This is a genomic window from Lacinutrix jangbogonensis (assembly GCF_000797445.1).
Taxonomy (GTDB): domain Bacteria; phylum Bacteroidota; class Bacteroidia; order Flavobacteriales; family Flavobacteriaceae; genus Lacinutrix; species Lacinutrix jangbogonensis.
In genome coordinates, this window is the sequence record NZ_JSWF01000029.1 from 1 (window position 1) to 115,343 (window position 115,343).

General features: G+C 32.9%; 95 protein-coding genes (1 of these 95 running past the window's edge). 40 read left to right on the forward strand and 55 right to left on the reverse strand.

The genetic code is table 11. The features are described from left to right. Positions 1–201: hypothetical protein (locus RH82_RS18670; RefSeq protein ID WP_034060592.1), on the forward strand; the 201-nt coding region annotated here is incomplete at its 5' end. A 32-nt stretch (positions 202–233) separates the two neighbouring features. Here the strand turns inward: RH82_RS18670 and RH82_RS10505 are convergent. The 6 genes from RH82_RS10505 to panC all read right to left on the reverse strand — a co-directional run bounded on the left by RH82_RS10505 (position 234) and on the right by panC (position 8,613). Further along, a complete protein-coding gene (locus RH82_RS10505; RefSeq protein WP_034060594.1) occupies positions 234–3,602 on the reverse strand; it encodes a lectin-like domain-containing protein in 3,369 nt (1,122 codons plus the stop codon). A gap of 262 nt (positions 3,603–3,864) precedes the next feature. After that, complete coding sequence (gene radA, locus RH82_RS10510) at positions 3,865–5,223, reverse strand: DNA repair protein RadA (RefSeq protein WP_034060596.1); 1,359 nt, start codon at positions 5,221–5,223, stop codon at positions 3,865–3,867. A 37-nt stretch (positions 5,224–5,260) separates the two neighbouring features. Beyond that, positions 5,261–6,406, reverse strand: a complete 1,146-nt coding sequence (locus RH82_RS10515; protein WP_034060597.1) for an alpha/beta hydrolase — start codon at positions 6,404–6,406, stop codon at positions 5,261–5,263. A gap of 37 nt (positions 6,407–6,443) precedes the next feature. Beyond that, positions 6,444–7,397: a lysylphosphatidylglycerol synthase transmembrane domain-containing protein gene (locus tag RH82_RS10520; protein WP_034060600.1), complete on the reverse strand. Its 954-nt coding sequence runs from the start codon at positions 7,395–7,397 to the stop codon at positions 6,444–6,446. Between the two features lie 3 nt (positions 7,398–7,400). Then, a complete protein-coding gene (gene panD, locus RH82_RS10525) occupies positions 7,401–7,751 on the reverse strand; it encodes an aspartate 1-decarboxylase (RefSeq protein WP_034060602.1) in 351 nt (116 codons plus the stop codon). A 13-nt stretch (positions 7,752–7,764) separates the two neighbouring features. Beyond that, positions 7,765–8,613, reverse strand: a complete 849-nt coding sequence (panC, locus tag RH82_RS10530) for a pantoate--beta-alanine ligase (RefSeq protein WP_034060603.1) — start codon at positions 8,611–8,613, stop codon at positions 7,765–7,767. Between the two features lie 195 nt (positions 8,614–8,808). Between panC and RH82_RS10535 the strand changes: the two genes are divergently transcribed. From RH82_RS10535 to RH82_RS10565, 7 genes are all read left to right on the forward strand, one after another. Further along, a complete protein-coding gene (locus RH82_RS10535; RefSeq protein ID WP_034060605.1) occupies positions 8,809–9,615 on the forward strand; it encodes a glycogen/starch synthase in 807 nt (268 codons plus the stop codon). A gap of 20 nt (positions 9,616–9,635) precedes the next feature. Beyond that, positions 9,636–11,339, forward strand: a complete 1,704-nt coding sequence (locus RH82_RS10540) for a DUF4270 domain-containing protein (protein WP_034060607.1) — start codon at positions 9,636–9,638, stop codon at positions 11,337–11,339. A 6-nt stretch (positions 11,340–11,345) separates the two neighbouring features. Continuing rightward, entirely contained in the window at positions 11,346–13,196 is a 1,851-nt protein-coding gene (gene glmS / locus RH82_RS10545; protein WP_034060610.1) for a glutamine--fructose-6-phosphate transaminase (isomerizing), read from the forward strand. 195 nt (positions 13,197–13,391) lie between these two features. Then, positions 13,392–16,154 (forward strand): TonB-dependent receptor, encoded by a 2,763-nt coding sequence (locus tag RH82_RS10550; protein WP_034060612.1) that lies wholly within the window; start codon positions 13,392–13,394, stop codon positions 16,152–16,154. A 1-nt stretch (position 16,155) separates the two neighbouring features. Next, the gene (locus RH82_RS10555; protein ID WP_034060613.1) at positions 16,156–17,634 is read left to right on the forward strand and encodes an SGNH/GDSL hydrolase family protein; all 1,479 of its coding nucleotides are present in this window, start codon (positions 16,156–16,158) and stop codon (positions 17,632–17,634) included. Positions 17,635–17,805: 171 nt separating this feature from the next. Further along, positions 17,806–19,314, forward strand: coding sequence for a F0F1 ATP synthase subunit beta (gene atpD, locus RH82_RS10560; protein WP_034060615.1), 1,509 nt, complete (start codon positions 17,806–17,808; stop codon positions 19,312–19,314). 79 nt (positions 19,315–19,393) lie between these two features. Next, entirely contained in the window at positions 19,394–19,687 is a 294-nt protein-coding gene (locus RH82_RS10565) for a FoF1 ATP synthase subunit delta/epsilon (RefSeq protein ID WP_034060617.1), read from the forward strand. Between the two features lie 68 nt (positions 19,688–19,755). On the opposite strand, the gene RH82_RS10570 is transcribed toward RH82_RS10565, so the two are convergent. From RH82_RS10570 to RH82_RS10595, 6 genes are all read right to left on the reverse strand, one after another. Then, complete coding sequence (locus RH82_RS10570) at positions 19,756–21,933, reverse strand: DUF5916 domain-containing protein (protein ID WP_034060619.1); 2,178 nt, start codon at positions 21,931–21,933, stop codon at positions 19,756–19,758. Next, entirely contained in the window at positions 21,926–22,348 is a 423-nt protein-coding gene (locus RH82_RS10575) for a nuclear transport factor 2 family protein (protein WP_241148044.1), read from the reverse strand. Before RH82_RS10575 ends, RH82_RS10570 begins: the two co-directional genes overlap by 8 nt. Before the next feature lie 105 nt (positions 22,349–22,453). Then, positions 22,454–23,503, reverse strand: coding sequence for an AraC family transcriptional regulator (locus RH82_RS10580; RefSeq protein WP_034060621.1), 1,050 nt, complete (start codon positions 23,501–23,503; stop codon positions 22,454–22,456). Positions 23,504–23,509: 6 nt separating this feature from the next. Beyond that, a complete protein-coding gene (locus tag RH82_RS10585) occupies positions 23,510–23,950 on the reverse strand; it encodes a LexA family protein (protein ID WP_034060622.1) in 441 nt (146 codons plus the stop codon). A 76-nt stretch (positions 23,951–24,026) separates the two neighbouring features. Continuing rightward, positions 24,027–24,233 carry a helix-turn-helix domain-containing protein gene (locus RH82_RS10590; protein ID WP_034060623.1) on the reverse strand — a complete coding sequence of 69 codons (207 nt, stop codon included), beginning with the start codon at positions 24,231–24,233 and terminating at the stop codon, positions 24,027–24,029. Between the two features lie 3 nt (positions 24,234–24,236). Next, entirely contained in the window at positions 24,237–24,743 is a 507-nt protein-coding gene (locus tag RH82_RS10595) for a DUF2975 domain-containing protein (protein ID WP_052158301.1), read from the reverse strand. 152 nt (positions 24,744–24,895) lie between these two features. Here RH82_RS10595 and RH82_RS10600 point away from each other — a divergent pair, with 152 nt between their 5' ends. Beyond that, entirely contained in the window at positions 24,896–25,447 is a 552-nt protein-coding gene (locus RH82_RS10600) for a hypothetical protein (RefSeq protein WP_034060624.1), read from the forward strand. A 42-nt stretch (positions 25,448–25,489) separates the two neighbouring features. Next, positions 25,490–25,903: a putative signal transducing protein gene (locus tag RH82_RS10605; protein WP_034060625.1), complete on the forward strand. Its 414-nt coding sequence runs from the start codon at positions 25,490–25,492 to the stop codon at positions 25,901–25,903. A 20-nt stretch (positions 25,904–25,923) separates the two neighbouring features. Here the strand turns inward: RH82_RS10605 and RH82_RS10610 are convergent, their stop codons facing one another. Then, a complete protein-coding gene (locus RH82_RS10610; protein ID WP_034060627.1) occupies positions 25,924–26,346 on the reverse strand; it encodes a cytochrome c oxidase assembly factor Coa1 family protein in 423 nt (140 codons plus the stop codon). Positions 26,347–26,842: 496 nt separating this feature from the next. Here RH82_RS10610 and RH82_RS10615 point away from each other — a divergent pair, with 496 nt between their 5' ends. Beyond that, positions 26,843–27,454, forward strand: coding sequence for a hypothetical protein (locus RH82_RS10615; protein WP_034060629.1), 612 nt, complete (start codon positions 26,843–26,845; stop codon positions 27,452–27,454). Further along, positions 27,426–28,850, forward strand: coding sequence for a flotillin family protein (locus RH82_RS10620; RefSeq protein ID WP_081979235.1), 1,425 nt, complete (start codon positions 27,426–27,428; stop codon positions 28,848–28,850). The genes RH82_RS10615 and RH82_RS10620 overlap by 29 nt, the downstream gene beginning before the upstream one ends. A gap of 7 nt (positions 28,851–28,857) precedes the next feature. Here the strand turns inward: RH82_RS10620 and RH82_RS10625 are convergent, their stop codons facing one another. Next, complete coding sequence (locus RH82_RS10625; protein ID WP_052158303.1) at positions 28,858–30,387, reverse strand: aminotransferase-like domain-containing protein; 1,530 nt, start codon at positions 30,385–30,387, stop codon at positions 28,858–28,860. Between the two features lie 78 nt (positions 30,388–30,465). Here RH82_RS10625 and RH82_RS10630 point away from each other — a divergent pair, with 78 nt between their 5' ends. The 4 genes from RH82_RS10630 (at position 30,466) to RH82_RS10645 (ending at position 37,340) form a co-directional block, all read left to right on the forward strand. Continuing rightward, positions 30,466–32,280, forward strand: a complete 1,815-nt coding sequence (locus tag RH82_RS10630) for a TonB-dependent receptor (protein ID WP_156112455.1) — start codon at positions 30,466–30,468, stop codon at positions 32,278–32,280. A gap of 49 nt (positions 32,281–32,329) precedes the next feature. Further along, positions 32,330–33,187, forward strand: coding sequence for a cupin-like domain-containing protein (locus RH82_RS10635; protein ID WP_034060632.1), 858 nt, complete (start codon positions 32,330–32,332; stop codon positions 33,185–33,187). A 10-nt stretch (positions 33,188–33,197) separates the two neighbouring features. Further along, entirely contained in the window at positions 33,198–33,692 is a 495-nt protein-coding gene (locus RH82_RS10640; RefSeq protein WP_034060634.1) for a DUF6646 family protein, read from the forward strand. A 393-nt stretch (positions 33,693–34,085) separates the two neighbouring features. Continuing rightward, positions 34,086–37,340: a lamin tail domain-containing protein gene (locus tag RH82_RS10645; protein ID WP_081979236.1), complete on the forward strand. Its 3,255-nt coding sequence runs from the start codon at positions 34,086–34,088 to the stop codon at positions 37,338–37,340. Between the two features lie 73 nt (positions 37,341–37,413). Here RH82_RS10645 and RH82_RS10650 read toward each other — a convergent pair whose 3' ends face one another. Next, positions 37,414–37,881 (reverse strand): regulatory protein RecX, encoded by a 468-nt coding sequence (locus RH82_RS10650; RefSeq protein WP_034060637.1) that lies wholly within the window; start codon positions 37,879–37,881, stop codon positions 37,414–37,416. A gap of 256 nt (positions 37,882–38,137) precedes the next feature. Here RH82_RS10650 and RH82_RS10655 point away from each other — a divergent pair, with 256 nt between their 5' ends. Beyond that, entirely contained in the window at positions 38,138–43,354 is a 5,217-nt protein-coding gene (locus RH82_RS10655; RefSeq protein WP_081979237.1) for a choice-of-anchor D domain-containing protein, read from the forward strand. Between the two features lie 45 nt (positions 43,355–43,399). On the opposite strand, the gene RH82_RS10660 is transcribed toward RH82_RS10655, so the two are convergent. The 4 genes from RH82_RS10660 to gdhA all read right to left on the reverse strand — a co-directional run bounded on the left by RH82_RS10660 (position 43,400) and on the right by gdhA (position 50,314). Then, positions 43,400–45,772, reverse strand: a complete 2,373-nt coding sequence (locus RH82_RS10660) for a TonB-dependent receptor (RefSeq protein ID WP_241148045.1) — start codon at positions 45,770–45,772, stop codon at positions 43,400–43,402. A 40-nt stretch (positions 45,773–45,812) separates the two neighbouring features. Continuing rightward, on the reverse strand, positions 45,813–46,529 hold the full coding sequence (recO, locus tag RH82_RS10665; protein WP_034060639.1) for a DNA repair protein RecO: 717 nt from the start codon (positions 46,527–46,529) through the stop codon (positions 45,813–45,815). Then, complete coding sequence (porZ, locus tag RH82_RS10670) at positions 46,529–48,877, reverse strand: type IX secretion system anionic LPS delivery protein PorZ (protein ID WP_034060640.1); 2,349 nt, start codon at positions 48,875–48,877, stop codon at positions 46,529–46,531. Before porZ ends, recO begins: the two co-directional genes overlap by 1 nt. 93 nt (positions 48,878–48,970) lie before the next feature. Beyond that, positions 48,971–50,314 carry an NADP-specific glutamate dehydrogenase gene (gene gdhA, locus RH82_RS10675; protein WP_034060641.1) on the reverse strand — a complete coding sequence of 448 codons (1,344 nt, stop codon included), beginning with the start codon at positions 50,312–50,314 and terminating at the stop codon, positions 48,971–48,973. 221 nt (positions 50,315–50,535) lie between these two features. Between gdhA and RH82_RS10680 the strand changes: the two genes are divergently transcribed. Next, positions 50,536–51,333 carry a THC0290_0291 family protein gene (locus RH82_RS10680; protein ID WP_034060642.1) on the forward strand — a complete coding sequence of 266 codons (798 nt, stop codon included), beginning with the start codon at positions 50,536–50,538 and terminating at the stop codon, positions 51,331–51,333. Between the two features lie 110 nt (positions 51,334–51,443). Here RH82_RS10680 and RH82_RS10685 read toward each other — a convergent pair whose 3' ends face one another. Continuing rightward, positions 51,444–52,604 carry a cystathionine gamma-synthase gene (locus RH82_RS10685; RefSeq protein WP_316930931.1) on the reverse strand — a complete coding sequence of 387 codons (1,161 nt, stop codon included), beginning with the start codon at positions 52,602–52,604 and terminating at the stop codon, positions 51,444–51,446. Positions 52,605–52,777: 173 nt separating this feature from the next. Here RH82_RS10685 and RH82_RS10690 point away from each other — a divergent pair, with 173 nt between their 5' ends. Further along, on the forward strand, positions 52,778–53,524 hold the full coding sequence (locus tag RH82_RS10690) for a PdaC/SigV domain-containing protein (RefSeq protein WP_034060644.1): 747 nt from the start codon (positions 52,778–52,780) through the stop codon (positions 53,522–53,524). Here RH82_RS10690 and RH82_RS10695 read toward each other — a convergent pair. Continuing rightward, positions 53,513–53,977 carry a DinB family protein gene (locus RH82_RS10695; RefSeq protein WP_034060645.1) on the reverse strand — a complete coding sequence of 155 codons (465 nt, stop codon included), beginning with the start codon at positions 53,975–53,977 and terminating at the stop codon, positions 53,513–53,515. The two genes, RH82_RS10690 and RH82_RS10695, sit on opposite strands and share 12 nt — an antisense overlap. A gap of 76 nt (positions 53,978–54,053) precedes the next feature. On the opposite strand from RH82_RS10695, the gene RH82_RS10700 reads away from it, so the two are divergent. Together RH82_RS10700 and RH82_RS10705 are read left to right on the forward strand one after the other, a co-directional pair. Next, complete coding sequence (locus RH82_RS10700; RefSeq protein WP_034060792.1) at positions 54,054–54,410, forward strand: arsenate reductase family protein; 357 nt, start codon at positions 54,054–54,056, stop codon at positions 54,408–54,410. Next, on the forward strand, positions 54,400–55,293 hold the full coding sequence (locus RH82_RS10705; RefSeq protein WP_034060646.1) for a DMT family transporter: 894 nt from the start codon (positions 54,400–54,402) through the stop codon (positions 55,291–55,293). Before RH82_RS10700 ends, RH82_RS10705 begins: the two co-directional genes overlap by 11 nt. On the opposite strand, the gene RH82_RS10710 is transcribed toward RH82_RS10705, so the two are convergent. Continuing rightward, complete coding sequence (locus RH82_RS10710) at positions 55,288–55,767, reverse strand: acyl-CoA thioesterase (RefSeq protein WP_034060647.1); 480 nt, start codon at positions 55,765–55,767, stop codon at positions 55,288–55,290. The two genes, RH82_RS10705 and RH82_RS10710, sit on opposite strands and share 6 nt — an antisense overlap. Before the next feature lie 242 nt (positions 55,768–56,009). On the opposite strand from RH82_RS10710, the gene RH82_RS10715 reads away from it, so the two are divergent. From RH82_RS10715 to nadD, 3 genes are all read left to right on the forward strand, one after another. After that, complete coding sequence (locus tag RH82_RS10715) at positions 56,010–56,870, forward strand: YicC/YloC family endoribonuclease (protein ID WP_034060648.1); 861 nt, start codon at positions 56,010–56,012, stop codon at positions 56,868–56,870. A gap of 72 nt (positions 56,871–56,942) precedes the next feature. Further along, a complete protein-coding gene (gene gmk / locus RH82_RS10720; RefSeq protein ID WP_034060649.1) occupies positions 56,943–57,545 on the forward strand; it encodes a guanylate kinase in 603 nt (200 codons plus the stop codon). 12 nt (positions 57,546–57,557) lie between these two features. Continuing rightward, entirely contained in the window at positions 57,558–58,136 is a 579-nt protein-coding gene (nadD, locus tag RH82_RS10725) for a nicotinate (nicotinamide) nucleotide adenylyltransferase (RefSeq protein WP_034060650.1), read from the forward strand. Between the two features lie 213 nt (positions 58,137–58,349). On the opposite strand, the gene RH82_RS17855 is transcribed toward nadD, so the two are convergent. From RH82_RS17855 to RH82_RS10740, 3 genes are all read right to left on the reverse strand, one after another. Further along, positions 58,350–59,921, reverse strand: a complete 1,572-nt coding sequence (locus RH82_RS17855; protein ID WP_052158304.1) for a MopE-related protein — start codon at positions 59,919–59,921, stop codon at positions 58,350–58,352. 356 nt (positions 59,922–60,277) lie between these two features. Further along, positions 60,278–60,775: a peptidoglycan-binding protein LysM gene (lysM, locus tag RH82_RS10735; protein WP_034060653.1), complete on the reverse strand. Its 498-nt coding sequence runs from the start codon at positions 60,773–60,775 to the stop codon at positions 60,278–60,280. 165 nt (positions 60,776–60,940) lie between these two features. Then, a complete protein-coding gene (locus RH82_RS10740; protein WP_034060655.1) occupies positions 60,941–61,897 on the reverse strand; it encodes a hypothetical protein in 957 nt (318 codons plus the stop codon). A gap of 189 nt (positions 61,898–62,086) precedes the next feature. Between RH82_RS10740 and RH82_RS10745 the strand changes: the two genes are divergently transcribed. Then, positions 62,087–63,088, forward strand: coding sequence for an NAD(P)H-dependent glycerol-3-phosphate dehydrogenase (locus tag RH82_RS10745; protein ID WP_034060656.1), 1,002 nt, complete (start codon positions 62,087–62,089; stop codon positions 63,086–63,088). A gap of 379 nt (positions 63,089–63,467) precedes the next feature. On the opposite strand, the gene RH82_RS10750 is transcribed toward RH82_RS10745, so the two are convergent. Beyond that, the gene (locus tag RH82_RS10750; protein ID WP_052158305.1) at positions 63,468–64,208 is read right to left on the reverse strand and encodes a LytR/AlgR family response regulator transcription factor; all 741 of its coding nucleotides are present in this window, start codon (positions 64,206–64,208) and stop codon (positions 63,468–63,470) included. A gap of 5 nt (positions 64,209–64,213) precedes the next feature. Continuing rightward, positions 64,214–66,169, reverse strand: coding sequence for a tetratricopeptide repeat-containing sensor histidine kinase (locus RH82_RS10755; RefSeq protein ID WP_034060657.1), 1,956 nt, complete (start codon positions 66,167–66,169; stop codon positions 64,214–64,216). Between the two features lie 554 nt (positions 66,170–66,723). On the opposite strand from RH82_RS10755, the gene RH82_RS10760 reads away from it, so the two are divergent. Next, positions 66,724–73,212, forward strand: coding sequence for an HYR domain-containing protein (locus tag RH82_RS10760; RefSeq protein ID WP_034060658.1), 6,489 nt, complete (start codon positions 66,724–66,726; stop codon positions 73,210–73,212). 390 nt (positions 73,213–73,602) lie between these two features. Here RH82_RS10760 and RH82_RS10765 read toward each other — a convergent pair whose 3' ends face one another. The 4 genes from RH82_RS10765 to RH82_RS10780 form a co-directional block, all read right to left on the reverse strand. Next, a complete protein-coding gene (locus tag RH82_RS10765) occupies positions 73,603–73,998 on the reverse strand; it encodes a hypothetical protein (RefSeq protein WP_034060660.1) in 396 nt (131 codons plus the stop codon). A 39-nt stretch (positions 73,999–74,037) separates the two neighbouring features. Further along, entirely contained in the window at positions 74,038–75,057 is a 1,020-nt protein-coding gene (pheS, locus tag RH82_RS10770) for a phenylalanine--tRNA ligase subunit alpha (protein ID WP_034060661.1), read from the reverse strand. 93 nt (positions 75,058–75,150) lie between these two features. Continuing rightward, positions 75,151–75,564, reverse strand: a complete 414-nt coding sequence (locus tag RH82_RS10775; RefSeq protein ID WP_034060664.1) for a lipocalin-like domain-containing protein — start codon at positions 75,562–75,564, stop codon at positions 75,151–75,153. A gap of 21 nt (positions 75,565–75,585) precedes the next feature. Further along, entirely contained in the window at positions 75,586–75,939 is a 354-nt protein-coding gene (locus RH82_RS10780; protein ID WP_034060666.1) for a hypothetical protein, read from the reverse strand. A 122-nt stretch (positions 75,940–76,061) separates the two neighbouring features. Here RH82_RS10780 and RH82_RS10785 point away from each other — a divergent pair, with 122 nt between their 5' ends. Then, entirely contained in the window at positions 76,062–76,571 is a 510-nt protein-coding gene (locus RH82_RS10785; RefSeq protein WP_034060668.1) for a CvpA family protein, read from the forward strand. A gap of 22 nt (positions 76,572–76,593) precedes the next feature. Here RH82_RS10785 and RH82_RS10790 read toward each other — a convergent pair whose 3' ends face one another. Continuing rightward, on the reverse strand, positions 76,594–77,520 hold the full coding sequence (locus tag RH82_RS10790; RefSeq protein WP_034060671.1) for a LysR substrate-binding domain-containing protein: 927 nt from the start codon (positions 77,518–77,520) through the stop codon (positions 76,594–76,596). A 150-nt stretch (positions 77,521–77,670) separates the two neighbouring features. Here RH82_RS10790 and RH82_RS18190 point away from each other — a divergent pair, with 150 nt between their 5' ends. Further along, the gene (locus RH82_RS18190) at positions 77,671–77,928 is read left to right on the forward strand and encodes a sodium-dependent bicarbonate transport family permease (protein ID WP_241148050.1); all 258 of its coding nucleotides are present in this window, start codon (positions 77,671–77,673) and stop codon (positions 77,926–77,928) included. 46 nt (positions 77,929–77,974) lie between these two features. Here the strand turns inward: RH82_RS18190 and can are convergent, their stop codons facing one another. From can to RH82_RS10860, 14 genes are all read right to left on the reverse strand, one after another. Continuing rightward, a complete protein-coding gene (gene can, locus RH82_RS10795) occupies positions 77,975–78,628 on the reverse strand; it encodes a carbonate dehydratase (RefSeq protein ID WP_034060672.1) in 654 nt (217 codons plus the stop codon). A gap of 12 nt (positions 78,629–78,640) precedes the next feature. Then, positions 78,641–80,503 carry a SulP family inorganic anion transporter gene (locus RH82_RS10800; protein WP_034060674.1) on the reverse strand — a complete coding sequence of 621 codons (1,863 nt, stop codon included), beginning with the start codon at positions 80,501–80,503 and terminating at the stop codon, positions 78,641–78,643. A 190-nt stretch (positions 80,504–80,693) separates the two neighbouring features. Then, positions 80,694–81,233 carry a universal stress protein gene (locus tag RH82_RS10805; protein WP_034060677.1) on the reverse strand — a complete coding sequence of 180 codons (540 nt, stop codon included), beginning with the start codon at positions 81,231–81,233 and terminating at the stop codon, positions 80,694–80,696. A 26-nt stretch (positions 81,234–81,259) separates the two neighbouring features. Continuing rightward, positions 81,260–83,635, reverse strand: a complete 2,376-nt coding sequence (locus RH82_RS10810; protein WP_052158306.1) for a DUF2309 domain-containing protein — start codon at positions 83,633–83,635, stop codon at positions 81,260–81,262. Between the two features lie 2 nt (positions 83,636–83,637). Beyond that, a complete protein-coding gene (locus RH82_RS10815) occupies positions 83,638–85,086 on the reverse strand; it encodes a proton-conducting transporter transmembrane domain-containing protein (RefSeq protein ID WP_034060678.1) in 1,449 nt (482 codons plus the stop codon). Positions 85,087–85,321: 235 nt separating this feature from the next. After that, on the reverse strand, positions 85,322–86,077 hold the full coding sequence (locus tag RH82_RS10820) for a tetratricopeptide repeat protein (RefSeq protein ID WP_034060681.1): 756 nt from the start codon (positions 86,075–86,077) through the stop codon (positions 85,322–85,324). 39 nt (positions 86,078–86,116) lie between these two features. After that, the gene (locus RH82_RS10825) at positions 86,117–87,883 is read right to left on the reverse strand and encodes a BatD family protein (RefSeq protein ID WP_034060797.1); all 1,767 of its coding nucleotides are present in this window, start codon (positions 87,881–87,883) and stop codon (positions 86,117–86,119) included. 55 nt (positions 87,884–87,938) lie between these two features. After that, positions 87,939–88,784: an aerotolerance regulator BatC gene (locus tag RH82_RS10830; RefSeq protein ID WP_034060684.1), complete on the reverse strand. Its 846-nt coding sequence runs from the start codon at positions 88,782–88,784 to the stop codon at positions 87,939–87,941. Between the two features lie 57 nt (positions 88,785–88,841). After that, the gene (locus RH82_RS10835; protein WP_034060685.1) at positions 88,842–89,876 is read right to left on the reverse strand and encodes a VWA domain-containing protein; all 1,035 of its coding nucleotides are present in this window, start codon (positions 89,874–89,876) and stop codon (positions 88,842–88,844) included. Positions 89,877–89,911: 35 nt separating this feature from the next. Then, positions 89,912–90,412 (reverse strand): flavodoxin family protein, encoded by a 501-nt coding sequence (locus RH82_RS10840; protein WP_034060687.1) that lies wholly within the window; start codon positions 90,410–90,412, stop codon positions 89,912–89,914. 2 nt (positions 90,413–90,414) lie between these two features. After that, complete coding sequence (locus RH82_RS10845; RefSeq protein ID WP_034060689.1) at positions 90,415–91,419, reverse strand: vWA domain-containing protein; 1,005 nt, start codon at positions 91,417–91,419, stop codon at positions 90,415–90,417. Then, on the reverse strand, positions 91,419–93,101 hold the full coding sequence (locus tag RH82_RS10850) for a hypothetical protein (protein ID WP_052158307.1): 1,683 nt from the start codon (positions 93,099–93,101) through the stop codon (positions 91,419–91,421). Before RH82_RS10850 ends, RH82_RS10845 begins: the two co-directional genes overlap by 1 nt. Before the next feature lie 11 nt (positions 93,102–93,112). Further along, complete coding sequence (locus tag RH82_RS10855) at positions 93,113–93,976, reverse strand: DUF58 domain-containing protein (RefSeq protein ID WP_034060690.1); 864 nt, start codon at positions 93,974–93,976, stop codon at positions 93,113–93,115. Positions 93,977–94,107: 131 nt separating this feature from the next. Continuing rightward, positions 94,108–95,109, reverse strand: coding sequence for an AAA family ATPase (locus RH82_RS10860; protein WP_034060691.1), 1,002 nt, complete (start codon positions 95,107–95,109; stop codon positions 94,108–94,110). Positions 95,110–95,382: 273 nt separating this feature from the next. Here RH82_RS10860 and RH82_RS10865 point away from each other — a divergent pair, with 273 nt between their 5' ends. The 6 genes from RH82_RS10865 (at position 95,383) to RH82_RS10890 (ending at position 100,006) form a co-directional block, all read left to right on the forward strand. Continuing rightward, on the forward strand, positions 95,383–96,135 hold the full coding sequence (locus RH82_RS10865; protein ID WP_034060693.1) for an SDR family NAD(P)-dependent oxidoreductase: 753 nt from the start codon (positions 95,383–95,385) through the stop codon (positions 96,133–96,135). Then, a complete protein-coding gene (locus RH82_RS10870; protein ID WP_034060694.1) occupies positions 96,132–96,758 on the forward strand; it encodes an HD domain-containing protein in 627 nt (208 codons plus the stop codon). The genes RH82_RS10865 and RH82_RS10870 overlap by 4 nt, the downstream gene beginning before the upstream one ends. Next, complete coding sequence (locus tag RH82_RS10875) at positions 96,755–97,522, forward strand: phosphodiester glycosidase family protein (RefSeq protein ID WP_034060695.1); 768 nt, start codon at positions 96,755–96,757, stop codon at positions 97,520–97,522. The genes RH82_RS10870 and RH82_RS10875 overlap by 4 nt, the downstream gene beginning before the upstream one ends. Positions 97,523–97,555: 33 nt before the next feature. Then, positions 97,556–98,689, forward strand: coding sequence for an ATP-binding protein (locus RH82_RS10880; protein ID WP_034060696.1), 1,134 nt, complete (start codon positions 97,556–97,558; stop codon positions 98,687–98,689). A 94-nt stretch (positions 98,690–98,783) separates the two neighbouring features. Next, on the forward strand, positions 98,784–99,155 hold the full coding sequence (locus RH82_RS10885; protein WP_034060699.1) for a transposase: 372 nt from the start codon (positions 98,784–98,786) through the stop codon (positions 99,153–99,155). Then, the gene (locus RH82_RS10890) at positions 99,155–100,006 is read left to right on the forward strand and encodes an IS3 family transposase (RefSeq protein WP_034059239.1); all 852 of its coding nucleotides are present in this window, start codon (positions 99,155–99,157) and stop codon (positions 100,004–100,006) included. Before RH82_RS10885 ends, RH82_RS10890 begins: the two co-directional genes overlap by 1 nt. A 180-nt stretch (positions 100,007–100,186) precedes the next feature. Here RH82_RS10890 and RH82_RS10895 read toward each other — a convergent pair whose 3' ends face one another. From RH82_RS10895 to RH82_RS10915, 5 genes are all read right to left on the reverse strand, one after another. Then, positions 100,187–100,933 carry a succinate dehydrogenase/fumarate reductase iron-sulfur subunit gene (locus RH82_RS10895; protein ID WP_034060701.1) on the reverse strand — a complete coding sequence of 249 codons (747 nt, stop codon included), beginning with the start codon at positions 100,931–100,933 and terminating at the stop codon, positions 100,187–100,189. Between the two features lie 9 nt (positions 100,934–100,942). Next, positions 100,943–102,940, reverse strand: coding sequence for a fumarate reductase/succinate dehydrogenase flavoprotein subunit (locus RH82_RS10900; protein WP_034060702.1), 1,998 nt, complete (start codon positions 102,938–102,940; stop codon positions 100,943–100,945). A 15-nt stretch (positions 102,941–102,955) separates the two neighbouring features. Further along, positions 102,956–103,642 (reverse strand): succinate dehydrogenase cytochrome b subunit, encoded by a 687-nt coding sequence (locus RH82_RS10905; RefSeq protein ID WP_034060703.1) that lies wholly within the window; start codon positions 103,640–103,642, stop codon positions 102,956–102,958. Positions 103,643–103,741: 99 nt separating this feature from the next. Continuing rightward, the gene (locus RH82_RS10910) at positions 103,742–104,977 is read right to left on the reverse strand and encodes a TonB-dependent receptor (RefSeq protein ID WP_034060704.1); all 1,236 of its coding nucleotides are present in this window, start codon (positions 104,975–104,977) and stop codon (positions 103,742–103,744) included. 122 nt (positions 104,978–105,099) lie between these two features. Beyond that, entirely contained in the window at positions 105,100–107,937 is a 2,838-nt protein-coding gene (locus RH82_RS10915) for a WD40/YVTN/BNR-like repeat-containing protein (RefSeq protein WP_034060706.1), read from the reverse strand. A 131-nt stretch (positions 107,938–108,068) separates the two neighbouring features. Here RH82_RS10915 and RH82_RS18845 point away from each other — a divergent pair, with 131 nt between their 5' ends. From RH82_RS18845 to RH82_RS10935, 6 genes are all read left to right on the forward strand, one after another. Continuing rightward, positions 108,069–108,236, forward strand: a complete 168-nt coding sequence (locus RH82_RS18845) for a hypothetical protein (RefSeq protein WP_241148047.1) — start codon at positions 108,069–108,071, stop codon at positions 108,234–108,236. Next, positions 108,233–108,652: a Crp/Fnr family transcriptional regulator gene (locus tag RH82_RS18195; RefSeq protein ID WP_241148051.1), complete on the forward strand. Its 420-nt coding sequence runs from the start codon at positions 108,233–108,235 to the stop codon at positions 108,650–108,652. Before RH82_RS18845 ends, RH82_RS18195 begins: the two co-directional genes overlap by 4 nt. A gap of 119 nt (positions 108,653–108,771) precedes the next feature. Further along, a complete protein-coding gene (locus RH82_RS10920) occupies positions 108,772–110,064 on the forward strand; it encodes an aminopeptidase P family protein (protein ID WP_034060707.1) in 1,293 nt (430 codons plus the stop codon). 1 nt (position 110,065) lies between these two features. Continuing rightward, a complete protein-coding gene (locus tag RH82_RS10925; RefSeq protein WP_034060708.1) occupies positions 110,066–110,779 on the forward strand; it encodes a YqjF family protein in 714 nt (237 codons plus the stop codon). 35 nt (positions 110,780–110,814) lie between these two features. Continuing rightward, positions 110,815–111,465: a hypothetical protein gene (locus RH82_RS10930; RefSeq protein ID WP_034060710.1), complete on the forward strand. Its 651-nt coding sequence runs from the start codon at positions 110,815–110,817 to the stop codon at positions 111,463–111,465. A gap of 21 nt (positions 111,466–111,486) precedes the next feature. Next, a complete protein-coding gene (locus tag RH82_RS10935; RefSeq protein ID WP_262494871.1) occupies positions 111,487–112,212 on the forward strand; it encodes a tRNA-uridine aminocarboxypropyltransferase in 726 nt (241 codons plus the stop codon). A 362-nt stretch (positions 112,213–112,574) separates the two neighbouring features. Here RH82_RS10935 and RH82_RS10940 read toward each other — a convergent pair whose 3' ends face one another. The 4 genes from RH82_RS10940 to RH82_RS10955 all read right to left on the reverse strand — a co-directional run. Continuing rightward, entirely contained in the window at positions 112,575–112,955 is a 381-nt protein-coding gene (locus RH82_RS10940; protein WP_034060712.1) for a cupredoxin domain-containing protein, read from the reverse strand. Positions 112,956–113,007: 52 nt separating this feature from the next. Then, complete coding sequence (locus RH82_RS10945; RefSeq protein WP_034060716.1) at positions 113,008–113,364, reverse strand: hypothetical protein; 357 nt, start codon at positions 113,362–113,364, stop codon at positions 113,008–113,010. 108 nt (positions 113,365–113,472) lie between these two features. Next, the gene (locus tag RH82_RS10950) at positions 113,473–114,030 is read right to left on the reverse strand and encodes a carboxymuconolactone decarboxylase family protein (RefSeq protein ID WP_034060718.1); all 558 of its coding nucleotides are present in this window, start codon (positions 114,028–114,030) and stop codon (positions 113,473–113,475) included. A 538-nt stretch (positions 114,031–114,568) separates the two neighbouring features. After that, a protein-coding gene (locus RH82_RS10955) for a helix-turn-helix domain-containing protein (RefSeq protein ID WP_034060721.1) crosses the window boundary here: on the reverse strand, positions 114,569–115,343 show its 3' portion. Its footprint extends 65 nt past the window's final position; the window shows 775 of its 840 coding nt (coding positions 66–840); its start codon lies beyond the right edge, outside the window; it ends in the stop codon at positions 114,569–114,571.

A 115,343-nucleotide genomic window follows, 5' to 3' on the forward strand; every position in this document is an offset into this window, starting at 1 on the left:
TCATACGATAATATAATTTTTAAACTAGACCAAAGTATATTTGCTTCTGTATCTAAGTCTTCTATATCTTTTGGTATTACAGTACCACGCACATTACCTCCATTATTCCTATTTCTTGGTAAACTATTTGTTGGATCTGGCTCTCGGTTAATGCCACATCAAATAAGCGAACTTCTCAATCCAGCCATGAAAATAATTTGAAATGGCTCCCGGTTTTTATAAGCCCTCCAAGATTAAGCTTTCAGAACTAGATCTAATGTAGTACCTACAGAGCTTGTTTGTTCATATTGCTTAATGCCATTATAATATAACTGAATAAGCCCACTATTATAGACTAATGTGATATGTTGCCATGTATTAGAATTATCAAGCCATAATGCGTTTGAAAAAGTACCTTCACCGCCTTGGTTAAAAATATCGCATTCTAATTTACCATTCTGTGTGATTTCTATAATACCTTTCTGGCCAACAATTCCTGCATCTGCTTGCAAGGCACTATTCGCTTTTACCCAGAATTGTAACGTTAGCGCACTCCAATTACTTAAGTCAAGGTTTGAAGTCATTAAATGATCATTGACACCATCAAAATCTACTGTTATTGGACATCCATAAACTGTGTCATCTTTACTATCACCCATACCTTGAGGCGACCCAGAAATGGTTGGTACACCACCAGAGTTAATCCCTCCTGAAAGCATATCGCTTCCATCTAAATCAGTAAATTCAAAACTACCATCACCTTCTAAAGCATCTGGACAGCTATCATTGTCTGAGTCCAAATCTAAATAATCTGGTGTGCCATCATTATCTGTATCTAAGAATATAGGGAGTCCACAAAGATCGATTGCTCTTAATAAATGAGTATTTGTCGAACCTCCTGTTGAGGCTGAATAAGCCAATGTAGCGGTATTTATTCCTCCTAAATAATTAGTTACAATGTCGTTTGTAAAAGATCCTGCTACAGTACCGCCAATGGTATAGGATAAGGTTTGCGATACAGAATCCCACATAACCACAACATCATGATAAGCACCGTCTTCAATATCTCCTAATGAAATTGCCGTTGTTAGTATACCACCAGGCCCGAGTTGATTATCTGAATCCCAAATCATTCCATGATCATTAGCAATATCTCCGGTAGCAGCTAAATTACTACTATTATCAAACGTGTCTATTTCTAAGACAATACCGTCTACTATGCCCCTAGCTCCAATACCAGAACCTTCGGCACCTAATGTGTTTATACCAGCTGGATCGTTATGAAATACAATAGCTATTCCGTCTGCTCCTCCATTATTACTACCTAAATTCGCTTCAAACTCAAAAGTAAATGAAGAACTAAAGTTCACCTTTCCAAAAGAATTAATAATCCCACTCTCACTAAGCAAATCATCGGTTAATTGTATTACATCCTCACCCACTTGAATGGCATTGCCAGCAGGGTTAAAAAGACTAAAAAAAGTGGTATCTAATCCATTTTCTACACAATCCAATATACCATCATTATCATCGTCAAAATCGCAGGCATCATCTACTCCATCTCCATCTGTATCTATACCGGAAGCATGCGGGCAATCACAAGAAAAAATTGCAGCATTTTGGAAATCTCCTGTGGCGTTTGAAGCTATGGCTGTGTTTGGTATACCATCTATATCTACATCGTTTGATGGAAATTGATAGTTTGCCGTTTGATTTGTTGTTGTTCCGGCTTCTATTGCATCTGAACAACCATCATTATCACTATCTAAATCTAAATAATCTGGAGTACCATCACTATCTGTATCTGTTTCTACTACAATTGGTGCATTACAAGTATTTGCAGTGTATTGTATTTCTTGTATATAGGGTTCCCATCCCACCTGACCACCACTTATCCACCGCATGCGATAGGTTTGATACGCCGTTGTATTAGTTAAATTTATTAGCTCTCTATTAGACTCAGCTATACCATTTGAAGTTATAAGAGGTGTAAGATTATCGTAGCCTGTTCCATTAAAACCTTGAACTTGAAATTGAACACCATTTTCTAGAAAAGAAATTGTTCTATCTAAAATGATATCAATTTGTGTTAAAGTAACCGCTTCTGAAAAGTTGATTGTAAAAATATCCCTTTGAACAGTAAAATTTTGATTATTAGTAAAATAGAAAACATTAGCGAGATTTAAATCAAATAGGTCCGCTGCTGTGCCGTTATCTATTACTAAATCGGTTCCAATAGAAGATATTTGTTGCACTGGGCATACAACTGTTGTCCCTAATTCATCTGTATCTAAAACACCATCATTGTCATCGTCTAGATCGCAGACATCTGATACGCCATCGCCATCCGTATCCGTATTTCCTGAAGGTATCGCGTCACATGAGTCTATTACTGGACAAGCACCTATTCCGTCAATGACTTGAGCTAGTGTAGCTGTATAATCTGGAATTCCATCGTTAATTGTTCCGCCATTAGAACCGTCGTCTACTGCATCTACAAAACCATCACTATTAGCATCTACATCTGGGAATTGATAATTAAATCCTAGGTTTGTTACTGCTCCCGATTCAAAAGCATCACTACAACCGTCGCCATCACTGTCTAGATCTAAATGGTCTGGACTCCCATCTCCATCTGTATCCAAAGTAGATAAAAAGGTTAAAACTGGTATTGAACCGCCACCAATATTAGCAATAAGGTTTGCTTCCATCTCTATTACACGGATATCTAATCCTGTGCCATCTGTAATAGAAGCGACTACTATATGCGAAAAATTAGAAATATTAGTAGTTGCATCGTAAGTTATAACACCATCACTACCAGGAGCAGGAGAAGCATAACCGCTATCCGTACCATCATCTAGCAACTGTATAGGAGTAAAAAAAGTATCAACAACAACACCACTCGCACCTGGAATACCTTGATAAAATTGTAAGATAGCACCCATAGGGCTAAAATCTACTCCTTCGGTATCTATATCAGCATCTCCATCTCGACTAAAATCATCTCCAGTTAATCCATCGCCTGTTCTATCTAAAAACAAACTATTAAAACCATCGTAATTATCATGAATTCCATCCACAGGTGTAATGTCTACAAATGGAATATCGAATAGGTCATTAGGGTTGAGACCTAAATCAGCTGAACCTGAAACAATATCTGCAGCTATATCACCCGCATCTTCCCCAAGAGCATCATCGTTTTCCATATAAAGTCTAAACAAAGTACCTGCACTTACATTAACATTACTCGAACCATCTTTAGCTCCAATTACTAACGCATTATCTAATATGGATCCGTTTAAATCTCCAGGAGTAATAACAAAATCGTGAAAGCGCAAGTCTTGGTTGCCTGTATATATTGTTAATCCGTCAAAAATTAGGGCTACTGTTGGTTCATCCGAAACGTGATTAGGAAATTGCGAAAATTCTAAGGTATAACTATCAAATACCGAACCTTCGTTCGTATCTAAAACACCATCATTGTCATCGTCTAAATCTATAGAGTTTAAGAGTCCATCATTATCACAGTCATTTACCGGTCCAATACATTGGGCATAAATGCTATGAGATAATAAAAATGACAGCAAAAATAAAAATAATAAACTGCTATGTTTATTCATAATACGTGAAATTGAGGAATATAACTCGTTATTAATAAACAATCTAGGTTGAAAAGCACCATGGATCAGTTCAAATAAAACTAATTATATTTTAAAACACATAATTAATCGATTAAGTGTGTGATTTTACCGATTAAACCCAATTATCTTAATATATAATTTAAATAAACAGCACATTTTAAGTGCTTTACGTATTTTTTGAAATAAAAAAAATGAAGTAACTAACAAATAAGTTCAATAAAAGAAGCTGAAGAAACATATTTTAAACGATATAACTCACTAGATCCTCAATTTTAGAAATGAGCTGAACTTTAATTTCAGTGTTTTTAAGTGAAATCTTATTATATTTGGAAACGAAAATAGTTGAGAACCCAAGTTTTTCTGCTTCCAAAATACGCTGTTCTACACGTTGTACTGGTCTAATTTCTCCAGACAAACCAACTTCTGCAGCAAAGCAATAATTAGCAGGCAAAGCTTCGTCTTCGTTAGAGGACAAAATAGCAGCCACAACCGCCAAATCTATAGCTGGATCATCTACAGTAATACCTCCTGTAATATTTAAAAATACATCTTTTGCACCTAAACGAAATCCCGCTCGTTTTTCTAAAACAGCAAGAAGCATATTTAATCGTTTAGCGTTAAACCCTGTTGCACTGCGTTGAGGCGTTCCATAAACTGCAGTACTAACTAAAGCCTGAACTTCTATCATTAATGGACGCATGCCCTCCAAAGTTGCAGCTATAGCGTTTCCTGATAATTCTTCATCCTTTTTAGAGATTAAAATCTCGCTTGGGTTACTAACCTCTCTTAATCCTGAACCTTGCATCTCGTATATTCCCAACTCGTTTGTAGAACCAAAACGATTTTTTTGAGCGCGTAAAATTCTAAATACATGGTTTCTATCACCTTCAAATTGTAAAACAGTATCCACCATGTGTTCCAGTATTTTTGGACCGGCAATATTACCATCTTTGGTAATATGGCCAATTAAAACCACTGGTGTATTGGTTTCTTTAGCAAATTTAATAAGCTCAGAAGTACATTCTTTTACTTGGGAGATACTTCCACTAGACGATTCGATATAATCGCTATGTAAGGTTTGAATAGAATCTATAATAACGATGTCTGGCTCTAAAGCTTCAATTTGTTTAAAAATACTCTGCGTTTTGGTTTCGGTAAGAATATAACAACTGTCGTTATTTGGATTAATGCGTTCTGCGCGCATTTTTATCTGTTTCTGGCTTTCTTCTCCAGAGACATACAGCGTTTTATAAGGGAGTTTTAATGAAATCTGAAGTAATAATGTGCTTTTCCCTATTCCTGGTTCGCCACCTAAAAGCGTTAATGAACCTGGAACAATTCCACCTCCTAAAACACGATTAAACTCAGCGTCTAAGGTGTCTAGTCTTGCTTCTTTAGAGCCATCAATTTGCTTAATTGTTAAAGGTTTCGAAGTGCGTTTTTGTGTGTTTGTAGGTGTTTTCCAATCGCTTTTTTCTGGCTTCTGAATAACTTCTTCAACAATAGTATTCCACTCTTTACAAGCTGTACATTGCCCTTGCCATTTAGAGTATTGCGTGCCACAACTCTGACAAAAAAAAGTAGTTTTAACTTTAGCCATAATGCTCTTCTAAACTCTCCAAAAGAAGAGGAATTAATTAATATCCAAAATCGGCTTTGATTTGCTCCGACAACTCTAAAACGTGATCTTTTGTAATACCTCCAATTTCTTGTAAAATATAAGCCGATTGATAGGTTTTCATTGCTTTTTTAGAATCTCCTGTTTCTTCGTAAAAACGTCCTAAGTAATAATTTCCTAATAACGTATCTGGATATTGTTTTCTTGCTAATTTGCCTAAAGGCTCGAAATATTCAAACTTTTTAGATTTTTTTATTGCCGCAGCAATAGCTCTAAAATCGTTAATTAATATTGGTTTACTAATACCGAAAAGATCTTCGATCGCATCATATTTTTCTATTAAATAATCTACTGGTGACGTTTCTAATTTTAAAATGGTATCCTTATATTCTTTCTTAGATATAGGTTTAAAAATGAAGAAAATACTTTCTAAGGCTTTTGGGATTGCATGGGCTGGCAATGAATAATGTGTTGGACCTTCAAAATTATTAAAAGTAGTAAGCACACTTTTATTGTCTATACCCATTAGAGCAGTATTTAAAGCTTCGGCTTGCGTTTTTACACTTTTAATATCGTTAGAAGAAGTGGCTAAATAATAGAATGTTTTTGTAGTTATATTAGGAAGTCTTTCGGTTAAAAAAGCTTGCAAGTCAGGAGCCAATTCAGGACTTATACTAACATAAGCGTTAAATAATGGCTTTTCCTTAAGTAAATAATAATTAATAAAACTTGCTGTAATACCATGACCAACAACCACTTTAAACTTCTCTGTTCTGTATGTTTTTTCAATATAAGGAATAAGCTCGGTGCCAATAAAATCGAAAAAAGCTAAGCCTGATTCTATTGGTAGTGAATTTTGCTCAGAATACATGGTATCATTTTCACGATTATCGAATTGATTAATACCAACAACTATTGCTTCAGGAATATCTTCCCAATAAGCCGCATAATCAACATTACCTGCAACGATTTCGAACATATAATCGCCATCTAAAACTACAATTATTGGATAACTTTTATCACTAGAATCGTAACTTCTTGGCAATTGGATTTTAATTTCTCTCGCTTCTCCTAATTTTTCGGAATTAAAATTTTTATACGTGACTTGTGCAGTAATAAATTGTGCAGAAAAAAGTATAACAAAAAGGTATAAAAAGTGTTTCATAAGAAGGTGAATTTATTTTAAAAGAGCAAGGTACAAATTATTTTTTTCTATTATAAACAGGTAAATATAATAAGGATAGACCACCAAAAAAGATAACAAGCACTGTTTGAGACGCCCACATAATCCATCCAAAAGCATAACTTGGGTCCTTAGTAATACTAAAAATAGAAAAAGCCGTAAAAACAGCTATAGGATAGGAACCAATGCCTCCATTTGTTGCAGCGATACTAAAACTAGCTAAAATAAAACCAATTAAAATAGCTCCAAAAGGAATATTTTCTAAACCTTGAATTGCGAATGTTGTAACATAAAACATAAGCACATACATAGTCCATATAAAGAATGTATGAAATATAAACGCCCATTTTTTCTTCATTTTAAAAATACTTAAAGCACCTTCAATTAATCCGTTAACAAAAGTTTTAATTTTTAAGGCAATACTAGATGTGCTTCTTTTTATATAAAAAACAAAAAATAATGCTACCGCTGCCAAAATGGTAAATCCTAATATAATTTTGGTGGGATTAAATTTTTCAGCTAAAAAACTATAAATAAAATCGAACTCTAAAAATAAAGTAATGGTGATGATTAAGAACACAACCAAAACATCTGCAACACGTTCTGCAACTATAGTTCCAAAGGCTTTTTCGAAAGGAACGCCTTCGTAGTTTGTTAGGATGGTTGCTCGTGCTACTTCTCCCGCTCTTGGAATAGTATAATTAATTAAATAAGTTGCAAAAACAGCCATTATACTGTTTCCTAATCTTACTTTATAGCCTAATGGTTCTAATTGAAACAACCATCTATACGCTCTTGATAGGTGGCTTAAAAAGCCCAAAAAAACACCTAAAACAATCCAAGCTTTATCCGCACTTTTCCAATATTCCAAAACAACTTGTAATGGAACATCTTGCAAAGAGTACCAAATTAAAAAGAATCCCAATAGAATTGGGAGCGAAATTTTTAAAATTTTAAGTATTGATTTATTCACTAATTATTTTAATAAATTCGTAGCTTCATCCGGAAACACCAATGATGGCTTAAATATTTTAGCTGCTTCAATATCCATAAAGCCATAAGTAATTAATATTAGCACATCTCCAGGAGACACCAATCTTGCCGCGGCTCCATTTAATGTTATCTCTCCACTATTTCTCGGCCCAGGAATTGCGTAAGTTTCTAAACGCGCTCCATTATTATTATTTACAATTTGAACTTTCTCGCCCTGTATAATATTTGCTGCTTCCATCAAATCTTCATCGATAGTAATACTACCAATATAATTAAGGTCTGCACCTGTAACTTTAACTCTGTGGATTTTAGATTTTACTACTTGTATTTGCATGGTACAAAGGTAATTAATTTAGTGCTATATTATCTATTAATCTAATGTCATCTGCATAAGCAGCAACAAACGCGCGATATGTTTTGAATTTGGATTTTCTTTTTACAGTCTTCAAGGTTTCAATATCTGCAATTACAAAATACTCAAGTTCTAAAAACTTGTTTTTAGCAAATTGTGTTTCAACCCATTTTGTAACTTCTTTAGCGCTTTTTGTTCCAAATCTCACTTTGGCTGTCGTTAGCGTTTTAAAAATAAATGGAGCTGCATTTCTGTAATCTGGTTTTAGTCTTGAGTTTCTAGAACTATAAGCTAAACCAGTATCTTCTCTGAAAATTTCGCAACCTTTTACAATAACTGGCAGATTATATTTCTGCGCCAATTTTTTAATAATTGCTAATTGCTGATAATCTTTTTCTCCAAAATAAGCGATGTTTGGCATTACAATTTCAAAAAGTCTTTTAACAATTGTACCAACGCCATCAAAATGACCGTTTCGAAATTGACCTTCCATCTCGAATTCTAATCCATCGAAACTAAAATGTTCCGCTTTTGTATTACCTCCATATATATCTTCAACACTTGGTGCATAAACTAAAATAGAATTGGAAACAGTCTTTAAAAGTGCAACATCTTGTTCTAATGTTCTTGGGTACTTTTTTAAATCTTCGACATTATCAAACTGTGTTGGGTTTACAAAAACGCTAACGACACAAACATCGTTTTCTTGTAATGCGCTTTGCACTAGAGACAAATGCCCATTATGTAAAGCTCCCATTGTTGCTACAAAACCAAAAGTAGCTCCTTTTGATTTTGCCTTAGAAATATGGTCTTGAATTTCGGATTTATTGTTGAAAATAGTCATTTTTAATACAAAATTAACGCTTGCAAACTTAATATATTAGTAGCAATCTGCATAAATTTTTGTACTTTTGCGTGTTTTTTATTTTCATTTCTTAGTGTTTAAGTAGATTTAACCTGCTTTATAGACAGATTTTAGAAATAGAAAATAAAAGGTTAAACAAAATTAGCCAAAATTTAAACCGATTAAAACTAACTTATGAAAGATAAGAGAATATTATATGTGTCGTCTGAAGTAGTACCATATTTGCCAGAAACTGAGATTTCTTCAATGTCGTTTGAAACTCCAAGAATGGTAAATCAACAAGGTGGACAAATTAGAATATTCATGCCTAAGTACGGGAATATTAACGAAAGAAGACACCAATTACATGAAGTTATTAGACTTTCTGGAATTAATTTAGTGATTAATGATTTAGATATGCCGCTTATAATTAAAGTTGCATCTATACCAAAAGAGCGTATTCAGGTTTATTTTATAGATAATGATGAATATTTTAAAAGAAAAGCAACATTAACAGATGAGGACGGGAAATTATTCTCAGATAATGATGAGCGCGCTATTTTCTTTGCAAAAGGTGTTATAGAAACTGTTAAAAAACTAAACTGGTCACCAGATATTATTCATATTCATGGTTGGCTTGCTGCCCTACTACCACTATACCTAAAGCAGTTCTATAAAGATGAACCTTTGTTTAACGAAAGTAAAATTGTGACTTCGGTGTACAATCAAAGCTTTGAAAACACGTTAAATAAAGACCTAATTAATAAAGTAGCTTTCGATAATATCGATAAAGATGCTTTAAAAATACTAGAAGAGCCTACTTACAATAATTTAATGAAGGTTGCTATTGACAACTCAGACGCATTAATAATTGGTTCTGAGGAAATCCCTAAAGAACTAGAGGACTATTTAAAACAAGCTGATAAGCCTGTTTTAGATTATAAAGAAAAAGATGAGTTTGCCGAAGCGTATACAGCATTTTATAATGAAAGTGTTTTATAACAAACGAAGAAGAAAAATTTATGAAAAAAATAATTAATAGCCTAAAGTCTATTGTTGCTCTTGGCTTAATTTTAGTAATTTCAATATCTTGTGATAGCGATTTTACCAATATTGAAAGTGATATTCAAGGTATAAAAAACTTTGAAGCTACTAGTAAATTATTTCCATTTATTACAAGAACACAAACATTTACACCTTTTACAGCTAGTGGAAATATTGATCTTGATGGAGTGCAAACTAATGGCTTAAATGGTAGTCTTTTTGGTGTTTATAAAAACCCTACAACTGCCTTCGGGACAACTATAGCAAGTATTGTTTCGCAAGTAGCACCAATAACTTACAATCCAGATTTTGGAGAATCGAATAGAAGTATCGAGTCTGTTTTTCTTAATATACCTTATTTTTCAACTGTAGAAAGTACAGAAGAAAATGGAGACAACACATATAAGTTAGATTCTTTAATAGGAGAAACAGACCAAAATTTTAAGCTATCTATTTACAGAAATAATTACGTACTTAGAGATTTAGACCCAAATTCAGATTTTCAAAATCCGCAATGTTACTATTCTAACCAACGTGATTTGTTTCTATCAAATTCTACAATTGGTGACTTATTATATGAAAATAACGAATTTACTATAAATTCTGATGAATATAGAATACAAGAACTAGACGAAGACGGTCTTCCTGTTTTTGAGGATGATGGTGTTACTCCGGTATACTCAGAACGTTATGCTCCTGGCATTAGAATAAATCTTGTAGACTTACAAGATGCCATAAGCGTAGCCTACTGGGAAAATATATTTTTTGCTAATCAAGGTAATGATGTCCTAAGCACACAAAGTAATTTTAAAGATTTCTTTAGAGGCCTAATTATTAATGTGGAGCTCAATGACACAGCAGGACCAGTAGAAAGTATTACCTACTTAAACTTTAATGCGGCAAGTATTCTTTTTGATTATACAAATCAAGAAGAAATAGATGCCGAAGAAGCAGGGAATCCTTTTGAGGCCAGAGACGCAACAGTTTACAGATTAGAATTTAATGGGAATAGAGTAAACACTTTCGATCAAATTAATGTTGATGACCATGATCAAGACGAAGATAATTTGTATTTAAAAGGAGCTGATGGCTCAATGGCTGTTTTAGAGTTGTTCTCTGGAGAAATAGAAAACGATGAAGGTGAACTTGTCCCTACTTTCGATTACTTCTATGGAAAAAAAGACAAATGGTTAATTAACGAAGCTAACCTAGTATTTTATGTAAACCAAGACCTCATAGGAGGAAATGGAACAAACGAACCAGATCGTTTAACTTTATACGATTTAAAAAATAATACTCCAATATTAGATTATTTCTTAGATGGCTCAGTAAATACTTTGGCACCTAACGCATCAAAAACTGGGTTTTCACAAGTCCTTGAAAGAAATGATGCCGGAAAAGGAGTAAAATATAAGATTCGATTAACTGCCCATATTTCAAACATTTTACAAAGGGACTCTACAAATGTTAAATTAGGTTTGTTTTTAGCAAATAATGTAAATGTTTTGTCACGGACTAAAATCCAAGGAAGAAATAATGACGATGATGATAGTACTTTAGACATTGTACCTAGTACAAGTATTTTAAGTTCAAAAGCTACCGTTTTACATGGTTATGATGAAAACGTAAACTCAGAATTTAGAGCAGAATTCGAAATTTTTTATACAGAACCAGAAAATTAAAAATATATGTGTGGTATAGTTGGTTATATTGGCAAAAAAGAAGCTTATCCTATTATTCTTGAAGGTCTAAAAAGACTAGAATATAGAGGTTACGATAGTGCAGGAATCGCTTTATACGATGGCGAAAACTTAAAACTATCTAAAACAAAAGGAAAAGTTTCAGATTTAGAAAATAAAATTACAAAGGACAAACAACTTACTAATGGTAATGTTGGAATTGGTCATACGCGTTGGGCTACACACGGTGTTCCAAACGATGTTAATTCTCATCCACATTATTCTAACTCTGGAGAGTTAGTAATTATCCATAATGGAATTATCGAAAACTACGCTTCTATAAAAAAAGAGCTTATTAATAGAGGCTATACCTTCTCGTCTGACACAGATACCGAAGTATTAATTAACCTTATTGAAGACGTAAAAAAGAACGAAAACGTAAAACTTGGAAAAGCTGTTCAAATAGCATTAAACCAAGTTATTGGTGCTTATGCCATTGCTGTTTTCGATAAAAATAAACCAGATGAAATTGTTGTTGCAAAATTAGGAAGTCCTCTTGCTATTGGCGTAGGAGAAGATGAGTTTTTTATTGCAAGCGACGCAACTCCTTTTCTAGAATATACTAAAAAAGCCATCTATCTTGAAGATGAAGAAATGGCTATTGTTCGACTAAAAAAAGGTGTAAAAATCAGAAAAATTAAAGATGATTCTTTAGTAGCCCCATACATTCAAGAGCTTCAGCTTAATTTAGAACAAATAGTAAAAGGTGGTTACGACCATTTTATGCTTAAAGAAATACACGAACAACCAGAAGCTATAAAAGATACTTATCGCGGAAGATTAAATGTAAAAGAAGGCTTAATAAGAATGGCCGGAATAGACGACAATCTTGAAAGAATCCTTAACGCTAATAGAATTATTGTTATTGCTTGTGGAACATCTTGGCATGCAGGTTTAGTTGCAGAATACATATTTGAAGACTTAGCTAGAATTCCAGTTGAAGTAGAGTATGCTTCAGAATTTAGATATAGAAACCCAGTTATTACAGAAAAAGATGTGGTTATAGCAATTTCTCAATCTGGAGAAACTGCAGACACCTTAGCTGCTATAAAATTAGCAAAATCTAAAGGTGCATTTGTCTTTGGCGTATGTAATGTTGTAGGTTCTTCGATTGCAAGGGAAACCCATGCAGGAGCCTATACACATGCTGGACCCGAAATTGGTGTAGCTTCTACAAAAGCGTTTACTACACAAATTACAGTATTAACATTAATTGCTTTAAAATTAGCAAAAGAAAAAGGAACAATTTCTAAGTCGGTTTTCCAACATCACCTTCAAGAACTAGAACTCATTCCTGGAAAAGTTGAAAAAGCATTATTACAAGACGAACATATTAAAACTGTAGCTGAAACCTATAAAGATGCTAAGAACTGCTTGTATTTAGGTCGTGGTTATAACTTCCCAGTAGCTTTAGAAGGCGCTTTAAAACTTAAAGAGATTTCTTATATTCATGCTGAAGGCTATCCTGCTGCAGAAATGAAACATGGTCCAATTGCTTTAATTGATGAACAAATGCCCGTTTTCGTAATTGCTACTAAAAAAGGACATTACGAAAAAGTCGTTAGTAATATTCAAGAAATAAAATCTCGTAAAGGAAAAATTATTGGTATTGTTACAGAAGGTGATGAAGATGTAAAGCATCTTGCAGATCATGTTATTGAAGTGCCGGATACAATAGAATCTTTAACACCTTTATTAACTACGATTCCGTTACAATTATTATCATACCATATAGCAGTAATGCTAGATAAAAATGTAGATCAACCTAGAAATTTGGCTAAATCTGTAACTGTAGAGTAATATTTATTTATTCTAAATAACAATTACACTTTATTAAATACATATTAAACACTGCTCTTTTTTATACTATACATAAAAAAGAGCAGTGTTTTTTAATATATGTTATACTATGCACGCATAATTTTCGTTAACTTTTTTTTAAGATATACTTTAAAAACGTATATTGGCTTATATTAAATTAACTAAATAAAAAAAATGAGAACAATCTTATCAATTGTATTGTTGTTTTTTTGTGCTTTAACTTATGCGCAAACAACAATAAGTGGTACTGTTATGGACAATAACGGATTACCTATTCCTGGTGCAAATATTATTGTAGTAGGAACATCTTCAGGAAACATAAGTGATTTTGATGGTAAATTTACATTATCAACAGATAGCACGCCTCCATTTTCAGTACAAGCTAGTAGTGTTGGTTTTGCTACAGAAACAATGGATGTTACTTCGGAAAATCAAACCATAGAATTCGTTTTAGCTGAAGGAAGTATTCTTGATGAAGTAGTTATTTCTGCTTCAAGAACTCCAGAACGTATTTTTGAATCTCCAGTAACGGTAGAACGTTTTGGTTTAAAACAAATTAAAACTACTGCTTCTGCAGATTTTTATGGTGGACTAGAAAACCTAAAAGGTGTAGATGTTAACACAAACAGTTTAACGTTTAAATCTGTTAACACACGTGGTTTTGCAAGTTTTGCAAATACACGATTTATGCAATTAGTAGATGGCATGGACAACTCTACTCCTGCTTTAAATTTCCCAATTGGTAATTTGGTTGGTATGGTAGAGACAGATGTACAAAGCGTAGAGTTATTGCCTGGAGCATCTTCTGCTTTATATGGAGCAAATGCTTTTAATGGTATTTTATTTATGAGAAGTAAAAATCCTTTTGATCATCAAGGGATTAGAGTTTCACTTAAAAGAGGTATTACCTCGCAAGAAGCTGCTGGTGACAATGCTTATACAGATATTGGTATAACCATGGGACATAAGTTCTCAGACAAATTTGCAGCAAAAGTAAATTTCGGATACTTAAAAGGTACAGATTGGGCTGCAACTAGCGAAGTAGATAAAATAGATCCTACTAGAACCCGTTCTAATACAAATTACGATGGTATTAATGTTTATGGTGACGAAGTTTCAACAAATATTAGAGCTGCCTCTGGTCTAGGAATTATTCCAGATGTTGTAGTTAGTAGAACAGGATATAATGAGCGTGATTTAACAAATTATAATGCTGAAAGCATTAAAGCAGATTGGGGATTATACTTTAGACCAATAGAGGATAATAGTTTAGAAATTTCTTACGTTGGAAAAGTTGGAACAGGTAACACAATATACCAAGGTACTAACAGGTATAATATCAAAAGATTCTTCCAACAACAACATAAATTAGAAGTTAAAAACGATAATTTCTTTGTAAGAGCTTACGAAGTTTCAGATAAAGCTGGTGATTCTTACGATATGGTATTTACTGGTATTAATATTAACAGAGCTTGGAAAAGTGATTCACAGTGGTTTCAAGAATACATAGCAACTTATGCTGGTATAGAACTAACAGGAAACCCTCTAGGCTTATCGACACAACAAAAGCATGATGCGGCCAGAGCAACAGCAGACACTGGTCGTTTTTTACCTGGATCAGATGGATTTAACTCAGCATTTAATAAGAGTGTTGCCGATCCTGATTTAAGAACTGGTTCTAAATTTCAAGATGCTTCTAAATATTTTCATAGTGATGCAAATTATAACTTTAGTCACTTAACAGATATCGCAGACATTCAAGTTGGTGGATCTTACAGACAATATAGTTTAAATTCTGGAGGAAGTATTTATACTGATACTGATGGACCAATTCAATATTCAGAATTTGGTATTTACACACAAATTCAAAAAGATTTAGAACTTAGTGAAGACATGAAATTAAAACTAACGGCTTCTGGGCGTTACGATAAATCAGAATTGTTTGATGGTTTCTTCTCACCAAGGTTATCTGCTGGCTTAACAGTAAATAGAAATCACAATGTTAGAGCTTCTGTGCAAACAGGTTTTAGAAACCCAACCACTCAAGATTTATTTATTGGTTTAGATGCAGGTAGGGCCATATTGGTTGGTTCTGCACCAAATAACTTAGACCGGTATTCTAAAGATTACAATATAAGTACTGTTGGTCAAACAACCTTTGGACAACCTGGAACTGTTACACAAACTGGTGCAGCAGCTTATAACAATTCTTATTCTGCTAGTTCTGTAACCGCTTTTGCGGCTGCTGGAAATCCAGCTTTATTAACTGTAGCTAATCCAGATATTATTAAGCCAGAGCAAGTAACTTCTATCGAAATTGGTTACAGAGGAAAATTCGATAAATTAATTGTAGATTTCAGCACCTATTATAACAAATACCAAGACTTCATTTCTCAAGAAGTTGTTATCGCTCCATTTTATGGAGTAGCTGGAGATGGTGGTCTTTCAGTAGCCGCTTTAGCAAATGGCGATTTTCAAGCGTATAGCACCTATACTAACACTAAAGCAGATGTAAACTCTTATGGAGCTTCAATAGGGTTGTCTACAAAAGTATTTAATGGATTCGATTTAGGCGGAAGTTACACGTTTACAAAACTAGATTTTGACGATGCAACATATCCAGATGTGATGCTTAGCTTCAACACACCTGAACATAAATTTAAAGCCTCTTTTGGTCATACAGAAGTATTTAAAAACTTTGGTTTCAATATCTCATATAGATTTAGTGATGACTATTTCTGGGAAGCAACTTTTGGTAACGGTATCGTACCTGAATTCCATGTGTTAGATGCACAAGTTAACTATAAAATACCTAGTTTAAAATCAGTAATAAAAGTTGGTGCAACTAACTTAACTGGCGACGAATACTTTACAGCATTTGGTACAGGATTTATTGGATCTATGTATTATGCATCATTAACAATTAACAACTTATAAAATGAAGACATTTAAAAACTTAAAATATTTAGGGCTTCTTGCAATAGCTATCGGTTTTACAGCATGTAATGATGAGGAAGACTACGAAGAATTTTTAGACCAACCACCAGTAGATGCAGTCATTTTACCTGCACTAACTGCTGGTTCGGCAGATTTTTCTAACTACGTAGCTATTGGTGCTTCATTTACTGCTGGATTTACAGATGGTGGCTTATTTATGGCTGGACAAGAGGATTCTTTCCCAAATACTTTGGCAAAACAATTTGCAAATATTGGTGGCGGAACTTTTAATCAACCTTTAACTGCCGATAATTATGGTGGTTTAGCAGTTGGTGGAAATAGAATTCAAGGCCCAAGACTAGTCTTTGGTGGAGCTGGACCAATTCCATTAGAAGCCGCAATTGGACCTGTAATTGTAGGAACAGATTTATTAGCCCCTCCAACTGGACCTTTTAATAATTTTGGAGTACCTGGAGCAAAGAGTTTTCATTTAATTGCTCCTGGATATGGTAGCCTAGCAAATCTTTCTGCTGGATTAGCAAACCCTTATGCTATACGTTTAACTGGTGCAACACCTAATGCATCAATGGTTGAATTAGCAGTGGCTCAAAACCCATCATTCTTTACATTAAGTGAAATTGGAGGAAACGATGTTTTAGGTTATGCTACTACTGGTGGTGATGGAACAGATCCTATTACAACTGCAACAATGTTTGACTTTGCCTTAAACACAATGGTAACTGCGCTCACATCTAATGGAGCCAAAGGTGCTATTGGTAATGTACCAAATATTACAAGTTTATCTCACTTTACAACTATACCGTATAACCCAGTTCCTTTAGATGCAGCAACAGCTGGTGCATTAAACCAAGGATATGCAACATATAACGGAGGGCTACAATTTGCGATGACTAATGGATTATTAACTCAAGAACAGGTAGACAAAAGAACTATAACATTCTATGAAAGTGCAAACAATGCTCTAGTACTCATTGATGAAGATTTAACAGATTTAAGCAGTTTTGGTATTCCTAGCTTTAGACAAGCAACTGCAGCAGATTTATTCGTTTTACCACTTTCTTCCTTAATACCTCAAGGTTATGGAACACAAATCCAGTTAGAAGATAAATGGGTATTAACTCCAGAGGAGCAACTAGAAATTGCTACCGCTACTACTGCATATAATACAAGTATAGCAGCTATTGCATCAGCTAATGGATTAGCATTAGTAGATTTAAACAGTATTTTAAACCAAGCGGCAGCTACCGGTATTCCATTTGATGGTTACAATTTAAATACAGAATTAGTAACTGGTGGATTAGTAAGTTTAGATGGTATTCACTTAACAGCTAGAGGTTATGCCTATATGTCAAATGCTTTTTTAGATGCTATTGATACTACCTTTGGCTCAAACTTTAGAGCCTCAGGAACTGTAGTAAAAGCCGATGATTTCGGTGTACATTACTCACCAGGATTATAATAAAATATTCAAAATATAATACTCTTAAACGCCTTCTTAGTGAAGGCGTTTTTTTTATGCTTAAAAAAGCTTAAAAACAACTTTCATTTTAAATAAAACGACCTATCTTTGCTCGCGAAAACCGAAGGTGTTTTCAAACAATTAAACAGCATAATATTAAATAGATAAGTAATGTCAAAAGTTACAGGTAAAGTTGCACAGATAGTAGGTCCAGTAATCGATGTAGAATTCGAGGCTGGTGCTGAACTTCCAAAAATTTACGATTCATTAGAAATTAAGAAAGCTGATGGTTCATTATTAGTATTAGAAGTACAATCTCACATTGGTGAAGATACTGTACGTACTATTGCTATGGACTCTTCTGATGGTTTAAGTAGAGGAACAGAAGTTAACGCTACTGGCGCCCCTATTCAAATGCCAGTTGGTGGAGATATATACGGACGTTTGTTTAATGTAATTGGTGATGCTATTGATGGTTTAGGTGATTTACCTAAAGCTGGTGATGCAGGTTTACCAATTCACAGAAGCGCACCAAGATTTGAAGATTTATCAACTTCTACCGAAGTTTTATTTACAGGTATTAAAGTAATCGATTTAATTGAGCCTTATGCAAAAGGTGGTAAAATTGGATTATTTGGTGGTGCTGGAGTAGGTAAAACTGTATTAATACAAGAGTTGATTAACAATATTGCAAAAGGACACGGTGGACTTTCTGTATTCGCAGGAGTAGGTGAAAGAACACGTGAAGGAAACGATTTACTTCGTGAAATGTTAGAGTCTGGAATTATCAAGTATGGTGACGACTTTATGCATTCTATGGAAGAAGGTGGTTGGGATCTTCAAAAAGTAGACAAAAATATAATGAAAGAGTCTAAGGCTACTTTCGTATTCGGACAAATGAATGAACCACCTGGAGCACGTGCGCGTGTAGCCTTGTCTGGTTTAACAATTGCGGAGTACTTTAGAGATGGAGCTGGTGAAGGACAAGGAAAAGATGTATTATTCTTCGTGGATAATATCTTCCGTTTTACACAAGCAGGATCTGAAGTGTCTGCATTACTTGGTCGTATGCCATCTGCAGTAGGTTACCAACCTACATTAGCTACCGAAATGGGAGCAATGCAAGAGCGCATTACTTCAACTAAAAAAGGATCTATTACATCTGTACAAGCGGTTTACGTACCAGCAGATGATTTAACAGATCCAGCACCAGCAACAACATTTGCTCACTTAGATGCAACAACAGTATTATCTCGTAAAATTGCTGAGCTTGGTATTTATCCAGCAGTAGATCCATTGGATTCTACATCAAGAATTTTAACGGCTGATATTTTAGGCGATGAGCATTATGATTGTGCACAACGTGTAAAAGAGTTATTACAACGTTATAAAGAATTACAAGATATTATTGCCATTTTAGGTATGGAGGAATTATCTGAAGAAGATAAAATGGCTGTAGGTAGAGCAAGACGTGTACAACGTTTCTTATCTCAACCATTCCACGTAGCAGAACAATTTACAGGGCTTAAAGGTGTTCTAGTAGATATTAAAGAAACTATTAAAGGATTTAACATGATTATGGATGGTGAGTTAGATCACTTACCAGAAGCTGCTTTTAACCTTAAAGGTTCTATTGAAGACGCTATTGAATCTGGAGAGAAAATGCTTGCTGAAGCTTAAAACTAGTAAGAAGTCCTCAGTCAACAGTCTGCGTTAAGCGACTGTATACTGATTACTGATTACTGAATACTGAAAAATTATGTATTTAGAAATTGTATCACCAGAAGCGACTTTATTTAGTAGTGAAGTAGATGCTGTTACTGTACCAGGAGTTAATGGTGAGTTTCAGATGCTTAATAATCACGCAGCTATTGTAGCCGTATTAGCAGAAGGTACTGTTAAGATAAACACACATACTCAAAATAATCTTGTTTTTGACGAGTTACACGCTAACGTTGTACCTCATGCAAGTGATAATAAAGTGTTGACAATAAAAATCAATTCTGGAACAGTAGAAATGAAAGATAACAAAGCAATTATTTTAGCGGATTAATTTACTATTTAAAACTATATAAAAAACGAATAACTGACGTAAAATCTGTGTTTCGCGTTTTTTTGTGCTTAAAAGTCTAATCTGTAATTCATTTTAAAGGCAACTCCCCAGTTCTGCCTTTCGATATTTTGATTATAATTATCTGAAACAACAAGGTAAACGTAGGATAATGGTTTATATTCCCATTGTAAACGGCTATTAATATTAAAATTATCTCTCTGCGTGTTATACTGTACATATGAAGTCCAGTTCAACCTATTACTAAAAAATATTTCACCAGTAAAACGCGTTAAATGAAAGATTTCATTTCCCAGTTCATTTAAATCAATTGCATTAATATCAAAAGACAATTCTAAATTTGCAAAAGGCAACATTTGATAGTTTAAATATGCTCCCGCAGCAGTTCTCTTTCCGCTATAATAATTACCTCTTTGAAAATTGACTCTATATCTCAACTTTTGATTATTTGCGGAATTATAACCAACTTTTAAAAGACCATAACTATATTTATCTGGCTGTAAAGCGTTTCCATTTCCTAAAGGATCGAAGCCATATTTTAAATTTACTAAGTCGTATGTATACGCGTAATACACTGCTGAGAGATTTTTAAAAAATAATGCGGAATTAAGAAAATGAGACGATTGTAGCATACTTCCTTTTTCATCAAAATAATTATTATTACTATAATTAAGTATTCTAAAAGAATTTAAAATTTTAGAATCTTCATAAAACTTTTCGTATTCTATTGCGGCTGTTGTTTGTTTATAGCCTTCTCTTACAATAACACCATTAATAGCATCAAAAGTATTTAATCTTGGAACGAAACCAACATCTGTAATATAATTTTTACCTATATCTTTAATAGCCAAACTCCATTCTAATCCTCTTTTATTATACCAAATTCCTGCATGATAAAAATTATTTTCTCCATCGATTTCATCATTAAAGCTCTTACCAAAATTAGCCAACCCAATCCATCTATTATTGTTAGATTTATAGTTTAGGTTAATACCACTAACGCGATTATATTCATCTACGAATTCCAATACATTAGTTTCTTGTCTATTTATTAAATATCCTGTTGCAGTAATGTTATTAGACAATTGCTGCTCTCCTACCAGAACTCCATAGTTTTCAGAAGCAATATCTTTATCTTTATCTGTTTGTACATTTAAAACACCTATTCTGGTTTTTGGGGTTATATTTCCGGAGAGTTTTAATCCAAATTGAATATCGCTATTTGCACCAATACGCCTAGAATAAAACGGATTAACACCGGTAACTCCCAAATTAGAAAACAAGTCAGAATTTTCTAAAAAGAAATTTCTTCTTTCAGGAAAAAAAACAAAAAATCGTGTTAAGTTAGTGACTTGTTGGTCCACATCAATTTGCGAAAAATCAGGATGTATTGTAGCATCTAATTTTAAAGAGGAAGTAACATTATATTGCACATCTAAACTTGGTTTTAGGGTTGTTTCGTCTATATCTTCATCAATATCATTTTGGTGATTTATGGTAATAGATGGTGTTACTGTAAAACGAGATGTTGATTTATTTGGTAGATTTTCAACTGCAAACTTTTCTGTAAACCGTAAATCAAAATTGGCATAGTTTCGTTTTACGTTTTTAAGAATAGTCCAAGAATTATTCTTAATATCTCGCATATAAAATTGAACACCAAAAACCGCATTCTCCTTATTAAAATTTAAAGCTTTTAAAGGAATCGCAATTTCATATTGCTTCTTCTTTCCATTTAATTTCGTTTTTGCTTCCCAAACCGTATTCCAACTAAAGCTTAGGTTATAGCCGCTATTGCTTCTACCAACTATACCGTCCGTTTGGTTTCCTAAAGAGTTTATAGCAAAGAAATAACCATTCTGATCTTGATTTTGAGTATCTAAAATCATCACAAAAGAATCACTTAAAAAAATAGAAGTATCTCTTTTTAAAGTACTAACTCTTGTCTTTTCAGTAGAATCAAAATACGTTGCACTCACAAATAAATACTCACCATTATGAAACAGTTTTACAGATGTTTGATTTTCCGCTAAACCAATATCTGTTGGTAAATAATTATAGAAATTTGTATTTTCTGGAATCTGCTTCCAAACGTGCTCATTAAATTCCCCATCAATGTCAATAGTTGTATCAACATATTTAATAATTGAAGTTTGCGAAAATCCACAGAAAAAAGAAAATAAAACAAAACTATAAATGATTGGCTTTAGCATCTTATTTCTAATCATCTATTCTTGTGGCAGTTTTACTTATAATTTTCCAAGTATTCTCTATTTTTTTCAACAGAAATAAATCAATATAAACCCATTTTCTAGCCGGACCTGCAATTTCAACCTTAGCCGTTGCAATATCTTTTACAACTTCAATAGCTAGCACTTTTGCTTCTCGTCCATTAAATTTTCCTTTTTCGGCATTCTTAAAAAAAGCGACATATTCTTTAGGTGAATACAGTTTAAAACCACCTTTGCCCGTTAGGTACAAAGTGGCATTTTCTGTGAATGCGCTTAATAACATTTCTGGTTTGTTATAAGAACTGCCTTCCATGTACTTTTGAAGTGCATGCTCTACGTTGCCGCATTCAGACTGGGCGTTGGTAAATTGAAATGCAAAATATATTGCAAATAGTAAGATGTGATTTTTCATGATGATTTGTTTAAATTGATTAAATACAAACATCAAGAAATAGTAATAAATAGTAGTGTTGGCTTATAATGGAAGTGTCCAGAATTATAAAATTGGATAAAACGTTTAAGAAAATTGTTTTTTAAATTCGGCTGGAGTTTGCCCTATAATTCTCTTGAAAGTAGCGTAGAATGTCGATTTTGAAGAAAAACCAGCTTCAAAACCTATAGCTTCTAAAGTAAATTGACTGTTCTCTAGTAATAATCGTTTTGCTTCTTCTATTCTAAGCGCATTAATATATTGTGCAAACGATTTTCCTAAATTATCATTTAATAATTGAGATAAATGATGTTTGGAAATCTTTAATTCTTCTGCTAAATCCTTAAGTTTTACATCTGAATTTTTAAATAATGCTTTTGTATGCATTAACGTAGATAGTTCTTGAATTAACATTTCTGCTTCAGGTTCATTAATCTTTTTTGCTGCGTATTTTTCTGGAATATCTTGAAAAATATTGTCTCTGTTTTTTTTAAATAACAGAAAAATCAATAAGGCATAAAATACTACCGAAAAGGTAATGGTACCTACCAAATAGAGATAAAAGTAGCCAACCATATACGCTGAAAAAATTAATATGTTTCCAACAAAAACAGCAACTAACCAAACCTCTGAAGTTGTACATTTTGTGTTTTTAGTGAAAAGCTTTTTAAAAACATCTTTTAGAATATAACCAGAAAGAATCAAGTAAATTCCCCAAATAGTATAGATAAAATGTATAAAATACTGATGCCAGAAATCTACATGAGTTCTATATGGCTTTAGAGTGCCTACTAAAAAAATGATAGCAACAAGAATTCCATAATGTATTTTCCAAATCTGTGGAGTAACCTTCTTGTTTTCTATAGAAGACTTCAAATAATAAAACAAAGAAATACCAATTAAGAAACAAGCAGATAAACCAATTTGGGCTATTAGTAAATCACGGTTAGCTATGTCCGTAAAAATAATATATACAGATTTTCCTATTCTAAGACTTAGCATTAAAAGCAAAAGCCCAAAAAATGAATTTTGAATGCGTTTCTGTTTACTAAAAAACAAGAAGTAAAAACTGGCTATAAACCCATTAAAAACACCAATCGAGCATATAAAAAATAGTATTGGGTTATCAAATTTCATAAAAAATTAAACTTTCTTAATCACGTTAGTAACAATGCCCCAAATTAAAAAATTGTTATCCTCTGTTATATTTATAATGGGATAATTAGGGTTTTCTGGTTGTAACCAAACCTCATCTTTAGTTACTCTTAAGCGTTTAACGGTAAATTCGCCATCTAAAAAGCATACAGCAATTTTATTGTTTTCTGGTTCTAGGCTTCTGTCTATAACTAATAAATCGTTATCGTCCAGTCCTGCTCCAATCATGGATTGCCCGCTTACTTTAGCATAAAATGTTGTTTCTTTATTTTTAACCAGCTCTTCGTCTAAAGACAAACGCTGTTCGTTAAAATCGTCTGCTGGAGATGGAAATCCTGCCGAAATTCCTGTATCGAAAAACTGCCCTCCTGCTCCATCTATGGTTTCTGGTGTAAAGAAAGTTAGGCTTCCTTGTTTGTGTGCTATCATCGCTTAAATATTTATGCTAAACAATTATAATCAATAACAGATTAGCAATGCTAAGTTACACATTTTAGCTTTACAATTAGTCTTCCACGTATTCTAGAATATCACTTGGTTGACACTCTAAAGCTTTACAAATAGCTTCTAAGGTAGAGAATCTAACTGCTTTGGCTTTACCAGATTTTAATATGGACAAATTAGCGGTTGTGATACCAACAATGGCTGCCAAGTCTTTGCTTTTCATCTTACGTTTGGCAAGAATAATATCTAAGTTTACTATTATTGGCATAGGTTAGATTGTTAAGTCGTTTTCTTGTTTTGCAGTTTTCGCCACTTTAAATATTTCACTTAATACCATAAAGAATAAGCCTAAACAGATAGTAAACAAGTATGGACTTAAGCCTAAATTAAATTGTAAACTACCCTTTAAAAACAAATGAAAACTAAATGAAATTATAGTTCCTGAAATACCAGAAACCATAAGTAGATTTCCTATTTTTTTATAATTAATAATTACGAAATAATCAAACGGGTTACTGTTTTGAAAATAACGCAACGTACTTCTAAAAAGAAAAAAACTATAAATTAAAACAAATAATAATATTGCGATTAATAGTAATACAACCTTTAAATACCATGGTGTTATTATTATCCCTTGATCCAGAACATTAAAAACCTTGAGCACATCGGCATCGAAAAACATGTATACGGCAAAAAATAGAATTAATGGTATTAAAGGTAAACATGTAATGTACCAGATGAAATCTACAAGAGATTTTAAAATATTTAGTTTTCTCATTTTTATATTATTATTGTTTAACGATAACAAATATATAAAAATTATTGATAAACAATAATAAATTAATAAAAAAAGATAAAATATTATCTTCAGACTTATCAGGTTTAAAAAAGCTCTACAACTCTTTAAAAAGCTTTTTTTATATTTGAAAGATGGATAAAAAACACATTATAGTTTCTGAAACTCCAAGGCCTTTTTGGCAACTTCCTATTGCTGCATTACTATTTACAGCTGTAATATATATGGTTATAAAAGACTTATATTATTTTAATTGGAGTAATAACTATTTTAGATATATGTCTGCCGACATGCAAATAATTCCATTTTTTATTGCAGCAGGAATTGCTTTATGTTCTAGAAAAAAAATTTATGTTGATATAGAGAACTCTAAATTTAAACCAACATTAGAAGTTGGTTCATTAAAGTTTGGGAAATGGAAAACAATACATAACTACGAATATGTATCTGTTTTTCATCAACCATTAACTAGTGGAGATTATACTTTTGAAGTCAATTTATGGTACGATAAAAACAAGCATTTTGAATTGTACTCTCAAAACAGTTTTGAAGACGCTATGTCTATTGGTTATGATTTATCTGAGCAATTAAACATCAACTTATTAGACGCTACCATTCCAAATGATTTCAAATGGATTGACAAAGAAGCATTAAAACGAGGAGCATCTGAAACAAAAAAAGCTTAACTTTAAAAGAATCTAAAAAGATTCCTATTTCCATGGAAAATTATGAGCGACACTTTTAAAACCATAGCAAGATTTCAATATTCTACAGAAGCCCAAATAATTAAAGGCCGTTTGGAAGCCGATGGTATTCAGGTGTTTTTAAGCGATAATTTTACAATAGATACAGATCCACTAGTAAGTAACGCTATTGGCGGCGTAAAATTAAAAGTACTAGCAAAAGATGCTATGGAAGCACAGCATATACTACAATCTATCCATAAATATTCTATTGACGACGAAGGTAATAACATACATTGCCCCAATTGTGATAGCAAAAAAATAGGATTATTTTCTACTATAAAAGATTTTAAATCTTTCTTCGGCTTTATTTTTGGCGTGCTATTTGGCACGTTACCAATAAGTGCAAAACACAAGTACAAATGCGAAACGTGTAAAACAGAATTTGAGATTAAATAACTTTAGAAACTGTTTAAAAGTTATTCAATTTCTAGTTCATCTAAATTTATTTTCCCTTCTTCGCCAGCAATTACAACCGATAGTTCATTATAAATCCAGTAATCAGTAGAATTTTCAGCATCAACCGTAATACTCCCTTCTCCTTTTGGGCCTTTAATTGGAATTATTAGCCGTGCTTCACCTTGCCCATTATTGAATTTAAAATTTGAAGTTCCAATACCATTAGTTTCAATAGGTTCACCTAGAAAATAAATAACTTTTTCGTTTTCAATGGCTTTAGAAAACGCATGACTATAAGGCTCAGAATCTTTTATAGAATTCGTTATTTTATAAAAAGCACCAACAATTAATAATATTACAACAACGATTATCGATAAACAACCACCACCAAGTAACCATCCCCAATTTCTGCTAAACCAACTTTTTTGTTTTACTTCTTCCATATTTATTTGTCTTGAAAAATGATCTCAAATTTTCGAGATTATTAATTATAATGCTCAATATAAGTATTCATTTTTAAAAATTTGTTACACAAAAAATTTAAAATAGTAAGACTATTTAAAACGTGATCTAATGACACGCATTACAAAAACTAATAACTATGGAAATTGTAGAAACTAATATTTTAAAAAATATTTTGTAACAAAACAGCTACTTCAACTACATATATATATATATATATATATATAGAAAGCATGATAAATATTTAACCCTTCAAGTATCTCTAATAAAAAATAGCAGCTTTACAACTGCTAACCCAAAAGAGACCACTAAATATTATACGCAAGACTTTAGATCTTAGTAAAAACACTTGTGATATTTTACTTTCTTAATAACCAAGTTTACTTTCAAAATGTAGTATATTTATTTTTTTAAATAACAACACTTTAAAAGGTCTTATATTTTAACTTAATTTCTAATTTCTAATCTCTACTAACTATGGAATGGTTTACTGCCTTAGACTCGTTTGCCCAATTCTTTTGGATTATAGCACTTGTTGGTTCATTAATATTTGTATTTGTGATTATAACAACCTTTATAGGTATTGATGGTGGAGACGATTTTGATGACTTAGATGTTGGTATAGAATTTCAATTTATTACGTTCAAGAATCTTGTTGGTTTTTTTACCATTTTTGGATGGATTGGTATTGCTGGTATTAACGCAGAATTTCCAAAACCAGTAACCGTGATTACAGCTTTAGGTTGTGGCTTGTTAATGATGGCAATAATGGCGGCCATGTTCTATTCCATGAAAAAACTAACAGATAGTGGTACTTTAGATTACAAAAATGCACTTAACGCTATTGGCGAAGTCTATTTAACTATTGGAGCCAACCGCTCGAGAATGGGAAAAGTAAGTGTGAGAGTACAAGGTACTTTGCGTGAATTAGATGCGCTATCAGACGCGTTAACAGAACTAAAATCTGGAACAATCATAGAAGTTATAGATGTCACTAGCAATGGTATTTTAATAGTAAACGAAACAGTAAAACCTATAGAACCAATTAAACAAAAAACTTATGAAATACCTCTTAATGCAACAAACTAATTTTGATTTAGGCTTTCCTATCGCCATTATTTTTGCGATACTTTTTGTCTTTGTCTTTTTTATTATTTTAATTAAACGCTACAAACGTTGTCCTTCAGACAGAATACTAGTGGTTTATGGTAAAGTTGGAGGCGGTCAATCTGCCAAATGTATCCATGGTGGAGCAGCCTTTATTATACCCGTAATTCAAGATTATCAATTTTTAGATTTAACACCAATTTCTATTGAAGTTAACCTGGTTAATGCCTTATCTAAACAAAACATTCGTGTTAACGTGCCTTCACGTTTTACAATTGGTATCTCTACAGAACCTGGTATTATGCAAAATGCTGCTGAAAGGCTTTTGGGTCTAAATCAAGATAGTATTCAAGAATTAGCTCAAGAAATTATTTTTGGTCAATTACGTTTAGTGGTAGCTTCAATGGATATTGAAGAAATTAACAATGATCGCGATAAATTTTTAACTAATATTTCGCAAAGTGTTGAAACTGAATTAAAAAAAGTTGGTCTTAAATTAATCAACGTAAACATAACAGATATTGTTGATGAGTCTGGATATATTGAAGCTCTAGGTAAAGAAGCTGCTGCACATGCAATAAACGCTGCTCGTAAATCTGTAGCCGAAAAAACCAGAGATGGATCTATTGGTGAAGCTAATGCTGTTCAAGATGAAAGAACCCAAGTTGCTGCGGCAAATGCGCAAGCAGTTGAAGGTGAAAACACAGCAAAAATTGCAGTTGCAAATTCCGATTCTTTACGTCGTCAGCGTGAAGCTGAAGCAGAACGTGTAGCTAATGCTTCAGAAAAAGTGCAAACAGCAAAAGCTTTGGAAGAATCTTATGCTGCAGAGCAATTAGCTGAAACAGCAAGAGCAGAACGTGTGCGTTCCTCTCAAATGGCAGATATTATTGTACCTGCAGAAATTGATAAAAAGAAAGTCGAAATTGATGCTGAAGCTGAAGCAGAACAAATTCGAAGAAGAGCTAAAGGTGAAGCAGATGCGATTCTATTTAAAGCACAAGCCGAAGCGCAAGGACAGTTTGAAATATTAACGAAACAGGCTGCTGGTATGGAGCAAATAGTTAAAGCTGCTGGTAATAACTCTAAAGATGCAGTCTTATTATTAATTGCAGATAAATTACCAGAATTAGTGAAAATGCAATCTGAAGCTATTAAAAATATTAAAATTGATAAAATTACCGTTTGGGAAAATGGTGGTGGAAAAGATGGAAAAACTTCTACTGCAAATTTCTTATCAGGCATGTATAAATCGGTTCCTCCTTTACAAGAAATGTTTAATATGGCCGGAATGGAATTACCTGAATATTTAAAAGGTAAAAATGTAAAAAGTGATGCTGAAGCAGAAGTTATAGAAGACAAAAAGCCCAAAGCATAGTTAATAATTAATTAAAAAAATCCGCTATTAATAGCGGATATTTTTTTTGCACAACGGCTTCAAAAGATTGCTTTAAAATTTTAATAACAATTTCTATTTCCTCCTCATTTAAGTGTCCAAAACCGAACCTCAGAGCGCAAATATCTTTATTTTGATACAATATCGTTTTGGGCAAAAACAGATTGTTGCTTTTCGCTTTTTTAGCCAATTTAATAAGTGATATTCTAGGTTCAAAACATAACCAAACAGCTAAGCCTCCTACTGGTACTTGCCACGTTGCATGCTCTTTAAAATGTGTATTTAAACAAACGCATAAATAATCGCGTCTTTGCTTATACACAGTAATATTCTTTTTTATTAAGCGATGTATTTCTCCTTCAGAAATAAGCTCTGAAAGTATTTGTTTCTGAATTAAATCGCCTTGCTTATCTAATATTTGCAGGTAATTCTTGGCTTCATTAATAATATTTTCTGGTGCAACTACAAATCCAATTTGAAAACTAGGAAAAAAAGACTGTCCTAATCTTCCTAAATAAATAACAAAACCTTGACCATCTGCACTTGCCATAGGTACCATAGCAGAACCATCAAACTGAAAGTCATAATCAAAATCATCTTCTATGATTGCAAAGGTATATGCTTTTGCTAATTGTAATAATTTTAATCTTCTCTCAGCTTTAAGTTTTACTGCTGTAGGATATTGTCTATGTGCGCATACATATACACAACGAATACTATGTTTTGTAAAATTTTTTTCAATAAAATCAACATCAATACCATGTGCATCTACAGGAATGGTTTTTATGTTAGCTCCTGCTTGCTGGAAAATCATATTAGATTTGTAATGACTTAAATCACCCACAAGAACCACATCATTTTTTTGGATTATAAGCTGCGACACGATGTATAAACTCATCTCTGTACTTCGCGTACTAAAAATATTATGCGGTTTTATATGAAAACCTCGAGTAGCATTTAAATAATTGCATAACTGCTTGCTAAAAGTCGTATACGATTGTTCTTGTGTTTGATTCCATTTTGAAATCAGTGATGCGCGTTTCATTGAAGCACTATACCATCGCGAAAACTGATGTGTAGGATGCAATCTTAAATCGGGTTGTCCATCATTAATAACATACTTACGTACCGAAAACTCTTCAGTGGAGGCCAAATTAAAAGACGGTTGAAATGGAAATCCTGCTGTTTCTGGATACGTTTTTAATTTTTCTAAACCTTGTAACGCTCCTTTTATAGCCGCCGTTTTCTTTTCTGGCATTAATACAAACGTACCTTTGTTGGCTACAATATCCACCCAACCTTGTGATGCAAGCTCATCATATACAGCAACTGCCGTATTTCTGTTTATAGAAAGTAACGCACCAAATTTTCTAGTGCCAGGTAATGCTGTGCCTTCAGGAAAATAGCCACGTTGTATAGCATTGATAATTTGCTGCGCTATTTGAATATAAATTGAAGTGTTTGGAGACTTTTCAAAGTGTATTAAGGATTTTAATATGTCATCAACCGGACTATTCATTGTTTTAAAACTGGACTACTTTAATGATCCGGAAAGTTACGAATTTTGCTACGTTAAAAAACAACTATACATTTTATTATGAAATTAAACCTAATACCAATTTTACTTGTTATATTTTCTATAACTGCACAAGCTCAAGAATTACAGCAACAACAATTAGACCCAGTAATAATTACGTCTACAAGAATAGATTTACCATTCTCAGAAAACTCTAGAACCATAACTGTAATTACCCAAGAAGACATTGAAAAAAGTGGAACAACAAACGTTGCCGATTTATTACAACAAGTTGCTGGAGTAGATGTAAGACGTCGTGGCACATCTGGTATGCAAGCAGATTTATACATTCGAGGTGGTGGTTTCGACCAAACGTTGTTACTTATCGATGGTATAAAAGTAGAAGACGCACAAACAGGACATCATACCATGAATATGGCTTTACCTATTGAAGTTATTGAGCGTATAGAAATTATTAAAGGTCCTGCAGCTAGAGTATTTGGACAAAATGCATTTACAGGAGCAATAAATATTGTTACCAAAAAAAATATTGGAAACTTAGTGTCGCTAACCGCGCAAGCTGGATCTTTTGGTCAAATTAATGGATCGGTTATGGTTGGTAGTCAATTCGAAAAATCTTCTCATATTATTCAAGTCTCTAGAAATACTTCAGAAGGTTATAGACATAATACCGATTATGATAATCAAAATTATTTCATCAAGAGTTCATTCAATACAAACAAAGCACCTATAAATTTAATTGCTTCGTTCCAAGAAAGAAAATTTGGTGCCAATGGTTTTTATGCCAGTCCATCAGCTATTAATCAATACGAAGAAACTCAAGCTAGTTTAATTGGAGTGACCACCAAAATAGAGAAAGGTAAACTAACTCTAAAACCAAGACTTTACTGGAAACGAAATCAAGATATGTATGTTTTTGTGCGAGACAACCCATCTATTTACAGAAATTTACACCAAACCAATAAAGTTGGAGCAGCTATAGACGCGTCTTACAAATCGAATATTGGAGTAACCGGTTTTGGTGTCGATCTTGCAAAAGTATATCTCGCTAGTAATAATTTAGGAAACAGAAATAGATTTATGACGACACTATTTTTAGAGCATCGTTTTAAACTATTAGATAACAAATTAGATGTTACACCGGGCGTTGCTGTTAATTATTTCTCGGATTTTAAATTTCATGGGTTTCCAGGTTTAGATGTAGGATACAAAATAAACGACGCTGTGAAAGTCTACGGAAATATTGGTTATACGTATAGAATACCAACCTATACCGATTTGTTTTATAGCGATCCTACAACCTTAGGAGATGAAAATTTGGACCCAGAGGAAGCCCTTGCGCAAGAGTTAGGATTAAAATATAGAAACGGAAGTTTTAATGCTTCTTTTGCAGCTTTTAATAGAGATTCTAAAAAATTAATAGACTACGTAAAAGAAAATGAAACAGATTTATGGCAAGCCACTAACATTAGAGATTTAAACACAAAAGGAATTGAGATTAATGCATCGTATGGTTTTAAACTTGCTGGTTATAATCAATCTATTAAAACAGGTTATACCTTTCTAGAAGATGATTTAAAAGCTGTACAAAATAACTTTTCTAGATATTCCATCAACTCTTTAAAACACCATGCTATTGGAAGTTTACAAACACAATTCTTTAAAAACATCTCTCAAAATATAATATACAAATATGCCGAAAGAACATCTGGCGAAAATTATGCTGTTGTTGATGCAAATGTCCGCTTTCAGTTAAATAATTTGGAAATTTCAGTACTTGCAAATAATATTTTTAATACAGAATACACCGAAACTAATCTAGTACCTATGCCCAAAGGAAATTTGCTTTTTGGTTTAAAGTATAATTTTAAATAAAGATTCGTTTCATTTTATTAACTTTGAAGGATTAATTATTTTATATTCCTTGAAACTAAACCTTCAACATATTCCTCGTGTAAAAACGATTACAAAAGAGGATTTTATAAAAAACTACTATAAGCCACAAAAACCTGTGGTGATAGAGCATTTTATCGAAGATTGGCCAGCTTACAGCAAATGGAGTTTGGACTATATAAAAGGCATCTCAGGAGATATAGAAGTGCCTTTATACGACGACAGACCTGTAGACTATACAGATGGTTTTAACGAACCGCATGCCAAAATGAAACTTTCGGAATATGTGGATTTACTGCAAAGTGAGCCCACAAAATATCGCGTATTTCTCTGGAATATTTTCAAAAAAGTACCAGCATTACAAAAGGATTATTCGCTTCCAAATTTTGGTTTAAAACTACTAAAAACAATGCCAATGTTGTTTTTTGGAGGCACCAATTCGCATACATTTATGCATTATGATATTGATTTCTCAAACATCTTTCACTTTCACTTTCAAGGGCAAAAGCAATGCATTCTATTTGATCAAAAACAAAACGATTTTCTATACAAAATCCCACATTCATTAATCGTTCGTGAAGATATTGATTTTTCCAATCCTGACTTTAAAAAATGGCCAGCTTTACTAAAAGCAAAAGGTTGGGAATGTGAACTTAACCATGGCGAAGTTTTATATATGCCTGAAGGCTATTGGCACTATATGAAATACCTAACACCAGGTTTTTCAATGAGTCTTCGTGCCATTACTAAAAATCCAATAAACGTAGTGAAAGCGCTATATAACTTCTTAATAATGAGGCAATACGACAATATCATGCGAAGGATAAAAGGTCAAAAATGGATAGATTGGAAAAACGAACAGGCCATAATTAAAACAAATAAAAACTAAAAATAATATTATGAAAAAACTATTACGTATTACCTTATTACTTTCTACTTTCTTAATTCAAGCGCAAACATTTTCTGGAAAAGGCGATCAGAAATTTTATATTGGTGGTAGTCTGCAAGACAACGCTAATAGCATTACTTTAGGATTAGATTATGGCTTAGGAGAAAATATTTCGGTTGGGTTTAGTTCTTCTTATGCCTTAAATGTAGCTAACGGTATTAATGCAGATTTTAAAGATCGTTTCGATTTAAAAGGGCGTTTTAATGCTAACTTAGGTAACGTTTTAAACATTAGCGATAATTTTGATGTCTATCCAGGTTTAAGTTTAAGTTTAAAGAATTTTGGTGGTCACTTGGGCGCGCGCTATTTCTTTACTCCTGGTTTTGGTGTGTATGGCGAAGTAGGCGTTCCATTTGCAAAGTATAGTACTAAAAACCTAAATGCAGCAGAACGTATTCACAACCAGTTTACGGCTAGTGCCGGAGCTGTTTTTAATTTAAATTAACAGTTATAAAATTCCTATTAAAAAAGCCTTTCAGAATTTAAAACTGAAAGCTTTTTTTTATTTTACTAATTAATTTATCACATTTCACACTTTCTCAACGGCCATCTAAAGAACCTATTAGCTTCTTTTATTTTTGAAATATGAGATTCAAGTATTATAATATTCTCTTTTTTCGGTCAAACCGTTAAAAACAGCGACGTATTAATCTTTATACATTTGACTAATTGCCATATTTACATTAATTTTGCAGGTACACTTCTTTAGTATAAATGTGAGGTGTTAACGATCAATTTACCTTGGATAAAAGTTCTAGCAAAACGCCATTCATTGAGATATAATGCTACAGCTTTTTTAAAGCTAAAATATTAAGAAACCCCAAATACCCTACGTATTATGAAACACATAAAATTAGTACTAATCATTTTGTTTATTTCCTTAAGTTATTCTGGATATGGACAAATTTATACTGAAGATTTTACTGGACAAGCGAATAAAGGTGCTCGATTCTTTACAGGACCTGGAACTGTAATTGATGTCTCTGGAGTTAACTGGAATGTAACAGTTCAACCCACTGGAACCGGACCTGCGACAGGTTTAGATGCAACTAATGATTGGTTTAGGGTACGTGGAAATGCGGCAAATAGATATTTAGAAGCTAGAGATGTAGATGGTCCTGCTGTTTGGTTATCTCCAATAGTTAATATCACTGGATTTACAAGTGTAGGGTTTTCGTTACTCGCTTCTGAAAGAACGGGTATTGCTGGAAATGACATTGATAACCTAGATACTCTTGTTACTGAATATCGTATAGATGGAGGAGCATGGACTATAGCAGATACTAATGGCTCTCTTAGTAATGATTATGACCCTACTGTTGTATCACAAAGTGCTATATTAAGTGGTACTACTATAGAACTAAGAGTAACTATCGATAATGATAGAAACAATGAGCGCATGCGAATTGACGATATAGTAGTTACAGGTACACCTCCTGCAGGTCCTGTAATTATTGTTAATCCTACTAGCGCTATCACAGGTTTAACTGTAGAGCAAGGAAATATTCCATTAAATCCAGAAACATTTACTGTAGAAGGTTATGGTTTAGGTGTAACACCAATTACTATAACACCTCCTACTGGTTTTGTTGTTGCTACAAGTATAAATGGTCCTTACAGTGGAAGTGTTACTACGGCTGTGCCAGATGGCTCAGGTACTGTAAGTACTACAACCATATACGTACAATTGGAGTATAGTGCAACAACAGAAGATTATTTTACGATACCTACCGATATAAATTTTGCAAGTGGAGCAACAACTGAATCGCTTACTATTACTGGAGAAGTTACAGCGCATACAGCTGTAACTGATACTTGTTCTGAGTTAATAATCTCAGAATACCATGAAAGTAATGGTGGTTCTGGACGTGAAAATTATATAGAACTTTACAATCCAACAGCAAGCGCTATAGATTTATCAGATTATAGAATTGCTAGATTTGTAAACGGTCGTGTTAATAGGCGTCCTGCGATAAGAACTTTACCTGCAAGTTTAGGTAGTATTGCTCCAAACTCTACTTTTTTAATTGCTAGAACTGGTTCGGATCTATGTGGTACAGCAGATTATTGCAATAATAATAGTGCTTTAAGATTTAATGGTAACGATGTTATGGCACTACAAACCTCAGATGGTGTAAATATAGATGTGGTTGGAGAAATTGGAGTTAATAATAATTTTGGAAGAAATGTAGATTTAGCAAGAAATCAAGATGTAGATGTGCCAACAGTAACTTATGATGCATCTGGAGAATGGACTTCAAGTGCAGCAAATAATACTTCAATGTTAGGGTTTCATATTAGTGATTGTAAGTGTACAAGCACCTCTACTTTTGCAGGTGGCCTATGGTCTCCTTCATTCCCTAATATATTTACTAATGTAATTATTGCAACAGATTATGACACCTCAGTCAGAGGTCCTTTTAGCGCATGTTCTATAACAGTTAATTCTGGAATCACACTTACCGTAACTGATAATTTTACGATAGCCGTTGATGACACCGTGGTAAACAATGGAACAATTTCAGTGGCTACAGCTGGATCTCTCGTGCAAGTTAGCGACAATGGTGCTTTCGCAAATATTGGCTCTGGAACGTCTTCAGTGACTAAACATGCCGCAATAATAAACAGTTTGGCAGAGTATACCTATTGGAGTTCGCCTGTCCATGGAGAAGTCGTTAATGATGTATTTCCTAGTATTCATCAAAATAGACGTTATTGGTTTGACGCAAGTAATTTTAGAGATTCTACTGCGGAAACTGGAAATAATAATGGAACTGTATCTGGACAGGACGATGTGGATGACGATAATAACGACTGGCAAGAATTATCAACAGCAAGCACTTTAGAACCAGGTTTTGGTTTTATAACCTATCCTGCAACAGGTAGTACCATTGGTACGCGAGTACCTTACACTTTTACGGGTCCTTTTAATAATGGAACAATAGCTGTTCCTATATTTAAAGATAATGCAGAATTAAACGACAACAATTGGAACCTTATTGGAAACCCTTATCCGTCTGCTGTTTCTACTGTTGATTTCTTTGCCGAAAATGTTACAAATACGGGTGTTATAGATGGCACAATTTATTTATGGTCTCATAATTCACCCGTAGACGAAAACACGAATGGAAATCAGGACGCAAATTATGGCGATGCAGATTACGCAATGATTAATGCTGGATCAGGTGGGGTCGCAGGTGGAGATGGTGTATCTCCAAATAATTTCATCCCTTCTGGACAAGGATTTATGGTGCATTTCTCTGATAGTTCTACAGGTGATGTTAATGAAGGTAGTAATATATTTTCTAATGCCGTTATATTTAATAATAGTATGCGTGCGGTAGGAAATAACAACCAATTCTTTAAAACATCAAATTCTCAAAACACAACTAGTAACAAATTCTGGCTTAATCTTACAACAGAGAATGGTGTTTTTAGCCAAATTTTAATTAGCTATTTAGATGGAGCTACTGCAGCAAACGATGGTACTTATTATGAAGCTACAAGAAGCCCCTTAGGCTATAGTGCTTGTCTATATTCTACAATTCCTGGAAGTGATAAAGTTTTTGCTATCCAAGGAAAAGCGAGTGGAGACTTAACTCTAAATGAAGAGGTTCCTTTAGGAATATACACTATTATAGATGTTCCTACTACATATACTATTTCAATTGCAGAATTAGAAGGAACTTTTTTCTCAGCAAATACCATTTATTTAGAAGACGCCTTATTAAATACAACACACGATTTATCCAATAGCGATTATTCATTTACGTCTGCAACAGGAGAATTTAATGAGCGTTTTAAAGTTGTCTTTACAACAAATACATTATCTACAGATAGTTTTGAGACTATGTCACAAACATTGTCTATTGTAGAACTTGAAGATGATAATGTGCAATTCTCAATTGCATCTAGTGAGTTAACTATTAAGTCGGTTAAAATATTAGATCTTTTAGGTCGTACTATATATAACTTTGAAGGTAAAGAAAGCACTGAGGTTTATAATCTTGCAAATATTAGTAGCTCTATTTATGTAGCACAAATTGAGTTATCAAATGGTGCTGTAATAAGTAAAAAAGCAGTGAAAAAATAAACACTTAAATTAATAACTGTTACATATAAACAAAAAAGCCTTTCAGAATTTTAAACTGAAAGGCTTTTTGTATTTATTGTATTAACTCATTTACTTTAGCATAGACCAAATGCGACTCCCAACCTCTGTACAACAGATAGTCTATAAGCTTCTTTTTCTTCTTCAATTTATTACTTTCTAAGATGCTGTCAGCCTTTTTTAAGGCTAACGCATTAAAAGTTTCAATATATTCATCTTCAGAAATTTCTTTAAACGCTGTGTTAATATTAGTTTTAGAAATATCCCTACTTTTAAGTTCTCGAGTTAAACGGAAACGTCCCCATTTTTTGATTCTAAATTTTCCGCGAACAAAAGCTTGAGCAAAACGTTCCTCATTAAGAAAATTATGTTCTAAAAGATGAACTATAATAACATCTGTAGCTTCAGGTATCATATTCATATCTCGTAGTTTCTGCCTTACTTCTTTATGGCAGCGTTCTTGATAAACACAGTAATTTCGCAATGTAACAGTAGCTTCTTTTAATGTATAAGTGGATTTCATCGGTGCTTTTGGTTACTTTATCGTATTTTTGCATAAACTTTTTAAGAAAAATAAGTTTAAAAATCAATTTACTCATTTTTGTAAAAAATGCTTACATAAGCAACTATATATAATGAAAAATTACGCCGCAGTAGTATTCACTTTATAGTTAAGCAAAATAATGCTTTAGTTTTTTTGAGCTCTAAAAAATGTAATCTAATTCTATTTTTGATGCCTGCATCAAAAATAGAATTAATTAAGATATGCTGATATTACTATGATTAAAAAATATTCTCTTTTAGTACTGGTTTTTGTATGTGGTTTGGGGTCCATTTATGGACAATCTGATGTAATAATTAGTCAATATATAGAAACAAGTTCTGGTACAACTCCAAAAGGTATGGAAATTTTTAATGTTTCAGGTACTGATATTGTTTTTTCTGGAGCTAATAATCTTCAAATTTACAAAGGTTCTAATGGAGGATCCTGTAATTCTATAGCGGGTACAAACATTACATCAGGAACACTTAAAGCCGATGAAGTTTGGGTTATAGGAACAAGTAATTTAACCAGTTTCGCTACAACTAATGGGACAGGATTAAGTGGAACTAAAGTTTTTAATTTTAGCTTTAATGGAGATGACGCTTTACAGGTTTATTTAGGTGGAACGCTACAGGATGAATTTGGCACTTGTGGTTCAGATCCAGGAAGTTCTTGGAGTTCTGGAGGAGTTGATACAAAAAATAACAATTTACAAATAAAGAATGGAATTTGTGATGGTAATATAACTGGTTGGACAGATCCTAGTGTGCGTTTTGATGAAATTGCTAATGGCTTAACAATGACTGGTTTTGGAAATGCTCCAGCGCCATGTACATCTTCAGACTTAATTATTTCTGGCACTCCTACAGATCATGGTTCTGTTTGTATTGGTGCTTCAAGTACAACTGTACAATACACTATAACTAATAATGGTGTAGGAACTGCAACAGGAATAACTGTTATTTCAAGCGATTCTCAATTTGCAGTAAGTGGTTTATCCTCAACAACAATTGCCGCATCATCCACAGCAACTTTCAACGTAATTTTCACACCAACCGCAATTGATGGTCAACTTACCTCAATAAACATAAATAGTGATTCTAGTGGTGATGTAACTAGTAATTTAACAGGAACAGGAATAACAACTCCAACGGTAACGACACCTGCCAATCAAAGTGATATTGTACCAGCTACAGCAACTTTTACTATTACTGCGACAAATGCAACGTCTTATCAATGGGAAGTAAATACTGGTTCTGGATGGAATAACGTTACCGGAGGTTCTGGTGATACAAGTGCAGCTTATACAACTGGAACTACATCAGTAGGTATGGATGGTTATGAATATAGATGTATTGCTACAAATACTTGTGGTTCTGCAACATCTAATGCTGGAATATTAAATACTATAGCTCTTGCAAATGTAGTTATTACAGAAATTTCATATAACTCAACTGGATCAGATGATGAATGGATTGAAATTTGTAATATCTCAGGAAGCACACAAGACCTCAGTGGATACATTATAGACAATGGAAGTGTGCTATTTACGTTTACTGCCGCTACAACTATTCTTGATGGTTCTTGCATTACTGTTTCTCTTGGAAGTAATGGAGATGGCACTTATAATAATGATTGCTCATTTACTCCAGATTTTGGTATTGATGCCTCTACAAATGACACAAACAATTTAAACAATACTAGCGACACAATTAGTTTATTTGCTGCAGATGGAACTACTTTAGTAGACGCTGTCTTTTATGATGATGGAGATGGTGCAGATAACAATGGCGCTACACTTCATGTTATAGATGCTTCAGCAAACAACGCTAATACAAATGCTAACTGGCAAGAAGTTACTAATGGTGGAACTGCAGGAACAAATTCTTTAATTTCTCCATGTTCTTTTACAGAACTACAACTTGTAGATGCAGATAGTACAGATCAAGCTTGTGGTTATACTATAGATTTTAGTTCTCAAGCCACAGGTTTTGATACAGATATTACTTTCGATATAGATAATGATGGGACTTTAGATTTAACAATTACATCACTAATATTAAGTGGAACTAATTTAGGTGAATTTTCAATTGTATCTCCAGCTGCACCTTTTACAGTAACTCCAGGTAATACGCAAACAGTAACCATGCGTTTTTCACCTACTTCAATAGGAATAAAAAATGCAACCCTTACCATAAATAATAACGATGCAGATGAAGGAACCTGTACTGTTCTATTACTAGGAAATGCCACTACACCTGAACAAGAAATTAATATTGAAGGTGATATTGGTACATTTCCAGATATTACTAATGGAGATGTTACACCAAGTCCATTAGACAATACGCTATTTGCAGCGCAAAATATTGGTAATTCTCAAGCTAAATCTTTTAGAATCCAAAACGCAGGTACAGCTAATCTAACTGTGTCAGGAATTACGATTGGCGGAGATAACCCAGGAGATTTTATATTATCTATAAATCCAACTCCTGTAACGTTAACGCCAATGCAAAATCCTCCTGCTGTTTTTGAAATTACATTTTCTCCTTTAGCTCCTGGAACGCGAACTGCAATAGTTTCTATTGCCAGTAATGATGCAGATGAAAATCCTTTTACTTTTATGGTTGAAGGTACTGGAAATTGTAATGCTGGTAGCATAACCATTCTACCAAGTTCTGGACCTAAAAACACAATTGTAACGGTAACAGGAACAAATTTAAGCGCCGCAACAGCTACTGTGAATGGATTATCTGCTACCGTTACTAATATCTCTGCTACAGAAATAGAAGTTACTATTCCAGATGGAGCAACGCCTGGTACAATAGATATTATTGACGATTTAGGTTGTCCTGCTTCTGCTGCTTTTACTATAATTAAAGATTTTGGAAGCTGTGGTAGCCCAAGCGGATTAATGATGACCGAGGTTTACGACGAAAACACGGGTTCAAGAGGTTATATAGAATTGTATAATGCAACAGGTGCAACCATCGATTTAACTGGTTATAGAATAGATCGCTTTGGAACTTTAGCGACCACATCATCTTCACATTCCTACACATTTCCAGCATCTGGAACAGGAAGCACTATTGCAGATGGACAAATATTAGTTGGTATGGTTAATTCTGGAGGATCTGGAGTTGAAGATTTTACTTTTGGAGGCTCTTCAGGCTTCAATGCTGATGACCGTTTAGAGCTTATTCTAATTTCAACAGCTGCTGTAGTAGACGATTTTCACGACACATTAGAAGGTTTAACTGGATATGTTTATAGAAGAAACACAAGTGTTGCAAATCCGAATTCAAATTTTGATGCTTCAGAATGGACAACCGCAACGTCAGGAGATACAACTCATTTAGGAACCTATTCAATATTAACAAATGCCCCAACTATTAGCGTACATCCACAACCAATCGATAATTGTAATGCAGAAATAAATTTTAATATTATTGCGGCTCCTGGAGATTCTGGAATATTAACATACCAATGGAAATATAATGATGGTGTTTCTAATGGCTGGACTAATGTATTAAACACTTCTTTTTCACCGGGAACCGTTACTGGAGAAACAGCAAACGCTTTATCCATTGCTAGTGTAGATTTAAAAGGGTATCAATTTTATTGTGAAGTGACCGAGGATGGTTCTTGCTCAACTGCCAGTGACGCAGCTCGTGTTAATATTACAACTACAACTTGGGATGGCTCATGGAGCAATGGAGAGCCTTCGCTTTCTATTCTTGCTATAATAAATGCAAATTACGATACCGCAACTTCTGGCAGTTTTAGAGCATGTAGCATTACTGTTAATGATACGTTTAGTCTCACTGTAAATGATAATACTTTTGTTGAAATTGAAAATAATGTTACCAATAATGGTACTATTACAGTATTAACTAATGGTTCTTTTCTACAAAATAATAACAGTGGAACTTTTACAAATATTGGATCAGGAAATTCTTCAGTAACAAAACAAATAGCAACAACAAACAGCCAAAAAGAATACACATACTGGTGCTCGCCAGTTCACGAAGCAAGTTTTGAAAGTGCATTTCCTAATGTTTTTCAAAATAGACGCTATTGGTTTAATGCAGCAAATTATCTAGATGCTACCTACGAAAATTTGAACGATAATACAACCACTGTAGGAGCTGGAATAGACGATGAAGATGATAATGGAGACGACTGGACATGGATAGCTCCAACGGGTCTTATTGAAAATATTTTGAATCCTGGTGCTGGTTTTATAACCTATGCTCCAATATCTGGTAATACCAGCACTTTTAGTGGCCCTTTTCATAATGGATTAATAAATGTTCCTATATATAAAAATAATAGCGAATTAGGAGACAACAATTGGAACCTCATTGGAAACCCTTATCCTTCGGCTATTAATGCTGATGATTTCCTTGCTCAAAATTTCACCACTACCGGTGTTATAGAAGGCACCATTTATTTATGGTCTCATAATACAGCAGTTAACGGAACTACAAATGGCAATCAGGACGAAAATTATGAATCTGTAGATTATGCTCAATATAATGGTGCAGGCGGCGTTGCTGGGGGCGACAATGTTATACCAAGCAGCTATATACCTTCTGGGCAAGGATTTATGGTGCAGTTCTCAGATAGTTCTGTTGGTGATGTAAATGAGGGTAATAATATTTATTCTAATGCTGTTGTTTTTAATAATGGTCTACGTGTAGAAGATAATAATAACCAGTTCTTTAAAACATCGAATACTCAAAAGACAACGAGCAATAGACTTTGGCTTACGCTTACTTCGGACAATGGAATAACTAGTCAAATTTTAGTTAGCTATTTAGATGGTGCGACTGCCACAAATGATGGCTCTTTTTATGATGCTCCTCGAAGTCAGACGGGATTTATTGCTTGTCTATATTCTACAATTTCCGGAAATGATAAAGGGTTTGCTATTCAAGGAAAAGCGAGTGAAGACTTATCTTTAAGCGAAGAGATTCCATTAGGTATATATACTACTTTGGAGGTTCCTACATTATATACTATTTCTATTGCGCAATTAGAAGGCTCTTTTTTAACAAATAACACAATATACCTAGAAGATGCTTTGTTAAACACTTTTCACGACTTATCGAACAGCGATTATACATTTATTTCTGCGGCCGGTGAATTCAATGAGCGTTTTAAAATCATATTTAATATCAACACGTTGTCTACTGACAATTTCGATACCATATCGCAAAACTTTACTATTATTGAGCTTCAAGATAATAATGTAAAATTCTCTATTGCTTCAAAAGGTCTAACAATTAAATCGGTTAAAATTTTAGATGCTTTAGGGCGTACTATTTATGATTTCCGCGGAAGCGAAAACACAGAAGTTTATAATCTATCTAATGCAAGTAGTTCAATTTATATTGCTCAAATTGAATTATCTAATGGACGTGTAATAACCAAAAAGGCTGTAAAAAAATAACTTCTTAATCTTAAGAAGTTATTAGTTGCTTAACTAGGCACTATTTTATAGACTATATTTTAGCGCAACAATTAAATTTCTTCCAGCTGCCGAAATTCCTGAGGAATAAGGTCTATAGCGTTGATCAGTAATATTCTCTAAACTCGCAGTAATACTAGCAGATTTATTGAGTTGGTATTGCATTCTAAAATTTAAAGTGTACCAAGATGGTGAATATGGATTTCCATCACTATCTAACGCATACAAATAAGCTTTCCCTTGTTCTGATGGTGCTAATTGATTAAAAGCTAATGCATTATTATAATCAATAAAAGCATCCGCTTTGAAGGCTTTATTTTGCCAAACTAAATGTGTATTTCCAAAATTAGGAGACACATGTCTTACAGGTGCTTCAACACCATCTGTCTCTTCCGTTCCGCCCACAACATTATATTGAGACGTTAATTTAAATGTGTCGCTAAAATTTATTCTAGCACCAATTTCAAAACCATAAATCCAAGATTTTGATGCATTTTGAATTGACTGTACAGTACTCAATTCTCCATCGTAAAAGATCTCACTTTCTCCATTTAAATCTCCATTTCTTCGCACTAAAGCATTATCTAAATAAGTGTAATAAGTTGCTGTATCGAAAATAACGACATTACTAAAATTTAAAGTTAAACCCAATTCGCCTCCATAGGCATATTCAGGAGTTAAATGATCATTTGGTACGACTACAGAACCCGGCTCTGAGTCAAAAACCTTACCTATATCGTCTATATTTGGTGCTCTAAAAGCTGAAGAGAAATTAAGTTTCCACTGCAACACATCATTTGGAGACCAGCGTAATCCAGCGGTTCCTGTTAATGCACTTGAGTTATTATTAGCCTCAGTAAATGGTAGATTTAAAAACACGTTATTTTTAGAGAAATCCGCTTTAGAAACCACATTATTATAGCGTAATCCTGTTTGAAAAACTAGGCTAGGATTTGGTTTGTATTTTAAACTTGTATAGACTGCAGCAGACTGCCAGGTTGAGCCATCCGGATATCTAGTTGCTATTGGTTCGATAGAGCTTGTTATTATGTTTTCTTGAGAACCATTAGAGTGTATTGTATTGTGTATATACTCTAAACCATAAAAAAGTTTTGTTTTCTTGGTTAATGCTTTTTCTAAGTCTAGATTAAAAGAAAAGGCATCAACAGTTTCTTCTCTTGTTCTTCTAACCTCTGATTGGAAATCGCGATCTATTCTACTTTCTTGAAAGTTTTGGTAAGCAAACGTTCCTTTAATTTTATCATAGAGATTAGAGTTACTACTAAGTTTGGTTACATTAAAATTCGTCATAAACCATTTTTGTGGTCCATAAAACCATTCTCCAGACCATAAATCATCTCCTCTGTAACGTATTAATCTGTCGTATCGCGGTGTATTTGAAGTTGCTGTATAAAACACACCCAAATCGAAACTTAAATCTTCCTGTGCTTCATATCGTGCTTTTTGCATGATATTAAATTGACTGTATCCTGATAATTTTTGAATGTTTGGATTACTATTTTCCACAATAACATCTTCATTATTGTTTGTTACCACAAACTCTGGCCTTAAGTAATCTTTAGGACCGTGACTTCCCATTCTTAAATCATTAAAATCGGTATAACTTGCGTTGGTAATAAATGCCCATTTTTTAAATCCGTAGTTAATATCAAAATGTGCCGTTTTCTCTTGTGAGGCAGAAGCGTACCTCACAACAGCATTCGTTTTAATATATGTAGAATCTGTATAAGACACTTTAGGCGTTTTCGTAAAAAAGCTCATTACTCCTCCAATAGCATCGCTACCATAAATTACATTTCCTGCACCTAAAGACACCTCTGTATTTTGAATAGAAAATGGGTCTATTGAAATTACATTCTGTATGTTGCCGCCTCTAAAAATAGCATTATTCATTCTTACACCATCTACTGTAATAAGTAATCTATTGGTTGAAAAACCTCTTATCATTGGGCTTCCACCGCCTAATTGACTTTTCTGAATGTAAACCTGTCCTGTAGATTTTAAAAGATCGGCACTAGTTTGAGGATTCTCGAAAGCAATCGTTCCAGCACTTACATTAGCTATCTTTTTAGGAATATCTCTTTTACTTTCTTTGAATTTAGATGCTGAAATTACAATCTCGTCTAAACCTTGAGATTTAGGTTGAAGTAGCACTTTTCTATTAGAAATAAACACTTTTTTAATCGAAAATAGTTCAAAAGACAAATGCTTAAAATAGATAATTTCTGAAGACTCGAAGGTATCTAAACTTACTTTTCCGTTAAAATTACTAACAACGCTTTTAGACTTTGTTTTATTATATATTGCTACGCCAACTACTGGTTCTTGAGTGTTTTTATTTAAGACTACTATTTCTTGTGCTTGAGTATAAAAACTCATGCAAAAAACTATAAGAGAAACGAGTATTCGCTTTATATTTTTATCTAAAAACTTCATTAAATATTTGTAGTGATTTTGGTTTTTTAAAACTTCCCAAATGTAATTCAAAATATACTAAAATGAGACTTAAAAAAGAGTGTCTTTGTTTCGCATTAATTGTAATAGTTTCTAAGTCATCAAAGGTTGTGCCCAAAAGCTGTTTTAGAAGTGTTAAATTTTTGCCAGAAACTGAATATTTATTTTGCTTCTCATGTTGAAACTTTCCATCTTCCAAATTAAAATAAGGGGCATCAATTTTGGAAATATCTGGATAAAACCCTAAATGTTTTGTTAGGTTTAAAAGGAATAATAAATGAAAGTTAGCAAATTTATTATGAGCATCTAGCCATTGCAAAGTGGCTTCAAGATAATTGAACAACGTATCGTTTTGTTCTTCTTCTTGAAGCGAACTCGAAAGCACTTCGGCTAAAAACATAACAATGGCACTTTTTAACACATTAGTATGCAGACTAGAATAGAGGTGATTAACTTTTACTTCTTTTATATATTGAAGTGATCTAGAAGGTTTGAAATCTGTTATAAGTTGAAGCTGAGTTAATAATTGGTAATAGGCCGTTTTTGAACCTTTTTTAGATTTTAAGACTCCTTTTAATAAATAACTAACTATACCCTCTTTTTGGGTGTAGCATTTAATTATTAAATCGTAATCGCGATACTTAAGTTTAGAAAGAACAATCGCATTGGTAGATAGTAACATTATCTCACAATCATTAGTTTAAGCACTTTTGTTTCGAAAGAATCTAAATCGGAAATCATTACCATATAAACACCAGTAGCTACAGTTTGTCCAGACATATTCTTTCCATTCCAAAGTGCTGTACCTCCATCTATTTCAAGATTATAACCATTAAATTTTGAATTTGTTCTCGTTTCTGCTTCTGTTACCACATTGCCTTCAATGTCTGTGATTTTAATGTTTACATTCCCAGTAATCCCTTTAATTTTAATTTTTTGATCGTTAATATTAAAATTTGGTCTTACAGGATTTGGGTAAATATAGGCTTCTTCAAAATCGACATCAGGAACAGACGTTTCAATATTAAAAGAAACAAGTCCTTTATCTGTAGCAAAATAAACAATACCCTTTGATTCATCTAAAGCTATATCCAAAACATCATTTGAAGGCAAGGGAGAATTATCTTTAGTAAAATGATAAATTGTTTCTTGTCCATCTGAAGAGAAGTAATAAGCACCTGTTCCAAGTGTTGCAATCCACTTATTATTAGCACCATCAACCTCTATGTCTATAATATATTGCTGAAACAATAATTCGCTAGCTACTCCATTATCTAAAACAATAATCTCTGATGGATTGTAATTTGGGTCTTCAAAAAACGCATTAGTATCGTATATTACCCTTAGTCCTTTTGCTGTTCCCAACCAAACATGATTTCGCATATCTACTTTAACACTTCTAACTGAGGATGATACTAGATTTTGTTCTTCCGTTTGGATATGATTTATTTCTCCTGTATCTGGCTTATAACCAAAAATCCCTTTTCTGTGTCCTCCAACCCATACAACACCATCTTGATCTACATCAATTGATCCATAACCAATATCTGTATTACTATCAAGAATTATCTCACTAAAATCATAAGATTTCCATTCACCTGTTTCCAAATTATAAGACTTTAGAGGGCTTAAAATTCTAGCATTTGTAACCCATAGAATGTTATTCTTATCTATAATTGAACCTGAATTTCTAATATCAATACCTCCAGACCAAGAAGACACAAAAGAACTATTATCTGGCCCATACAATACAGTAGGAATATCGTTTTCAACTTCTAACAGTCCGCTACCAAATGAACTTATATAAACTTTATTATTATTTAATGGATTGACATTAATCTTGTTGAGGTTTAAAGCTCCAAAAATACTATCGAAAGGGATATTAATCCATTCATCACCATTTAAATGACTAAAACCTTTTCTTCCCAAAGGAAAAGGATTATAAGAGATTGTATAATCACCATAGGTCATCCAAACATTATTATTTGTAGCTTCAATTGAGAATCCATTATTAGATAATGGGCATGATGGGTGAATTTCTTCAAAAACAGTAAGATCAGAAATATTTGTTTTCAATAGGCCATACGCAGTCTTATTAGTGACAAAAACACCTTCAGTTCCTATAAAAACATCATTATCCTCATTCATTATCGCGGATGCGAAATTTGTAGTAAAATCTTCGGGTGCAGTTATTTCAGATACTTCGCTAAAAGTTTCTGTATTATATACAAATACTGAATTAGGGATAGTAATTAAAAGTTGATTATTCGATTTTCTTATATCTTTTATAAAGCCAGTGTAATCTTCTCTCAAAACAAAAGAATTCCCATCTAGTTCATACAACTGTTTATTATTTCTTGCAACAAAAACCTTCTCTCCTATTGACTCTATACCAACCCAATTAGCAGCTCCAATTAGTTGCCATTGCTCGTAATCTATTAAATTAGAGTTATCAACGTCTGCTCTATAGAAACCACTTTCCGTTGCCGCTAATATTTCATTTTGAAAAACGGTAATATCACTAATTCTTATTTGAGTTCCATTAGGCCCAATAAAATAAGTGTCTCCAAATTCTAAATTATTAATATCGTAAAGTGAAATCCCAAAATTTGTAGAAATATATGCGAAACCATTATAAATTTTAAAACTATTAATTCTCTTTTCTGTTGGAGGAATTGTTGGCTTGTCTAAAATATCTACAATAGTTTTAAACTCTTGACTAGATTCTAAATAAACTTGTATTAAACCATTTTCAAAACCCACTAATAGAAGGCTATTTTCTTCTACATAATGAATACTAGAAATAGTTTCACCTGACAAACCATTAATTGTGGTTAACTCTTGAATCTCATTTGTTTGCTTGTCATATGTGAAAATAGAATTTTCAGCAGCTGCATAAATTTTAGTAGTCCCTTGCGATATATCTTTAATATCGAGATAGGAAAAATACCCTTTCCAATCTCTTGAATAGTCTTGAGAATAAATAGATAATGGAAATAATAATATTAAAATGAGGTGTTTTATTTTCATAACTTTTAATATAACGTAGAATATTACAAAAATATATACAAAAATTAAAAAAGCTCCCTTATAAGGAAGCTTTTTTAATTTATTTGTTTATTGTTACACAACACCTTGTGCTAACATAGCATCTGCTACCTTAACAAAACCAGCAATATTTGCTCCTTTTACGTAATCTACAGTGCCATCTTTTTGGGTTCCATATTTTACACAAGATTCGTGAATGTCATTCATGATTTGGTAAAGTTTAGCATCTACTTCTTCTCTAGTCCAGTTATATCTTAAAGAATTTTGACTCATTTCTAATCCAGAAGTTGCAACACCTCCTGCGTTAGATGCTTTTCCTGGTGAAAATAACACTTTTGCCTTTTGTAAAACTTCAATAGCTTCTGGTGTTGTTGGCATGTTTGCGCCTTCCGCAACAGCCAAAACGTTATTTTTTACTAAAATTTCAGCTTCTTCTTTATTTAATTCGTTTTGTGTTGCACATGGCATTGCTACATCGCAATCAACACTCCAAGGTCTTTCTCCTTTATGGAATTTAGCTGAAGAATATGCATCTACATACTCGCTAATTCTTCCGCGTTTTTCATTTTTAAGTTCCATGATAAATGCTAATTTTTCTGCATCTATTCCGTTTTTATCATAAATATATCCTGAAGAGTCAGACATTGTAACTACTTTTCCGCCTAATTCTGTGACTTTTTCACATGCATACTGTGCTACATTACCAGATCCAGAAATAACTACTATTTTACCTTTAAATGAATCGTTTTTAGTTGCTAGCATATTTTTAGCAAAATATACAGTTCCATATCCTGTTGCTTCGGGTCTAATTAAAGAACCTCCATAACTCATCCCTTTTCCTGTTAATACTCCAGTAAATTCGTTACATAATCTTTTATATTGACCAAACATGTAACCAATTTCGCGACCACCAACACCAATATCTCCCGCAGGCACATCTGTGTTTGCTCCAATATGACGAAATAACTCAGACATGAATGATTGGCAAAAACGCATCACTTCGTTATCACTTTTTCCTTTAGGATTAAAGTCACTTCCTCCTTTTCCGCCACCCATTGGTAACGTAGTTAATGAGTTTTTAAATACTTGCTCAAAACCTAAGAATTTAAGAATACTTAAATTAACTGAAGGATGAAAACGTAAGCCACCTTTATAAGGTCCTATAGCAGAATTAAATTCTACTCTAAACGCTCTATTTACTTGAATGTTTCCTTTATCGTCTATCCAAGGCACTCTAAAGATTATTGTGCGTTCTGGCTCTACCATACGCTCTAATAACATTTTATCTTGATACTTTGGATTGTCTTCAATAAATGGGATCACAGTTTCTGCAACCTCATGAACTGCTTGTAAAAATTCTGGTTCGTGACCGTTTTTCTCTTTTACTGAATCTAAAAATGCTTGAATTTTATTTTCCATTTAATCGGTTAATTATGTGTTTAATAAAATAATGACTTGTTATGGGTACAAATATACATTATCTTTAAAAAATACCTATATTATTATTCAATTTCGTAATCAGAATTATATAATTATTTAAATAATTATATTTTTATTATGCATTATAACTTTAATATTTGTTTGTTTATTGACTTTTCCTATATTTGTATGTTTATTGCTCCAAAATCTCAGAATACACTATGTTTAATACAAAACAGTTAGCGAAACTAATCATTATTCTATTTACTGTACAAATTTCTTTTGCGCAGTTAGGGTTCTCTCATGAAATAGGTATTATCGCTGGGCCTACAGCTTTGAAATCGGATTATGGTCTAAGAGGAGACACTGAAACTAATTCTGGCAATACTGGTTTTGGTATTGGTATTGTACATTATATCAATTTTGCTTATAGAGCAGATTGTAATTGCTACACTACAAATAATTATTTTAATGATCACTTTAAATTAAGAAGCGAATTATCTTATAATAAAACTAAACTTGAACATTATGGAAACCTTGTAGACCCTTCTAGAACTAGTCTTAACTCGCAGCGTTTAAGAGGTCAAAAAGGTGAAGCAAACAATATTCAAATTGGAATGCAGATTGAATACTTTCCATTTAGTCTTCGTGAGTTTCAAAATTTTGCATATAAATTAGCGCCTTTTGTCAGTTTTGGTGCACATTATGTATCGTACAACCCTAAAGTTAGCACTACTTACGATGGTCCTGCACCACTCTATTACGAGCCGTGGTTTTCAGGCGATCCAGATCCCATAAATGCAAAACCTATTGATGCAAGCTCAGGAAGTACTTTTGCTTTAGTTTCCAGTATTGGTGTGCGGTATAAATTATCTCAAAATGCAGATTTAATGTTAGACCTTAGAGGTCAATATTACCTTAGCGACTGGATTGATGGTTTAAACCATACATTAGATTCTAACAAAAACAACGATTGGTTAGTATGGCTTAATTTTGGTTACATCTATTACTTAGATTAAACACTAAATAAGATTTAATAAAAAAGACTCAAGTTTTAACCTTGAGTCTTTTTTGTTTTAAACTTAACATATTAGTTCTCATTACAAATAAATCTTTAGTTTAATTCGCATTATCCTAAAGCCTGTTTTAAATCGTTAATTAAATCTTCTTCATCTTCAATACCAACGCTTAATCTAATTAAAGAATCTACAACACCTGTTTTTATACGTTCTTCTCTTGGTATACTTGCATGAGTCATACTTGCTGGATGTCCAGCTAAAGACTCTACACCACCAAGAGATTCTGCCAACGTAAAAATTTTCAAATTTTCAACCACCTTAATCGCGTCTTCATAGTTATTTCCCTTAGTGTTAAAAGACATCATACCTCCAAAATCATTCATTTGTGACTTTGCAATGCTATGGTTTGGATGGTTTTCAAAACCTGGCCAATACACCTTTTCTACTTTTGGATGTGATGCTAAATAATTGGCAACAGCTTTACCATTTTCACAATGGCGTTGCATTCTAACGTGTAATGTTTTAATTCCGCGTAGCGCTAAAAAAGCATCTTGTGGTCCACAAATAGCGCCGCTAGCATTTTGAATAAAATATAACCTATTTGCTAAGTCTTTATCACTTACAATTAAAGCTCCCATTACCAAATCGCTATGTCCGCCAATGTATTTTGTAGCAGAATGCATCACTATGTCGGCACCCAAATCTAAAGGTTGTTGTAGATAGGGCGTTGCAAAAGTATTATCGACAGCCAACAGGATATTATGCTTTTTTGCAATTGTTGCTGTTGCCTTAATGTCAATAATATTTAACATTGGGTTTGTTGGTGTTTCCACCCAAATCAATTTTGTATTATCGTTTACAAAGTTCTCAATATTGGCCGCGTTATTCATACCGACAAAATGAAATTTGATACCAAAGCCCTCAAAAATAGAAGTAAATAAACGGTAGGTTCCACCATACAAATCATTAGTAGAAATCACCTCATCTCCAGGTTTTAAAAGTTTCATCACAGCATCAATAGCCGCTAAACCAGATCCAAAAGCGAGACCAAATTCACCGTTTTCTATACTTGCAAAAGCATTTTCTAAAGCTTGTCGTGTGGGATTGTGAGTTCTAGAATACTCAAAACCTTTATGTCCTCCAGGTGTCGTTTGTGCATAGGTTGACGTTTGATAAATTGGAGGCATCACAGCACCATAAGCAAAATCTGGATGTTGTTTGCCATGAATAGTTTTTGTGTTGAATTTCATGTGTTTATAATTATTGTTAATTTACGGCTGTACACAGTTCGCTACTAATCATCAAATTAGTAATCGGTTTTCAACATGCTCGGTTTATTAAATTTAGATTATATTTCATTTAAAGAATAACTTTCAGTTTTTTTGATTACAACAAAATTAGCCTTTAATTCGTTCTATTCAAATTGTATTAAAACCTTTAGTCAATGTTTAACAGTTCACTTTTCAAATTAATAAGCGTTTTTAGTTTTATTATTATTATTGTAACGTCCATTCTTTCTTGTGATGATGAAGCAACTATTAATTTTACTGAAATTTCTATTATAGATCAAGGCGAAACTACCATTGAAATAAACATTCCAAAAGCCGAAGGCAAAACTGAAGCGGCTAAACAAATTAATAAAACGCTCTCTCACTTTGTAAATACGGCACTAAATATTGAAGCTGTCCATACCACAAAACTAAGTACTGAAGAAAGTATAGAAGACTTTAAAAAAGCTTATAAAGATTTTAAAACACAAATAGGAAAAACATTATATACAAGTTTGCCACCTTGGGAAATTTTAATCGATGGCGAAGTAATATACAAAAACAAAACTTTAGCTTCAATAGCCATTAACTCTAGTATAAATACTGGTGGAGCACACAGTAATTTGGTGTTTAGGTTCTATAATTTCGATATTAAAACAGGACAAGAATTAGAAGCTAAAGATCTTATAAATAATATTCCTAAGTTTACAGTATTAGCTCAAAAATATTATGATAAAGAATTGTTTTCTGCAAGCAATGAACGTATTAATGCTTTTGAATCTGATACTTTTACACTACCTAAAAATCTAGGTTTTAGTGAGGATGGTGTTATCGTTTTCTACGATACTTTTAATTCTATTTCTAATTACGTTATAGAATTCACAATTCCCTATATTGTTGCTAACGACTATTTAAACTTTTAAAGCACGTAATAAAGCTAAAATATATCCAGCATGCATACCTTCATGAATAAGTGCAAATTGTATCGCTTGATTTACATTAGTTAATGTATTTCCGGTTGTTGATAACGTATATTCGTTAAAACTACTAAAGACCTTAGAACCAAAATCTGCTTTTGTGTGCTCTATTGTAGAAAAAGCTAAAGCTTTTAACTCATCAACCTCTTCTTGAGTTGCTTTACCATCTGGTTTAGTACCCTTTTTATATTTATCGATAAGCGCTTCACTTACATTTGGTTTTAAACCAGAAAGTTTATAGACTAGAATTTGCTCTGTTACAATACTGTGTCCAATATTCCAGAGAATATTATTATTAAATCCATTAGGTATAGCATTAAGTTGTGCTAAAGACAATTCTTCTAAATACGCTTTAAAAAATCCTCTTGTTTTTGCAAAAACATCGAAAGTAAAATCCATAATTTAAATTTTTTATAAATATAGTAGAATCTGTTTTAAATGAATTTAATTTGCAGTGTAAATTATTATTATAATGATCAATAAAGTATATTATTTAAAATCTTGCAGTACGTGTATTCGTATTTTAAAGGAACTTGAATTACCTAAAAACGTCGTCCTTCAAAATATAAAAACAGAGGCTATTACTGAAATTCAAATAGACGAAATGAAGCGTCTTGCTGCAAGTTACGAAGGGCTTTTTAGTAAAAGAGCGACACTATATAAGCAACGCGATTTAAAGAATAAGAGCTTAACAGAAACAGATTATAAAAATCTAATCTTAGAACATTATACTTTTTTAAGCAGGCCCGTATTTATTATAGACCATAAAATTTACATAGGAAACTCGAAACAAAATGTTGAAGCTGTAAAAATTGCTTTAAATGAAAACTAGATATTGGGCGCTTATTGCTGTCTTTTCAGTACAGTTGTTATATGGTTTAACTTTTACCTTTGCAAAAGATGTTATGGTTGGAGGCTTTATAAAACCTTTTGGTTTTATATTATTACGTGTTGCAGGAGCAACAGCTTTATTTTGGATATTTAGTTTTTTAGGTCCAAAAGAAAAAATTGAACGAAAAGACTATTTAACCTTCTTTTATGCCGCAGTTTTTGGCGTTGCTATTAATATGCTTTGCTTTTTTAAAGGCTTAGAATTCACAACACCAATACACGCTTCTGTTATAATGATAACCGTACCAATAATAGTATTGGTTTTATCTTCATTTTTCTTAAAAGAACGCATTACAATTTTAAAAATATTTGGCGTAATCCTAGGCTTCTTAGGTGCTTTGGTGCTAAGTATCTATGGGGAATCTAATTTGGAAGGTGATAACGTTTTATTAGGCAATCTATTAGTCTTTATTAATGCTATATCTTATAGTATTTATATTATTATCGTTAAAAAATTAACCAATAAATACCATCCATTTACATTTATTCGTTGGCTGTTTTTATTCGGTTTAATTATGGTAATTCCGTTTGGTTATAGTGATTTAGTTGCAACTCAGTTTTCAACATTTACACCATATATTCTGTTTTCAGTACTATTTGTTATTGTTGGTGCTACATTTGGAACCTATTTATTAAATCCATTGGCTCTTAAACACTTAAAAGCTTCTACCGTAAGTACTTTTATTTATATCCAACCAGTTATTGCTGGCATATTTGCTATTACTATGGGAAGTGATGGCATAACTACCGTTAAATTAATAGCCACTGCATTAATATTTTCTGGTGTGTATTTGGTAACTAAAAAGCCTACAGAAAAACTATAGCTCTAAATTTTTTGGTAAACGACCATTTGCTCTGGTATCTTCTTTAGTGAGTGTTTTATAATCTTCAGTTTTTGGAAAAATATCTGCTAAGTCCTTAAGCGCTTTTGGTAGCTTAGTCATCTTTCTAGCTTTTAAATCAATCCATGCGCCAAGCATTTCGCAAAAGGCAATGTTTTCGCCTTTATGGTTATAAAAATTATGTTCGAATTTAAAAAAAGCACCATCTTCACTTAAGCCAGAAACTTCTAAAGAGACTGTAATAGGCTGTCCCATAAACGCTTCTTTAAAATAATGCATGTGCTCATAAAAAACAACGGGTCCAATATTATGGATCGCTAACTCTTTCATCGTAAAACCATATTCTATTAAAAAAGCCATTCTTGTATGACTCATAAAGTTAGTATATGCAGAATTAGCTAAATGTCTATTAGCATCAACATCACTCCAGCGTATTTCGAACTGTTTTTTGTACATTTTATTATTTTAGAATGCAAAGCTATATTATTTTAACTAAAAAGCTACAGCATTAAAATTGTTCTTTTTGCACTACACTTCAAAACAAAAATAGAACGCAACTATAACGATGTTAAATATCTATTTTTCGCCTTGCACAAAACCAATCAATTTTTCTCTACTCTGCCTAATAAGTTAAAACAATATGAAATTTTTTTAGGATTCTCTTTTCATTACCTTTGTGCAACTTTATACAATAGTTTATGATTCATTCAATGACAGGTTATGGTAAATCTGTATTACAATTACCAACAAAAAAAATTACAATTGAGCTAAAATCGCTTAATAGCAAAAATCTAGATTTGAATGCTAGAATGCCTTCTATTTACAGAGAAAAGGAACTCTCATTACGTAAATTAATGGCAAAAGAATTAGATCGTGGAAAAATAGATTTTTCTATTTATGTTGAAACCACTGCTGAAGATACCTCGACTAAAATTAATACTCCAGTTGTAAAGCAATACATACAACAACTTAAAAATGTTATAAATACTGGCGATGAAACTGAATACTTAAAAATGGCTGTCCGTTTTCCAGACGCTTTAAATACAGAACGTGAAGAGATAGACAATAACGAGTGGCAAAAAATTGAAGCAGAAATTAATGTTGCTATTGCTTCTATTAAAGACTATCGTTTAAATGAAGGTGAAGTATTAGAAGCCGATTTTAAAAACCGTGTTGCCATTATAGAAAACGTGTTAGAACAAGTCATTACTATGGATCCAGAACGTGTTGAAGGTGTTAGAGAACGCTTAAAAAAAGGTGTTGCAGATCTTAGAGAGAAGTACGACGAAAACCGTTTTGAACAAGAATTGGTTTACTACATAGAAAAATTTGATATTACAGAAGAAAAAGTGCGCTTAAAAAACCATTTAGACTATTTTATTGAAACTCTAAACTCTAAAGATTCTAACGGAAAGAAATTAGCATTTATAGGTCAAGAAATGGGTCGTGAAATAAACACCATTGGTTCTAAAAGTAATTTTGCACCAATGCAACAGTTGGTTGTGCAGATGAAAGATGAACTTGAGAAAATTAAAGAACAATTACTAAACGTTCTCTAAAATAAAACACAAAATCTAATTAGAAAATCTAATGTCACGCTGAGCTTGTCGAAGCGATTTAAAATTTAAGAGTTGACTAAAAAAGAAATAACCAAACAAGGAAAATTAATTGTATTCTCTGCGCCTTCTGGCTCTGGAAAAACAACCATTGTTAGACACTTACTAAAACAAGAAGTATTAAACCTAGCGTTTTCTATTTCAGCTACTTCTCGCGAAAAACGTGGTACAGAAGTGCATGCTGAAGATTATTACTTCTTATCTGCTAGCGCATTTAAACAACATATTAAAAACGACGACTTTTTAGAATGGGAAGAAGTCTATAGAGATAATTTCTATGGTACTCTAAAAACCGAAGTCGAACGCCTTTGGGCTTTAGGAAAAAACGTTATTTTCGATATTGATGTTTCTGGAGGTTTACGCATAAAACGTAAGTTCCCAGAGCAAACTTTATCTATTTTTGTAAAGCCACCAAGTATAGACGAATTAAAAATTAGGCTTAAAAAAAGAAAAACAGAAAGCGACGATAAAATTAATATGCGCGTAGCAAAAGCAAGTGCAGAACTTGCCACTGCTCCACTTTTTGATGTTATTATTGAAAACGATAATTTAGAAAAAGCATTACAAGAAGCTGAAAACATCGTCGGTACTTTTTTAGCATCGGAAAACAAAAAATAACACTTTACTAAAATGAATATTGGTCTCTATTTTGGTTCTTTTAATCCAATCCATATTGGACACTTAATTATTGCCAATCAATTAGTAGAAAATAGCGATTTAGACCAGATTTGGTTTGTAGTGACACCACATAATCCTTTTAAAAAAAAGAGCACTTTATTAGATAATTTTCAACGTTTGGAAATGGTCTATCTTGCAACTAAAGACTACAATAAATTAAAGGAAAGTAATATTGAATTTAATTTACCACAACCAAACTATACCATAAATACCCTTACTTACTTACAAGAAAAACATCCAGAGCACCAATTTTCCTTAATTATGGGAGAAGATAATTTAAAGAGTTTCCATAAATGGAAAAACTATGAAGTTATCTTAGAGAACCACAATATCTATGTGTATCCTAGAATTTCTAAAGGCACAATAGACACTCAATTTACAGGACATAATAAAATACACAAAGTAGAGGCTCCTATCATGGAAATTTCTTCAACCTTAATAAGAAATGCTATAAAAGGAGGCAAAAATGTTAAGCCTTTATTACCAGAAAATGTTTGGGAGTATTTAGACGAGATGAATTTTTATAAATAAAAATTACACTTGACTTTCTCAAAAAAATAATCGAAATTCGTTTAAAGTCTAATAAAAAACACTTGTGCAGAACTTGTTTCAGTATTGAAACGCTTTTTCCTCATCGCATATCTATCATCTGCAAATAAGCCAACACTACTCTAAAAAAGTTGTGTTGGCTTTTTATAAATTAAAATTTTAATTACTTACCTAAAACAACATCAAATTATATGATTAAAAAGCACGAATTGCACGCATATCCAACCCGCCAACTCCACCTGTATAAGCCTTATTAACAAAATCACCCTGTGAACCATTAGAAAAATCTTGATACCATGCTTTGTTAGCATCAATCTCAGAAGAACTCCAATAGACGTAATTAGTGAATCCTCCAATATTTGCTCCTACTTTAAGATTTAAATACATTAAATTAAGTTCATCCTTTGAAGGTAAATACCAGTCCGAAAAACCTTCTAATGTTAAATTCGCACAAATATCAGCGGCTGTGTTTAATGTTGAACATTGAGCTTCAATATCAATAGTGTTTTGATTACCTGTACCTATAGCTGTGCCATCAGCACCACTAATTAATACACCAACACAACCCCATCCATTTGCTGCTTTAATTTGATCGGATGCTGCACATACTAAACCTTTAGTATTATCATTAGGGTCTACCCAAAAGACAATACCTCCATCTCGAAAATCACCTATTACTGGTAAAGCTTCATCTGTTTGGCCATTACAATTATTATCTACTCCATCACCAGCAATTTCTGGTGCACCAGGATTTGTAGTGACCTCATTATCATCGCAATCTGTATTGTCAACAGTATATCCTGAAGGTGCAGAACAAGCCAATATCGTAATCGTTACGTCTCCATAACCATCTCCATCAGTATCTGCGTAGTATAATTCTTCCACTGCTTCGTCAACTTGTCCATCACAATTATTATCTAATCCATCACAAATCTCTGGCGCACCAGGATATGAGTTCACATTATTATCATCACAATCTGTATTGTCAACAGTATATCCTGAAGGTGCAGAACAAGCCGATATTGTATTGGTTACATCTCCATAACCATCTCCATCAGTATCTGCGTAGTATAATTCTTCTACTGTTTCGTCAACTTGTCCATCATCATTATTATCTACTCCATCACAAATTTCTGGTGCACCAGGATATGAGTTCACGTCATTATCATCAAAATCTGTATTATCACTAGTGTATCCAATTGGCGTAGTACAAGCTGTTATTGTATTCGTTATATCTCCATAACTATCTCCATCGGCATCTAAATAATATGTATCTGTACAGGCTGCAGGACTTGGATCAGCCCAAATAGCCACACCTTCAACCATCGTTAAAACTTGTCCTTCAGTGCCGCCAATAGGTATACCATTTTCAGCGGTTTTGGCATGTAGGGCATAAGGTACATTCATTAATTGCGAAGTTCCAATACTTAAATAAATTGTTCCTCCAGATGTGTCCATTAATGTTTCTAAAAAATAGGGTCCAGTAGACCAATCTATGGCAGAGAAATCATCGGTACTTGTACCTTCCCCTAACACAAAGTTTAGAAACCCATTGGCAGTTGTAGTTGTAGACCAAGTTTCTGAATACACAACAGTTCCTGTTGCCGTAACTTGATGGAAAACAAATTGCGTTCCTACAGCCTGAGATGCTAAAATGTTTCCAGAAACATCTCGAACTACTGTTTGATAATTTACACCTTCTGGTGCTTGGGCAAAAGCAGTAGCGGTGCATAAAAACAGGACCAATAATAAGTTGAATTTATTCATGTTCTTTGACTTTTAATAGTTTTAAGATATAGCTATAGCATTGTTTACTAATTGCAATGTAATAATTATAAATATGCATTGTTAAACAATTGCGGTATAAAAAAAGGCAATACGCTCATAACTCATTGGAAATCTGTTAATAAACAAAAATTAACATGTACTATAGAGCTTCTTAAAATTTAAAAATATGGTTTCTGCTAAACTGAAAATCTCCAAGTATTTTCTAGTGGAGTTTTTAATGACTCATGTTTGAGATACGTATAGCGCAACACAAACGTTAAACAAACTTAACATCCCAACAAAAAAAAGCCACCCCGTTAGAGTTGGCTTTTTTCAATACTATAAATTTATACTACTTAGTCTAAAGCAGGAATACGTAATACTTGACCTGGATAAATTTTATCTGGGTGCTCAAGCATTGGCTTGTTAGCTTCAAAAACCACAGGATATTTCATAGCATCACCATAAAATTTCTTTGCAATTTTACCTAAAGTGTCTCCACTTACAACAGTATGAAACTGTGCTTCTGGCTCTACGTGCTCCACAGTCATTCTATCGTCTACAGTAGCAATACCATTACTATTTCCTACTACTAATATCGCTTTTTCACGTGTAGCTTGATCATAAGCCAAACCAGAGATTGTTGCCACATCATTTTCGATATTTACACAAAGTCCTTCAACTTGTAAATCTAAATCGCTTATTGTTTCTTCTAATTTTCTTGCAGCACTTGCTGCTGCTTTTGCTTTTAATTCGGCTGCCGCTGCAGCTGCTTCTGCAGCTTCCTCTGCATCTGTTTTTCCTATGCCAAAGACTTTAGCTCCTGCGTTTTTAATAAATGAAAATAATCCCATAATTGTTTATTGTTTTATTAGTTAATATTACTGTTGTAAAGTTGAAAAAATCTAAAGCAATCACAGCTTATCCATCCTAACATTGCAATAAAACTCGATAAACAGCAAAAAGAAACTGCTTAAAGTCGCATTTTTAAGCAGTTCCTCTATTTTTTCTTCAAGTTTTTAGGCTTGCTTACGCGTGTTTTTACGACTGTTCTCCTTCTTTTCACTGCGTTGCATACGTTTTTTTTGAGCAGATGTTTTAGACTTAACTATCGTTTTTCCCTCTTTTAGAAATTCAATATAACCTCTACCAGTAAACTCGTAAACGGTTCCAGAGTCTGTATGTAATAATTCTATTCTTTGATCGCTAATAACGTTCAATTCAAAAAACTCATTATCAAAATAATCGTAATCTAGAGTCAGTGTCTTTAAATACATATTACCGCTAACGTTCCCTACGCCATAATTTCCTATAAAATCCCAATATAAACCATTTGGATGTGTGCCATTTGGATCCCGAGAACTTCTAAAGGTATTCTCGTTTCCTCCAGATAAAAACTGTAGAAAATTTTCGTTGTCAAATTCATTTAAAGCGCCATAGTTACTCGTGTATGTTTTTTCCCAAGCTTCGTATTCTTGCAAGAAATACTGGATGTTATCGTAAAAAACATAATCGTAATCAAAATTTGAACGCTGATATCCATTTAAAAAATATGACGTATCGTTAAATGGGTTGTATAATTCAATCGTATTAGTGTCAATTTGGTACACATCAAAACTATCGTAACCATCAATATCGTGATCGATATCTAAAATCATATTATAAGCATTGTAATCTCCTATTGGAATTCCAAAACCGTTACCTTGACTGCCAATGCCAACTAAATTATTGTTTGCATATAATGTTCCGTTTCTAAAAGATACTGTAAATGCAATTTGTAAAAAAGGTGATTCTCCATATCCAACTGTTTCGTTGATATCTACATACCATAATTGGTAAGCATTTAATAGTTGATTAATTGTTATTACTGGTGTTGTATTATTTACATAGTCGTCTTCTATTATAACTTCGCTATAACAAGACGTTAAGAATATTGCCATTACCGCAAATATCGAGAGTAGTTTTGCTGTTTTCATAATCGTTTCGTTTTAAGGGTTGCAATTAAACTAATTTCAAAAGCTATGCCACAAATATTAACGGTATGATATTAAGTGTTTTAGTAACAATTAATAATTGTGTAATTTTGAATTGTTATCAAAGCGATATTTCCGCCTATACTGAAACACATTTAGTATGAACACGAAAATGAAAAGAAAAAATTTTCAATGAGCAAAAAATTAAAATACACTGTTTTTGGATCTGGGAGTTGGGCAACAGCAATTGTAAAAATGCTATGTGAAAACCAAGAAAAAGTGGGTTGGTACATGAGAAGTGTTTATACAAAAGAACACTTACTAAAAGAGCAACACAACCCTACATATTTAAGTTCGGTAGAATTTAATTTAGAACAACTTCATATTAGTAACGACATAAATGAAATGGTTACTTATGCCGATGTTTTAATATTTGTAATCCCATCTGCCTTTATTGGTGATGAACTTAAAAAACTCAATGTAGCGCTTAAAGGTAAATTTGTGGTAAGTGCTGTTAAAGGTATTATTCCAGAAACAGGATTGCTTTTAGGTGAGCATTTTCACGAGAATTATAATGTGCCTTTCGAAAACATTGGTGTAATTGCTGGACCTTGCCATGCTGAAGAAGTTGCGCTAGAAAGGCTGTCTTATCTCACTATTTCTTGCGCAGATCCTATTAAAGCACAAGCGGTTGCAGATGCGTTGGCTAGCGACTATATTAAAACTAAAATTAGTGACGATATTATTGGTACAGAATACGCCGTAATGCTTAAAAATATTTATGCTATTGCAGCCGGAATTGCCCATGGATTGGGTTATGGCGATAATTTTCAAAGCGTTTTGATGAGTAATGCGATTCGAGAAATGAATCGTTTTATTAAGAAAAGACATAAAATGAAACGTAACATAAACAACTCTGCATATTTAGGAGATTTACTGGTTACTGGTTATTCTGTATTTTCTAGAAACCGTATGTTTGGAAACATGATAGGTAAAGGTTACACTGTGAAATCTGCACAAATGGAAATGAGCATGGTTGCCGAAGGTTACTATGCAACAAAAAGTGCATTTTTATTGAACGAAAAAAAGGAAAAGCAAACTAAAACACCAATTATAGATGCTGTTTATGCCATTTTATATAATGGTGAAAACGCAAAAAAGGTGTTTAAGAAACTGACTGATGCATTAGATTGATTCTATTTGGTCATTGCGAAGCTAACTTTTTGACAGCTGTGATAATCTTATAAATTTAGTAATAATTATAACGTTACCATAAGGGTCGCGCTTTCGGCAGTCGCTCACGGTGAGGAGCTTCAACAAAGCCTCAATCCCTAACACACTTGTTTACTTACATAAGTATCTGCCTAAAAAGTATTCTCTATTTATTAAGAGATTTTTGTCTTCGCAATAATTTGGTTGCTTCACCAAAACACCACGCGCTTCCGTTAAGGGTAAAAAACCCAAAAGAATGTTTTAAAAACTGGTACACAAGTTAGATTGACTATAATTATTTAGTGCTATTGATTTAAAAAAGCTCAAGCCAAATACTTGTAGAATTATAATTTACAAAAATCTAATATAGTTTAAAGACCTGCTTAAAACTGTCTTTATAGGCACCTCCCAAAGGAATTTTTGATTCCTTAATTTCTATGCTAGAACCATCAAAGCGATCTATATAATTTTTATTAACCACGTAAGATCTGTGCACTCTTATAAAAACGTTTTTAGCCAAGGGCTCTATGAATTCTACTAGAGACATTCTAAGTGTAAATTTTCTTTTTTTTGTAAAAACATCAATATGCTTTAAGTCAGACTTTATATACATAATGTCATCAATATCTATTTTTTCGTAACTATTATTCACCTTAAAGTAAACAATTTTGTGTTCTCCACTTTCAGCAATTGGTGACACTTCTCTATTCACATGCATTTGTGATGCGTTAAAGTTTTTAATAGCTAATTCAATAGCCGTATAAATATCGTGCTTTTGAAAAGGTTTAACCAAATACCCAAATGGTTTTGTGTCTACAGCTTCCTTTACGGTTGCTTTATCACTATTCGCAGTTAAGAATAAAAAGGGTAAGCCATAATACTCTTGTATTTTTTTAGCAACCCAAATCCCGTTCTTTTGTCCTTGAATATTTATGTCTATAATAGCAAAATCAGTTTTCTTTTCATCCAATATATCTATAGCATCTAAGGCGTTTTTTACTATAGCAACAACATCATGTCCCAAGGCTTTAAGGTAATCTCTAAGTGTGTCGGCTGTAATAAATTCATCCTCAACGATTAGTATTTTTAAGCAATCGTCCATCTTGTTTATTTTAAATTTTTTGAAAACGTAATACCTACTTTCGTTCCTGATTTACTTGATGTGTAATTTAAGTCACCATTTAGTTGCCAAGTTAATCCCTTTATTAAACTATACCCTAAAGATGTTTTAGTAATTGTATTAAAGTTTTCAGGAAGCCCTAAACCATCATCCTCTAGTATCAATTCTAATTGGCCATTATCCAATAGGTTTAAATTCAAAGAAAAATTGCCCTCTAATCTCCCTTTAAAGGCATATTTATAAATATTTGTAACGAGTTCTGTTATTATTAATCCATAAGGAATGGCTACATCTACATTCACCAATGTTTTAGTGGCGTTGATTGTATAATTTATCGTTTTGTCTTCAGTTTTATAAGAACTTGAGATACTTCTTATCAAAGTATTCGAATAAAATTCAAGATCTATAGCGTCTAATGAATCATTTTCATACAACAATTGATGGATAATAGACATAGACTGAATCCTGTCCTTGCCTTGTGACATAACTTTTTGCACCTCTTCACTTTCTGAAATAAGACCTTGTTTGTTTAATAATCCTGAAATAATTTGCAAATTATTCTTTACACGATGATGCACCTCTTTTAATAAAAGTTCCTTTTCATGCAAATTTGTATTTAAGGCACCTTTTTGTGCATTAATTAACTTGTTTTTATTTCTTATTTTACTATTAAAAAGAACAATAACTATGATGATAACTACTAAAAATGAAAACAGAAATACCAATATTAAGCGTTCTTCTTTAGCACTCTTTAACAATAATTTTTGTGCTCTAATTGCTCTATCTTTCTCTTCAGTATTAAAAAGCGCTAATGCTATTTCGGTTTTTGTGTTATTCTTTTCTGAAATAATAGAATCTTCACGACGTTCAAATTTAGTTTTTAATGCAATACCTTTTTCTAAGTTACCCATAGCCAAATAATTTTGACTTTGTAAAGACAAGTTTTTTAGGTAATTAGACTCATTGTAATATCTATCTATTTTATACTCAGCCTTTTTTAAATACGTATTTGCCTCGGCATATTCACCAATTATAAAATACAACTCTCCCATGGAGTTATAACGGTTTGACACATAAGCAGAATCACTAGAACGCAATTGCAGTTCTATTTCTTTTTTTAGAAAAGGAATAATATTTTTGGGTGCGGACTCAAAGTAGTTTACTCTAGCAATATTAGTTTCAATATTGGCTTTAAAAAAAACCTTGTAGTCTTTATTCCAAGATTCAGACTCTGATTTCTCATCACTAATAAGTGATATCGCGTGGTTATAATAAAACAAAGCACTGTCTTGTTGATGTAATTTAGAAAAGGCCTGACCTATGTTATTATGTAAACTCGATTTAAAAATATGCCGATCCGTCTGCTTTAAATCTTCAAAAGCCATTTTCCATTTCTCAATTGCCTCTTTGTATTGTTTGCTCTCAAAGTAAGCAAAAGCGATGTCGCTATTTACATTTAAATTGCCTCCATCTTGAATGTTGAGTGCTTTTCGTATAGCATAAAACTTGGGAATGTTTCTAATATATTCTGTGTACATACCCATTTCAGGATACTGTGTTGTTAAATAATAAAGTATTTTATGCTTTAACTCTGGAGTAATGTTGTAATCTCCATCTAAAATAGAATTGGATACAATAATACTTTCTTTCTTTCTAAAATAATAATAAAAATATTGTGTAAATTTAATTTCTAATAAAAACGAAATGTCGCCTGATCTATTTTTTAAAGCGTACGTTATAGACTCCTCTAAATAGGGTAGTATTCTTTTTGGAAGCTTATCATTTAAAAAAAATGTAGCTATCGCTGTCTTATTACTTTCTGTGCTCTTATAAAGGTCTATTAACACATTGTAACGCTTTTTACTATTAGGCTCTAATTGATCTATTTTGTTAAGTACGTTATTGTAATCGTTTTGCCCAATAGACGCCGTGTAATAACTCATACAAATGAGAGTTATTAAAATTTTAAAAGTCAAAAATTTTTGCAAACAAAGCTTTAACATCAAAGTAGAACTAGTAAATTTAAATTATAACCTATTCAAATAGAACGCTTTTTATTCTAAACTCAAAAGATATGGAATTAAGCTTATATTATTGGGTATTAAATAGAGGTCTTACGGTATGTAATTATTTTAAACTCTATTTGACAAAAAATGTGAAGACATTTTTAAAGATTTTTCACACAAGAAATTTCATACCTCTAAAAACAGTTTTCATACCCATTTTTTTCTAATTCATTCCTCTTGTTCTTATTTTTGGATTTTATACAGTAATGTTGCATTGCTAAAAAATCATTAATACTATAACGCTCAAATAAACGAAAATGAGCCTTTTTCTATAACTATTGCTCACCAAAAGATAAAATTCTTGTGCTCTTGAGTTTTCTCTTATGAAATGGTAAACGCTACTAATTAACAATAACTATTATTATGAAAAAAAAAACCTTAATTCTAAAAACACATTTCTAAAACAACTCTTTCCCATAATACTATTATTATTGGCTTTCAATTTTTCTTTTTCTATAACATCATATAAATCAGAAAATTGGAACACAGAAACGCTTCAATTCGGACTAAATCCATCTGGGTTAAGCTGCTTTACATTTAATGACAATACTCACACCTACAACAATTCAGGTCTTTATAAAGTTGAAATTGAGAATTTAAAACCATGCAGTGACTATGATCAAATTGTTTTAAGTGGTACGACAAGTCTTGCTGCTACACTTGATGTAACTTTAAATTATGCCAAGGCTACTATTATTGATACAGCAACTATTTCTGGTACCTTTTCAAATGTAAGTGTACCAATAATTCAATGTCCAGCGAATATAACAGTAAATAATGATGCTGGAGACTGTGGCGCAATTGTAACTTTTGCAGCTACTGAAACCACAGCTGTACCAGCTTCAACAATCACATATTCTATAGATCCAGGAAGTAGTTTTAATGTTGGAACAACAATAGTAACTGCAACTGCTACAAGTGCTGGTGTTACGGACTCTTGTACATTTACTATTACTGTTAATGATAATGAAGATCCAGTTTTTACTTGCCCGCAAAATATTACGATAAACACTAGTATAGGGGTTTGTGAGGCGTCAAATGTAGTATTGGTTCCACCTTTAGTAACAGACAATTGTACAACAGAAGTAACATTTTCTGGAGGTGTAGATTTACCTCTATTTTTTATTGGAGAACGAGGCGGATTTTTTAGTAGTATAGATTCAGCTGGAAATAGACAAGTGGTTTCTAATATTGTAAATGCTGATGGTGTTGTATTTGTAAGTTCAACTAAAGCCGTCGTGTCTCGTTTCAGTAATACAGCTAACAATCTTGTTGAAGTAGATCTTACCAATGGTAATACAACACCTTTAGCTACTGTGAGTGGTATTATTCAAGGGATGAGTATTAATTTTGAAGGTAAAATATTGTTAGCTAATGAACTTTCAAAAAAAATTCAATTGTTAGATTTAGCAACCTCACAAATAACAGATATTGTTACGAGTCTTAATAAGCCAATTGATGTTGTAGAACTAAATGCGACTACTATTTTAATATCAGAATATAATTTGGGCACCATATTAAAGCATGATTTAAGCACAAATACTACAACTACATTATCAACTGGTTTTACAAATCCAACAGATATTTTTATTGAGGATGACGGAAATTTAATCGTTGCAGAAAATGGTGGTGCAGTCTCAAGAGTAAACACTGCTTCAGGTGTTAGGACAATTATGGCTAATATTGGTGGCGGTCCATATGGACCACATGGAATAGCCAAAGATTATCAAAACAACATTTATGTTGCTGTTTATTCACAAAATAAAATAATAAAAATTGATGGCCTAACTAATGCTGTAACCGACTTTGCTACAGGATTTTCTTTACCAGTATTTATGGGTAGAAGTCCTTCAAACATATTCCCTATAGGCGATACTGTTATAACATGGACGGCAACGGATGCAGCTAATAATACAGATACTTGCCAACAAACAATAACTGTTGTTGATAATGAAGCGCCGCAAATTTCTTGCCCAAGTAATATTAATGTTCCTGCTACAAGTGCAGCCGGTGCTGTGGTAACTTATACTACTCCTGTTGGTACAGATAATTGCAGTGCAACAACGCTTTTAACAGTAGGTTTAGCAAGCGGAAGTACGTTCCCAATTGGACAGACAACTGTAACTTATCAAGTTACGGATGCTTCTAACGTTACAGCAGATTGTTCTTTTACAGTTACTGTAAATGGTGCGGCACCAGTAATACAATGTCCAACGAATATCTCAGTAAATAATGATACTGGTGACTGTGGCGCAATAGTAACTTTTGCCGCTACTGAAACTACAGCTTCTCCAGCTTCAACAATTACATATTCTATAGATCCAGGAAGTGCTTTTAATGTTGGAATAACAACAGTAACTGCAACTGCAACAAATATTGTTGGTATAGATTCATGTACATTTACTATTACTGTTATTGATAATGAAGATCCAGTTGCAATATGTAAAAATAATGTGATTGTTGCTCTAGATGCCACAGGGCAAGCTACCATAACCGCTCTAGATATTGATAATAATTCAACTGACAATTGCGGAATAGCAAGTAGGACTATCACAACTACTGAATTTGGATGTAACACTGCCAGCTATGCACTAGAATTAGATGGTTCTAATGACTTTCTTCAAATGCCAAATGGTATTGTAAATGGTTTAACAAACTTCACTTTTGAAACCTGGGTTGATTACACAGATAACGGAAATTGGACCAGAATATTTGATATGGGTAATAACTCAACTGTAAATATGTTTCTTACTCCTAAAGCAGATTCAGGAAGACCAAGGCTTGCTATTACGACATCTGGAAATTTAGGGGAGCAAAGAATTGACTCAAATATTACTATGCCAACGGGCTGGAACCATATTGCAGTAACATTAGAGCAGGTTTCAGTGGGTAATGTTGTTGGGAAAATGTTTATAAATGGTGTATTGGTTGGTGATAATACTAGTATGACACTAACGCCTAATGATTTAGGTAACACGGTTCAAAACTTACTAGGTAAATCTCAATATGCAGATCCATATCTAAATGGAAAACTAGATGAAGTAAGAATTTGGAACGTGACTCGTACTCAGGCTCAGATTCAAGCATCATTAAATAATGCGCTTTCTGGTAATGAATTTGGTTTGTTTGTGTATTACAATTTCGAAGATGGCCCAGGTAGTACAATTGCCTTGGATAGTTCTCCATCTAATAATGATGCCACACTAATAAATATGGATGTTAATACGGATTGGGTCACTCCAGGAGTTATTAATACGCTTGGCGTTGGGTCACATCCAATTACTTTAACTGTAACTGATAATAATGGGAAAACAGACACATGCACTACAACTATTACTGTAGTCGATCAAATTTTACCAACGGTGTCTTGCAAGAGTTTTACAGCTACATTAAATTCATCTGGCACAGTAGCAATTAACTTATCTGATGTCTTAGATTCCTATGATGACAATTGTGAGGTTGCAAGTGTAATTCTAAGTAAAAATTCATTTACTTGTAACGATTTAGGGAATAATTCAGTTACTATTACAGTAACAGATATAAGTGGTAATCTTGAAACTTGTACTGCCGTAGTCACTGTTGTTGATACTGAAGCTCCGCAAATTTCTTGTCCAAGTAATATTGATGTCGCTGCAACAAGTGTAGCCGGTGCGGTAGTAACTTATACTGCTCCTGTTGGGACAGATAATTGTACTGCAACAACACTGCTAACTGCAGGTTTAGCTAGCGGAAGTACGTTCCCAATTGGACAGACAACTGTAACTTATCAAGTTACGGATGCTAACACTACAGCAGATTGCTCATTTACAGTTACTGTAAATGGAGTGGCTCCAGTGATACAATGTCCAGCGAATATTTTAGTAAATAATGATGCAGGCGACTGTGGCGCAATAGTAACTTTTGCAGCTACTGAAACTACGGCTATACCAGCTTCAACAATTACATATTCTATAGCATCAGGAAGTAGTTTTGATGCTGGAACAATAATGGTAACCGCAACTGCAACAAGTACTAGTGGTACAGATACATGTACATTTAATGTTACCGTTATTGATAATGAAGCGCCTAGTATTACATGTGCTCAAAATATTACTGTAAATAACGATTCTGGACAATGTACAGCAGCTATAACTGTAATACCACCAACAGCAACTGATAATTGTCTTGAAAATTTTGGTAATGCTTTAAATTTTGATGGTAATAATGATTATGTACTGGTTGCCAATCCTCAAGATTTTAATGTTGGGGCAACTACCGATTTTACACTTCAAGCAAAAATTAAAACTACTAGTCCAAGTGTGACTATATTTTCAAAAATGACTCTTGGAGGATCCCCTACAGGCTACCAACTTTGGGTATTCGGTTCAAAATTTGTATTCGAATGGGCGAATGGATCAAGTATAGTCGCTGATTCACAAACAATAGTGAATGATGGAGAATATCATCATGTAGCAGCAGTAGTTTCAAGAAGCACCAACAACATGAAATTATATGTAGATGGTATTTTGAGTGCAGATATTACAAATACTAATTTTGGTAATAATATTGATAATAATGCAGATGTGTTTATAGGTCAAGAACGCACTTTAAGCTCAAATTTTCGTTGGTTAGGTGATTTAGATGAAATAGCATTCTTTAAATCAGTAAGAACAAGTGCACAAATATTAGCAAGTGCAAATTCATCACTTTCTGTATCCGAGCCAAACCTTACTGCGTATTGGAAATTTGATTCTGGAATACCAAATTCAAATAATACAGGTATCATAAATGCAGTTGATAGTAGTGGTAATAATCATTCAGGAGCCTTAACTGATTTTGCATTAAATGGTACGTCTTCAAATTGGGTTAATGGCATTGTTTTAACTGTACCATTAATTAATAGTATTAATGGTACTTCTGTTGCCTCTGGCACCTATTCTGTTGGGCAAACTACTGTTACATGGACAGCAACAGATACAGCTGGTAACCCAGTTACCTGTAACCAAATAATTACAGTAATAGATAATGAATCTCCGCAAATTTCTTGCCCAAATAATATAAATGTCGCTGCTACAAGTGCAGCTGGTGCTGTAGTAACTTACACTACACCTGTTGGTACAGATAATTGTACTGCAACAACTATGTTAACTGCAGGTTTAGCAAGCGGAAGTTCTTTTCCTATTGGGGACACAACAGTAACATACCAAGTTACAGATGCAAACACTACAGCAGATTGCTCATTTACAGTTACTGTAAATGGAGTGGCACCAGTAATACAATGTCCAGCGAATATTTCAGTAAATAATGATGCTGGTACATGTGGTGCAATAGTAACTTTTGCGGCTACAGAGACCACAGCTCTACCAGCTTCTACAATTACATATTCTATAGATCCAGGAAGTGCTTTTAATGTTGGAATAACAACTGTAACCGCAACTGCTACAAGTGCTAGTGGTGTTGACACCTGTACATTTACTATCACTGTTATTGATACTGAAGCGCCGCAAATTTCTTGCCCAAGTAATATTAATGTCGCTGCTACAAGTATAGCTGGTGCTGTGGTAACTTATACTGCTCCTGTTGGCACAGATAATTGTACTGCAACAACTATGTTAACTGCAGGTTTAGCAAGCGGAAGTACGTTCCTAATTGGAGACACAATAGTAACATACCAAGTTACGGATGCTTCTAACGTTACTGCAGATTGCTCATTTACAGTTACTGTAAATGGAGTGGCTCCAGTAATACAATGTCCAGGAAATATAATAGTAAATAATGATGCAGGAGATTGTGGTGCAATAGTAACTTTTGCAGCTACAGAGACCACAGCTTTACCAGCTTCAACAATTACATATTCCTTAGCATCAGGAAGTGCTTTTGATGTTGGAATAACAACGGTAACCGCAACTGCTACAAGTGCTAGTGGTGTTGATACCTGTACATTTACTATCACTGTTATTGATACTGAAGCGCCGCAAATTTCTTGCCCAAGTAATATTAATGTTGCTGCAACAAGTGCAGCCGGTGCTGTGGTAACTTATACTGCTCCTGTTGGTACAGATAATTGCAATGCAACAACACTACAAACTGCAGGTTTAGCAAGCGGAAGTACTTTTCCTATTGGAGACACAACAGTAACCTATCAAGTTACAGATGCTTCTAACGTTACTGCAGATTGCTCATTTACAGTTACTGTAAATGGAGTGGTACCGGTAATACAATGTCTAGCAGATATAACAGTAGATAATGATGGAGGTACGTGTGACGCAATAGTAACTTTTGTTGCTACTGAATCGACAGCTATACCAGCTTCAACGATTACCTATTCTATAGATCCAGGAAGTAGTTTTAGTGTTGGAACTACAATGGTAACCGCAACTGCTACGAGTGCTAGTGGTACGGATACATGTACATTTAATGTAACAGTAAATACTACTACAGGACCAGTAATTTCTTTTACAGCACTAGCTGATCAAGACGTAAATTCTAGTGTTCTTAATGGGAATGGTGGAGCAACGCCATCTGGTGGTGTGTACTCTGGTAATGGTGTTACAGACGACGGAGATGGACTTACTTATAGCTTCAATCCAGGAGTAGCAGGAGTCGATACACATACAATTACATATACTTTAACTAATGCAAATGGTTGTACTATAGCCTCAGCGACTGACGACGTTGTAGTGACGGATAATACTTTATCTATTAGTAATTTCGATATGGAAGGAATTCGATTATATCCTAACCCAATGGATACTAAGTTAACAATTGAATTAAATAATACCTCAAACTTAGTAAGCGTAATTTTGTTTGATATCACAGGAAAAAAAGTGCTTAGCAGTACTAATAAAATAATTTTTGTCGATACACTACAAAGTGGTGTATACTTGGTAAAAGTAACCACAGATAAAGGTACTTTTATAAAAAAATTAGTTAAAAATTAACGCGATTAGCTATTAATTGATTTAAGAAGTCTAAACCCTTTCCTCTTATGGAAAGGGTTTTTTCGTTGTATAGTACGGTAAAATTCTAAAATTACAGCATTAAAATACTTGTTGCCTAGAATTTGAAGTCACTCAAAGTAAAACGCTTACCTCGATTACGCTTTAATATTAAATAGCTAACATAGACAAGACTAAACAAAGAATTAAACAGCAATGAGTGAATGATTTTGTAAAGTTTAAGGCCTAAAAATTATCTTAGAGAAATTAACGGATAAGTTGGATCCGTTTTACTTCAATTATCCCATACCAAATTTAATGTATTTTACAATAAATGAAACATAACAAATAATAGTAACTAATGTAGAAATCGCGGCCTACACAATAATTTGGCTACTTCACCAAAACACCTCGAGCTTCCATTAAAGGTAAAACTTGCAAAGCTTTTAAATTGATTGTATTTTTCCTAAAAGTGTATGTCTTGTCAAACATCTTGTTACCTTCAAAGAAAGTGAGCTTAAACTGGTTATTTAACGCAAATAAATCCTCTTGCATTAATTCAATTTTAGCGTAGCTTTTTTTAGGTAAAAAATCTAGTTTTTTTCTAAAGATTGAAGTCATTTTATCTTCATTATAACCACTAGTAACTATAAGTACCATTTCTAAATCAATGTCCTTATCGTTAATAATATAGGCGTTCCAATCTTGGGTTTTATAGATGTCGTTATACTCGTTTACAACAGCAATATAAACGCCTTCTACTATTGGAATTTGGATATCTTTTTTCATTGAAAATACATGCTTTTCATTTCCGCGAAAGCGAAAATATTATAATGCAGATTTAAACTGCTCTAAAAATCTAACATCATTTTCACTTAATAATCTAATATCACTAATTTGGTGTAATAACATGGCAATACGATCGATACCAACTCCAAAAGCAAAACCTGAATATTCGTTAGCGTCAATACCGCAATTAGTTAATACATTTGGATCTACCATACCACAACCACCAATTTCTAACCAACCTGTTCCTTTGGTTATTTTGTAATCGGTTTCTGTTTCCAGACCCCAATACACATCTATTTCTGCACTTGGTTCTGTAAATGGAAAGTAGGATGGACGTAATCTTATTTTAGACTTACCAAACAGCTCTGTTGTAAAGTATTGCAAGGTTTGTTTTAGGTCTGCAAAACTTACATCCTTATCTATATACAATCCTTCTAATTGATGGAAGAAACAATGCGACCGTGCCGAAATAGCCTCGTTTCTAAACACACGGCCTGGTGAAATAGTACGAATTGGAGGCTGGTTATTTTCCATATAACGTACTTGTACAGAACTTGTATGCGTACGTAATAAAATATCTGGATTGGTTTGTATAAAAAATGTATCCTGCATGTCTCTAGCCGGATGATATTCTGGTAAATTTAATGCTGTAAAATTATGCCAATCGTCTTCTATTTCTGGACCTTCACTTACATTAAAACCAATGCGCGAAAAGATATCTATAATATCGTTTTTTACAATAGAAATTGGATGTCTTGCTCCAATTGAAACAGGTTCTCCAGGACGAGACAAATCAACATTTGATCCAGAATGATCAGTAGCACTGTCGAACTCCTCTTTTAAAGTATTAACTTTTTCTTGAGCGGTATTTTTTAACTGATTTATTACTTGACCAAACTCTTTCTTTTGCTCGTTTGCAACATTTTTAAACTCAGAAAAAAAATCGTTAAGTAAACCCTTTTTACCTAAATATTTTATTCTAAAAGCTTCAACCTCTTCTTTAGATTCAGCTTTAAAGCTTTCTGCTTCAGCAATAAGTTCTTTTATCTTATCTATCATAACGTCATTATAAAATGATGGCAAATTTAGTGATTTTATGTATAAAAAATGCCCTCAAAAATAAGAAGGCATTAAAATTAAAATAATTACTAATTATTGTCTTTTGTAAACGTCCTTGTAAGTTGTGGTTTCTCCATCGAACACCTCGATATCCTCAAAATAAAAAGTATCGTTTTCAAAAAATATTGTTTCAGATTCTGTTTGGCCATCAACAGTAATATTATAAATATTTTCAGTTAAAGACCAAGTTCCAACTACATTGCCTTCTAATTCACATGTGCCGTTAAATTCTTCATAATAAGCACCAGAATAATCACCATTACTAGAAAAAATGAGTGTTTCTTCTGTTTCGCATAAATCTAATTGTTCTTCTATTCCATTTTCGAACGCTTTATAATATTTCCAAGTTCCTATAATTGAAGTACTATCTGTTGGAGGCATATCATCATCTTGCGGACAAGCCATAAAAGTAAATACCACGAATGCTAACAATAAAATTTTCTTCATTTTTTTAAATGGTATTTATGTTTATATATATTCCGTTTCCAAAAAGTAGTTTACTATGGCCTCTTTCATTAAAACACTTTGTTCTCCAGCTTTTAACGTTGGTAGTTGTTCTTTTGTATGGTAATGTGGCCAACCATCTTCATCTACAAAATCAAGTTCATAATAACCATAAGGCACTAATAATTTACAAATAGCAATATGCATTAAATCGAGTTTCTGGTCTTTTTTAAATTGACGTTCTAATTGTCCTAATTCCTGAATACCAATGAGGTAAATTATAGCATCCAAATCGAGTTTTTCTCCATCTGCAAATTGATTGGATAGTTTACTAACTACCAATTCCCAACGTTCTTTTAATTCTATATCTCTAGACATACTATGCGTTCAATATTTAAAGCCCAAAGTTAATAAACCTCTCTATCACTTCGTGACTTCTATTCTTAAAAAAGGAGAGAAGTTTTGATATTTACTATATTTGACAAAATTATATATTTTCTATGGCTGTTATTGATATTGTTTTGGGCGCTTTACTTCTTTTTGGACTTGTTCGTGGTTTCATGAAAGGCCTTTTTGTTGAAGTAGCATCTTTAGTTGCTTTGGTTGCTGGAGTTTATGGTGCAATCCATTTTAGTTATTTTGTTGCAGATTTTCTTCAAAGCAGAACAGAATGGGCAGAAAAAACCATCAATATCACTGCATTCGCTATCACCTTTGTTCTCATTATTATTATTATTTCTTTAGCAGGAAAAGCATTTACTAAACTAGCAGATTTTGCTTCTCTTGGTATTATAAATAAATTACTTGGTGGTGTTTTTGGAACGCTTAAAATAGGTTTAATTTTAAGTGTGTTATTAATTGTTTTTAACAAAATGAATAACACTATAACCTTTGTAGATGAAGATCACATTAAAGATTCTATACTTTATAAACCTGTAAAATCTATTGCGCCTTTAATATTTCCAAATATTATAAAATCTGATGGCGACTTTAATGATTCGCTAGAGTAGAGAGTACAAACGAAACAGAGATTTAGTGTTTTTTAATCCATTCAAAGTAGGTTTTATAGACATTTTCTTTTTCTGAAATAACATACTCTAAAAAACCATTCGCAACAGGAGATAGTTTTTTGCGTTTTAACCAAATGAGCTTCCATTCTGATTTTAGAGGTAAGCCTTGAACTGGAATTATTTTTATTTCGTTTTGTTGTAGTTCATTTTTAATGCTTAATAATGATACAATAGAGACTCCAATGTCTGCAACAACTGCTTGTTTAATTGCCTCATTAGAGGTTAATTCTAATTTTATTTTTGGCTGAATATTCTCTTCCTTAAAAAACTGTTGCATAGTAAACCGTGTGCCAGAGCCTTCTTCTCGATAAATTAATGGTGTTGTTTTAAAAAATGATTTTGTTTTTGTTTTTTTAGTATCTAATGGGTTGTGCTTTGATGCTATTAACACCAATTCATTATCCATAATAGGTTCTTCATTTAAATCTAAATGTTTTGGGCTAACGGTTACTAGAGAAAAATCTACCTCGTTTTGCTCTAAATCTTTAATTACATTTGATTTGTTAGAAACGTCTAAAACGAGTTCTACATTAGGATGTTTTTTTAAAAACCCATTTAAAAAGTAAGGCATAACATAATTACCTGTTGATACTACAGATATTTTTAGTTTTCCAGAAAGCAGCCCTTTAAAAGCTTCTGTTTTGTATTGAATGGTATTAACTTCTTGTAAAATACGTTCAGCAATAGTATAAATTTCCGTTCCAAATTCAGTAACATATAATTGTCTTCCAATAACTTCGGATAACGCTATATCGAATTGATCTTGAAAATTCCTAAGCTGAATAGATGCTGCAGGTTGCGTAATATTTAAAATAGCTGCCGCTTTTGTGATACTTTTTTGTTGAACGATTACAGTAAAAACGTTAAGCTGATGCAATGTGAAATTCATAAAAAATATTTATACATGTTGTAACAAATTTAAATAAAAATATATGAATTCAACAGAATACATTTGCTCAACTAAAAAACGGACAATAAATAAATGTAGATGTTTTAATTAGTAATTTAACAGGCCCTGTATTATTATTTTTTTTTAGGAATTGTAGATACCACTTATTTAAGTCGGTCTAGTGCGAAAAGCGAAGGCAATAGGTTACTATTTTCTGGTTTAGGAGCAGGAGCATCTTATATTACCGTTCTTGCAACAATGAAACTCTCAAAACCCATAGCAGATGTTGGAATATACATACCTATGGCATTAGGTATTACCTTTCCTTTTAATATTCCAATAGGAACGCCCATTTATTATTCTTTTATACAAATGACATCATACCGTTTTAATACGTCATTAATATAAAAGTAAAAAGGTTTAAGACTAAAGTCTTAAACCTTTTTGGTATCTTTTAAACTGGTGTTTTTTCTAAGTCTAATCTAAAGAGATTGTTAAGATGCTCTGCACTATCCATAGAAACTTTTAGATCATTAATAATACCATCATTTAAGCCATAAACCCAACCATGTATTTGCAAACCTGTTTCATCCTTCCAGGCTTGTTGTACAATAGATGTTTTTGCCAAATCGTATACTTGTGCTTTTACATTTAACTCAACCAATCGGTCAAAACGCTTTTGATCATCACTAATTTTAATAAGTTCTGTATAATTGTCCTTATAAACCTCTTTAATGTTTCTAATCCATTTATTAATTAAACCTAAAGATTTGTTTTGCATAGCAGCTTGCACACCACCGCAGCCATAATGACCACAAACAATAATATGTTTTACTTTTAAGTGATTTACAGCATAATCTAATACACTTAACATATTCATATCTGTATGCACAACCATATTTGCAATATTTCTATGAACAAATATTTCTCCTGGAAGTGTACCTGTAATTTGATTGGCTGGCACTCTACTATCTGCACATCCAATCCATAAAACAGGAGGTTGTTGACCTTTAGAAAGTTTTTCAAAGTAAGTTTCGTCTTTCCCTTTCATTTCTTCTACCCACTCTTTATTGTTAGCAAGTAGCTTATTGTAATAAGTATTTGGCATAAGTATTTGGTTTTAGTGTTTGTCTTCTATGTTCTTTTTTATCCAATGTAAACAGGTTTTAAAATCTTTAAAAATGTGCTCGTTTGGTATAAAATCTGGAATAATATCAATACGTTCCATCATGTATCTAGGTTGTTTTAATAAGTTTACAAACAACACTTCTACATTTTTAGTTTTTAAATCTTGAAGCATATCTTCCATAGCATATAAACCAGACTGGTCCATATATTGCATGCGTCCTAATCTTAAAATAACCGTTTTTGCTGTTTCAGGAATTTGTTGTGTTAAAGCCTGAAAATCGCTTGTTGATCCAAAAAACAAAGGTCCTTTTAAATGCTTAATAAACACTTCATCTTTAAGATTAATAGGAAAATTACCTTCATCAGGCCACGATTCCACTTCTAAAGACTTTACATCTGAGCGTTCAGCAGTTAAATCTCCTATTTTTTTCATAAACATTAGAGAAGCAATTACTAGACCAATACCTACAGCGTAAATTAAATCCCAAAATGTTGATAATAATAAAACGATAAGCATTATTAATACTTCCGAACTTAATTTTAGTGGTCCTAACTTTATATCTTTTGGTAAACTTGGAATAGCTTTTAAGCCTTTATAATCCATAACTCCAATACCTACAGTAATTAATATTCCTGCTAAAACTGATGCAGGAATTTTAGATGCTACATCGCTTAGGGCTAACATTATGATTAGTAAAACAATACCTGCTATCATCCCAGATAGTTTAGTCTTTCCTCCTGAATTTATATTTACTACAGTCCTAATGGTTGCTCCTGCTCCTGGAATACCTCCAAAAATAGCGCCTATACTATTCCCAATTCCTTGTCCTATTAATTCTCTATTAGGTTTGTGCTTAGTCTTAGTCATATTATCTGCAACAACACTAGTTAACAACGAATCTATTGCACCTAACAACGCTAATGTTAAAGCCATAAAAATATAAGGTGTTATTTTACCAAAGCTAAAACTTGTAAACATTTCCCATTTTGGGATTGGAATACCACCTGGAATTTCAGAAATTGGTCTGTACCCTAAATTAAATCCATAGGCAATACCAGACACAACTATCAAGGCAACTAAAGTGCTTGGTATTTTTTTAGTTATTCTTTTAAAACCAAAGACTATAACGATTGTAGAAAGTGCCAAAATAAACTCCAGCCAATTTATGTTTTTTAAAGCTCTTGGTAATATTTTTAATACGCCTAATGTACTTTTCCCTTCTTTTTCAGCCATAGTCTGAGACTCAGTTAAAATCTGTTCTGGCAAAACTCTATGAGCTCTTTCAATAGTTTCTTTGAAATCTTCAAGAACCAAAATACCTTCTCCAGCCTCTTCCTTTAAAATATTCCTTAACATTACTTCCTCAGCTTGAGGCTTAAATGTTTCTACAAATGCTGCATCTTCTTTTGGGTAATAACCTATCGAGGGTAAAATTTGAGTCAGTAATATTATCACTCCAATAGCTGTCATAAAACCAGAAACCACGGGATACGGAATGTATCTAATATACTTTCCAAGCCCTAAAATGCCTAAACCTACTTGCATTAATCCTGCTAATAGGAAAACAGTTAATATCGCTGGAAGTGCTTTTTCTACACTCCCATCATTTGCCGCTACAATACCAGCAATTATAACCATACTTACTGCTGTCATAGGAGCCGTTGGTCCAGATATTTGTGTTGAGGTACCTCCAAAAAGCGCTGCAAAAAAACTAATAAAAATAGCACCATAAAGTCCAGCTTCCGGGCCTAAGCCTGAGGATACTCCAAATGCTAATGCTAATGGAAGTGCTACAATACCTGCTGTAAGTCCACCAAAAGCGTCACCTTTTATATTTGAAAATAAATTCTTCATGTTTTAGGATATATTTATGCCTAATTAGCTGGCATTAATTTTCGAAGTTAACTTAATTTTTAAAATATTAAAAATCAAGAAGACAACTTTATTTAGAAATTAACGAAAACCTATAACATTCAAAAAACCTCCATCACATAATTGCTGTGTAGATGAAGGTGTATAAACGAATTATTTTAATAAATTATATCTAAGCTATCACTTTATCCTTAGCTTTAATCTTATAATTAGCTATATTATTTTTTAACCCTAAATTATCTAAGGATACTTTATCTCTAGAATCTAAAACGTTATTATCTGTTGCTACAAATACAACACCTTGATAATTTCTATTAACAAAACGAGAGATACTATCGCCAAGTAAATTAAATCTTTTTCGCTTTCTTTCCCCTAGAATAATCATATCTGGCTGAGCTATGTTAATACAGTTTCTAATTTCATTTTTAACATTCCCAAACGCAAAGGTTGTCTTGATAATAACATTATTTTCTTTTGAAATTGGAGTTACTAAGTCTTTAACCTTTTTATCCATTTGATTACAGACTTCGCTTATAACACGCATTGCAGATAGTGGGTTCTCCGTCTGTATAACATCTGTAGCATCTTTTACATAAAAAAATTCAACATTTGCATCTATTACATTAGACAGTTTAGCTGCATAACTCAAAGCCTGACCTGACTTTTCTTTTAAATCTGAAAGCACTAGTATTTTATATTTATTATTTTTCATAATATGTTTTTTTCTAGGTTTTATAATTAATAAGCAAATTCTAAAGTATTAGTTTTCTCGACTTGACGCTCTAAATCTGCAGTATCTAAAGTCCACTTAAAATTATTTGTGTAGGTTTTAAATTGATTTGAATCGCTACTATCAATAACTTTTAAATACATCCACTCATTATCTAATAAGGTTTGTAAGTGTTCGTTATTTTTTAAAATAGATTCTACACGATTTAAAGGTGCGTGAATAATTGTTGTTAGTCTTAAAGGTTGGTGATACATTTCTGTATCTGAAGCACGAAGCGATTGTAATGGTAATCCCATTTTTAAATCACCTCCATTACCTTGAACAACTCCAAACTGTCCAGTCACATTATGAGTGATTTTACTGCCTCCACCAAACTTTTCGTTATCAATTGTACTAAAATAATAGTGGTTATTAATCCATTGTGTTACCACCATTGGCCCTCCCATTATACCAGCTAATGCAGCACCTTCAGGATCAGATTTCCAATTGTAAGAATGTAAAAAGCATCGACCATCCAAATTCATTGATCTGGTTAAGTCTCTAGACCCAACAATAAAAGCGGCATTCTTTGCTAATCCCCATTCTGGTCTAGTTTCTCCCCAATTTAAAGATTTATTTTTAGCCAATTCAACACCTCCAGAAGAAACCATTAAACGTTCTGAAGTCGCTGTTTCTTGAGCATTTTTTAGGTTTTTTTTGAAAGTAGCTAAACGCTCTTGATGTGTTTCTGGTACTAATGCGTCAAAAATTACAATCTCGTCAGTAGTTGTATTATGCTCGCCTCCAATAAAAACAGTATCCTCAGGAATATTAATTTGATGTGCCAATCTCAAAACTTCCCTTACCGCTTTATCGTTTGCTAATGTTGCCAAAAGTCTGGCATTATGTCTTCCAGGGCTTGCAGCACAGGCACCACAATCTAAACTTGATCCAAAAGGATTATTTACCGTATGACTTCCATGACCTGCAAAAAGTACTAAAGGCGCAAAAGTATCCCAGCCCATTAAATCAAATCCAGATTTCACAATCGCTACTTTTTCGTTTAGAGCAACATCTTGTTTATTTTTATCGCCTCCATTATAAGAAATAATTGGATCGCAAAAAGACTCATAATTACGTTTGTTTCTATTTTTAATTTTAAAATAAGCGCTCGGTGCAAAAGATTGAGCCACTAAAGACAATCCATAAAAAGCACCTGCGCCTTCCACAAAACCGAAAGATGATGGTAACATGTTCTTAAGACGTTTTAAGATGTGTGTTTTTGCCTTAGCCCTCTTTTTATCAGCTTTGAAATCAGTATCTTGTTGCACTAAAACTTTATTTGGGTTTTCCGTAATTTTATATGGCGAACCTACAATTGGAGGACAAGATTTAATACTAATATCTTCTTGGTAATGCTGATAATCTGCTGCAATCCCAAAAAAACCAGCATAACCATAAGTTTCATAATTTCCTGAATTTTCAATGTGACGACGCATCATTTCAGATCTCGTATCTATACAAAACACGAGTTGTACATCTGAAAATTCGTTTTTTTCTTTAGTACTATTAACACTAATATTATCGTTCTTTAAATTTAAAACCAATTTGTTTTGAAATGTTGCTTCCCATGCTTTAAGCCAAGTGTGTTTTATTTCTATAATAGAATCATTTTCTCTAACATCAGTTGCCATTTTTAATGGCATTCCTAAATGATTAGCAATCGTTAAACGCACTGCTAAATAATCTTGAATAGTTATAGGGAATTGTTGCTGCCAAATTGAATTGGTATCTATTCGGTGTTTTATATAACCTGTCCAACCTGATAATGCAGCAATATGAGCACTAAATATCTCTTTGTAATTTATATCGTCATATACATTTAAAACATGCTCAAGAGCTTCATAACTTGTTTTTTGAAGCTCTTTTGAACTTAGTTTACCAAAATCATTATCATAAATAGCCAAGGCTTTCCAAGATTCATAAAACCCTTTTTCTTTATTTGGCATTTGCCATTCTGCTAAACCTTCATCCATAAATGCAGCTAACCATTTAGCCATAATGACATCTAACCTTGAAGTTATTTTAATTGGTATATTTAGCTCCTCTTTTTGCATGATATGCAAATAAGAATCGGCTGACTCCAAAAGTTTCTGGTCTTGCAGCATGTCATGCAAAATAGTATTATCAATATCATTGTTCTCGTAGGCTTGTCTATAAATATCTGAACTTGGATAAGCGTTAGACTTTAAGAAACGTCCTGCTTGTTGTACTGCCTCTTTAAAAGGTAATTTCTCATAACCTGATAAGGGATTAGACGTTACAAAAGAATATAATGGCCATGTCGTTCCAATACGTTTTGAGGCTGCTTCTATACTTAATGAAATTTGTTCTTGCTTAGTCATAACTATTTAGATTTAAAAGAAACAATAGATTTACTTATTGGCTGTGAAATATTCATAAGTTTCACATATAGCCAAGGTGTTTTTCTATACATACCAGATAACATAATGTAAAAACCAATTAGGAAGATCACACCAAATACCATATGCGTTGACGTTAACGCAATAGGCATATTTGCCATTGGCATATCATGCATTAATATAGTAACTCCATTAAAAACAAGTGCATAGATTCCAATACCTACAACTACCATTAAAGGTGTTACAAAAAGCTTTTGTATAACACCTAAACTTGCTTGATTTAATATGTTATACACGACTTGACCAACAGTTATTGCTACAATAAAAGTTAGGAATAGCCCACTGTCTAAGTTTAATCCTTTTCCTGTTAAATAACCAAAAAGTAAACCGCCTAATACCGCCGAGATCGTGATGATTATAGCTTGTAATGGTTTAATAACAATTGAACCTGGTTTTTTTGGAAGTGCGTTTTTAATTTCTTCTCCTGCTGAAAGAAATAAATAAGCCTTATAAAACCCATGAAGAATAAGGTGTGTAATTGCAGCTGAGAAAAAACCAAGACCACATTGCATGACCATAAAACTCATTTGTGCAATGGTAGAACATGCTAGTTTTTGCTTTACATTAACTTGCATTAGTTTACTAAACTGAGCTAAAATTGCTGTTAAACCTCCTATGATAAAAATTAATAATAAGACATTAGCTGTAAATAATAATGGTGCAAATAAGGTTAACAAAATTCCTGCTCCGTTTACAAAACCTGCATGCATTAATGCTGAAGCTGGGGTTGGCGATGTCATTGCAGATAATAACCATCTATGGAATGGAAAAATAGCAGACTGAATTATGGCTGCAACTATAATACATAATGCAGAAACTGTGCTCATCCATTGCGGTATAGTCTCTAAGTTTGCTAAAATTTCATTTTTACTAAACGATCCTGCACTATACACTAGGATTCCTAAAGCTATTGCTAAAAATAGCGAACCTCCTATATAATTAAGTCTTGCAAATTTTGAGGCATGTTGCGCTTCATTCCAGTCTGAATCTATGCCTATTAATTTGGACATTATCAAACCCATTAATAGCCAAAAGAATACCATTAAAATAACATTGTTAGATATGACAAAAAGCATTACGGAAAAAGAAAAAGCTAAACAATACAAAAGAAAGCTTTGTTTCCTTTTGAAACCTTTCATATAATCTGTTGCATACATTTGAACAATGGCGCTAAAAAAGGTAACAACAGTCCAGATGACAATACTAAAACCGTTAATTTGAAAAAGACCTCCAACACTCCAACTTGGAAAATTAGAAAAATAGAAAACCAGTAAAACTGCACTCCCTAAAAACATGAGCCAGGTTAATGGAATTAAAATTTGAGACAAAAGAGATTTTTTGTTTAGGTTTTCTAAATGATTGGTTGCTGACATAAATAAAAATCTTTTAGTTCTTTCTTTTTGTTTAAATAGATCAAGAGGTATTCTTACTCTATGGTGCAAATGTCAAAAAACTATTTCATATATTTTTATTAATATATTAAATGAATAACATAAATAATTTTTATGCATTACCTGTTAACACCTGTTTTAATTGATTTAAAAACAAAAAAAGAGCTCTTTAGAAGAGCTCTTTTTTTATGTTAATTATGATTTTTTGACTAAAAATTTAAAAAATATTCAGCATTTTAATATCACTTTCCGGAATCCAACCCGTTTTTCCGTCACTTAATTTAATTTTATTCCAGTTATTTACACTATCTAAAACCTGAACTTTAGTACCTTCATGAAGTACAAAAGTGCCATCACTTCGCACATTAGGTTCGCTTTTTACCTGAGACTCTTGAGAAAACACGATGGCCGGATTGTTCTTTTTTGCCAAACTATAATTATAAAATGTAAATATTAAAGCCACACATGCAAATATTATAGAAAGTGTGCTCGTTACAAAATAGAAGCGTTTTTTACCTGTACCAAAAGTAAAATAGTACAACAAATAAAACAATACAAAAAGTACAACTAAAGCTACAGTTAGTTTTGCCCAGTTATCGAAAGACAGGCTTTTGGTCGCTTTTTTTATAAATCTTGCAAGTCCAACTTCAGGTAAATTGGCTATGGCATCAATACGCATATTGTTAGCAAAGGCTAAGTTGTTTAAAATGTCTTTATCTTTAGGTTTTAGCGCTAATGCCTTTTCATAATAATATACTGAAGGTGCAATATGATTAAGCTTATAATGAGCGTTTGCGATATTAAAATACAATTCGGCAGAATGCTTGTCCGAATTTAAAACCACTTCATATCGATCTAAAGCTTCTGCATATTTACCTTCGTTATAAAGTGTATTCGCTTGATCGAAAATCTTTTCGTTTTGCGCAGAAAGACTTCCGAAGAAAAATAATAATATGTAGAGTATGTTTTTCATCTGTTTAGATTTCCGCCTTCACGGAAATAAAAAAATATATTACTTAATCTGTTTATCTATTAAATTAATTGCGTTCGCAGCTTTTTCGTAATCTTGCTGCATAGCAACCGTTGTAACTGGAGTGTATCTTGCTAATTCACAATTTTCAAGAATACTTTCAAAACTTAAAACCACAGTGTTTTCTACTTGACGTTCTAATAATAACACTCGGATTTTATCTTTACTAAAATCACTAGTTTCAATATTCAATTTCGCTTTTAAATAGTTGTGTAGCGCTTTTTCTAAAGCCACATAAAAAGCTTCTTTTTGTCCTAATGCTTTTTTAGCATCTCCTAGATATTTTTTAGCCAATCTATCTGCTTTTCTTAATCGGTTACCTACAATATCTCCTGCACGTTGCTCTCTTTTTCTTCGAAAAACAATTGCCAATGGTATTGCCAATAACGGTGTTAACAAACTGGTCCAAAATGCTGTAGACTTAAAAAACGATGTTTGTTTTTTTGAAACCAGATTAGCATTCGTTTTAATAAATGCAAAATGATCGTTTTTTAAACTAACATTTTGTTTTTCACCACTTTCAGTTATTAAGTTATTATCCGATGCTCCATAAACAGGACCTTCTAGCACATTAATTATGGTTTCCTTAGACGAAATCCGTTTATAGCTTTCTGTTTTTAAATCAAAGTAAGAGAAAGAAATCGTTGGTATCGGATATTTACCTTTGTATTGCGGCACTATGGTATAGCTATCTGAAATCTCGCCTTGCATACCACTTACATTTGTGCGCACATTCTCGTTATGCTCAGGCTCGTAAACTTCAAGAGAATTTGGCAACGTCAGTTTTGGTAAGGTTAGTAGTTTCAAATTTCCTTTTCCAGAAACCGAAATTTTTGCTTGCATAGATTCATTAGCATTAAGCTTACTTTTAGAAGTACTCAAGTTAAATTTAAAATCTCCAACTGCTCCAGAAAAATCTGATGGCTTACCCACCTCTGGCAACGGTCTAACATTTATAGTACGCTTTCCGGCTGCAACAGGAACATTGATCTTACTCATTAAGCGTTGCCCAAAAATATCGCGCCTTTTAGTTGGTATCTCGGCAGTAACATCAAGTCTTAAAGGTTCTATTGTTAATTTTCCTGTTTTTTGAGGGTATAAGACGGTTCTCCTTAAAATCACATATTGATAATCCTCACCTTTGTACTTACCTCTTTCTATTTTTAATCCTTTCGGGTTAATTTGCTGACTCCAGAAATCGTCGTACTCAGGATTGTCCGTTTCTCTCCAATTGCTTACTCCTGCATTTAGAGCAACATACAATTTATAAACAACGGTAATTGCTTCATTTAGGTACGGATTTGTCTTAGAAATTTCCGCTACTAAATGAATATTATCACTTGCAGCCGCTATATTTGGATCTTTGGGTTTCTGTATTTCTTTAGTAACCTTAATGGCAATAGCATTGGTTTTATAGGTCTTTCCTTCTATTTCGATACTTGCAGACTTAAGAGTCATACTTCCCATGCGTTTTGGTGACAAGAAATAGCTATATGTTTTCTCGAAAGAACGTTTTCCATTAATCCAAGAATTACTAACCGATTGGTTTGGGCCACCCACAACATTGAAACCATCGAAACTTGGTGGACTAAAATTATCTCCATCTTTATTCATAGAGAAATCTACACGCAAACGCTCGTTCAATCCTAAAGTCTTTTTGCTTACTTTAGTTTGAAACTTTACTTGCGCTCCTGCTATACTTGTAAAAAGTATAAGAAGTAGAATCGTTATGTGTTTTTTAAAATTCATTTGAACCATTCTCTTTATGACATTTCGGCCCTAGCAGAAATGAAAAACATATTAGTTACCAATCTTTTTCTGTTTGTATTTTAGCACCTTTTGCTTTTTCAGCATTCATTTTATCTTGAACCTTTTGCTCTTGATTATCCATGGCTTCCAATAGATTTTTTATTTGTTGAGGTGATAATTTTCCAGGCTGCTGTTGTGGTTTAGGTTTCTCCTTTTTTTGGTCATCTCCTTTACCATCTTTCTCTTTTTCTTCATCTGGCTTACCTTCATCTTCGTTTTCGTCGCCTTCTTTCTTATCCTCGTCTCCTTTATCCTTATTGTCTTCTTTATCTTCGCCTTCCTCTTCTTTCTCCTTTTTATCTTTCTCTTTTTGGTCTTCGTTTTCCTTTTTATCCTTGTCTTTATCGTCTTTATTATCTTCTTCTTGAGGAGGTTCTTGGTTTTTAGCACATTCTTTGGCTAGTGCATAATTATAACGTGTTTCTTCGTCTAACGGATTGTTCCTTAATGCGTTTTTAAAAGCTTCTGCAGCTTCGCTACATTTCTTTTCTTGCATTAAAATATTTCCAATATTATGAAATGCGTTATGCTTTTCTAATTTATCAGTAGCGTGTTTTGCAGCTTGTTGGTTACGATATAAGGCTTCTTCAAAATTACCTTTTTTATAATATGAATGGCCTAAATTATAAGTTCCAGCAACACTTGTTGGCTTATTAGAAATAGCTCTTCTGTATTCCATTTCAGCAGAAACAAATTCATCGCTACTAGCCAAATCATTAGCATCGCTAATTAAATCGTTAGTTTTCTGATTTAATTTTATTAACGCTTTTTTAGTGTCCTCTTGCTGCGCAAAAGTGAAAGAAATAGTTAATATTAATATGTAGGTTATTCTCTTTTTCATTGTTAATTTTCAACCTATAAATATATGAAAGCCTTGATTTGTTTGGTGTTAAGGATTTTATAAATTCTCGTTAAATAAATTTAGTCGTTTCAACCAAGCTGTTTTTCGTTCTAATAGAAAAATATCAATAAATAAAAGTAATATTCCAAAACCTAAAAACCATTGAAATTGAGATTCGAAAGCTGCGAATTGCTTAGATTCAAATTCGGTTTTATCCATTTTATTTAAAATATCTCTTATTTCTTCGACTACTTTTTCTGTTTTATTTCCATTTATATAAACGCCTTCTGCTTCGTTAGCAATATTTTTAAGCGTGTCTTCGTTTAGCTTTGTAATAACGGTTTCACCTTGTCTGTCTTTTTTATAATTTAAAATAACACCATTACGTTTTATTGGAATTGGCCCTCCTTTTTCACTACCAACACCAATGGTAAAAATTCTTATACCAGCTTCATTAGCTTCTTCAGCTACAGTTGCAGCTGCTTCGCTGTGGTCTTCTCCATCAGAAATAATAACCAAAACACGATTAGTTTGCTGGTCGTCATCGTAATATGTTTTTGCTAATTCTATAGCTTCGTTAATTGCAGTTCCTTGTGAAGACATCATATCTGTATTCATGTTTTGAAGAAACATTTTTGCAGAACCATAATCTGTTGTAATTGGCAATTGTGGAAATGCCTTTCCTGCATAAGCTATAATACCAACACGATCACTAGCTAAATTATTTATAATTTGCGTGACCAATTGTTTAGATTTTTCCAGTCTATTGGGTGCTATATCTTCGGCAAGCATACTTTTTGAAACATCTACTGCAAAAACAATATCAACACCTTCACGTTTTACAGTTTCTAATTTTGAACCAATCTTAGGGTTCACTAAAGCCATTGTTAAACTCGCAAAAGCTAAACAAAAAACCACAATTTTTAATACCGATTTAAATACCGATTTATTCGGGCTCAATCGTTTTAAAATCGCCTGATTAGCAAATTTATTCTGCGTTTTGTGTTTCCAAAGTTGAAGTACTAAAAACAGTACCAATACTATTGGAATAATTAGCAATGCCCAAAACCATATTTTTTCTTCTAATTGCATTTACTGTTTATTTGTACTTTTGTTTATTCGTTAATTTATTTTGAAAAAAACGCATTAATATTGTTTTTTACTTCAATAGATACTACATCGTTTTCAACCCAAGTATGTAAATGTCCTCTATACGTCATTCCTAAATACGCTGCCGAATTTTTAAATGGCATTTCAAAACCATCATAAAATCTACTATCGTTACTAGAGCTAACACTCGCCATTTCCATACCTCTTAATTGTCTTCCGTAATCTTTTTCTAGTTTTAAAAAATCTGAAATTCTATCAAAAAACACTTTCATTATCCCACTCATTGTATACCAATAAATTGGTGTTACAAAAACGATAACATTATAATTTGTTACGATGTCTTTAAACAATTCAATAAAATCATCATCTCTATTTTTAAACTCATAGTCAAAATGACCAATGTTTTTCTGGTTTAAATCAACCACATCAAAACCTGTGTCAGCTTTTAACAATGTCACAATTTTACTTGTATCGCCTTCACTTCTTGAACTGCCCTGTATGATGATTCCTTTTTTCAAAGTTACACGAAACTTCTAAAAATAGTTATTCTTAATAGCAATTCGAACAACAATAAAATACCTGCTACCCAAACAAACCATCTAAATTTTTCTTCGTAATTATAGAATTTAAACTCTTCGATTTCTGTTTTTTCAAGTTTATTAATCTCGTCGTAAATTTCGGCTAATTTCTTATTGTTTGTTGCTCTAAAATACTTTCCTCCTGTAACTTCTGCTATTTCCTTTAGTAGCGCTTCATCAATTTCCACCTTAACTCTTCCGTATTGAAACTGTCCGTTTTGCTTAATTCCAATTGGAGACAGAGCCATTCCATTTGTACCTATACCAATAGTGTATGCTTTTATACCAAACTCTACCGCCAACTCACTTGCTATTTTTGGGTTCATAGCACCAGAATTGTTGACACCATCTGTTAATAATATAATGACTTTACTCTTGGCTTTACTATCTTTTAGTCGGTTTACAGCCGTTCCTAAACCCATTCCAATGGCTGTTCCTCCTTCAATAATTCTGTTATATCTAATATCATTAAGAGAACTTAAAACAATGTTTTTATCGCTAGTAATAGGCGTTTTTGTATAACTTTCTCCTGCATATTCTACAATTCCAATACGATCGTTTGGTCTTCCTTTAATAAACTCTGACGCTACCTTTTTTAAGGCTTCAAGCCTATTTGGTTTTAAATCTTTTGCAAGCATACTCGCAGAAACATCTATTGCCATAACTATATCTATACCTCGCGTTGTTTTTGTTTTTGTAGAAACATCAACTGTTTGTGGTCTTGCTAATGCAATAATTAAAAAGGTTAAAGCAACAAGTCTTAACCCAAACAATAAATGTTTAAATTTTGGCAACCAAGAATTGGTAACCTTAAAACCTTTTAAGCTCGATATTTTAAGCTCTGCTGTTTGTTGTTTATGCTTAAAATAATACCATAGCATAGCTAATGGCAGCAATAATAACAGCCAGAAAAAGCCTTTGTTTAAAAATTCTATGCCTTCAAACATTATTCGGTTTTTGGATTTAGTTCTATTGACTTTAAAATACGTTCTACCATTTCATCTGCATAAGTATCATTTTCTGGAGAAATAACAAAAACTTGCTGTAATACATTTTCAGCTGTAAACAGCACAAAAACAAATTTCGCTTCTCTCAATTTATCGCTTCCTACAGATGGAATATTCATGGTTCCGTACGATTTTAAACCTTCTGCTCCATTTGGAGTTTCAAATTTATCCTTTAATGCAAAAATATTTTTTGCGCCTTTAGCTTCCATGCCTTCCAAGCCTTTTTCAGAAAGTTCGGCTAAATCAATCTCAGGAACATTAGCCTGTTCTTGAGTCTCCGCTTCTCGCTTTTGCTTAGGAAACTGTAATGTATTTACTGTAACATTAAAAACATCTAGCATTGTGCCGTAAGAGAAGCTACTAGATTTTGGCTGATTCTCTTGATCTTCTGCAACAGGAATCTCGATACGTTTTAAAACCTTAGGAGTCGTAATTATAATTGGCGGGAAACCATATTCACTAGTTACCCATTCGCCTTCTAACAATTCTTTGCTCTCATGACCTAAAATAGTGTCTTTTACATAGCTAAAACCGTATTTATAACCCAATCCTACTAATGTTCCTAGTAACAAAAAGGCAACAATACCAAAGGTTAATACTATTTTTTTTGTTTTATTTCTACGCTCTTGATCTTCTTTATATTGTTTATCTAAAAGCTTTTCTTCTTCGGTTGGTTCTGGTAACGCCTCTTTAACATGATCGATTTCTAAATCGATAGTCTTTCTATCTATTGCTGCCAAAGCAACATCTGGTGTTCCTTTTGCGAATTTTACTAAATCGGCACGTTTTAAGATGGTTTGTATATTTCGAATATCGTCTTTACTTAATTCAATTTGATTACCATCTTTTAATAAATTCAATCTAGAAACTAGTTCATCTGTAGTGCTTTCTAGAGCACGATCGTAAACTTTTTCGTCAAGAAATTTTCTAATAATGTATGTTAAATCTGAATAATATCCTTTTAGATTTTCATTTTGAAGATAACTACTTTCATCTAATTGCTTTAAAGCTAATTTCGCACGATCGTAAGGTGGTAATAAAGCGATTTCTTCTTCTTCGGTTAATGGTTTTACTCTCCAAATAAACCACCATAATAAGAAACCTATTACTGCAATAACGAGTACAGTTAACAGTACATATTTCCACCAATCACCAATACTTTTATCAACCTCAATTATAGGTTTAATATCGTACAATCCCTGTTTGGTAGTGTCTACGACTATTTCTCTGATTTCAACTTTTAAAGAATCTGTGTAAAATTCTTTTGAACCTATTAATATTTTTTGCTTCGGAATAGTATAAACTCCAGAATCGAATTGTGTTAATCCGTATTTTTTAATAAGGTTATATCTATCGTCTTTTTTTGTAGTGTCTATCGTGTAAGATTCAATCATTTCCATAGGAGAAAATGTTTGTCCTTCAGGAAAAATAACTAAGGATGTAGTGTCTACATCAACTTCAATTTTATAGGTTACTTGTGCTCCAATTTTAATTGAAGTAGAATCTATCTTTGTTTTAACTTGACTATATGAGAAGAGAGAAAAGAGACCAAAGAAAAAAGACAGAACTATAGTTATGTTCTGCTTTTTATCAAGATTCGCCATTCGTAATTCGTAATTCATCATTCGCTTTATTATCTTCTTTTAAAATAGCCTAATAATTTTTTCACATAACTTTCGTCCACACGACAATCAATAGTTCCTGCTCCGGATTTTGCAAAGCTATCTTTATAATACGCGACTTTATCGTTATAAAACGTACTGTAATTTTGTCTTACTTTTTTAGATGCAGTATTTACTAACATCATTTCTCCAGATTCTCCATCTTGCATTTGTACGATTCCTAAATTTGGAATCGCTTCCTCGCTTTTATCATACACGCGAATACCTGTTATGTCATGTTTTCCAGCAGCAATTTTTAGCGTTTGCTTATAATCGTCAGCAATAAAATCACTCAATACAAAAACAATTGCTTTTTTCTTCATGACGTTTCTCATGAATTTTAAGGCTTCTGCAACATTTGTACCTTTACTTTTGGGCTTTAACTCAATTAATTCACGAATAATACGCAAAACGTGAGAACGTCCTTTTTTAGGTGGAATATATAACTCGATCGCATCCGAAAACAAAATCAATCCTATTTTATCGTTATTCTGGGTTGCTGAAAAAGCTAGCGTTGCTGAAATTTCTGTAATAATTTCATTTTTAAACTGTTGGTCTGTACCAAACAATTCTGAACCAGAAATATCAACCATTAAAAGCATGGTTAACTCTCTTTCTTCTTCAAAAACTTTAATATGTGGAAGATTGGTTCTTGCAGTTACATTCCAGTCTATATTTCTTACATCATCTCCAAATTGATACTGACGAACTTCGGAAAAAGTCATACCACGACCTTTGAAAGTCGAATGGTATTCGCCTCCAAAAATATGATCAGACAACCTGCGCGTCTTAATCTCTATTTTACGTACTTTTTTAAGTAATTCTTTAGTATCCATTTTCTTTAGTATGCAGTATTCAGTATGCAGTAAGCAGTCCTAAATTGCAGAATTGTTATGTGGTTTTCATTTAAAGTAAAAAAAGAATCAGTATCGAGTAAGCAACTGCTTACTGAAGACTGCTAACTCATTTATGGTACCTCAACAACATTAACAATCTTATTAATAATGTCTTCGCTCGTTACGTTTTCGGCTTCTGCTTCGTAAGTAATTCCAATTCTGTGACGCAATACATCATGTACAACTGCGCGAACATCTTCTGGAATTACATAACCACGACGCTTAATAAATGCATAACATTTTGCCGCAGTAGCTAGGTTTATACTTCCACGAGGTGAAGCACCAAAAGAAATCAACGGTTTTAAATCTTCTAATTTATATTGTTCTGGGTAACGTGTAGCAAACACAATATCAAGAATATATTTCTCAATTTTATCGTCCATATATACTTCACGAACCGCATCTTGAGCTCTTAAAATTTGTGCTACAGAAACTACAGGGTTTACTTTTTCCCATGAGCCTTTTAAATTGGCTCTCATAATTAACTGCTCTTCATCCTTTGTAGGGTAATCGATAACAGTTTTTAGCATAAATCTATCTACTTGCGCTTCTGGTAATGGGTATGTTCCTTCTTGTTCTACTGGATTCATTGTTGCCATTACTAAAAATGGTTTGTCCAGAATGTAGGTTTCATCACCAATAGTTACTTGCTTTTCCTGCATCGCTTCTAGTAAAGCAGATTGTACTTTCGCAGGCGCTCTGTTAATCTCATCGGCAAGTACAAAATTTGCGAAAATTGGTCCTTTTTTAATAGTGAAATCATTCTCTTTCATATTAAAAATAAGAGTACCAACAACATCTGCTGGTAACAAATCTGGAGTAAACTGAATACGGCTAAAACTACCATCGACTGCTTTAGCCAAAGTATTAATAGCTAATGTTTTTGCCAAACCAGGAACACCTTCAAGTAAAATATGTCCTTGACCCAAAAGACCAATTAATAAACGCTCGATCATATGTGTTTGACCAACAATTACTTTGTTCATTTCGTAGGTCAGTAAATCAACAAAAGCACTTTCCTTTTCAATTTTTTCGTTAATTGATTTGATATCAATTGCACCTGTTTCTTCCATCTTTTTATAAATTTTAAACGTCGAATATACTATCAGAAATTAAGAGTTGCAAATTCTCACTTATTTTTATGCAAACGTGTTAATAATTGGTTAAAAATTCAAGCATATAAAGGAAGTAATAGCTATTAGTTTGGTATTTTTAATGTTTAGTAAGGGAATTAATAATTTAATATTTCTATTTTTTTAAATTATTACACAGTTTCTTATTAAAATAAAAACAGAAAAAGAGGACAAAATTTCCGCATATTCGGAAATAAAAAAAACAGTTTTTAAATGAAAAAAACAGCATTAATTACAGGAGCAACAAGTGGTATTGGAAGAGCAACAGCTTACGAATTTGCCAAAAACGGGATTAGATTAATAATTTGTGGCAGACGTCAAGAGCGTTTAGAAACCATACAAAAGGCATTAGAAAACCATACCGAAGTACACCTTTTAAACTTCGATGTTCGTGATAAAAAAGCCGTGTTTTCTGCAATAGAGTCACTGCCTGAAAACTTTAAACATATAGATATATTAATTAATAACGCAGGAAATGCACACGGTTTAGACCTAATACACGAAGGTAGTTTAGACGATTGGGATGCCATGATAGATATTAACGTAAAAGGATTGCTATACGTTAGTAAAGCTGTGATTCCACAAATGACAGAACGCAGCTCTGGACATGTTATTAATATTGGATCTTCGGCAGGACGGGAAGTCTACCCAAAAGGGAATGTGTATTGTGCTAGCAAACACGCCGTAGTTGCATTAACAGATGCTATGCGTATGGATTTAAATCCGTTTGGAATTAAAGTTGCCGCCATAAATCCAGGTTTAGTAGAAACAGAGTTTTCGCAAGTGCGCTATAAAGGCGAAACACATGCAGACAATGCTTACAAAGGATATAAAGCTTTGCAACCTGAAGACGTAGCAGAAGTTATTTATTTTGCTGTTTCAAGACCTAAACATGTTAATATTGCTGATGTTTTAATGTTTTGCACAGCACAAGCAAGTAACACTATTATTAAGAAGGAAATATGATAGCTTGGTTAAAAACAGAGTGGCACAACTTAGCGTCTAAATATGGTAATGATACTTTAGTTGAAGAACTTTGGACTGAAATCTACAATAACTATAATCACAAAACCAGACATTACCATAACCTGTCGCATATTTGTAATATGTTGCTACAAGCTGAAGCTTATAAAGCCGAAATTGAAGATTTAGAAGCTTTACAATTTGGTATTTGGTATCATGATATTATTTACAAATCATCAAAAAAAGACAATGAAGAAAAAAGTGCTCTTTTTGCTGAAAAACGATTAAATTCAATCCCTTTTGATAAAAAAAGAATAGAAAAAGTCAAAAAATTGATTGTTTCAACTAAAAAGCACGAATTAATTTTAAGAGAAAATGAAGACAATGCCATTCTTTTAGATTTAGACCTTTCCATTTTAGGTACAGATTGGGAAACTTACCAAAAGTATATTGCGAATATTAGGAAAGAATACAAAATTTATCCAGATTTCATGTACAAACCAGGACGCAAAAAAGTTTTAAAACACTTTTTAGATAGAGAAACGTTGTACTTTACTCATGCATTTCAAAATAAACATGAGGTCCAAGCTAGAAAAAACTTAAAAAAAGAAATACAGTTATTATGAGATTAAAAATGTGTTTGGTGTCTTTATTTAGTTGTATTATTTTGTTTTCTTGCAAAAAAGAAAGCAACAAAACTATTGTCATTTCTAATACATCACTTAAAAATATTGAAAGCTCAAAAATATTAAGCTACATCATTAATCCTAAAAAACAATCCTTAAAATTCTACTGGAAAAATAAAGAAGATTCTATTCTTAAAACCTTTAAAAACATTAAAACTGAAGTGGAAAGTAATAATGAAGCGTTAGTTTTTGCAATGAATGGTGGGATGTTTAAAAAAGACTTTTCACCTCAAGGATTATATATAGAAAATGGTGAAAAAGTAACAAAATTAGATACTATTAATAAAGGATATGGTAACTTTTATCTACAACCAAACGGTGTGTTTTCAATAACTAAAAGTGGCATCCCGACAATTACTACTACTAAAGAATTTATATATAATAAGGTCATAAACTATGCTACACAATCTGGACCAATGTTAGTTATTGATGGTGAATTACATTCAAAATTTAATAAAGGCTCCTCAAATTTAAATATTAGAAACGGTGTTGGCATTTTGTCAAATGGAAATCTTTTATTCGCTATGTCTAAAGAGAAAATTAATTTTTATGACTTCGCTACTTTTTTTAAAAGCAATGGTTGTAAGGATGCGCTATATTTAGATGGTTTTGTGTCTAGAACCTATTTACCATCAAAAAATTGGGAACAATTAGAAGGCAACTTTGGAGTTATAATTGTCGAAACAAAATCTAAAGATAATTAATAAGATTCCTGCCATCGCAGGAATGACAGAAGCATGATCAATAAACGTCTTTTAATTAAAAACCTATTAGCTCAGAACGATGAGAATAGTTTTTATGATAAAAAAAGAAAAATAGATATTGGTCAAAAGGAAGGCAAAGCTAAGTTTTTAAAACACATTTGTGCATTGTCTAATAGCAATCCAAAAAACAATTCTTTTATTGTTATTGGCGTAGAAGATGAGGATAATAACATTCGTGGTGTTGATTTTTTTGACGACTCTAAAATTCAAAATCTTATTAATGCTTATCTCTCCAATCCACCAATTGTACAATACGAAAACATTCCGTTTCCACATTTACCTGACGACAAGGTGGTTGGCTTAGTAACTATTCGTGCTATTGAAGGCTTAACTTCTCTAAGAAAAAACATTTGGAAGTATTACGGTGGTACTGTATTTTTTAGAGATGGAAGCATGAGTATGCCTAAGGTTTTTAAAAGCGTTATTAAAGATGTAAACTCCAAAGTTGTTGCTGCTATCGAGAGCCATTCTCATAATAATATAGAACACACGCTTGATGGTGTTTTCGATTTTATGAACAAACGAAAGGACTACAATCCACAATATAAAGTCTTTAAAGAGTATTTTGTGGTGTGTTGGGCTGGACAAAAAAAAGAAGTAAAAGACGAGATATTCTTTTCTCGTGTCGATATAGAACTTATTAATGAGCAAGTGCGCTTATTTTATTCCACTTTAGATGAAGTCGCTATCTCTTTTGATAATGACAGCTTTAAAATTGTTGAATATGTGTCTTTAGGGCTTCAGAATAACTATAAATATTATCCTCTAGAGGAAACAGTCATTCAGTTTCATGATAATGCAAATTATAGCATTGATTCTACTTTAGTATTTCAGCCTCCAGAATTCGATAAAAAAGTATTGCATCATATTTACAATGCTAATAGTGCTTTGATAGAGCATCTCAAAAAAGGAAGCAAGCTAAAAGCTACCCAAGAAAACGATCTCAATAATTTACCTGCTATGTTGCTAATTTGTTACCTAAACGGATTTCATGAAGCCATTGAAAAACTGAATGAAGCTAAACCTTATTTAAAAGGCCATAGTAATAAAGTTTATAATAAATATAAGGAGTCTATAAGAATTTTACGCAAAGTGAAATATAATTAAAGAGAATTAACCAAGTACACAAGATTCACGACCAACTATACATTGAGCAACATTCTGACCCGTCCTGAAATAAGGCTACATAATTTTAAACATTATGTATAGAAATGACAAAGTAATTAGACGTTACAGTGAACCTTTTAAATTAAAAATTTTAGCCGAACTTACAATCGGAAAACACACAAAGAGCGAACTTTGTAAGCTCTACTCTATTGCACCTACAACAGTTAATGTGTGGATTAAAAAGTACAATCGTAAAGACTTAATGAATACCAGAGTAAAAGTGGAAACTAAAGACGAAATATCTAGAATTAAAGGGCTACAAAAAGAGATTGAACAGCTTAAAAAGCTACTTCTTAAAAAGGATCTCGATGCTATGGTGCAGGATTCTTATCTTGAAGTAGCTGCTGAAGATCTTGGCTATAAATCAGTTAATGAACTAAAAAAAAAGCTAAGTATAAAGCCTTAATTAAAGCTAAAGAGAAATCTAAGAGATTTGCTTCTCTTTCAACTATAGCTAGTTGTTTTGGACTTAAACGAGATGCGTATTACAAATACAAATCTAGAGCTGATAAGCATTTAGAACTGGAACAACAGATTATAAACATTGTTAGAAAAAGACGCAAATCTCTTCCTAGAGAAGGTGTGAGAAAACTTGTGAAATCATTAAACATAGATTTTACTAAAGCCAATATTAAAGTTGGTAGAGACACGCTATTTAATATTCTTAGAAAACACCAAATGCTAACACTTAGAAGGAAAACCAGCGCCAGAACAACGAACTCATATCATCGGTTTTATAAGTATAACAATAGTATAAAAGACCTAGAAATCACAAGACCAAATCAAGTTTGGGTTTCTGATATAACATACATTAGAACCGTAAAAGGATTTTGTTACTTAGCTTTAATAACTGATATGTATTCTAGGAAAATAGTGGGTTATGACCTGAGTGACAGCTTGGAACTAAAAGGATGCGTCAGAGCACTTAATAAGGCTATTTATCAAGCTAAAAACATTAAAGGACTCATACACCACTCTGATAGAGGAATACAGTATTGCAGTAATGTATACACACAAATACTCAAAAGAAAAAAGGTAGACATTAGTATGACCGAAGAAAATCATTGTTACGAAAACGCCATGGCAGAACGTGTAAATGGTATATTAAAAGATGAGTTTTATCTAGACCAAACCTTTGATAACCCAGCACACGCAAAGAGAGCTGCAAAAAATGCAATTAATTTATACAACGAAGTAAGATTACATTTATCTTTAGATTATAAAACACCAAATATGGTATATCAATTATCAGCTTAATTCAATTTTAACCTGTAGCCATATTTCAGGACAAGACATTCAAACTTACGCATTACTATATATTTACAGTGCTAATAATTAATTATATAAACCTTAAACCACTTATTTCAATAAAGTAGCTAGTACTAAAAAATCCATACTTACGTATGGATTTTTTAATTATATGTAAACTTTTAAATTTTACCCTTTTAATGAAGCAGATAAATACTCACGATTCATACGTGCAATATTTTCTAATGAAATTCCTTTTGGACATTCAACTTCACAAGCTCCAGTATTAGTACAGTTACCAAAACCTTCGTCGTCCATTTGCTTAACCATATTTAAAACGCGGTCAGTAGCTTCAACTTTACCTTGTGGTAATAATGCAAATTGAGACACTTTTGCAGAAACAAATAACATAGCAGACGAGTTTTTACAACTCGCTACACAAGCTCCACATCCAATACATGTTGCAGCATCAAAAGCAGTATCTGCATCGTGTTTATCAATTGGAATTGCATTAGCGTCTTGCGTATTTCCAGAGGTGTTTACCGAAATAAACCCACCTGCTTGTTGAATACGATCAAAAGCGCTTCTATCTACAATTAAATCTTTAATAACAGGAAAAGCAGTTGCTCTCCATGGCTCAATAAAAATAGTATCGCCATCTTTAAAGCTTCTCATGTGCAATTGACAAACGGTTACCATAGAATCTGGCCCATGTGCTTGTCCGTTAACAAACATAGAACAAGAACCACAAATACCTTCACGACAATCGTGGTCAAAAGCAACAGGTTCTTCACCTTTTTCTATAAGCTCTTGATTTAATACATCCAGCATTTCTAAAAATGACATGTCAGGAGACACCTCTGTGATTGGATAATCAACAATTTTACCTTTATCGTTAGCGCCTTTTTGACGCCATATTTTCAACGTTAAATTCATAGCTCTTTATTATTTGTAACTTCTCTCTTTAACTTCTATGTTTTCGTAAACTAAATCTTCTTTATGAAGTACAGCATCTTTTGGCTCTCCTTTAAATTCCCAAGCAGATACAAACTGAAATTCTTTACGACGCATCGCTTCACCTTCTGGTGTTTGATATTCATCTCTAAAGTGACCTCCTGCAGATTCTTCTCTTACTAAAGCATCTTTAGCAAATAACTCTCCTAATTCAAGGAAATCTGCAACACGACCGGCTTTTGCTAGTTCTTCATTATACTCGTTAGCTTCACCAGGAATTTTAACATCTTTCCAAAATTCTTCTCTTAACTCAGCAATTTCTGTAATCGCTTCTTTAAGATCTTTTTCGTTTCTGGCCATTCCACATTTATTCCACATGATTTTTCCTAATTTCTTATGGAAGTAATCTACAGAATGTGTTCCGTTATTATTAACTAGTTTATCTATAATTTCAGTTGCGCTTTTCTCAGCTTCATCAAATTCTTTTGAATCTATCGAGATTGGTCCTGTTCTAATATCATCAGCTAAATAATCTCCAATAGTGTATGGTAATACAAAATAACCATCTGCTAATCCTTGCATTAATGCAGAGGCTCCTAATCGGTTAGCTCCATGATCAGAGAAATTAGCTTCTCCAATAGCATACAAGCCAGGTACGGTAGTCATTAAATTATAATCTACCCAAATACCACCCATTGTATAATGCACAGCTGGATAAATCATCATTGGAGTTTCGTATGGGTTTTGATCTACAATTTTCTCGTACATCTGAAATAGATTCCCGTACTTATTCTTAACAATTTCCTGACCTAATTTTCTAATTAATATTGCATCATCTTCATCTAAACCTTTTACATGCGCTTGCTCTTTTCCATAACGCATAAAAGCAGAAGCAAAATCCAAATACACAGCTTCTCCTGTTTTATTTACGCCATATCCAGCATCGCAACGCTCTTTAGCTGCTCTAGAAGCAACATCTCTTGGAACAAGGTTCCCAAAAGCAGGGTAACGGCGTTCTAAATAATAATCTCTATCGTCTTCAGCAAGTTGTGTTGGCTTTAAACTTCCATCACGAATAGCTTCGACATCTTTTTTATGTTTTGGCACCCAAATACGTCCATCGTTTCTTAAGGATTCAGACATCAAAGTTAACTTCGATTGATGGTCTCCAGAAACAGGAATACATGTTGGGTGAATTTGTGTATAACAAGGATTTGCAAAATAAGCACCACGTTTGTGTGCTTTCCATGCAGCCGTTACGTTAGATCCCATGGCATAGGTTGAAAGGTAAAATGCATTACCATAACCTCCAGTTCCTAAAACAACAGCATGAGCAGAATGACGTTCAATTTCACCAGTAACTAAGTTACGTGCAATAATCCCTCTTGCTTTTCCATCTACAATAACAACGTCTAACATTTCGTGACGTGTGTGCATTTTTATTTTACCACGCCCAATTTGGCGGTTCATAGCAGAATAAGCACCTAATAATAATTGTTGACCTGTTTGTCCCTTCGCGTAAAATGTACGCGATACTAATACACCTCCAAATGAGCGGTTGTCTAATAGACCACCATAATCTCGAGCAAAAGGAACACCTTGAGCGACACATTGGTCGATAATATTTGTAGACACCTCAGCTAAGCGATGTACATTAGATTCTCTAGAGCGGTAATCTCCACCTTTTACGGTATCGTAGAATAATCTATAGGTAGAATCGCCATCGCCTTGATAATTTTTCGCTGCATTAATTCCGCCTTGTGCCGCAATTGAATGTGCACGCCTAGGCGAATCTTGAAAACAAAATGCTTTAACGTTATAACCAAGTTCTGCCAAAGTTGCAGCAGCAGATCCTCCAGCTAATCCTGTACCAACAATGATAACATCAATAAGACGCTTGTTAGCCGGGTTTACTAGGTTTATTTTATTTTTATGATTGGTCCATTTATCTGCAATTGGACCTTGAGGTATTTTAGAATCTAAAGCCATAAATCTCTCTGTGTATTAATGATTAAAAAAGTGAAAAAGTGCAATAAAAATGAATCCTAATGGAATTCCAATTGCATAAACTTTACCAAATCCTATTAATCCTTTTGTGTATTTGTTATTTGCTCCAACCGATTGAAAGGCTGAGTTAAAACCATGTAGTAAGTGTAATGCTAGAAATACAAAAGAGATTACATACAATACAACTCTCCATCCATCTACAAATTTATGTTGTAAGTGCTCTAAATATCTGTAACCGCTTTCTGCATTGTTTGGATCTATAAGACCAGACATATCCCCATCAATAAACTTGATGCTTATTTCTGGAAACCAAAAGTCGTAAAAATGAAGTCCCATAAAACCTAGAATAGCTAGTCCACTCCAAATCATGTTTCTACTCATCCAAGAAGAATTTGCTCCTCCATTGTTTTTGGCATAACTAATTTGTCTTGCTTTGTTGTTTTTAATCTCTAAAACAAATCCCATTACAAAGTGAAACACTACACCCAAAATTAGCACTGGTTGTAATAGATATTGAATAACCCAAAACGTTCCCATAAAGTGTGACACATCGTTAAATATATCTGGACTAAATACAGAAAGGATGTTAATTGAGAAGTGTTGAAGTAAGAATACCATTAAGAAGAGTGCCGAAAGTGCCATGGCAAACTTTCTTCCTATGGAAGAATTTAAAATTCCGCTCATTATTTTTGTAGTTAAAGTATTGTTCTTACAAAGATAACGAGGAACATGTGCCCAAACAAATTTTACTAGTTTTTAAAATTTATTTAGAATGAATATAAGTTAAAAGTTAAATCTTGGGTTAACTATAGAATTATAGATAGATCCAAATTGATAGCTAAAACCAACATTAACTCTATAGTTATAACCAGATTGCAATTGCTGTTGCTGAAGCAGTAACTCTTCTAAAGAAACATCTCCTGCTGGAAGGTTAACTTGATTTCTAGTAATCCTATAATTACCTCCAACATTAAAATTAAACCCTTTAAAAACTCTAATGTTTGCTCCCAAATAAAAGCCTAAAGAATTTAGGGTTATATCGTGTAAAAATTGATTAAACGAAGCTTCTCCGTTAATGTTTCCCCATTCTTGTCTTACACTTCCTCCTAACAAAACAGAATGTTGCCATAGTAATTCATTAACTTCATCAAAGACTGAACGCTCGATATAATCGTTATATCGAATTCCATTTCGGTAAGATAAAATAAGTTGTTTTTTGGCAGAGTTTTCGTATTTAAAAAAATTATATTCTATAGCAGGCTGAAACTGTAAATAGTTGTCAAAATTACTAAATGTTGACGTTCCCGTTCTACCAAAAAAACCATAAGACCAATGGTCATTTATACTTATAATATAGTTAACATTTAAATACTTGTTATTGTTAATTGCTACAATATCAGTACCGTCATAAGTAAATGTGGATTTATTTTCACTGAATCCCGCATTTAAAGAAAATTTATTTTGTTCTGTTACTCGTTTTGCAGAAACATTAAAATTTAAATTAGAAGAGTTATTAGCTTCTTGTCCTCTAAAATTACCACCAGCACCTAGTCTAAACACCCAATAATTCCAGGGATCATTAATGTCCTCTTTATTTTCCTCATCTGCCGGTTTTGGAACAGATACTGATACATCATAATAGTTCCCTGTGGCTATCCAGAAACGCACTAAACCTAGTTTTATATATTCTAATATATTGTTTCGTCTATCATCACTAGTCATATTAGAATCTAGAAAAAATTCTAATTTGAAATTAATAGACTCTAATTGGTTTTTTCCAATAAAATCTATTTCGTATTGTCTTCCTCCAGAACCATTTCCTTGGGTTACAAAAAAAAGATGAACATTGCCAAGACTCTGGTCTCTTACAAACTCCACATGCCCTAAGTTTTGTTTAATATACGTATTATCACACACGTTACAATCTAGAAATATTTTGAGGACTTCATTTGAATTTTCTTGACCGCAAACAACACTTGTAAATAATAAGGAAAGTAAAAGAATAGAAGATTTTATCATTACTGATTTAATTGATTGATTGAAAGATGAGTGCACAAATTACACTTAAACAAAACGGCTCCTTTCCGCTTTTAGTTTATTTTAACAAAAAATCAATACTTTAGCTCTAATATAAAGGCGCTTTATTCAATTTCAAGTTCTTTTGAAACTCCATCAACATAAATTAGATAATTTCCTTTTGGCAGGTAGTACTTATCATTTTTAGCTTTATTTATATCTATTGAAGTGTTCTCTTTTAATAACTTTTTTCTTCCTTTTTCTGTAATTGTTAAATCATAATCCACGTAATTAAAACCTTTATCTATAGGGACTTCCATCGTTTGCAGGACTGAGTTTTTATCACTTTTAATCTCAATAGTTTTTTTACCAGCATTACTAGCATAAAATTTAATTTGAGTTGAAGGCTCATAGGGTTTCATCCATTTACTCCAACTGTTTCCCCAACGACTGCTCGCTCTAATTTTCTTTACTTCAAAAAGAGTGATCGCTTCATTCATTAAACCAGTACTCATTTTTTGTAGTGGTTCTACATTTGTTTTATAAATACTTCTTCCATGCGTTCCAAGTAACAAATCGTTACTCTCTGTATGCAAAACCATATCATGCACAGCAACCGCTGGTAAATCTTTAGAAAACGCCTCCCATATTCCTCCATTATTAAAGGACACATAAGCACCATTATCTGTACCTAAATACAGAATGTTTTTATTTACATAATCTTCACGAATAACATTTACTGGAGAATTTGGTATATTATTGCTAATGCTTTTCCATGTTTTACCATAATCTTCACTTGAAAACACGTAAGCATTAAAAACGTCGAAACGGTAACCATTTAGCGTAACATATACTTTGTTTTTATGATGCTTAGAAGCAATAACTCTACTTACCCATAAATCTTCCGGCAAGCCTGCGCTTATATCTTCCCAACTGCCACCTGCGTTTTTTGTTACTTGCACTAATCCATCGTCACTTCCTGTGTAAATTAACCCAAATTCAAAAGACGATTCACTAATTGTAGTTAATGTACCATAAGCTACATTTCCAATTTTTCCGCCTTGCGTTAAATCGGGAGAAATAGCTTTCCAAGAATCACCTTTATCCATCGAGCGCATTAATTTATTGCCTCCTAAATATAGAATGTCTTGATTATGATTTGATAAATGAATAGGTGTTTGCCAGTTAAATCGATAAGGTGTATCGCCTAACTCATGTTTAGGTTGAATGTATTTTTGTTTACCCGTTTCTCTATTAATTCTATAATAGTTTCCAAACTGATAACCCGTATACACAATATCTGGATTACGATTATCGATTTCTATTTGCATACCATCGCCACCCATTATACTTTTCCATGGGTATTCTCCTCTTTGATGCCAACCTTTATCTTCTGGTGCATTATGCGCTCCGACCCAAACACCATTATCTTGCAAACCACCATAAACTCTGTAAGGCACTTGATTATCTACATTTATAGCATAAAACTGCCCAACTGCTGGAGAGTTATTTTTTATCCAATTTTCGCCATCGTCGTAACTTATATTTACACCACCATCGTTACCATTAACTATGTGGTTTGTGTTTTTAGGGTTTATCCAAAGCGCATGATGATCTGCATGCACATTTTCTGCACTTATAGACGTAAATGTTTTTCCGCCATCCTTAGATTTTAAAATTGGCACTCCATAAACATAAATACTATTCTCGTTATCTGGAGCTACATAAATATGTCCAAAATAATAACCGTAACTGTAATATAAATCGTCTAAATAATCGTCGTGTGTTTTCTTCCAAGTTTTTCCACCATCAATACTTTTATAAATTTCGGCACCAATTACTGGTGTATCAAATAGCATAGAATTTGCATTTTCAAGGTAATTTGCAATATCAATAGGTTTTACGTTTCCACTTCTAACCATTTGCTTTACATTTTCCGCTCGGTACTTTTCTTGAAAGCCATTCGTTTTTAAAAATCCGTTGAGTTTTTTATCTTCAAGATTTAAAAAATCCTGAGTCGTCATGGTTTTAAAATCGTCTTTTTTAAGACCTCTTGATTTTTCATTTTTGTCTTCGGAAGGTCTCCTAAACTGACTGTCATGAATAGCATAAATAATATTATCATCGTAAATCGCCAATCCTATTCTACCCACTCCATTTCCAGTTGGAAATCCACTAGTTTCAGTGGATACTTTAGTCCAGTTTTCTCCTGCATCTGTACTTTTATAAATAGCGGAGTTATTTCCGTTGCCATCAAAATTCCACGCTTTTCTATCTTTAGTCCAAGACGACGCAAACATGATATTGTAGTTGTTTGGTGCATGCTGTACATCTATAATACCACTAACATTATCAACAAACAAGGTTTTGTTCCATGTTTTTCCACCATCTTTAGTTTTATAAATCCCTCTATCGTCACTTTTAGAATATAATGCTCCTGTTACTCCTATTACTACCTCATCACCATTATTTGGGTTAATTAAAATACGTCCAATATGTTGCGAGTTTGGTAACCCAACGTTTTCCCAAGTTTCACCATTATTAGTAGATTTTAATATTCCAATACCTGAATAAGACGATCGCGACGCATTATTTTCTCCAGTTCCAACCCAAAGAGTTCGCGTTTTCCAGTCTACAGCAATATCACCAACATTTTGAGTTTGAGCGCTGTCTAGAATAGGTGTAAAAGTTGTACCGTTATTTGTAGTATGCCAAACACCTCCAGAGGCGTAACCAACATAAAACTCTGTTGGGTTTTCTGGATTTACTGCCAAATCTACAACACGACCGCTCATTACTGTTGGGCCAATGTTTTCAAAGGGTACATTCTTAACAAGAGAATGCTCCTCTAACTCTGCTTTCTTTTGCAAAGTTGTCTGAGACATTTCATTTTGAGATGTTGATTGTTGCGCTGTACTTAATAAACAAGCGAAAAATAATAAAGAACATAATTTAACTTTCATAAGGAATATATAAGGTGATTAAAGGTAAATTAAACTTTCTAAACCTACAACGTCCAATCAAAGAAATAAAGATTTTAATATAAGATTCATTTTATATTTATAAATTGAAACCTCTTAAACATTAATCTTTAATGAAAGTATTAAAAACCCATTTTAAAGACGCTTTAAAAAATAGCATTCAGGACGACTCACTAGCCTCTTATATTCCTGCTATTTTAGATAGTTTCACATTATTACAATTAAAAAAAATGAATTTTTTGTTAAAGAAGGTAATACTTGTAACTATTTTTGTTTTATAGAAAGCGGAATTCTTCTACATTCTATTTCTGTCTTAGGTGAGGAAAAAACAACTTACCTTGCTCTAAAACATTCTTTAACCTCGGCTTTAAATAGTTTTAAAAACAAAGCCCCTTCAAGAAAGAATATCAAAGCACTTAGTGATTGCAACCTATGGGTTATTAACCTTGAGGCTTTTAATGATTTAATTAAAAACAACCCAGCTTTTAATCGATTCTATTATAATTTAATTGAAAATCAAATTTTTCTAATTGATGAATATCGCATAGACCTACTGACTTTAACACCCGAAGAACGTTACAAAAAATTATTAGTAAACGACCCTAACTTAATACAAGAGGTTCCTTTGCACTATTTGTCTTCTTTTCTAGGGATTTCCTCAAGGCACATAACAAGAATTCGTAAAAACATAAAATAACGCCATATGGCTACTTAATTAAAAAAGGAATTAATTATTTTTGAAAAACATAATTAGTAATAAATTCTCCAATTTATTTCGATAAAGTCGCTAAAAAAGAGAATTAAAATAAATTTCTCATGAAATACCACAAAATAGATTCTGCCCTTTTTATAAAAAATCGTAAAAATTTCTCTGCGCAAATGCAAGCAAATAGCATAGCAGTATTTAACTCTAACGATATTTATCCAATAAGCGCAGATAGTACTTTACCTTTCGAGCAACATCGCGATATCTTTTATTTAAGTGGTGTGGATCAAGAAGAAAGTATTTTGGTAATGTATCCAGGTTGCCCAAATCCAAAAAATCGTGAAATCTTATTTTTAAAGGAAACAAACGAACATATTGCTATTTGGGAAGGTGAAAAATTAACTAAAGAAGCTGCCTTAGCAACTAGCGGAATAAAAACCGTGTATTGGTTACAAGATTTAGAAAAAGTAATGGCAGAGATGATGTCTCAATGCGATACGGTTTACATAAATACCAACGAGCATTATCGTGCTAATGTAGAAACCGAAACTCGTGAAGACCGTTTTACAAAGTGGTTAAAAAACAAATATCCTGCGCATAGTGTAGCTAAAAGCAATCCTATTTTACAACGTTTACGCTCTGTAAAAGACCAAATAGAATTAGATTTAATACAAACTGCTTGCGAAATTACTAATAAAGGTTTTAGACGTGTTTTAGGTTTTGTAAAACCTGGTATTTGGGAGTATAATATTGAAGCAGAATTTATGCACGAGTTTTTAAACAACCGTTCTAAAGGTTTTGCCTACACACCAATTGTTGGGTCTGGAAATAACGCAAATGTGTTACATTATATAGAGAATAATCAAGAATGTAAAGCAGGTGATTTAATATTGATTGATGCTGGAGCTGAATATGCCAATTTCGCGAGTGATATGACGCGTACAATTCCTGTTTCTGGAAAATACAGCGACAGACAAAAAGCAGTTTATAATGCTGTAAATAGAGTGAAAAATGATGCTACAAAAATGTTAGTTCCTGGAACTATTTGGGCAGATTACCATATTGAAGTAGGTAAATTAATGACGAGCGAACTTTTAGGTTTAGGCCTAATTAATACAGCAGATGTTAAAAATGAGAACCCAGATTGGCCAGCTTACAAAAAGTATTTTATGCATGGCACATCGCATCATATGGGATTAGATACGCATGATTATGGTTTATTACACGAACCAATGCAAGCCAATATGGTGTTTACTGTAGAACCTGGAATCTATATTCCAGAGGAAGGTTTTGGTATTAGATTAGAAGACGATGTGGTGATACAAAAAAATGGAGAGCCATTTAATTTAATGCGTAATATCCCAATTGAGGTTGAGGAAATCGAGGATTTGATGAACAAATAAAATGAGTTTCCTTAAAGCCGAATGGAGAAAACTTGCCTTTGCTAATTACGCCATTGATCCTAAAATTTTAGAATCTTATATTCCTTATGGAACAGAACTAGATTTTTGGAACAAAACGTGTTATGTGAGCCTTATCGGTTTTATGTTTGTAAACACGAAAGTGTTAGGTGTAAAGATACCTTTTCATGTCAATTTTGAAGAAGTGAATCTTAGATTTTACGTTAAGCGTTTTGAAAATAATGAGTGGAAACGTGGTGTTGTTTTTATAAAAGAAATTGTACCCAAACCTATTATAACTTTTGTTGCAAATACGCTTTACAAAGAGCATTATCAAACCATGAAAATGAAACACAAATGGGAAGATACCGCAAATGAAAAACAAGTAGAATACCATTGGAAGACTAATTCTCATTGGCAATCGTTTACTATTAAAGCAGACAAAAACGAATCTGAAATCCCATTAAATAGCGAGACAGAATTTATTACAGAGCATTATTGGGGTTACGCAAAATATAGCGTTACCAAAACTAACGAATACGAAGTTACACACCCAAAATGGAATCAATACCGTGTTATTGGTTATAAGATAAATGTAGATTATGGTGCTGTTTATGGTCAAGATTTTGATTTTTTAACTTCGCTAAAACCAGATTCTGTTATGCTTGCTGAAGGCTCAGAAATTACTGTTGAAAGCAAAAGGAGTATTAAAAATTAGTATATTTTTGCCCAAGTTGTTAAATAATTAACAAAATGAAAACCATTGCTACTTGTGTAGAAGAAATTCTAGTAACACAGCCATTCCTCGAAGAAGCTTTATCACGAAGCATTATTAATTTTTCTGCTTTGGCAGAAGAATTACAAGCACCAATTGGTGCTATGTTACGTAAACCAGTAAAAACTGGCGCCATAATGATGGCTCTACGTCGTTATAATCCGCCAAAAGATTTAAGACACTCCAACAAACTAAAACAGGTCTTAAAAAACTTAGGAGATATTACTGTACGCTCTAATTTGGTCGATTTTACTTTCAAAAATTCTAAGACCTTAATTAATAGTCATAGTAAACTATTAGAAACTATAGACAGCAATGCCTTTTATGGCTTTTCTCGAGGTATTTACGAAAGCAATATGGTGATTTCTGTCTCTGAAAAACAAAAAACACAAGATCATTTTAAAGGTGAACTCATGATTGGTTTAAAAGAAAACCTATCTGCAATAAGTATTCGTTTACCAGAAAACAACTCTAAAATCTCTGGTTTGTATTACCAAATTTTTAAACGTTTTGCTTGGGAAGGTATTTCTTTATACGAAGTAATTTCTACTACAAACGAGTTTACTGTTTTGGTTGAGGATCATAGTGTAGAGAAGGCATTTTCTGCAATAAAAAAATTAAATAATTAGAAAAATAAAGAGATATTCACTTTGCAAGTAGAAATAAAAAATCCAAGAATAAAATGTTACAAATGCATGAGCCCAAAAAGCACATGTATTTGTAAATACATTCGTCCTTTCCAGACTAAGACTCGATTTATTATTCTTATGCACCCGAAGGAGTACAAAAAAGAAAAAAACGGAACGGGACATATGACTAAGCTTCAACTTGAAAATTCAGAAATTATAGTTGGTGTCGATTTCACCAATAATAATCGTGTAAATGAAATACTGACTAAAGAAAAAAGTTCTTTTTTACTCTATCCAGGAAAAGATAATTTCAACTTATCTCTAAGAAAAAGTTCAGAAATAAATTCAATTATGGGTAACAATCCGCACATTTTTATTCTTGATGGCACATGGCCATGTGCTCGTAAAATGCTTAAACTAAGTAAGAACTTGCAAAAGCTAAACAGAGTGAGTTTTGATAATAAAATAAAATCAAAATTTATTATCAAGCAGCAACCAGAAGCTCTTTGTCTTAGTACTATTGAGTCAGTCTATACTGTCATAAATTTACTTAAGGAAGGCGATTTAGAACAATGCGAGACGACGGGTTTCCTTATTCCTTTTGAAAAAATGATTGCGTATCAACTTGAATATATGCTAAACCCAAATAATAAAAACTATCGTTCAACTGCGAACAGTGAGATTATTGCTAAGAACATGTATAAGAAAAATACAGAAAGAAGTATTATTTATGAACAAGAAAGTTAAATCTCTTTTTCGCGGATATTAGTTATAAAATTAAACGTATTAAATACCAAATGCGGATCTTAATTTATTGAAACTAATCAAAAGGAACACTTAGTAGAATTGATTATTATAACAAGTGAGTTAATGAGATATACTGGACGAAACAAAGATGAAACGGAATAGTAGCGAATAAAAAACGAGCTATAACAGCCTATAAAAATAACGCCTTGTAACGGCATATTTACGAGAATCCTATCTGATTTTCTATCTGTGATTTATTTACTAAAACTCCTACTTGAAATACGCCACTCTTCTTATACTAGGCGTTAAACGAAATAAACAAAAAAGCGAGCTTTTTCACTACTTAAAAACTAATTAATCAACTACTCTACTATTAATGTGTATTCCGGTGTTTTATTAAAAGGACAAAAGTATTTATAGGTTCCTTTTCTAAGTGTAACTTCTTTAGAAGATTCTGTTTGACCATGCTTTACCATTTGAGAAACATAAGCATCCGCAATGTGGTTTTTTGCATCTTTACCATCTTTTCCTGCTTCTATTAATACTAAACCTACTTCTGGTGCTGCATCAGTATTTGTTACATTAAACACATAAGTACCTTCTGATACTGTTATTGCTTTTTGTGTAAATTCTCCTGCTGTTTGCTCTAAAGAAATTGTTTTCACTGCTTTCATCATTTTGTCTTGCGCTCCAGATACTAATGTGAAGGCTACTAAAAATACTGCTAATACAAAATTTTTCATGATTTGATTTTGTTTAATTATTTGTTATTATTTATTGTTTTTATTACTCTAATTATGCGTGATAATAGCGCTCTCTATAGATTTTACCATCTTTCCACTCTGTAGCAACTGCTTGCTCTGAAAGCATAGTACTACCATCTTTCATCTTCAATTCCATTTCTGCAGTATAAAATGAATTACTACCTTGAACAGCTATGTTTTTTACATCGTATCTTACAAACTCTTCTAACTGATTCTTAATAAAATCGTGCTCAAAGTCTAAATTGAATTTCTTGCCTTTTTTAGGTGCATTATTTGCTTCTCGTAATTCCACGTCGTCATGCAAATACGTTTCCATTGCTTCAATAAATTGACCTTCTGCTAATAATTCGTGAACATGTTTTAAATTTTTTTTAATTGGATTTGCCATTGCGTTTGTTTTAAATGATTATTTTTTGAGTTGATTTTTTTTGAATAGTATTAACGACTCCTCAACACCATTTTTTATAATTAAAAAACCACTCGAAGTGATCGGTTATTATTGCACTATTGCATATTTTCCTGCTTCTACAGATGGAAAATCTACTTCTGTTTTTGCTAGGTGGTTTACATAATTTGTAAGCGTATTAGACACTACGTTAAGAACGATTTCTAGTATTTCGCCATCGTTAAAACCTGCTGCTTTAACGTCGCCAATAGCTTCCGTAGATACTTGTCCGCGATTTGCTGTTACCGCTTGGGCAAATTGTAATCCTGCTTGTGCTTTTTGGTCGTTTGCTAAACCTTGACGGCTTTGTTCTGTTTGCTCGTCTGTTAAGCCATTCATTTTACCTATTGCTGTGTGTGCAGATAAACAGTAGTTACATGAATTCGTTTCGGCAATTGCTAAAGCCAATTGTTCACGGTATTTGTTTGTAAATTCTCCGCTTGCAGTTAATTCGCCTAAACTTAAATAGGTTTGTAATGTTGCTGGAGAATTACCAAATACTTTAATAAGGTTTGGTATAAAACCTAACTTCTTTTGTACTGCGTTAAATAACTCTTTAGCTTTTCCTGTTGCTGTTGCTGGGTTTAATGTTTTAATTCTTGTACTCATAATGACTATTCTTTTTATTTAAAGTGGTGTCCGTTCGAATTGAGAGTTTTTAGCCGAAGTATCGAGAACATCTCGATACAATTTTTTTGTACTTTAAAAGCGCTCGCACTGACATATTGTTATTATTGATTTACTAATTATTCTCTTTTGAACATTCGCATAATTGTTGTTCCGGCTTTTGCTCGTCGTAAGTTTGGTATCCCCAACAATTTGGACATTGTTTGTTTTCTGTTGCTTTCATAATTGGTTTTGTTTTTTAGGTTACTATTTATTTACACTGCAAAGATGCAACGAGAAGTCGCCATTAAAAATGGACAAAAGTTCCTTATACTTGGACAAGCCTAAATTTATTGGGTTTTATTGAGTTTCGAACCGGCAATTTTCGCGTGAAGGATGGAAGTGGCATCCTTTTTTTGCGGATACAACTAATGCTAATATGAAAGTAACTACATTGGTTTATAGAGAAATAGATACTAAAAAAATAAGCATAAAAAAAGATATAACGGACAGCCTGACCTGTAAGGTCACGCCCAAAATATTAGTACTCTTTTCTAAATTGTAATGGTGATTTTGAAGTGGCTTTGGTGAAAAACCTGCTAAAATATGCCGAGTCGTTAAAACCTAGATCGTAAGCGATTTGTTTTACGGCTTCGTTTGTGTACACGAGTTGGCGTTTAGCTTCAAGGACTATTCTGTTTTTTATAAAATCGCTAGGTGTTTGTGCGCCTACTTTTTGAAAGTTTTTGGTAAGCGATTTTGGCGATAATGCTAGTCTATTAGCATAATCTGTTACTGAGTGTAGCGTTTTGTAATTTTGCTCTACTAGCAGGCTAAAGTCTTTAAATAGTTTAGTCTCGACATCTGTTTTTATAGGATGATGTTCTTTTTGTATGCGTACCGAATGGATAATAAACTGCTTTAAATAGGTTTGCAACATATCGTATTGGGCAGTTTCGGTATTTTCAAATTCTTCGACAAGGCTTTCTAATATAAAACTGAGTTTTTTAGTATCGTTTTCGCATGGTTTTACAAAAGGTGTTTCGTAAACGTTATTAAATAAAACACCATTGCAAGCAACTTCTTTATCGTGTGTTTGGATGCAGTAAAAGTCACGAACAAATGTAATTTTGTAGGCTTCTTTTATTTTTTCGGAATCTACAGAGAATACTTGTCTTGGCGAGAGAAAGAACAACACATTTTCGTTAAAGGAATAGCTTTCAAAATCTATATTATAGGTGCCTTTCCCATCTTTTATCCAATAAATACTATAAGCATCTATTTGCTCTGGTTTATTAACCACACAGGCTTTTTCG

Excerpts from the sequence above, each read along its gene's own strand:
- RH82_RS10905 (WP_034060703.1), bottom strand. The coding sequence starts at position 103,642 with ATGAGCGGAATTTTAAATTCTTCCATAGGAAGAAAGTTTGCCATGGCA.
- RH82_RS10605 (WP_034060625.1), top strand. The coding sequence starts at position 25,490 with ATGAGCGACACTTTTAAAACCATAGCAAGATTTCAATATTCTACAGAA.
- nadD (WP_034060650.1), top strand. The coding sequence starts at position 57,558 with ATGAATATTGGTCTCTATTTTGGTTCTTTTAATCCAATCCATATTGGA.
- panC (WP_034060603.1), bottom strand. The coding sequence starts at position 8,613 with ATGACTATTTTCAACAATAAATCCGAAATTCAAGACCATATTTCTAAG.
- RH82_RS10750 (WP_052158305.1), bottom strand. The coding sequence starts at position 64,208 with ATGGACGATTGCTTAAAAATACTAATCGTTGAGGATGAATTTATTACA.
- RH82_RS10855 (WP_034060690.1), bottom strand. The coding sequence starts at position 93,976 with ATGGATACTAAAGAATTACTTAAAAAAGTACGTAAAATAGAGATTAAG.
- RH82_RS10915 (WP_034060706.1), bottom strand. The coding sequence starts at position 107,937 with ATGAAAGTTAAATTATGTTCTTTATTATTTTTCGCTTGTTTATTAAGT.
- RH82_RS10785 (WP_034060668.1), top strand. The coding sequence starts at position 76,062 with ATGGCTGTTATTGATATTGTTTTGGGCGCTTTACTTCTTTTTGGACTT.
- RH82_RS10695 (WP_034060645.1), bottom strand. The coding sequence starts at position 53,977 with ATGGATTTTACTTTCGATGTTTTTGCAAAAACAAGAGGATTTTTTAAA.
- RH82_RS10745 (WP_034060656.1), top strand. The coding sequence starts at position 62,087 with ATGAGCAAAAAATTAAAATACACTGTTTTTGGATCTGGGAGTTGGGCA.
- RH82_RS10540 (WP_034060607.1), top strand. The coding sequence starts at position 9,636 with ATGAAAAAAATAATTAATAGCCTAAAGTCTATTGTTGCTCTTGGCTTA.
- RH82_RS10620 (WP_081979235.1), top strand. The coding sequence starts at position 27,426 with ATGAAATACCTCTTAATGCAACAAACTAATTTTGATTTAGGCTTTCCT.
- RH82_RS10535 (WP_034060605.1), top strand. The coding sequence starts at position 8,809 with ATGAAAGATAAGAGAATATTATATGTGTCGTCTGAAGTAGTACCATAT.
- RH82_RS10755 (WP_034060657.1), bottom strand. The coding sequence starts at position 66,169 with ATGAGTTATTACACGGCGTCTATTGGGCAAAACGATTACAATAACGTA.
- glmS (WP_034060610.1), top strand. The coding sequence starts at position 11,346 with ATGTGTGGTATAGTTGGTTATATTGGCAAAAAAGAAGCTTATCCTATT.
- RH82_RS10580 (WP_034060621.1), bottom strand. The coding sequence starts at position 23,503 with ATGAAATTTGATAACCCAATACTATTTTTTATATGCTCGATTGGTGTT.
- RH82_RS10800 (WP_034060674.1), bottom strand. The coding sequence starts at position 80,503 with ATGAAGAATTTATTTTCAAATATAAAAGGTGACGCTTTTGGTGGACTT.
- RH82_RS10640 (WP_034060634.1), top strand. The coding sequence starts at position 33,198 with ATGAAAAAACTATTACGTATTACCTTATTACTTTCTACTTTCTTAATT.
- RH82_RS10680 (WP_034060642.1), top strand. The coding sequence starts at position 50,536 with ATGTTTAATACAAAACAGTTAGCGAAACTAATCATTATTCTATTTACT.
- RH82_RS10565 (WP_034060617.1), top strand. The coding sequence starts at position 19,394 with ATGTATTTAGAAATTGTATCACCAGAAGCGACTTTATTTAGTAGTGAA.
- RH82_RS10555 (WP_034060613.1), top strand. The coding sequence starts at position 16,156 with ATGAAGACATTTAAAAACTTAAAATATTTAGGGCTTCTTGCAATAGCT.
- RH82_RS10710 (WP_034060647.1), bottom strand. The coding sequence starts at position 55,767 with ATGTACAAAAAACAGTTCGAAATACGCTGGAGTGATGTTGATGCTAAT.
- RH82_RS10585 (WP_034060622.1), bottom strand. The coding sequence starts at position 23,950 with ATGATAGCACACAAACAAGGAAGCCTAACTTTCTTTACACCAGAAACC.
- RH82_RS10845 (WP_034060689.1), bottom strand. The coding sequence starts at position 91,419 with ATGTTTGAAGGCATAGAATTTTTAAACAAAGGCTTTTTCTGGCTGTTA.
- can (WP_034060672.1), bottom strand. The coding sequence starts at position 78,628 with ATGCCAAATACTTATTACAATAAGCTACTTGCTAACAATAAAGAGTGG.
- RH82_RS10860 (WP_034060691.1), bottom strand. The coding sequence starts at position 95,109 with ATGGAAGAAACAGGTGCAATTGATATCAAATCAATTAACGAAAAAATT.
- RH82_RS10630 (WP_156112455.1), top strand. The coding sequence starts at position 30,466 with ATGAAATTAAACCTAATACCAATTTTACTTGTTATATTTTCTATAACT.
- RH82_RS10865 (WP_034060693.1), top strand. The coding sequence starts at position 95,383 with ATGAAAAAAACAGCATTAATTACAGGAGCAACAAGTGGTATTGGAAGA.
- RH82_RS10895 (WP_034060701.1), bottom strand. The coding sequence starts at position 100,933 with ATGAATTTAACGTTGAAAATATGGCGTCAAAAAGGCGCTAACGATAAA.
- RH82_RS10805 (WP_034060677.1), bottom strand. The coding sequence starts at position 81,233 with ATGAAAAATAATAAATATAAAATACTAGTGCTTTCAGATTTAAAAGAA.
- recO (WP_034060639.1), bottom strand. The coding sequence starts at position 46,529 with ATGTTACTATCTACCAATGCGATTGTTCTTTCTAAACTTAAGTATCGC.
- RH82_RS10715 (WP_034060648.1), top strand. The coding sequence starts at position 56,010 with ATGATTCATTCAATGACAGGTTATGGTAAATCTGTATTACAATTACCA.
- RH82_RS10570 (WP_034060619.1), bottom strand. The coding sequence starts at position 21,933 with ATGATTAGAAATAAGATGCTAAAGCCAATCATTTATAGTTTTGTTTTA.
- RH82_RS10870 (WP_034060694.1), top strand. The coding sequence starts at position 96,132 with ATGATAGCTTGGTTAAAAACAGAGTGGCACAACTTAGCGTCTAAATAT.
- RH82_RS10775 (WP_034060664.1), bottom strand. The coding sequence starts at position 75,564 with ATGAAGAAAATTTTATTGTTAGCATTCGTGGTATTTACTTTTATGGCT.
- RH82_RS10880 (WP_034060696.1), top strand. The coding sequence starts at position 97,556 with ATGATCAATAAACGTCTTTTAATTAAAAACCTATTAGCTCAGAACGAT.
- RH82_RS17855 (WP_052158304.1), bottom strand. The coding sequence starts at position 59,921 with ATGAATAAATTCAACTTATTATTGGTCCTGTTTTTATGCACCGCTACT.
- RH82_RS10810 (WP_052158306.1), bottom strand. The coding sequence starts at position 83,635 with ATGACTAAGCAAGAACAAATTTCATTAAGTATAGAAGCAGCCTCAAAA.
- RH82_RS10705 (WP_034060646.1), top strand. The coding sequence starts at position 54,400 with ATGAAAACTAGATATTGGGCGCTTATTGCTGTCTTTTCAGTACAGTTG.
- RH82_RS10815 (WP_034060678.1), bottom strand. The coding sequence starts at position 85,086 with ATGTCAGCAACCAATCATTTAGAAAACCTAAACAAAAAATCTCTTTTG.
- RH82_RS10650 (WP_034060637.1), bottom strand. The coding sequence starts at position 37,881 with ATGAAATCCACTTATACATTAAAAGAAGCTACTGTTACATTGCGAAAT.
- RH82_RS10900 (WP_034060702.1), bottom strand. The coding sequence starts at position 102,940 with ATGGCTTTAGATTCTAAAATACCTCAAGGTCCAATTGCAGATAAATGG.
- RH82_RS10835 (WP_034060685.1), bottom strand. The coding sequence starts at position 89,876 with ATGCAATTAGAAGAAAAAATATGGTTTTGGGCATTGCTAATTATTCCA.
- RH82_RS10505 (WP_034060594.1), bottom strand. The coding sequence starts at position 3,602 with ATGAATAAACATAGCAGTTTATTATTTTTATTTTTGCTGTCATTTTTA.
- RH82_RS10660 (WP_241148045.1), bottom strand. The coding sequence starts at position 45,772 with ATGAGTTTTTATACTCAAGCACAAGAAATAGTAGTCTTAAATAAAAAC.
- RH82_RS10940 (WP_034060712.1), bottom strand. The coding sequence starts at position 112,955 with ATGAAAAATTTTGTATTAGCAGTATTTTTAGTAGCCTTCACATTAGTA.
- RH82_RS10595 (WP_052158301.1), bottom strand. The coding sequence starts at position 24,743 with ATGAGAAAACTAAATATTTTAAAATCTCTTGTAGATTTCATCTGGTAC.
- RH82_RS10780 (WP_034060666.1), bottom strand. The coding sequence starts at position 75,939 with ATGTCTAGAGATATAGAATTAAAAGAACGTTGGGAATTGGTAGTTAGT.
- RH82_RS10655 (WP_081979237.1), top strand. The coding sequence starts at position 38,138 with ATGATTAAAAAATATTCTCTTTTAGTACTGGTTTTTGTATGTGGTTTG.
- RH82_RS10615 (WP_034060629.1), top strand. The coding sequence starts at position 26,843 with ATGGAATGGTTTACTGCCTTAGACTCGTTTGCCCAATTCTTTTGGATT.
- RH82_RS10645 (WP_081979236.1), top strand. The coding sequence starts at position 34,086 with ATGAAACACATAAAATTAGTACTAATCATTTTGTTTATTTCCTTAAGT.
- porZ (WP_034060640.1), bottom strand. The coding sequence starts at position 48,877 with ATGAAAATAAAACACCTCATTTTAATATTATTATTTCCATTATCTATT.
- RH82_RS10575 (WP_241148044.1), bottom strand. The coding sequence starts at position 22,348 with ATGAAAAATCACATCTTACTATTTGCAATATATTTTGCATTTCAATTT.
- RH82_RS10740 (WP_034060655.1), bottom strand. The coding sequence starts at position 61,897 with ATGAAAACAGCAAAACTACTCTCGATATTTGCGGTAATGGCAATATTC.
- RH82_RS10830 (WP_034060684.1), bottom strand. The coding sequence starts at position 88,784 with ATGAAAAAGAGAATAACCTACATATTAATATTAACTATTTCTTTCACT.
- panD (WP_034060602.1), bottom strand. The coding sequence starts at position 7,751 with ATGCAAATACAAGTAGTAAAATCTAAAATCCACAGAGTTAAAGTTACA.
- radA (WP_034060596.1), bottom strand. The coding sequence starts at position 5,223 with ATGGCTAAAGTTAAAACTACTTTTTTTTGTCAGAGTTGTGGCACGCAA.
- RH82_RS10765 (WP_034060660.1), bottom strand. The coding sequence starts at position 73,998 with ATGAAAAAAGATATCCAAATTCCAATAGTAGAAGGCGTTTATATTGCT.
- RH82_RS10920 (WP_034060707.1), top strand. The coding sequence starts at position 108,772 with ATGAAATACCACAAAATAGATTCTGCCCTTTTTATAAAAAATCGTAAA.
- RH82_RS10910 (WP_034060704.1), bottom strand. The coding sequence starts at position 104,977 with ATGATAAAATCTTCTATTCTTTTACTTTCCTTATTATTTACAAGTGTT.
- RH82_RS18845 (WP_241148047.1), top strand. The coding sequence starts at position 108,069 with ATGAAAGTATTAAAAACCCATTTTAAAGACGCTTTAAAAAATAGCATT.
- pheS (WP_034060661.1), bottom strand. The coding sequence starts at position 75,057 with ATGATAGATAAGATAAAAGAACTTATTGCTGAAGCAGAAAGCTTTAAA.
- RH82_RS10790 (WP_034060671.1), bottom strand. The coding sequence starts at position 77,520 with ATGAATTTCACATTGCATCAGCTTAACGTTTTTACTGTAATCGTTCAA.
- RH82_RS10875 (WP_034060695.1), top strand. The coding sequence starts at position 96,755 with ATGAGATTAAAAATGTGTTTGGTGTCTTTATTTAGTTGTATTATTTTG.
- RH82_RS10925 (WP_034060708.1), top strand. The coding sequence starts at position 110,066 with ATGAGTTTCCTTAAAGCCGAATGGAGAAAACTTGCCTTTGCTAATTAC.
- RH82_RS10820 (WP_034060681.1), bottom strand. The coding sequence starts at position 86,077 with ATGAAAAACATACTCTACATATTATTATTTTTCTTCGGAAGTCTTTCT.
- RH82_RS10590 (WP_034060623.1), bottom strand. The coding sequence starts at position 24,233 with ATGCCAATAATAGTAAACTTAGATATTATTCTTGCCAAACGTAAGATG.
- RH82_RS10825 (WP_034060797.1), bottom strand. The coding sequence starts at position 87,883 with ATGAATTTTAAAAAACACATAACGATTCTACTTCTTATACTTTTTACA.
- RH82_RS10885 (WP_034060699.1), top strand. The coding sequence starts at position 98,784 with ATGTATAGAAATGACAAAGTAATTAGACGTTACAGTGAACCTTTTAAA.
- lysM (WP_034060653.1), bottom strand. The coding sequence starts at position 60,775 with ATGGGATTATTTTCATTTATTAAAAACGCAGGAGCTAAAGTCTTTGGC.
- RH82_RS10515 (WP_034060597.1), bottom strand. The coding sequence starts at position 6,406 with ATGAAACACTTTTTATACCTTTTTGTTATACTTTTTTCTGCACAATTT.
- RH82_RS10690 (WP_034060644.1), top strand. The coding sequence starts at position 52,778 with ATGTTTAACAGTTCACTTTTCAAATTAATAAGCGTTTTTAGTTTTATT.
- RH82_RS10550 (WP_034060612.1), top strand. The coding sequence starts at position 13,392 with ATGAGAACAATCTTATCAATTGTATTGTTGTTTTTTTGTGCTTTAACT.
- RH82_RS10610 (WP_034060627.1), bottom strand. The coding sequence starts at position 26,346 with ATGGAAGAAGTAAAACAAAAAAGTTGGTTTAGCAGAAATTGGGGATGG.
- RH82_RS10600 (WP_034060624.1), top strand. The coding sequence starts at position 24,896 with ATGGATAAAAAACACATTATAGTTTCTGAAACTCCAAGGCCTTTTTGG.
- RH82_RS10850 (WP_052158307.1), bottom strand. The coding sequence starts at position 93,101 with ATGAATTACGAATTACGAATGGCGAATCTTGATAAAAAGCAGAACATA.
- atpD (WP_034060615.1), top strand. The coding sequence starts at position 17,806 with ATGTCAAAAGTTACAGGTAAAGTTGCACAGATAGTAGGTCCAGTAATC.
- RH82_RS10945 (WP_034060716.1), bottom strand. The coding sequence starts at position 113,364 with ATGGCAAATCCAATTAAAAAAAATTTAAAACATGTTCACGAATTATTA.
- gdhA (WP_034060641.1), bottom strand. The coding sequence starts at position 50,314 with ATGGAAAATAAAATTCAAGCATTTTTAGATTCAGTAAAAGAGAAAAAC.
- RH82_RS10930 (WP_034060710.1), top strand. The coding sequence starts at position 110,815 with ATGAAAACCATTGCTACTTGTGTAGAAGAAATTCTAGTAACACAGCCA.
- RH82_RS10950 (WP_034060718.1), bottom strand. The coding sequence starts at position 114,030 with ATGAGTACAAGAATTAAAACATTAAACCCAGCAACAGCAACAGGAAAA.
- RH82_RS10625 (WP_052158303.1), bottom strand. The coding sequence starts at position 30,387 with ATGAATAGTCCGGTTGATGACATATTAAAATCCTTAATACACTTTGAA.